The 112,999-nt window shown below is 61.2% G+C and carries 114 protein-coding genes, 1 pseudogene and 1 riboswitch (2 of these 116 only partly in view); of the genes and pseudogenes, 69 read left to right on the top strand and 46 right to left on the bottom strand.

The window, feature by feature from the left end; translation table 11 throughout:
- From AB7783_RS02590 to AB7783_RS02580, 3 genes are all read right to left on the bottom strand, one after another.
- Positions 1–124, bottom strand: the start of a protein-coding gene (locus tag AB7783_RS02590) for a PRC-barrel domain-containing protein (RefSeq protein WP_441276729.1). The gene continues 428 nt to the left of window position 1, outside the view; 124 of the gene's 552 nt are visible here — the first part of the coding sequence; its start codon is at positions 122–124; the stop codon falls past the left edge of the window.
- A 79-nt stretch (positions 125–203) separates the two neighbouring features.
- Positions 204–581, bottom strand: a complete 378-nt coding sequence (locus AB7783_RS02585) for a PRC-barrel domain-containing protein (protein WP_120289287.1) — start codon at positions 579–581, stop codon at positions 204–206.
- Between the two features lie 157 nt (positions 582–738).
- On the bottom strand, positions 739–1,332 hold the full coding sequence (locus AB7783_RS02580; RefSeq protein ID WP_089267575.1) for a hypothetical protein: 594 nt from the start codon (positions 1,330–1,332) through the stop codon (positions 739–741).
- A gap of 170 nt (positions 1,333–1,502) precedes the next feature.
- Between AB7783_RS02580 and AB7783_RS02575 the strand changes: the two genes are divergently transcribed.
- Positions 1,503–2,240 carry a response regulator gene (locus tag AB7783_RS02575; protein WP_093760564.1) on the top strand — a complete coding sequence of 246 codons (738 nt, stop codon included), beginning with the start codon at positions 1,503–1,505 and terminating at the stop codon, positions 2,238–2,240.
- A 10-nt stretch (positions 2,241–2,250) separates the two neighbouring features.
- Positions 2,251–3,573: an ATP-binding protein gene (locus AB7783_RS02570; RefSeq protein ID WP_441276728.1), complete on the top strand. Its 1,323-nt coding sequence runs from the start codon at positions 2,251–2,253 to the stop codon at positions 3,571–3,573.
- 3 nt (positions 3,574–3,576) lie between these two features.
- Here the strand turns inward: AB7783_RS02570 and AB7783_RS02565 are convergent, their stop codons facing one another.
- Positions 3,577–5,064, bottom strand: a complete 1,488-nt coding sequence (locus AB7783_RS02565; RefSeq protein ID WP_441276727.1) for a hypothetical protein — start codon at positions 5,062–5,064, stop codon at positions 3,577–3,579.
- A gap of 219 nt (positions 5,065–5,283) precedes the next feature.
- On the opposite strand from AB7783_RS02565, the gene AB7783_RS02560 reads away from it, so the two are divergent.
- The 12 genes and pseudogenes from AB7783_RS02560 (at position 5,284) to AB7783_RS02505 (ending at position 14,652) form a co-directional block, all read left to right on the top strand.
- Positions 5,284–5,796 carry a transglycosylase SLT domain-containing protein gene (locus tag AB7783_RS02560; RefSeq protein WP_441276726.1) on the top strand — a complete coding sequence of 171 codons (513 nt, stop codon included), beginning with the start codon at positions 5,284–5,286 and terminating at the stop codon, positions 5,794–5,796.
- A gap of 454 nt (positions 5,797–6,250) precedes the next feature.
- A complete protein-coding gene (locus AB7783_RS02555; protein ID WP_231077595.1) occupies positions 6,251–6,760 on the top strand; it encodes a hypothetical protein in 510 nt (169 codons plus the stop codon).
- Positions 6,761–6,824: 64 nt separating this feature from the next.
- Positions 6,825–6,969: riboswitch (TPP riboswitch) on the top strand.
- Positions 6,957–7,994 (top strand): FAD-dependent oxidoreductase, encoded by a 1,038-nt coding sequence (locus tag AB7783_RS02550; protein WP_441276725.1) that lies wholly within the window; start codon positions 6,957–6,959, stop codon positions 7,992–7,994. (Overlaps the previous riboswitch by 13 nt.)
- Complete coding sequence (gene thiS, locus AB7783_RS02545) at positions 7,985–8,182, top strand: sulfur carrier protein ThiS (protein ID WP_068732274.1); 198 nt, start codon at positions 7,985–7,987, stop codon at positions 8,180–8,182. Before AB7783_RS02550 ends, thiS begins: the two co-directional genes overlap by 10 nt.
- Before the next feature lie 186 nt (positions 8,183–8,368).
- On the top strand, positions 8,369–9,151 hold the full coding sequence (locus tag AB7783_RS02540; RefSeq protein WP_089267370.1) for a thiazole synthase: 783 nt from the start codon (positions 8,369–8,371) through the stop codon (positions 9,149–9,151).
- On the top strand, positions 9,138–9,746 hold the full coding sequence (locus tag AB7783_RS02535; protein ID WP_093760574.1) for a thiamine phosphate synthase: 609 nt from the start codon (positions 9,138–9,140) through the stop codon (positions 9,744–9,746). The genes AB7783_RS02540 and AB7783_RS02535 overlap by 14 nt, the downstream gene beginning before the upstream one ends.
- Positions 9,747–9,777: 31 nt before the next feature.
- On the top strand, positions 9,778–11,706 hold the full coding sequence (gene thiC, locus AB7783_RS02530) for a phosphomethylpyrimidine synthase ThiC (protein ID WP_441276724.1): 1,929 nt from the start codon (positions 9,778–9,780) through the stop codon (positions 11,704–11,706).
- A gap of 104 nt (positions 11,707–11,810) precedes the next feature.
- On the top strand, positions 11,811–12,704 hold the full coding sequence (locus AB7783_RS02525) for a HEPN domain-containing protein (RefSeq protein WP_441276723.1): 894 nt from the start codon (positions 11,811–11,813) through the stop codon (positions 12,702–12,704).
- A 251-nt stretch (positions 12,705–12,955) separates the two neighbouring features.
- A pseudogene (locus tag AB7783_RS02520) lies at positions 12,956–13,114 on the top strand (hypothetical protein); the annotation flags it as partial.
- Positions 13,115–13,144: 30 nt separating this feature from the next.
- On the top strand, positions 13,145–13,570 hold the full coding sequence (locus AB7783_RS02515; protein WP_441276722.1) for a YeeE/YedE family protein: 426 nt from the start codon (positions 13,145–13,147) through the stop codon (positions 13,568–13,570).
- A 4-nt stretch (positions 13,571–13,574) separates the two neighbouring features.
- On the top strand, positions 13,575–14,018 hold the full coding sequence (locus tag AB7783_RS02510) for a DUF6691 family protein (RefSeq protein ID WP_441276721.1): 444 nt from the start codon (positions 13,575–13,577) through the stop codon (positions 14,016–14,018).
- Positions 14,019–14,430: 412 nt separating this feature from the next.
- Positions 14,431–14,652, top strand: a complete 222-nt coding sequence (locus tag AB7783_RS02505; protein ID WP_089267375.1) for a helix-turn-helix domain-containing protein — start codon at positions 14,431–14,433, stop codon at positions 14,650–14,652.
- A 9-nt stretch (positions 14,653–14,661) separates the two neighbouring features.
- Here the strand turns inward: AB7783_RS02505 and AB7783_RS02500 are convergent, their stop codons facing one another.
- Positions 14,662–15,012: a hypothetical protein gene (locus tag AB7783_RS02500; protein WP_441276720.1), complete on the bottom strand. Its 351-nt coding sequence runs from the start codon at positions 15,010–15,012 to the stop codon at positions 14,662–14,664.
- A gap of 138 nt (positions 15,013–15,150) precedes the next feature.
- Here AB7783_RS02500 and AB7783_RS02495 point away from each other — a divergent pair, with 138 nt between their 5' ends.
- Positions 15,151–15,537 carry a RidA family protein gene (locus tag AB7783_RS02495; protein ID WP_441276719.1) on the top strand — a complete coding sequence of 129 codons (387 nt, stop codon included), beginning with the start codon at positions 15,151–15,153 and terminating at the stop codon, positions 15,535–15,537.
- A gap of 70 nt (positions 15,538–15,607) precedes the next feature.
- Here the strand turns inward: AB7783_RS02495 and AB7783_RS02490 are convergent, their stop codons facing one another.
- Positions 15,608–16,111 (bottom strand): DUF2380 domain-containing protein, encoded by a 504-nt coding sequence (locus AB7783_RS02490; RefSeq protein WP_441276718.1) that lies wholly within the window; start codon positions 16,109–16,111, stop codon positions 15,608–15,610.
- 199 nt (positions 16,112–16,310) lie between these two features.
- Here AB7783_RS02490 and AB7783_RS02485 point away from each other — a divergent pair, with 199 nt between their 5' ends.
- A complete protein-coding gene (locus AB7783_RS02485) occupies positions 16,311–16,907 on the top strand; it encodes a collagen-like protein (RefSeq protein ID WP_441276717.1) in 597 nt (198 codons plus the stop codon).
- A 79-nt stretch (positions 16,908–16,986) separates the two neighbouring features.
- On the opposite strand, the gene AB7783_RS02480 is transcribed toward AB7783_RS02485, so the two are convergent.
- Positions 16,987–18,051 (bottom strand): alpha/beta fold hydrolase, encoded by a 1,065-nt coding sequence (locus AB7783_RS02480; protein WP_441279629.1) that lies wholly within the window; start codon positions 18,049–18,051, stop codon positions 16,987–16,989.
- A gap of 255 nt (positions 18,052–18,306) precedes the next feature.
- On the opposite strand from AB7783_RS02480, the gene AB7783_RS02475 reads away from it, so the two are divergent.
- From AB7783_RS02475 to AB7783_RS02455, 5 genes are all read left to right on the top strand, one after another.
- Complete coding sequence (locus AB7783_RS02475) at positions 18,307–18,660, top strand: hypothetical protein (RefSeq protein ID WP_441276716.1); 354 nt, start codon at positions 18,307–18,309, stop codon at positions 18,658–18,660.
- A 146-nt stretch (positions 18,661–18,806) separates the two neighbouring features.
- Positions 18,807–19,052: a DUF2188 domain-containing protein gene (locus AB7783_RS02470; protein WP_068732250.1), complete on the top strand. Its 246-nt coding sequence runs from the start codon at positions 18,807–18,809 to the stop codon at positions 19,050–19,052.
- Between the two features lie 12 nt (positions 19,053–19,064).
- Positions 19,065–19,301 carry a hypothetical protein gene (locus tag AB7783_RS02465; RefSeq protein ID WP_441276715.1) on the top strand — a complete coding sequence of 79 codons (237 nt, stop codon included), beginning with the start codon at positions 19,065–19,067 and terminating at the stop codon, positions 19,299–19,301.
- Positions 19,302–19,443: 142 nt separating this feature from the next.
- Positions 19,444–20,049, top strand: a complete 606-nt coding sequence (locus AB7783_RS02460) for an MSMEG_1061 family FMN-dependent PPOX-type flavoprotein (RefSeq protein ID WP_120289008.1) — start codon at positions 19,444–19,446, stop codon at positions 20,047–20,049.
- Between the two features lie 116 nt (positions 20,050–20,165).
- Complete coding sequence (locus tag AB7783_RS02455) at positions 20,166–20,756, top strand: hypothetical protein (protein ID WP_441276714.1); 591 nt, start codon at positions 20,166–20,168, stop codon at positions 20,754–20,756.
- A 20-nt stretch (positions 20,757–20,776) separates the two neighbouring features.
- Here AB7783_RS02455 and bfr read toward each other — a convergent pair whose 3' ends face one another.
- A complete protein-coding gene (bfr, locus tag AB7783_RS02450; protein ID WP_068732242.1) occupies positions 20,777–21,262 on the bottom strand; it encodes a bacterioferritin in 486 nt (161 codons plus the stop codon).
- 150 nt (positions 21,263–21,412) lie between these two features.
- Complete coding sequence (locus AB7783_RS02445; RefSeq protein WP_068732239.1) at positions 21,413–21,700, bottom strand: (2Fe-2S)-binding protein; 288 nt, start codon at positions 21,698–21,700, stop codon at positions 21,413–21,415.
- 379 nt (positions 21,701–22,079) lie between these two features.
- On the opposite strand from AB7783_RS02445, the gene AB7783_RS02440 reads away from it, so the two are divergent.
- Complete coding sequence (locus AB7783_RS02440) at positions 22,080–22,391, top strand: hypothetical protein (protein WP_068732237.1); 312 nt, start codon at positions 22,080–22,082, stop codon at positions 22,389–22,391.
- Between the two features lie 245 nt (positions 22,392–22,636).
- Entirely contained in the window at positions 22,637–22,933 is a 297-nt protein-coding gene (locus tag AB7783_RS02435; protein WP_068732235.1) for a hypothetical protein, read from the top strand.
- Between the two features lie 95 nt (positions 22,934–23,028).
- On the opposite strand, the gene AB7783_RS02430 is transcribed toward AB7783_RS02435, so the two are convergent.
- From AB7783_RS02430 to ettA, 4 genes are all read right to left on the bottom strand, one after another.
- Positions 23,029–24,264 (bottom strand): lytic murein transglycosylase, encoded by a 1,236-nt coding sequence (locus AB7783_RS02430; RefSeq protein ID WP_441279628.1) that lies wholly within the window; start codon positions 24,262–24,264, stop codon positions 23,029–23,031.
- Between the two features lie 14 nt (positions 24,265–24,278).
- Positions 24,279–24,905, bottom strand: a complete 627-nt coding sequence (locus tag AB7783_RS02425; RefSeq protein WP_439093975.1) for a TIGR00645 family protein — start codon at positions 24,903–24,905, stop codon at positions 24,279–24,281.
- Positions 24,906–25,011: 106 nt separating this feature from the next.
- Positions 25,012–25,782, bottom strand: a complete 771-nt coding sequence (tam, locus tag AB7783_RS02420) for a trans-aconitate 2-methyltransferase (protein ID WP_120289006.1) — start codon at positions 25,780–25,782, stop codon at positions 25,012–25,014.
- Between the two features lie 13 nt (positions 25,783–25,795).
- Positions 25,796–27,445, bottom strand: a complete 1,650-nt coding sequence (gene ettA, locus AB7783_RS02415) for an energy-dependent translational throttle protein EttA (RefSeq protein WP_089267386.1) — start codon at positions 27,443–27,445, stop codon at positions 25,796–25,798.
- Between the two features lie 231 nt (positions 27,446–27,676).
- Here ettA and AB7783_RS02410 point away from each other — a divergent pair, with 231 nt between their 5' ends.
- Positions 27,677–27,889: a hypothetical protein gene (locus AB7783_RS02410; RefSeq protein WP_441276713.1), complete on the top strand. Its 213-nt coding sequence runs from the start codon at positions 27,677–27,679 to the stop codon at positions 27,887–27,889.
- Positions 27,890–28,000: 111 nt separating this feature from the next.
- Positions 28,001–28,960 carry a D-2-hydroxyacid dehydrogenase family protein gene (locus AB7783_RS02405; protein ID WP_441276712.1) on the top strand — a complete coding sequence of 320 codons (960 nt, stop codon included), beginning with the start codon at positions 28,001–28,003 and terminating at the stop codon, positions 28,958–28,960.
- Positions 28,961–29,039: 79 nt separating this feature from the next.
- On the opposite strand, the gene AB7783_RS02400 is transcribed toward AB7783_RS02405, so the two are convergent.
- Complete coding sequence (locus tag AB7783_RS02400; RefSeq protein WP_441276711.1) at positions 29,040–30,218, bottom strand: L,D-transpeptidase family protein; 1,179 nt, start codon at positions 30,216–30,218, stop codon at positions 29,040–29,042.
- Positions 30,219–30,576: 358 nt separating this feature from the next.
- On the opposite strand from AB7783_RS02400, the gene AB7783_RS02395 reads away from it, so the two are divergent.
- Positions 30,577–31,374 (top strand): hypothetical protein, encoded by a 798-nt coding sequence (locus AB7783_RS02395; protein WP_441276710.1) that lies wholly within the window; start codon positions 30,577–30,579, stop codon positions 31,372–31,374.
- Positions 31,375–31,386: 12 nt separating this feature from the next.
- Here the strand turns inward: AB7783_RS02395 and sseA are convergent, their stop codons facing one another.
- The 3 genes from sseA to AB7783_RS02380 all read right to left on the bottom strand — a co-directional run bounded on the left by sseA (position 31,387) and on the right by AB7783_RS02380 (position 33,956).
- The gene (sseA, locus tag AB7783_RS02390; RefSeq protein WP_441276709.1) at positions 31,387–32,241 is read right to left on the bottom strand and encodes a 3-mercaptopyruvate sulfurtransferase; all 855 of its coding nucleotides are present in this window, start codon (positions 32,239–32,241) and stop codon (positions 31,387–31,389) included.
- 123 nt (positions 32,242–32,364) lie between these two features.
- A complete protein-coding gene (locus tag AB7783_RS02385; protein ID WP_439057670.1) occupies positions 32,365–32,778 on the bottom strand; it encodes a rhodanese-like domain-containing protein in 414 nt (137 codons plus the stop codon).
- Entirely contained in the window at positions 32,775–33,956 is a 1,182-nt protein-coding gene (locus AB7783_RS02380; RefSeq protein ID WP_068732219.1) for a vWA domain-containing protein, read from the bottom strand. The genes AB7783_RS02385 and AB7783_RS02380 overlap by 4 nt, the downstream gene beginning before the upstream one ends.
- Positions 33,957–34,260: 304 nt before the next feature.
- Between AB7783_RS02380 and AB7783_RS02375 the strand changes: the two genes are divergently transcribed.
- From AB7783_RS02375 to AB7783_RS02350, 6 genes are all read left to right on the top strand, one after another.
- Positions 34,261–36,177 carry a diguanylate cyclase gene (locus AB7783_RS02375; protein WP_441276708.1) on the top strand — a complete coding sequence of 639 codons (1,917 nt, stop codon included), beginning with the start codon at positions 34,261–34,263 and terminating at the stop codon, positions 36,175–36,177.
- Positions 36,178–36,394: 217 nt separating this feature from the next.
- Positions 36,395–36,637: a GlsB/YeaQ/YmgE family stress response membrane protein gene (locus AB7783_RS02370; protein ID WP_068732215.1), complete on the top strand. Its 243-nt coding sequence runs from the start codon at positions 36,395–36,397 to the stop codon at positions 36,635–36,637.
- Between the two features lie 94 nt (positions 36,638–36,731).
- The gene (locus AB7783_RS02365; protein ID WP_068732213.1) at positions 36,732–37,574 is read left to right on the top strand and encodes an AAA family ATPase; all 843 of its coding nucleotides are present in this window, start codon (positions 36,732–36,734) and stop codon (positions 37,572–37,574) included.
- A 192-nt stretch (positions 37,575–37,766) separates the two neighbouring features.
- Complete coding sequence (locus AB7783_RS02360; RefSeq protein ID WP_089267395.1) at positions 37,767–38,816, top strand: aromatic ring-hydroxylating dioxygenase subunit alpha; 1,050 nt, start codon at positions 37,767–37,769, stop codon at positions 38,814–38,816.
- 4 nt (positions 38,817–38,820) lie between these two features.
- On the top strand, positions 38,821–39,576 hold the full coding sequence (locus AB7783_RS02355) for a GntR family transcriptional regulator (protein ID WP_439057667.1): 756 nt from the start codon (positions 38,821–38,823) through the stop codon (positions 39,574–39,576).
- 11 nt (positions 39,577–39,587) lie between these two features.
- Positions 39,588–40,565 carry a PDR/VanB family oxidoreductase gene (locus AB7783_RS02350; protein ID WP_441276707.1) on the top strand — a complete coding sequence of 326 codons (978 nt, stop codon included), beginning with the start codon at positions 39,588–39,590 and terminating at the stop codon, positions 40,563–40,565.
- Between the two features lie 3 nt (positions 40,566–40,568).
- On the opposite strand, the gene AB7783_RS02345 is transcribed toward AB7783_RS02350, so the two are convergent.
- Complete coding sequence (locus tag AB7783_RS02345) at positions 40,569–41,708, bottom strand: MFS transporter (RefSeq protein WP_439076392.1); 1,140 nt, start codon at positions 41,706–41,708, stop codon at positions 40,569–40,571.
- A 203-nt stretch (positions 41,709–41,911) separates the two neighbouring features.
- Between AB7783_RS02345 and AB7783_RS02340 the strand changes: the two genes are divergently transcribed.
- Positions 41,912–42,490, top strand: coding sequence for a TetR/AcrR family transcriptional regulator (locus tag AB7783_RS02340; RefSeq protein WP_439070762.1), 579 nt, complete (start codon positions 41,912–41,914; stop codon positions 42,488–42,490).
- 3 nt (positions 42,491–42,493) lie between these two features.
- Here AB7783_RS02340 and AB7783_RS02335 read toward each other — a convergent pair whose 3' ends face one another.
- Both AB7783_RS02335 and AB7783_RS02330 read right to left on the bottom strand, forming a co-directional pair.
- The gene (locus tag AB7783_RS02335) at positions 42,494–43,087 is read right to left on the bottom strand and encodes a GNAT family N-acetyltransferase (RefSeq protein WP_441276706.1); all 594 of its coding nucleotides are present in this window, start codon (positions 43,085–43,087) and stop codon (positions 42,494–42,496) included.
- Positions 43,088–43,157: 70 nt separating this feature from the next.
- A complete protein-coding gene (locus tag AB7783_RS02330) occupies positions 43,158–44,093 on the bottom strand; it encodes an SMP-30/gluconolactonase/LRE family protein (RefSeq protein ID WP_439057662.1) in 936 nt (311 codons plus the stop codon).
- 179 nt (positions 44,094–44,272) lie between these two features.
- On the opposite strand from AB7783_RS02330, the gene AB7783_RS02325 reads away from it, so the two are divergent.
- From AB7783_RS02325 to AB7783_RS02315, 3 genes are all read left to right on the top strand, one after another.
- Positions 44,273–45,100, top strand: coding sequence for an enoyl-CoA hydratase/isomerase family protein (locus AB7783_RS02325; RefSeq protein WP_441276705.1), 828 nt, complete (start codon positions 44,273–44,275; stop codon positions 45,098–45,100).
- A 173-nt stretch (positions 45,101–45,273) separates the two neighbouring features.
- On the top strand, positions 45,274–46,500 hold the full coding sequence (locus AB7783_RS02320) for an ABC transporter substrate-binding protein (RefSeq protein WP_441279627.1): 1,227 nt from the start codon (positions 45,274–45,276) through the stop codon (positions 46,498–46,500).
- Positions 46,501–46,698: 198 nt separating this feature from the next.
- Positions 46,699–47,892 carry an ABC transporter substrate-binding protein gene (locus AB7783_RS02315; RefSeq protein WP_441276704.1) on the top strand — a complete coding sequence of 398 codons (1,194 nt, stop codon included), beginning with the start codon at positions 46,699–46,701 and terminating at the stop codon, positions 47,890–47,892.
- Between the two features lie 12 nt (positions 47,893–47,904).
- Here the strand turns inward: AB7783_RS02315 and AB7783_RS02310 are convergent, their stop codons facing one another.
- Entirely contained in the window at positions 47,905–48,285 is a 381-nt protein-coding gene (locus AB7783_RS02310) for a hypothetical protein (protein ID WP_441276703.1), read from the bottom strand.
- Between the two features lie 118 nt (positions 48,286–48,403).
- On the opposite strand from AB7783_RS02310, the gene AB7783_RS02305 reads away from it, so the two are divergent.
- Positions 48,404–48,613 carry a hypothetical protein gene (locus AB7783_RS02305; RefSeq protein WP_184514581.1) on the top strand — a complete coding sequence of 70 codons (210 nt, stop codon included), beginning with the start codon at positions 48,404–48,406 and terminating at the stop codon, positions 48,611–48,613.
- Positions 48,614–48,662: 49 nt separating this feature from the next.
- Here AB7783_RS02305 and AB7783_RS02300 read toward each other — a convergent pair whose 3' ends face one another.
- Entirely contained in the window at positions 48,663–49,802 is a 1,140-nt protein-coding gene (locus tag AB7783_RS02300; protein ID WP_184514579.1) for a hypothetical protein, read from the bottom strand.
- A gap of 274 nt (positions 49,803–50,076) precedes the next feature.
- A complete protein-coding gene (locus tag AB7783_RS02295; RefSeq protein WP_093760630.1) occupies positions 50,077–50,730 on the bottom strand; it encodes a glutathione S-transferase family protein in 654 nt (217 codons plus the stop codon).
- A 179-nt stretch (positions 50,731–50,909) separates the two neighbouring features.
- Here AB7783_RS02295 and phaZ point away from each other — a divergent pair, with 179 nt between their 5' ends.
- On the top strand, positions 50,910–52,133 hold the full coding sequence (phaZ, locus tag AB7783_RS02290; protein WP_439057660.1) for a polyhydroxyalkanoate depolymerase: 1,224 nt from the start codon (positions 50,910–50,912) through the stop codon (positions 52,131–52,133).
- A gap of 229 nt (positions 52,134–52,362) precedes the next feature.
- Here phaZ and AB7783_RS02285 read toward each other — a convergent pair whose 3' ends face one another.
- Positions 52,363–53,478: a helix-turn-helix transcriptional regulator gene (locus AB7783_RS02285; protein WP_441276702.1), complete on the bottom strand. Its 1,116-nt coding sequence runs from the start codon at positions 53,476–53,478 to the stop codon at positions 52,363–52,365.
- A gap of 223 nt (positions 53,479–53,701) precedes the next feature.
- On the bottom strand, positions 53,702–54,880 hold the full coding sequence (locus AB7783_RS02280) for an MFS transporter (protein WP_089267410.1): 1,179 nt from the start codon (positions 54,878–54,880) through the stop codon (positions 53,702–53,704).
- Positions 54,881–54,943: 63 nt separating this feature from the next.
- Between AB7783_RS02280 and AB7783_RS02275 the strand changes: the two genes are divergently transcribed.
- Entirely contained in the window at positions 54,944–55,744 is an 801-nt protein-coding gene (locus tag AB7783_RS02275; protein ID WP_441276701.1) for an AraC family transcriptional regulator, read from the top strand.
- A 6-nt stretch (positions 55,745–55,750) separates the two neighbouring features.
- Here the strand turns inward: AB7783_RS02275 and AB7783_RS02270 are convergent, their stop codons facing one another.
- From AB7783_RS02270 to AB7783_RS02255, 4 genes are all read right to left on the bottom strand, one after another.
- Positions 55,751–56,209, bottom strand: a complete 459-nt coding sequence (locus AB7783_RS02270) for a RidA family protein (RefSeq protein ID WP_441276700.1) — start codon at positions 56,207–56,209, stop codon at positions 55,751–55,753.
- Between the two features lie 34 nt (positions 56,210–56,243).
- Positions 56,244–57,911, bottom strand: a complete 1,668-nt coding sequence (locus AB7783_RS02265; protein WP_441279626.1) for an AMP-binding protein — start codon at positions 57,909–57,911, stop codon at positions 56,244–56,246.
- Between the two features lie 144 nt (positions 57,912–58,055).
- The gene (locus tag AB7783_RS02260) at positions 58,056–58,874 is read right to left on the bottom strand and encodes an alpha/beta fold hydrolase (RefSeq protein WP_175367239.1); all 819 of its coding nucleotides are present in this window, start codon (positions 58,872–58,874) and stop codon (positions 58,056–58,058) included.
- Positions 58,875–58,884: 10 nt separating this feature from the next.
- Positions 58,885–59,391: a MarR family winged helix-turn-helix transcriptional regulator gene (locus AB7783_RS02255; RefSeq protein ID WP_441229030.1), complete on the bottom strand. Its 507-nt coding sequence runs from the start codon at positions 59,389–59,391 to the stop codon at positions 58,885–58,887.
- A 339-nt stretch (positions 59,392–59,730) separates the two neighbouring features.
- On the opposite strand from AB7783_RS02255, the gene AB7783_RS02250 reads away from it, so the two are divergent.
- The 6 genes from AB7783_RS02250 to AB7783_RS02225 all read left to right on the top strand — a co-directional run bounded on the left by AB7783_RS02250 (position 59,731) and on the right by AB7783_RS02225 (position 64,894).
- Complete coding sequence (locus AB7783_RS02250) at positions 59,731–60,906, top strand: ABC transporter substrate-binding protein (protein WP_093760644.1); 1,176 nt, start codon at positions 59,731–59,733, stop codon at positions 60,904–60,906.
- Positions 60,907–61,008: 102 nt separating this feature from the next.
- A complete protein-coding gene (locus tag AB7783_RS02245; protein ID WP_089267415.1) occupies positions 61,009–61,929 on the top strand; it encodes a branched-chain amino acid ABC transporter permease in 921 nt (306 codons plus the stop codon).
- 12 nt (positions 61,930–61,941) lie between these two features.
- The gene (locus AB7783_RS02240) at positions 61,942–62,931 is read left to right on the top strand and encodes a branched-chain amino acid ABC transporter permease (RefSeq protein ID WP_184514561.1); all 990 of its coding nucleotides are present in this window, start codon (positions 61,942–61,944) and stop codon (positions 62,929–62,931) included.
- Complete coding sequence (locus AB7783_RS02235) at positions 62,928–63,680, top strand: ABC transporter ATP-binding protein (protein WP_441276699.1); 753 nt, start codon at positions 62,928–62,930, stop codon at positions 63,678–63,680. Before AB7783_RS02240 ends, AB7783_RS02235 begins: the two co-directional genes overlap by 4 nt.
- Entirely contained in the window at positions 63,680–64,378 is a 699-nt protein-coding gene (locus AB7783_RS02230; protein WP_089267418.1) for an ABC transporter ATP-binding protein, read from the top strand. Before AB7783_RS02235 ends, AB7783_RS02230 begins: the two co-directional genes overlap by 1 nt.
- A 60-nt stretch (positions 64,379–64,438) precedes the next feature.
- Positions 64,439–64,894, top strand: coding sequence for a cupin domain-containing protein (locus AB7783_RS02225; protein WP_441276698.1), 456 nt, complete (start codon positions 64,439–64,441; stop codon positions 64,892–64,894).
- A 150-nt stretch (positions 64,895–65,044) separates the two neighbouring features.
- Here AB7783_RS02225 and AB7783_RS02220 read toward each other — a convergent pair whose 3' ends face one another.
- The 5 genes from AB7783_RS02220 to AB7783_RS02200 all read right to left on the bottom strand — a co-directional run bounded on the left by AB7783_RS02220 (position 65,045) and on the right by AB7783_RS02200 (position 71,821).
- Entirely contained in the window at positions 65,045–66,295 is a 1,251-nt protein-coding gene (locus AB7783_RS02220) for a flavin-dependent oxidoreductase (protein ID WP_093760652.1), read from the bottom strand.
- A gap of 137 nt (positions 66,296–66,432) precedes the next feature.
- Positions 66,433–68,784, bottom strand: coding sequence for a bifunctional salicylyl-CoA 5-hydroxylase/oxidoreductase (locus tag AB7783_RS02215; protein ID WP_441276697.1), 2,352 nt, complete (start codon positions 68,782–68,784; stop codon positions 66,433–66,435).
- Positions 68,785–69,048: 264 nt separating this feature from the next.
- Positions 69,049–69,891 (bottom strand): enoyl-CoA hydratase family protein, encoded by an 843-nt coding sequence (locus AB7783_RS02210; RefSeq protein ID WP_115033806.1) that lies wholly within the window; start codon positions 69,889–69,891, stop codon positions 69,049–69,051.
- Between the two features lie 53 nt (positions 69,892–69,944).
- Positions 69,945–70,706 carry an SDR family NAD(P)-dependent oxidoreductase gene (locus AB7783_RS02205; protein ID WP_441276696.1) on the bottom strand — a complete coding sequence of 254 codons (762 nt, stop codon included), beginning with the start codon at positions 70,704–70,706 and terminating at the stop codon, positions 69,945–69,947.
- 86 nt (positions 70,707–70,792) lie between these two features.
- Positions 70,793–71,821, bottom strand: coding sequence for an AraC family transcriptional regulator (locus AB7783_RS02200; RefSeq protein WP_441276695.1), 1,029 nt, complete (start codon positions 71,819–71,821; stop codon positions 70,793–70,795).
- A 267-nt stretch (positions 71,822–72,088) separates the two neighbouring features.
- On the opposite strand from AB7783_RS02200, the gene AB7783_RS02195 reads away from it, so the two are divergent.
- Positions 72,089–72,538, top strand: a complete 450-nt coding sequence (locus AB7783_RS02195) for a cupin domain-containing protein (protein ID WP_441276694.1) — start codon at positions 72,089–72,091, stop codon at positions 72,536–72,538.
- A gap of 116 nt (positions 72,539–72,654) precedes the next feature.
- Entirely contained in the window at positions 72,655–74,157 is a 1,503-nt protein-coding gene (locus AB7783_RS02190; RefSeq protein ID WP_441276693.1) for a flavin-containing monooxygenase, read from the top strand.
- Positions 74,158–74,193: 36 nt separating this feature from the next.
- On the opposite strand, the gene AB7783_RS02185 is transcribed toward AB7783_RS02190, so the two are convergent.
- Entirely contained in the window at positions 74,194–75,366 is a 1,173-nt protein-coding gene (locus AB7783_RS02185; RefSeq protein WP_441276692.1) for an acyl-CoA dehydrogenase family protein, read from the bottom strand.
- 251 nt (positions 75,367–75,617) lie between these two features.
- Between AB7783_RS02185 and AB7783_RS02180 the strand changes: the two genes are divergently transcribed.
- The 5 genes from AB7783_RS02180 to AB7783_RS02160 are packed head-to-tail and all read left to right on the top strand — an operon-like array spanning position 75,618 to position 81,337.
- On the top strand, positions 75,618–76,445 hold the full coding sequence (locus AB7783_RS02180; RefSeq protein ID WP_441276691.1) for an alpha/beta fold hydrolase: 828 nt from the start codon (positions 75,618–75,620) through the stop codon (positions 76,443–76,445).
- The gene (locus AB7783_RS02175; protein ID WP_244558535.1) at positions 76,442–77,725 is read left to right on the top strand and encodes an acyl-CoA dehydrogenase family protein; all 1,284 of its coding nucleotides are present in this window, start codon (positions 76,442–76,444) and stop codon (positions 77,723–77,725) included. Before AB7783_RS02180 ends, AB7783_RS02175 begins: the two co-directional genes overlap by 4 nt.
- A 2-nt stretch (positions 77,726–77,727) precedes the next feature.
- Positions 77,728–79,266 (top strand): class I adenylate-forming enzyme family protein, encoded by a 1,539-nt coding sequence (locus AB7783_RS02170; RefSeq protein ID WP_441276690.1) that lies wholly within the window; start codon positions 77,728–77,730, stop codon positions 79,264–79,266.
- Positions 79,263–80,357: an NAD/NADP octopine/nopaline dehydrogenase family protein gene (locus AB7783_RS02165; RefSeq protein WP_441276689.1), complete on the top strand. Its 1,095-nt coding sequence runs from the start codon at positions 79,263–79,265 to the stop codon at positions 80,355–80,357. Before AB7783_RS02170 ends, AB7783_RS02165 begins: the two co-directional genes overlap by 4 nt.
- A complete protein-coding gene (locus AB7783_RS02160) occupies positions 80,354–81,337 on the top strand; it encodes a 3-hydroxybutyryl-CoA dehydrogenase (protein ID WP_441276688.1) in 984 nt (327 codons plus the stop codon). The genes AB7783_RS02165 and AB7783_RS02160 overlap by 4 nt, the downstream gene beginning before the upstream one ends.
- Positions 81,338–81,468: 131 nt before the next feature.
- On the opposite strand, the gene AB7783_RS02155 is transcribed toward AB7783_RS02160, so the two are convergent.
- The 9 genes from AB7783_RS02155 to AB7783_RS02115 all read right to left on the bottom strand — a co-directional run bounded on the left by AB7783_RS02155 (position 81,469) and on the right by AB7783_RS02115 (position 89,722).
- Positions 81,469–82,233: an ABC transporter permease gene (locus AB7783_RS02155; RefSeq protein WP_441276687.1), complete on the bottom strand. Its 765-nt coding sequence runs from the start codon at positions 82,231–82,233 to the stop codon at positions 81,469–81,471.
- A 7-nt stretch (positions 82,234–82,240) separates the two neighbouring features.
- Entirely contained in the window at positions 82,241–83,023 is a 783-nt protein-coding gene (locus tag AB7783_RS02150) for an ABC transporter permease (protein ID WP_441276686.1), read from the bottom strand.
- Positions 83,023–83,865 carry an ABC transporter ATP-binding protein gene (locus AB7783_RS02145; RefSeq protein WP_244528451.1) on the bottom strand — a complete coding sequence of 281 codons (843 nt, stop codon included), beginning with the start codon at positions 83,863–83,865 and terminating at the stop codon, positions 83,023–83,025. Before AB7783_RS02145 ends, AB7783_RS02150 begins: the two co-directional genes overlap by 1 nt.
- Positions 83,866–84,062: 197 nt before the next feature.
- Positions 84,063–84,317, bottom strand: a complete 255-nt coding sequence (locus AB7783_RS02140) for a DUF3297 family protein (protein WP_089267433.1) — start codon at positions 84,315–84,317, stop codon at positions 84,063–84,065.
- A complete protein-coding gene (locus tag AB7783_RS02135) occupies positions 84,314–84,790 on the bottom strand; it encodes a glutathione peroxidase (protein WP_441276685.1) in 477 nt (158 codons plus the stop codon). Before AB7783_RS02135 ends, AB7783_RS02140 begins: the two co-directional genes overlap by 4 nt.
- Positions 84,791–84,804: 14 nt before the next feature.
- Positions 84,805–86,208: an amidase family protein gene (locus tag AB7783_RS02130; RefSeq protein ID WP_441276684.1), complete on the bottom strand. Its 1,404-nt coding sequence runs from the start codon at positions 86,206–86,208 to the stop codon at positions 84,805–84,807.
- A gap of 859 nt (positions 86,209–87,067) precedes the next feature.
- The gene (locus AB7783_RS02125; RefSeq protein ID WP_441276683.1) at positions 87,068–87,634 is read right to left on the bottom strand and encodes a c-type cytochrome; all 567 of its coding nucleotides are present in this window, start codon (positions 87,632–87,634) and stop codon (positions 87,068–87,070) included.
- 194 nt (positions 87,635–87,828) lie between these two features.
- Positions 87,829–89,220: a PQQ-dependent sugar dehydrogenase gene (locus AB7783_RS02120; RefSeq protein ID WP_441276682.1), complete on the bottom strand. Its 1,392-nt coding sequence runs from the start codon at positions 89,218–89,220 to the stop codon at positions 87,829–87,831.
- Positions 89,221–89,464: 244 nt separating this feature from the next.
- Entirely contained in the window at positions 89,465–89,722 is a 258-nt protein-coding gene (locus AB7783_RS02115) for a DUF6894 family protein (RefSeq protein WP_089267437.1), read from the bottom strand.
- A 291-nt stretch (positions 89,723–90,013) separates the two neighbouring features.
- Here AB7783_RS02115 and pqqA point away from each other — a divergent pair, with 291 nt between their 5' ends.
- The 15 genes from pqqA (at position 90,014) to AB7783_RS02040 (ending at position 104,396) form a co-directional block, all read left to right on the top strand.
- Positions 90,014–90,094 carry a pyrroloquinoline quinone precursor peptide PqqA gene (gene pqqA, locus AB7783_RS02110; protein ID WP_089267584.1) on the top strand — a complete coding sequence of 27 codons (81 nt, stop codon included), beginning with the start codon at positions 90,014–90,016 and terminating at the stop codon, positions 90,092–90,094.
- Positions 90,095–90,201: 107 nt separating this feature from the next.
- On the top strand, positions 90,202–91,131 hold the full coding sequence (gene pqqB / locus AB7783_RS02105; protein WP_441276681.1) for a pyrroloquinoline quinone biosynthesis protein PqqB: 930 nt from the start codon (positions 90,202–90,204) through the stop codon (positions 91,129–91,131).
- A gap of 35 nt (positions 91,132–91,166) precedes the next feature.
- Positions 91,167–91,919: a pyrroloquinoline-quinone synthase PqqC gene (gene pqqC, locus AB7783_RS02100; RefSeq protein WP_441279625.1), complete on the top strand. Its 753-nt coding sequence runs from the start codon at positions 91,167–91,169 to the stop codon at positions 91,917–91,919.
- A gap of 10 nt (positions 91,920–91,929) precedes the next feature.
- Positions 91,930–92,250 carry a pyrroloquinoline quinone biosynthesis peptide chaperone PqqD gene (gene pqqD, locus AB7783_RS02095; protein ID WP_309946761.1) on the top strand — a complete coding sequence of 107 codons (321 nt, stop codon included), beginning with the start codon at positions 91,930–91,932 and terminating at the stop codon, positions 92,248–92,250.
- Complete coding sequence (pqqE, locus tag AB7783_RS02090; protein ID WP_441276680.1) at positions 92,247–93,461, top strand: pyrroloquinoline quinone biosynthesis protein PqqE; 1,215 nt, start codon at positions 92,247–92,249, stop codon at positions 93,459–93,461. The genes pqqD and pqqE overlap by 4 nt, the downstream gene beginning before the upstream one ends.
- Positions 93,451–94,428 (top strand): prolyl aminopeptidase, encoded by a 978-nt coding sequence (pip, locus tag AB7783_RS02085; RefSeq protein WP_441276679.1) that lies wholly within the window; start codon positions 93,451–93,453, stop codon positions 94,426–94,428. The genes pqqE and pip overlap by 11 nt, the downstream gene beginning before the upstream one ends.
- Before the next feature lie 10 nt (positions 94,429–94,438).
- Entirely contained in the window at positions 94,439–95,107 is a 669-nt protein-coding gene (locus AB7783_RS02080; RefSeq protein ID WP_441276678.1) for a hypothetical protein, read from the top strand.
- 254 nt (positions 95,108–95,361) lie between these two features.
- The gene (locus AB7783_RS02075) at positions 95,362–95,994 is read left to right on the top strand and encodes a hypothetical protein (protein ID WP_175367263.1); all 633 of its coding nucleotides are present in this window, start codon (positions 95,362–95,364) and stop codon (positions 95,992–95,994) included.
- A gap of 29 nt (positions 95,995–96,023) precedes the next feature.
- A complete protein-coding gene (locus tag AB7783_RS02070; RefSeq protein WP_175367264.1) occupies positions 96,024–96,476 on the top strand; it encodes a DsrE family protein in 453 nt (150 codons plus the stop codon).
- Between the two features lie 341 nt (positions 96,477–96,817).
- Positions 96,818–99,670 carry a bifunctional transaldolase/phosoglucose isomerase gene (locus AB7783_RS02065; protein ID WP_441276677.1) on the top strand — a complete coding sequence of 951 codons (2,853 nt, stop codon included), beginning with the start codon at positions 96,818–96,820 and terminating at the stop codon, positions 99,668–99,670.
- A 64-nt stretch (positions 99,671–99,734) separates the two neighbouring features.
- Positions 99,735–100,763, top strand: coding sequence for a phosphogluconate dehydrogenase (NAD(+)-dependent, decarboxylating) (gene gnd, locus AB7783_RS02060; RefSeq protein WP_439063272.1), 1,029 nt, complete (start codon positions 99,735–99,737; stop codon positions 100,761–100,763).
- A gap of 5 nt (positions 100,764–100,768) precedes the next feature.
- Entirely contained in the window at positions 100,769–102,295 is a 1,527-nt protein-coding gene (gene zwf, locus AB7783_RS02055) for a glucose-6-phosphate dehydrogenase (protein WP_441276676.1), read from the top strand.
- 4 nt (positions 102,296–102,299) lie between these two features.
- On the top strand, positions 102,300–103,040 hold the full coding sequence (gene pgl, locus AB7783_RS02050) for a 6-phosphogluconolactonase (RefSeq protein WP_441276675.1): 741 nt from the start codon (positions 102,300–102,302) through the stop codon (positions 103,038–103,040).
- Between the two features lie 55 nt (positions 103,041–103,095).
- Positions 103,096–103,575 carry a gluconokinase gene (locus tag AB7783_RS02045; protein ID WP_441279624.1) on the top strand — a complete coding sequence of 160 codons (480 nt, stop codon included), beginning with the start codon at positions 103,096–103,098 and terminating at the stop codon, positions 103,573–103,575.
- Between the two features lie 11 nt (positions 103,576–103,586).
- Positions 103,587–104,396 carry an HAD family hydrolase gene (locus AB7783_RS02040; RefSeq protein ID WP_441276674.1) on the top strand — a complete coding sequence of 270 codons (810 nt, stop codon included), beginning with the start codon at positions 103,587–103,589 and terminating at the stop codon, positions 104,394–104,396.
- 40 nt (positions 104,397–104,436) lie between these two features.
- On the opposite strand, the gene AB7783_RS02035 is transcribed toward AB7783_RS02040, so the two are convergent.
- Together AB7783_RS02035 and malQ are read right to left on the bottom strand one after the other, a co-directional pair.
- Entirely contained in the window at positions 104,437–106,236 is a 1,800-nt protein-coding gene (locus AB7783_RS02035; RefSeq protein WP_441276673.1) for a glycoside hydrolase family 15 protein, read from the bottom strand.
- Between the two features lie 24 nt (positions 106,237–106,260).
- Positions 106,261–108,213 carry a 4-alpha-glucanotransferase gene (gene malQ / locus AB7783_RS02030; RefSeq protein ID WP_441276672.1) on the bottom strand — a complete coding sequence of 651 codons (1,953 nt, stop codon included), beginning with the start codon at positions 108,211–108,213 and terminating at the stop codon, positions 106,261–106,263.
- Positions 108,214–108,411: 198 nt separating this feature from the next.
- Between malQ and AB7783_RS02025 the strand changes: the two genes are divergently transcribed.
- Both AB7783_RS02025 and treS read left to right on the top strand, forming a co-directional pair.
- Positions 108,412–110,364 carry an alpha-1,4-glucan--maltose-1-phosphate maltosyltransferase gene (locus AB7783_RS02025; RefSeq protein ID WP_441276671.1) on the top strand — a complete coding sequence of 651 codons (1,953 nt, stop codon included), beginning with the start codon at positions 108,412–108,414 and terminating at the stop codon, positions 110,362–110,364.
- A gap of 10 nt (positions 110,365–110,374) precedes the next feature.
- Positions 110,375–112,999, top strand: the 5' portion of a protein-coding gene (gene treS / locus AB7783_RS02020) for a maltose alpha-D-glucosyltransferase (protein ID WP_089267454.1). 675 nt of this gene lie beyond the right edge of the window; 2,625 of the gene's 3,300 nt are visible here — the first part of the coding sequence; its start codon is at positions 110,375–110,377; its stop codon lies beyond the right edge, outside the window.

Here is a 112,999-nt window from a genome sequence, read left to right as displayed (position 1 = left end):
ATGCGGTGACCGGCGCAGCTGCCGGGGCTGTGGTTGTCGTAGTTGCGCTCGGGCTCTGCGCGAAAGCTGCGGTTGCCAGCAACGCCGAACCAACGATACCAGCCGTCATGTATTTATTGAACATATGTTCCTCCTGTCGTTGTGGGTCGTCCAAAACCAACGCGGAGGTACAATGACTGTTCCGGTTCCACCGAAATTGGTCGTTAGAATTCGCCCCAATAGGGTGCGACGCCGTAGTGGCGATGCAGCGCTTCTTCCTGCGACCTGTCGCCCCAGTCGAACTCGCGTTTCTCGGTGAATGACGGCGCGCTGCGCAATTCTTCTTCGCTGATATCAAGTTGATACGCATCGAGCGTGCGATTGAAGGTCAGCCGCGCCCAAGGTAGCGGCAGCAGGTTCGAACCGAGGCCGAGAAAGCCGCCGAAACTGAGGATGGCGTAGGACACTTTGCCGCTGATCTTGTCGATCATCAGACGTTCGATATGACCGATGCGTTCGCCATTCGGACGTCGTACCGCCGTTCCCTCGATCCGGTCGCTCGCAATCAGGCTATGCGGCTTCGTCATGACGTCGGGAGTCATTGTCGCCTCCATAAGTCAATTGAAGGGGTAACAATGCCCGGACGTGTTCCTTGTTCCGGCAATAGCGCGAAAGTGACCTGCACAAAAGAAACCACCACCCTTCCCTTGCGGGAAAGATGGTGGCGTCAGCCTGGTCGTAAGCGTCGCGGTCTTCGTATCAGGTCTGGTAGTCGATCAGCAGGGCCGTGAATGACGCCTTGCTGCTAGATGCTGTAGCGCTGGTGCCGCTCGCGCTGTAGGAGCTTGAAGACGAGGCCTCCAGCGATTGCTTCAGCGAGTCCAGGAACTGCTTCATGATATCGGAGATACTGGTCGCACTGTCCGTATCATCGGTACTGTCGGTACTATCGGCGCTATCCGACGGCGGTGGGCCGCCGGGTCCACCGCCAGGAGGTGGACCACCGGCACCGCGAGCGCCGCCTGCTCCACCCGGACCGCCATCGGCGAAGGCCGACTGGAACACGCCCTGCAATTCGGTGGCCTGGTCCGAGGTCAGCTTGCCGCTGGACACCTGGGCACTGATGAGATCGTCGATCTTCGATTTCATCTCGTCCGGCGACGGCCGGCTGCCGCTGCTCTGGCTCGAACGGTCGGCCTGCAGCGACGAGTCGATATCGGTTAAAGCAGAGGACAGCGCATCCTGATCGCCGCTGCTGATCTTTCCGGAGGAAAGCTCGGCCTGCAGCTCCTGCTGCAGTTTCTGAAGGGGGGATTGGTAGGAACTGCTGGACGCAGCCGAGATAGAGGTCATGATCTGCTCCAAGGTGCTTGCTTAGTGCTCGCAACTTGCGGTTAACCTTCTTAACGAGGTCTTGTTATCGCCTTGCTGACATGTTGCGGTTTGTTGCGCCTCAGCCACTAGCAATAGTCCGAAACAAAAAACTTCTGCAGCCCGCGCCGATCCCGGCCAAAAGAGTTCGCATGGCAAACGTACCGAACATCCTGGTCGTAGAAGACGACCGCGAAACCCGTACGCTGATCGCGAAGTATCTGCGTACCAATTCCTGCAACGTCACCACCGCTGCCGACGGGCGCGAGATGGAAAAGGTGATGGCCGACACCCGTGTCGACCTGCTGATCCTCGACGTGATGCTGCCCGGCGAAGACGGCCTCAGCCTGTGCCGCAAGGTCCGTGCCGAGTCGCAACTGCCGATCATCATGCTGACGGCGCGTGGCGAAGACGTGGACCGCATTCTCGGCCTCGAAATGGGCGCCGACGACTACCTGCCAAAGCCCTTCAATCCGCGCGAATTGCTGGCACGCATCAATGCAGTGCTGCGCCGACAGGCCACGGCGCTCAATGCCAGCGCCACGCCGAACGCCACGGCGCTGTCATTCGCCGGCTGGCAGATCGACCTGCGCCTGCGCGAATTGCGCAATCCCGAAGGCGCGCGCGTCGCCATGACCTCGGCCGAATTCGATCTGCTGCGTGCCTTTGTCGAGCGCTCCGGCCGCGTGCTGTCGCGCGACAGCCTGCTCGATCTCACGCAAGGCCGCAGCGCCGGATCGTTCGAACGCAGCATCGACGTGCTGGTCAGCCGCATCCGCCGCAAGATCGAGGTCGACCCGCAGGACGCGCAAATGATCAAGACGGTGCGTTCGGGCGGCTACATGTTTACGCCGACGGTGGAAGCGGTCGCAACGGCGACGACCAACTAGTTTCATCGAGATGTTCAGCGTCCTCAATCTGCGTCGGATCAGCGGCCAGATCACCGCCCTGGTGGTGATGTCGATCGTGGCTATCCACATCGTTCTCTCGCTGCTGTTCACGCTGATGAGACCGGACCCGAATGATCAGGAGCGGGATCGTGGCCACGGCGAGTTGATCGCGATCGTTCGCTTGCTGAAGGCGACACCGATCGCCGATCGCCCGGAACTTCTGGTCAATTTGAAAAACGCCTTTCCCAAATTCGACATCCGGCCAGTCCCTCGGGATGCAACGATCACGACCGACGATGGCCCCGACTATCCGCGTCACAGCTTACGCCGGCTGCTTGGTTCCGACGCGCGACTGCTGACGATCGGTGGCGCGCCGGACCGGATCGGGGTCACCCTCCCGGACGGCGACATGTTCTCCTTCAGTAGTCTACCGGAGCGACGACCAGGCTTCTTTCTGGGCGGTCCTTGGGTTCTGACGTTTCTGTTCGTGGTGATCAGCCTGACGCTGCTGGGCCTGTGGGCGGCCCGCATGCTGTCCGCGCCGCTTTCGGCCTTTGCCAAGGCAGCGGAAGAGTTCAGCCTGAACGGCTCGGCTGAGCCCCTGCCCGAGCGCGGCCCCGAAGAAATTCGCTCGGTGGCACGCGCGCTGAATCGGATGCGCGAGCGCATCGGCACGCTGATTGACGACCGCACCAAGATGCTCGCCGCCATCAGCCATGATTTGCGTACGCCGATCACGCGGCTGCGTCTCCGTTCGGAATTCATCGAGGACGACGGCCATCGCCGCCACATGCTGCGTGACCTCGATCAGATGCGATCGATGCTCGAAGCCGTGCTGTCATTCCTGCGCAACGACCGTCGGCTGGAAGAGATGACGCTGACGGATATCGCCACAACCCTGCAGCTGATCGCCGACCAGTTTGCCGACATCGGCCATATGGTGACCTATCAGGGCCCGTCCCATGCGATGGCGATGGCCCGGCCCGACGATCTGCATCGCGCAGTGACCAACCTGGTCGAGAACGCCGTGAAGTTCGGCTCGGAAGCGAATATCTCTCTGACGATGTCCGAGGGCGGCGCCATCATCGACGTCGCCGATGACGGCCCTGGCATTTCGGACGCACAAAAGAGCGCGATGCTGCAGCCTTTCGTACGCGGCGACGACGCCCGCAACATGGATCATGAAGCTGCCGGCTTCGGCCTCGGCCTGTCGATCGCCCGCGCCGTAACGTTGGCCCATGGCGGCGAATTGACACTGCTGGATCGCCAGCCGCGTGGCCTGATCGTCCGCATCACGCTGCCGGCACGCGATACGGACAGAGCCGCAGCGTAGCGCTCAGTTCGCCTTCACCGCAGGCGCGACGCTGTGGACCGCACCCGGTTTGCGCAGATGGATCGTGGCGATGTCGTCACTATAGACCTTCTCCCAACCATCGACGCGATCGAGCAGCTTGGTTGCTGCGCTCTGGGTTCGCAGCAACGTCGCCTCGATGTCGTAATCCTTCAGCAGCCGGAACAGGTTGTCGGGCTCGATCAGACCGCTGGCATTGTTGTGGTCGACCATCAGCTTCGTCCCGAACAATTCGGTACGGCCATCGATGAAGGTCGGCACCCCACGCGCGATCAGATAGCCGCCGAAGTCGTAATCGTTGAACACGCGACTGAGATTGAGCTTCTGGAGTTCAGTCACCGCCTTTGCGGGCGCAGCCGCCTCACGCGGCATGTAGCGCTGCACGGACGCCAACACGAATGTCCCGGCGATTAGACAGATCGCGATCCCCGCGAATAACAAGCTGCGCTGCGGCGATACATGATTGGCCTCTGGCATCTGAGGTCCACCGATTTGTCGACCAAGCGGCGTCGCCAAGACCATCGGCGCCAGCAGCGCCAGCACTTCGGCGTTGCGTACATGACTGAGCGCCATGAACACGAAGCCGATCACGAGCACGATGCGCATCGGCGGCAGCGTGATGCCGCGCCATAGCGCCAGTGCGAACGCCACCAGCACGGTCAGTTCCAGCGGCCCGGCATGATTGAAATTTGCAGGCCGCCACTCGCCGATCAGCGCCAGCGCTTCACCGAGATTGAGAATGCGACGCGACGCCAGCAGCGAGTCCCAGCCATAAGGCGTCACGCAACTTGCTGCCAACGCGGCAATGCCGAACAGCGCCCAGCGCAGCAGCAGCGCGCGCTGCATCGTCTTCGGTGCATGCCAGATCGCATCGATGCCGATCGGACCGATCAGCGCCAATCCGAGAATGAAGCCGCCATGCAGGTTGGCCCAAAGCGCCATCAGCGGCAGCAGCCAGAAGGATGGCACACTCCTGCGATCCATCGCATTCACAAGGCCGGCGACCCATGCCACCATCACCGGCATCGCCAGCAGATGCGGCCGCGCAACAACATGCCCCGCCATCAGCGCAAGAGCCGTCGCGACGAAAATGATCGTCACCGTGGCCGGCAGGCGCTTATCGAGAAAGCGCGCCAACAACGCCATTGTCACGGCCAGCGCAGCGACAGCAAGCACCACCACGCCGGTCCAGCCAGCGCCGGCATAGGCGACCGCGTAGAGGACCTGAGACAGCCACTGGGTCGAGATCCATGGCTGGCCGTACATCGTGAACGAGTAGATATCGGTCGTCGGCACCGCATGGTGATCGAGAATCCACTGCCCGACTGCGATCTGCCAATACGCATCCGGATCTCTCAGGAGGGCGTTGCCCGCCGCGAGCCACAGCGTATAGACCGCAATCCCCGCCCAGAGCGGGAGCAGCCCGTGCATCGTTTTGCGCGTTACGACGGGATGGGTGGCGGACATCGTCATGCTCGGCATGCCCCTGGAAAGTCGCAAGAAAAGCGCTGGAATACCGCAGCAAATCACGACAGGGCATAATTTGGGGTAAATATCGGGCGGAACTCGCGAATCAGGCCTACAGAAAGACGCAATTCGAGCCCTCATCTCGGATAATTGAATCGGATGGTTTAGGCCGTCTGAAAGACTGCCTCCGCTACTGGCGGAGGAACGAAGTTTTCGAGACCATTCATGAAACGCATTTCTCTGTCCCTGGCGACGCTTCTGGCTGTTGCCGCTCTTCCGCAACTGGCATCCGCGCAGCAGCGTGCCGACTACGACGCCATGGTTGCCACCCATGCCCAGGCCAATGGCGTGCCCGAGGCGCTGGTGCATCGTGTGATCGTGCGCGAAAGCAAGTATCACCCCAATCTGATCGGCCGCGGCGGCACCATCGGCCTGATGCAGATCAAGCTCGCGACCGCGCGCGGCGTTGGCTACACCGGCACCGCCGAAGGCCTTCGCGATCCCAACACCAATCTCACTTACGCGGTGAAATATCTCGCCGGCGCCTACCGTGCCGCGAACGGAAATCACAACCGCGCGGTGTCCTACTATGCCGGCGGCTACTACTATGCCGCCAAGCGCCAGCGCCGCGAGGTTTCCGCGCCGCCGCATCAGCCACTCTTCGCCAAGGATGCCGAACGCCTGCACCTGCACCTGCAAAACGCGGCCAATGCCAACGCCCAAGCTTTGAAGCCGTAAGTCCCGCCGCATTGAAATCGGGGTCGGCCAACACATGCACCGATCACTGCGTTCACGCATATAAGCATTGGTAACGTGAAGATATCACTGCTTTTCGCTGGCGTTATTCAAGCTAAAATGCTACTTTAAGTTGATTTTGTACGGATATTAAAAGCAAGCATCTTCGAAATTCGGGAGATGATTCTATGTATGGTCGGTTGGCCTTTGCCCTTTGTTTAATGGTTGTCACCCCGTCATTCGCGACCGAGCCCGGACCGGCAAAAGGCCCGCTCCAGAAGGACGCGAAACAACTTTGCCAAGAAATTTGTGCAGCATCGTTCTCGGAAAAATTCGATGTCGCAAGAAAGAAGCAGCTGAGCGACTGCTTTGCTCAAGGTCTTTGTCCCATCAACATGGGCCCACCAACAGCAAACATGCCGTGGTCCAAGTCTAAGCGGTTCGAAAACGCAATCTGATGCTTGAATTTGGCACCAGCTCGTTCTTTGCGGTCATTTCGCAGCCTCTCATTTTCGGTGCACTAGCGGGCGCTCTCTTTGCGTTCGTCTTCTCTCTGCAGAACTCCTTACTGCCCTACTCAACAAAACTGCGAGCCAACCTGCCTGTTGGAATCGGATTTGCGCTGCCGATTTCGCTAGTTGCCTTTGTCGCAGGATACCTGACTGGCGTCAGCCGCTCTCCCGCGGTCGGGACGATCATTCCGGCAGTCCTCACGCTCGTCGGTGGCCTCAATATTTACCTATTCGGTATCGACGTGAAAAATCGATCTTTGGTCGGCTTTAGTGTTTTTCTGTTCTCTCTTTTCTTGTTCTACGGCGTTCAGACGGGTTCCTATCATCGAGAAATCGGCCGCGAAGCCAGACTAATTTTTCTGTCCGAGCAGGAGCGAAAAATCAGAATTTTTCGGGAAAATCGCGATCTTTCCCCTGATATGCCAGCCTGGATAACAACTGGCGAACCGCGATAGGCAAGTCCCGCACTCACGACGAGACGGGGCCGCGTTGACACGCCCATCCATAGGTTTACATTAGAGTCGTTCCGAGGGGGGCTCCGACGAGGAGCTGAGATACCGCAAGCTTGCACTTTTCCTGTTCCGGAAGAGACGCGCGAGACCGCGGTGACCCTTTGAACCTGATCCGGGTCATGCCGGCGAAGGGACAGGGATGTTTCAGGCTACGCAATCTCCGCGCGGGGACTCTCCCGTGGCGGGTAAATCGATATCAGTGATTGGCGCTGGCATTGCCGGCGCTTGGCAGGCGTTGATGCTGGCCAAGGCCGGCCACGCCGTGACGCTGCATGAGCGCAGCGATCCCAGCATGCGCGACGCCACCAGCCATTGGGCCGGCGGCATGCTGGCGCCTTGGTGCGAAGCCGAAGTCTCCGAGCCTGTGGTCTCCCGCCTGGGCCTACGTGCACTCGATCTGTGGCGCGAGGAACTCCCCGACACACCGTTCAATGGCTCGCTGGTCGTGGCGCATGCGCGCGACCGCGCCGATTTCGAACGCTTCGCCAAGATGACTTCCGGCCATACGCGGCTCGATGCAGCAGGCGTCGCCGAGATCGAGCCGTCGCTCGAAGGCCGGTTTCGCGACGGGCTGTTCTATCCCGGCGAAGGCCATGTGGAGCCGCGCCGCGTGCTGCCGCAACTCCACGCCCGGATTAGCGCCGCCGGCGGCATCATCAAATACAACAGCGAGCAGCAGCCGAAAGATCTCGACGGTCTGGTGATCGATTGCCGCGGGCTTGCGGCACGTGATGATGCCAGCACGCCGAAGCTGCGCGGCGTCAAGGGCGAAATCATCATCGTCGAGACAGATGAAGTACAGCTGTCGCGCCCGATCCGCCTGATGCATCCGCGCTGGCCGCTTTACGTGATCCCTCGCGCGGACAACCGCTTCATGCTCGGCGCGACTTCCATCGAGGGCGAGGATACCGGCGTCAGCGTGCGCTCCGCACTCGAACTGCTCGGCGCTGCCTATGCAGTGCATCCCGCCTTTGCCGAAGCGCGCATTCTCGAATTCGGCTCGGGTTTGCGTCCGGCTTTTCCCGACAACCTGCCGCGCATCGCGATCGACAAGAACACGATCGCGGTGAACGGCCTCTATCGCCACGGCTTTCTGCTGGCGCCTGCGCTGGCGGAGCTGACGCTCAACTATATCAAGCGGGGCGAGATCGACAATGAGGTGATGCAATGCAAGTGATCGTCAATGGCGAGCACCGCGAGATCGAGGCGTCGCATGTCGGCGCGCTGCTGCAGGAACTGGACTACGAAGGCACGCACTGTGCCATTGCGCTGAATTTCGACGTGGTGCCACGCAGCGCATGGGCGCAGACGCCACTCAAGGCAGGCGACGAGATCGAGATCATCACGCCACGGCAGGGAGGGTGAGAACGTGCACCTCCTTGACGTGATCAATTCGCAAAGGCCGCTGTGCTCCCCTCCCCCTTGCGGGGAGGTGTCGGGGGCGGGGGTCCACAAAGGGACTCTTACCGCGACGCTCTCGCCTGGCTCTACCCCCCTCCCCAACCCTCCCCCGCAAGAGGGGAGGGAGCACGCAAACCATGGAGCGAGTTCATGGTGAATTTCTACGGCAAAGAGTTTAAGTCACGCCTGCTGATCGGATCGGCGCTCTATCCGTCACCCGCGATCATGCAAGACGCGATCCGCGCCTCCGGCGCCGGCATCGTCACCGTGTCGCTGCGGCGTGAATCCGCCGGCGGCAAGACAGGCGATGCGTTCTGGTCGCTGATTAGAGAACTCGACGTCACCGTGCTGCCGAACACCGCGGGCTGCCGCAGCGTGCGCGAAGCGGTGACTACGGCGAAGCTCGCGCGCGAATTGTTCGGCACCTCCTGGATCAAGCTCGAAGTGATCGCCGACAACGACACGCTGCAGCCCGATGTGGTCGGCCTCGTCGAAGCGGCCGATATCCTGATCAAGGACGGCTTCGAGGTGTTCCCCTATTGCACCGAGGACTTGAGCGTCGCGATGCGTCTGGTGGATGCCGGCTGCAAGGTGGTGATGCCATGGGCCGCGCCGATCGGCTCGGCACGCGGCATCATTAATGCCGACGCGCTGAAACTGATGCGCGACCGCCTGCCCGATATCACGCTGGTGGTTGATGCCGGCCTCGGCGCGCCATCGCATGCCGCCGAAGCGCTCGAACTCGGCTATGACGCCGTGCTGCTCAACACCGCCGTCGCCAAGGCGGCCGATCCCGTCGCCATGGCCAATGCCTTCCGCCTCGCCGTCGAGGCCGGCCGCACCGGCTTCGAGGCCGGCCTGATGGGCGCGCGCGACTTCGCTTCTCCTTCCACTCCAGTCATCGGGACACCGTTCTGGCATGCCGTATCCTGACCGTTTCTATCCCGTCGTCGACACCGTAGCCTGGGTGAAACGCCTCACGCAGCTGGGCGTCGGCACCGTGCAGCTTCGCGCCAAGGATCTCGACGACGCAGCGGCGACGACGCTGTTTCGCGAGGCGCTCGATGTCACCAACGGCACCAAGACCAAGCTGGTGGTCAACGACTACTGGCGCGTCGCCATCGACCTCAAGGCGCAGCATCTGCATCTCGGCCAGGAAGACCTTGCCGAGGCCGACGTGGCCGCGATCCGCAAGGCCGGCATCACGCTGGGTCTCTCGACCCATGACGAGGACGAACTTGAAACCGCATTACGCGCGAAGCCGGATTACGTCGCGCTCGGGCCGATCTTCTTCACCACGCTGAAATCCATGCGCTTCGCGCCGCAGGGCATTCCGAAAATCTCGGTCTGGAAGAAGCGCATCGGCACCCTGCCACTGGTGGCGATCGGCGGCATCAAGTTCGAACAGGCCGCAGAGATCTTTGCCGCCGGCGCGGATTCCATCGCCGTCGTCAGCGACGTAACGCAACACGCAGACCCGGACGCCCGCGTCCATCAATGGCTTGGCGCATCCGCCAAAGCCGCCTGACATTTCAAGAACGACAACGGAGGATTAGTCCATGAACATCCGCTCCAATCCCGACACCACCCTGCCCGCCGTCACCACCGGCAACCTGCCCTCGTCGCGCAAGATCTACGCGATCCCGGAGAGCGCCCCCGACCTGCGCGTGCCGCTGCGCGAGATCATCCTCTCCGAAGGCGCCGGCGAGCCGAACCTGCCGGTCTATGACACGTCGGGTCCCTATACCGATCCGGACGTGCTGATCGACGTCAACAACGGGTTGTCCCGCGCGCGTCTCGATTGGGTCAAGGAACGCGGCGGCGTCGAGGAATATCAGGGCCGCGAGATCAAGCCGGAAGATAACGGCAATGTCGGCGCAGCCCATGCTGCGAAGTCGTTCAAGGCCTATCACAAGCCGCTGCGCGGCGTCGACGATCACATGATCACGCAATATGAGTTCGCCCGCGCCGGCATCATCACCAAGGAAATGATCTACGTCGCCGAGCGCGAGAACCTCGGCCGCAAGGTCCAGCTCGAGCGCGCCGAGGCCGCGCGCGCCGATGGTGAGAGTTTCGGCGCCGAAGTGCCGCTGTTCGTCACGCCGGAATTCGTGCGTTCGGAAATCGCGCGCGGCCGCGCCATCATCCCCTGCAACATCAACCACGCCGAGTTGGAGCCGATGATCATCGGCCGCAACTTCCTCACCAAGATCAATGCCAATATCGGCAACTCCGCCGTGACGTCGTCAGTGGAAGAAGAAGTCGACAAGATGGTGTGGGCAATCCGCTGGGGTGCCGACACCGTGATGGACCTCTCGACGGGCCGCAACATCCACACCACCCGTGAATGGATCCTGCGCAATGCGCCGATCCCGATCGGCACCGTGCCGATCTATCAGGCGCTGGAGAAGTGCGACGGCGATCCGGTCAAGCTGACTTGGGAGCTCTACAAGGACACGCTGATCGAGCAGTGCGAACAGGGCGTCGATTACTTCACCATCCATGCCGGCGTGCGCCTGGCCTACATCCATCTCACCGCCAACCGCGTCACCGGCATCGTCTCGCGCGGCGGCTCGATCATGGCCAAGTGGTGCCTGGCGCATCACAAGGAGAGCTTCCTCTACACCCACTTCGAGGAAATCTGCGACATCATGCGCAAATATGACGTGTCGTTCTCGCTCGGCGACGGTCTGCGCCCCGGCTCGATCGCCGATGCCAATGACCGCGCGCAATTCGCCGAACTGGAGACGCTTGGTGAGCTCACCAAGGTGGCATGGGCGAAGGGCTGCCAGGTGATGATCGAAGGCCCCGGCCATGTGCCGCTGCACAAGATCAAGATCAACATGGACAAGCAGCTCAAGGAATGCGGCGAAGCGCCGTTCTACACCCTGGGGCCGCTGACCACCGACATCGCACCGGGCTACGATCACATCACCTCGGGCATCGGCGCCGCCATGATCGGCTGGTTCGGCTGTTCGATGCTTTGCTACGTCACGCCGAAGGAGCATCTCGGCCTGCCCAACCGCGACGACGTCAAGGTCGGCGTCATCACCTACAAGATCTCCGCGCATGCCTCCGATCTCGCCAAGGGCCACCCCGCCGCGCAGCTGCGCGACGATGCGCTGTCACGCGCCCGTTTCGATTTCCGCTGGCAGGACCAGTTCAATCTCGGCTTGGACCCGGAAACCGCCGTCGCCTATCACGACGAAACGCTGCCGAAGGACGCCCACAAGGTCGCGCATTTCTGCTCCATGTGCGGACCGAAGTTCTGCTCGATGAAGATCACGCAGGACGTGCGCGACTATGCAGCAACCCTCGGCGACAACGAGAAGGCCGCACTGAACCTCGGCGGCACAGCGTCGATGGGCATGTCCATGAGTGGCGTGATCGAGGACGGCATGGCCAGCATGAGCCAGAAGTTCAAGGACATGGGCGAGCAGGTCTATGTCCAGGCGCAGGCGGTGAAGGACAGTAATAAGGCGCTGTAAACAAATTCGGTCTCTACATCATAGCGACTTGACCAAATCGATCACGAAATAGGTAATGGCCGGGCATATTGCTCGGCCATTTTCGCTAGGTATGAGAGCTCGCCATGGAGATTTTGGACAAACCCCAGTTTGAAGAACTGATGGAAGAAATCGATCGCGGCCTGAAAAGCGATAATGTTCCGATTCATGCGCGCCAAATCATAGGATGGACGCGGGTCTGCCAAAAGCTGGAACTGAACCTACCGATGGTCGGTCAACCTATAGCGGGCGTCTACAGTGGGCCAAGCCTGTCTGGCCACATCAAAGATTGGTATGATGCTCGTTACGGCGATCGCTTGAAGATCGACTTCTCGATTGGGTATATCCCCATTGCGATCTTAGAAGATTTATACCTAGTTCGCTTGCCTCTGGTTTTTGGAGCCGCCCAAATCTTTATCGATCGCAGCCCGCGCCCAACGAACGATCAACTAAACAAGATATCTAGAAATGCAGCTCGCTCCAATATCGCGGATTGGATCGTTGACCTAACAGACCACACCAGAACGTGCCTATCTGAGCCTAGTCTGGACGAGATATTTCGTACCTGCATTACGGCCTTCGAGCAAGCAAACTACTGGCATAGCAGAGAGAAGAAACTCGTGGAGGTGTTCGCTGGCGATCTAAAGCTGAGCGCAACTCAAGCTATCGAAGGGAATTTTGGCCTCTCACGTTGGCATTCTCTTCAAGCCACGGAAAAGGCAACAAAAGCTTTCATCAGGAAATTCGGAGAAAATCCGCCGTTCACTCACGACCTAAACAAGCTTACTAAACAAGCAGCAAGGCTTGGCTCGATCACCTTCACCCAAAAAGATGTGTCCGACGCGAATTGCCCAGCAGGCGTCAGATATGAAGGAGATGCGTCCACTCAGGCCCAGGCTCTGTCCGCAAATGAAGCAGCTCGCCGTATATGCTTTGTCGTCACAAGCCATTGGGACGATGGCTTAGCCCAGGAAGGCTAACATCAATGAACCCATACGCACCTCCACCGCGTCCAACGCAATAACAGCGGCATAGCGCCATGCGCGGTCCACTCTGGCTGCGCAGCCCCCCTATCTTCGCCGCCATCATGAAGCCTGCCACTGCTCGGCGTTGGAGGCCTAATCGATGATTTCTTTTCGCACATTCGTTGTTGCTGCCGGTGCGGAAATGTTTTTGACCTCGGCAAACACCGCGCCCGCCTCCGCAATCCTCCACCGCCACCGAAAAGCTCAACTCCTATGTCGGCTGCATCAACAGTCTTTCGAAACGCGCGCTGGACTCGCGGGTGCGCTACTTCAGTTGGGCGCCCAAATCCGGCCCGACCGGCACGGAACAGATCGCTACGGGCTCTACAAGATCTCCGCAGCAGTGTGGTAACGTCCATCGCTGAATAAAAACACGATCGGTGGAGGCCAGAACCATGCATCACCTTACGCCTCTCTCTGGAATCGTCGGCGGCGCGCTGATCGGGATCGCTGCCTCCATGCTGATGCTGCTGACCGGACGCATCGCCGGGATCAGCGGCATTTTCGGTGGGCTACTCCAACCCGGTGCCGGCGATCGCGGCTGGCGCATCGCCTTCGTCGCCGGACTTCTGGCAGCGCCCCTGCTCGCTTCGGTTTCGGGCACACCATTGCCAGCACCAGCGATGCCGGCGAGCCTGATCGTCATCGTTATCGCTGGGCTTCTGGTCGGTTTCGGCAGCCGCATGGGCGGCGGCTGCACATCCGGCCATGGCGTATGCGGTATCGCACGCCTGTCAGCACGTTCAATCGTCGCCACAGCGATCTTCATGGCCGCAGCGATCGCCACGGTCGCCATCGTGCGTCACGGTATCGGAGGCTGATGCAATGCTACTTGTTTTCGTCGGCTTTGCTTGCGGTCTCGTGTTCGGCATCGGCCTCCTGATCTCGGGCATGACGGACACCGGGAAAGTACTCGGCTTCCTCGATATCTTCGGGGCTTGGGACGCGACGCTGGCTTTCGTGATGGCCGGCGCAGTCGCGGTCACCGGTCTTGGCTTCGCACTGGCGCGGCGGCGCGGCACACCTGTCCTTGCCGCAAAGAACCTGTGGCCGACACGCAGGGACGTCGACACACCGCTCGTTATCGGGACCACGCTGTTTGGGATCGGCTGGGGCCTCGTGGGGCTCTGTCCTGGCCCCGCGCTGGTCAACCTCGCGGGGCTAGGCCTTCCGGTGATTGTGTTCGTCGTCGCAATGGCGGTGGGCATGCTCGGTCACGATGCATGGGGCACACATCGCACGCTCATGCGACAGATCGAGAAAGCGTAGATTGGGTAACGGCCTGAACCAATCGTAACCTTGAAAGCGACCAATGCAGTACCCGCGGCATGGCGGCATAATCGGCGATCACTGGCTGTGCTCGCACCACTCCCCTATCCTCACTGACATCGCAAGGCACGCGCGCCCTGTGCGCTTATCGACATGCCGGGTTCCAAGGCGCCAAGGGCAGACAAAGCGACTTTCTTTGTTGCAAAATCCCGGGGGTACACCCAATGGTACCCATGGATTAACCTTTCATTAACCAATCGCGCCCAACCTGCCGCAACGCAACGGCTGGGGGCTGTTCGTTCTCGATGTTGTTGCTTCGCGCAACGAAGCAGGCGTTGATCGGGAGATACCCATGATCCAGGAATCCCTTTACGAGTCCCTTCGCCGCCCGCGTGAAGATTCGCCGGCTGAAATGGACATGTTTGCGCCCTCGTCAGATCCCAGCGAGGTCGTGACGATGCTGATCGGCGCGACTGTCCATGAGGTCGAACGCGAACTGATGCTGCAGACGCTGGCGCGCTGCGACGGCAATCGCACCCACGCCGCCCGCGTGCTTGGCGTCTCCGTCCGCACCATGCGTAACAAGATCAAACAGTATTCAGCGGATGGGGCCGACGTGCCGGCGCACGGCTAGCTGATGGCGCTATTGCTGGAGCGCGCTGGTATCCAGCACCCATGTGGAGCCCTGCAGCCGGCCTTCGGTCTGCATCTCGACATCGACGAGATGCGCCTTCGGCCCAAAGCCGCGAATTCTGACAGTGAGCCGCCTGGTGAATTGCCATGCCTTGCGCGCCTGCAGCAGGCCATCCTGATACGACGCCAGAGCTTTTGAATCGCCGGCTTTCTTCAGTGCCTGCCATCGCGCCAGCTTCGCGCGATCCCCGAACCAGATCGAATCCGGTTTTACCTGCATGGACGCCCCTAGGCGTATCTCGCCGGCATGCGTTGCGCTCGTGAGGGCCAACAAGGTCAGCAGCGCCAGATATGATTTCATATGTCGTCGCCCGTTGCCCTGATGAGAGCGTAAGTCGCCGCGGATCCCGTTCGGGTTCGACAGGGCCCGGCAATTCGCGGGCGCCCCTTGCGTAGACCTGCTACGCTGGCCCGTCACACATGAGCGCGAGGCCTGATCATGCCCATCCAGCACTTCCCGCCCCCTCCCGGAATCAAGGCGCCGCCGCTGTCCTATGCGGCGCGGGTCGGCGATCTCCTATTCGTCTCCGGCATTCCCGGCTTCGACGCTGATGGCCAATTACCGGAACACTTCGAGGCGCAGTTCGGATTTGTGGTGCGCACGATCAAACGGGTGCTGAAGGATGCAGGCACCGACATCTCGCACCTCGTCAAGGTCAACGTTCTGCTGACGCGCGCGTCCGACGTGGCTGCGATGAATGCTCTGTATGCCGAAGCCTTCGGACCGCCGCCGTATCCGGCGCGTACCACTTGCGTGGTTCAGGCGCTGCCCAATCCGGCAATGCTGATCGAGATCGAGTGTGTGGCTTCGCTACTGGATGCGTGATCGATAACCCGCAGGCTGCGCGGCGCGTCTAGCGGCGCATTGAACGCGATCCTGCACGTTCTGACGACGCTCATCGGCCGGCCATCGCATCCTTCACCGTCTCGCTGACGAAATCGGCGGCGCGGCGGAACGCTGTGTCGGTATCGCCGCGGAAGGTGACGGCGCGACGCATCACCAGCTGCTCGCGCTCGACATCGAACAACTGCACCTCGCCCCATTGCACCAGCGTACTCATCTTGCGGATGCCGCCATAGACCAGGTAACGCGCACCGTCGCGGCGCGCTGCGGCGACGAGATCGTCGGGCGCCATGCTGACGGCAGTGCAGGCAGGCTGCGGACAGGCCGGGCGCACCACGCGGTAGTCGCGCTGCGCCAGCCCGTCGCGCAGCAGTGCAGCGAAGATGGTCATGCGGTCGCGATGCTGCTCGGATTGGTCGGCCTCCTCGCCGGAGGTGTCGCTATAGTCGAAATCGGCCACCGCGACAGCCAGCTGTCCGGCAGCCGTGGCCGGCGCAGGTGCTCCCAGCAGCGCCACAGCGCCGCACAGCAACCACAGAACCTGCCCTCTCCGCATGTTCTCCTCCCTGATCTTTTGTTCGCCGCCACGCCAACCTGGCGCGGGTGCCGGCAGGTCAAGCGACAGCCGATGCTAGTCCGCATGTGGTGAAGCGCAACCGGCAATGTCTGTGGTGGCATGGCAGCAGGGGCGAATTGAAGCCGTCATCCATCCCCTGTTAAAAGCGGCCGGACAGAATCAATACGGAGTGTGAGGCGTGGCAAAAGAAACGATCAGCCAGACCGGATTACGCGGCCCCCGCGGCGAACCGGGACTTCCCGGACCGCAGGGCCATCCCGGACGGCCGGGGCCGGACGGCGCGCAGGGCAAGCCGGGCCTGGCCGGCAAGGCCGGCGCCAATGGCAAGCCGGGGCCGCAGGGCAAGCGCGGCGAAGCAGGCCCTCAGGGTAAGGCTGGCGTCAACGGTAAGGCTGGCGCCGACGGCAAGCCTGGTCCGATCGGACCGCAGGGCAAGGCCGGGCCGCAGGGACCACGGGGTGAACAGGGCCTTCAGGGCAAACCCGGTGTGCAGGGTGAAGCCGGGCCGCGCGGCGAGCAGGGTCCTCCCGGCACGCTGCCGAGCCTCGAGCAGATCATGCCGTGGCTGCACATGGTGTTCGACGCCTGGGAAGACCACCGCCAGATGCGCCTGCGCGAAGCCCAGGAGCGCGAAGAGGCGCTGCTGCGCGAGCAGCAGGAAGCCGTTGAACGTGTCGCCGCGATGATCGAGGCCGAAGCCGCCATCGCGGACGAGTCTGACGAAACCGACGACGGCAAGAAAAAGAAGAAGCGCAAGAAGAACAAGGACGACTAGCACTGCTGCGTCGTTCGATACGGACGCGTGACAACAGATCAGGCGACGCGCCGCAATGCCGGCCCGTCGCCTTTACTTTTTACATGGTCCGCTGCGGTGCGGTCTGCAGCAGCTCCTGAAGCTGTTGCTTATAGAATTTCGCACCGCCTGTCGTGAGATGACCACGGGTCTCGGTGCTCGCCGGGATCAGCAGCATCTTCGCATGTTTGATCCGCTTCAGCGCGGCATCCATCAACCCGGTCTCCGGCGGATTGCGCTCGTCATCGGCAGCGTTGATCGCGAGCACGACGGATGTGATCTTCTCCAGACCTGCTGATGGATTGTAGTCGCGCGACGATTCCCACTGATAGATGAAATCATTTGCATCGGCGACAAACGGCGCCTTGAGCCGGTCATCGACATTCTTGTCGGCGGCCTCGCCGGTCGGCGCCAGCATCTGATAGGCCAGCGTGCCGCCGGCTGTTGCGATGCCATACATCACACTGGCAAATTTGATCATGCCAGGCTGCGATGTGTAGTTGCCGCCCTTGTAATCCGGATCGGCGCGCACGGTCTCGATCATCATGCGCCGCATCATCCAGTTTCGCGCGCTCATCTCGGTCGGTTGCGACGCCATCGGCACCAAGGTATCCATCATATCAGGATATTTCGTGCCCCAGATCCACGCATGCATGCCGCCCATGGAATTTCCGATCACCATCCGCACATGCTTGATGCCGAGCCCTTCGATCAGCAGCCGATGCTGGGCATCGATCATGTCGTCGTAATTGTACTTCGGAAATGCGGTCTTCATCCCATCAGAGGGCTTCGACGATTTGCCGTGGCCGAGCGCATCGGGAATGATGATGTAGTATTTCGTGGCATCGAGCGGCTGGCCCGCGCCGAATAATTCGCCCGCAAAAGCGGGCGTCAACATGCTCCGCGCCGAACCGCCGGTGCCATGCAGCACCAGCACCGGCTGGCCGCTCGGCTCACCCACCGTCGTGTAATGCAGCTTCAACTCCGGCATCACATGGCCGGTATGAAACTTGAAATCCTTCGCTATCCAGTCGCCCTGCTTTGGCGCCGGATAATCAGCGGCGAACGCGGTCACGGCAGCAAGCGAAGCACATGTCACAACGGCAGCAGCGCACAACGCGCGCATAGAACGGCTGGGCATCGTCATCCTCCCCGGTGCAGCCATTTGATCGGGCCGCTTGACACAGATGCTAGCATGGTACCGTGGGCCAGCAGACCAACAGATCGATACTGCAGCGCAGCGATCCCCAGCTCGTCGCGCCGGGTATAATCTTTGGGCAGGCGTCGCCGCCATAGCTCAGGCTTAATCATCGCAAGAATCCGAGTCGTCCCGTGCGGCACCCGGCGTCCGCGCGTGATACAACACCGATGTGAGGTTCGCATGCGGGGATTGATTCAAGTGGTGCTGCTTGCAGTGTTCACCGTGATGACCGCATCAGCACACGCCATCGATCGCGGCCAGTTCAGCGATGTGCCCGACGATATCCGGAACTGGTTCAAAAGCGTCATCAGCCCTAATGGCGTGCCGTGTTGCGATATCTCCGACGGCCATCGCACCGAATATGATGTCCGCAACGGCGCCTATTGGGTGCCGATCGAAGGCATATGGACGGAGGTGCCGAGGCGCGCCGTGATCCGCGATCGCGGCAACCCCGTCGGCGAAGCCGTCGTCTGGTATGTGCGCCATCGCGGCGAGATCATCATCAGCTGTTTCGTCCCGGCTGACGCCGCGTGATGACGATCACGAAACGGTGCCAGGGTGCGGCCTTGCAATCCACAGGCAATCGGGCCCAATTTGAGGCTAATTCTGCGCGCGGCGCGTTAGGTCAGTGGCCCCGCCGTCACCTCGCCGCGGGCACTACAGGATAAAGAGAGATTGATATGACGGAAGTGACCTATGTAATCGTCGAGCATGATGGCGGTTGGGCCTATAAGGTTGGCGCCGTCTTCTCCGAGCCATATGCGACGCACGCACTTGCCACCGCAGCCGCCAAGCGCGCCGCTGCCGAGCAGAGGGTGCCGGGACGCACCGAGGTGATTGCCTATGAGGACGAAAAAGGACAGTGGCACGAGGAAACGGCCTCGGGCAGTGATCGTCCCAACACCCACATCATCGACAAGGCCTGATCACGAAGACAGGTGAATGATCCAACTGACGTCAACGCGTCCAATGGCGCCGGCATTGCGTATCTCGCCATGCCGGAGAATGTGTTGCTCATCACGCCTGCCTGGGTGCCCTTCGCACGCGAACTCATCATCGCCAGCGGCGTCATTGAAATCGCCGCATCGCTTGCACTCGTGACACGCACACGGTTGCGTTGGTGGGCCGGCGTCATCAATTGGCCCGGGCCACACAAAGACGCCACAGGCTCATAGCGAACGGGCCAAATCGGCAAGCAGGATTCGTTAGGGAGTCACATGGTGACTCCGGCGTCGGTTGCGGTGCTGTCTGCGCGACTTTTCCGCAAGGCGCCACTATGCTAGTTTTGCGTTATCAAATCATATCGGGGGAGCAGACGTGACCGACGTCGCAGCAGACGAACTCCGCACCATTTATCCAACGCCGCATCCGCGCGTGATCGCCAAGGCGCGACCGACGCTCGATATGCACTCCAGCAAGTTCATCTCGCTGTCGCCGTTCTGCGTGCTTGCTTCGTCGGGTCCCGACGGCACCGTCGATGCATCGCCGCGCGGTGGCGGCGTCGGCTTCGTGCGGGTCGCCTCGCCGACCGAATTGCAGATGCCGGACCGTCCCGGCAACAACCGCATCGATACGTTCCAGAATCTGATGGCGGGCAGCGGCCATGTGCAGCTGATCTTCTTCGTTCCGGGCATCGACGACACCTTGCGTGTCAGCGGCGTCGCCAGGCTGATTAAAGACCCGGAACTGATGGCGTCGATGGAAGAGTTCGGCAAGCTCCCGCGCGCAGTGTTGAGCATCACCGTGACCGAAGCCTATTTTCATTGCGGCAAGGCGCTGATGCGTTCGAAGCTGTGGTCGCCGGAGGTGCAGGTGAAGCGCTCGGTGATGCCGAGCATCTCGGAAATGGTTCACGACCAGACCAAACTCGGTGAACCGATGACCCAGGAACAGATCGACGTCGCCTATCGCCAGCAGTTGTAGCTCGTCGGCCTCGTCTGGATCCAAAAGGAGCTCCGGCAGCGGCGGCCATCCACGCACAACCTCTATTTGAAATTATCACTTAAGGTTGTATGGTCACGGCGCTTGGGGAGAGCGTTGTGCGTGGCGTTGCGTTGATCCAGTTGATGACGGTCGCGGGCCTCATCCTAGGCGGCTGCGTGCGTGATCCATTCGTAACGGAGCGGGACGAAACATATGCTGGCGAATGGTTGATCCCGCACCAGATCGACCGCATCACCGGCGCTGAATTGCCCAGCGCCTATGTCTTCGCCGAAGCCTCTAACAGCAATGTGGACTTCCCGCGCGTCTCGTCATTGCTGCTGACATGCATCGATGGCGCGCCGCTGATCCGCTTCGCCTTCGATTTCAAGATCGGCAGCAACCGCAACACGGTGCTCGGCTATCGCTTCGATGGAAAACCTGGTCACGACGACGTCGGCTCGCGGGTGGTGCGGGGAAACCAGATCATCGTCATCGAAGACAGGGCAGAGATCGCGACCTTCGTCAGCGAGCTTGCCGGTGCGAAGACGTTGTACGTCCGGATCAGGTCGATCAACGGGGGCCGAACGGCCGTAGAATATCCGCTAGATGGATCGACTGCGGCGATCCGCGCGGCATTCTCCAAATGCGATATGCCGAAACCGCCCCTGCCGGAACAGGGGCGGACGACATTGTCCGGCGTCTATTGAGACGCCGCAAAGATCCAGGCTCAGAACTCGCTCTCAAGGCCACCCATGTGCTTCTGGGTGTAGAGATCGATGCCGATCCGCTCGATCAGATCGAGCTGGGTTTCGAGGAAGTCGATGTGACCTTCCTCGTCCTTCATCAGCTTTTCGAACAGATCGCGCGAGACGTAATCCTTGACGCCGTGGCAATAGGTGGCGGCTTCTTCATAAAGCGTGCGGGCACCGATTTCTGCAGCGAGATCGCATTCGATGATTTCCTTGACCGTCTGGCCGATGCGCAACGGATCGAGAACCTGCATGTTCGGGAAGCCGTCCAGGAAGAGAATGCGATCGGTAAAACGATCCGCGTGATTCATCTCTTCGATGGATTCCTTGCGCCACATCTTGGCCATGTCGACCAATCCCCAGTGATTCAGGAGCCGGAAGTGCAGCCAATACTGGCTGATCGCGGTGAGCTCGCTGCGCAGGCCCTTGTTGAGGAATTCGATGACCTTCGGGTCGCCCTTCATGATGTTCTCCTGTCTGCTGAACCCGTCCGAAACAGGCCCTCGTCTGAATTTAGAATGTTTCTAAATCAGATTCACCGACAGGACAACCCTTCTTTGCTCAATTCGGCAAGGAGCGTGGAAAAGCTGGAAAGCTGTTGAATTTAGAAGAGCTTAGGCTGCCGCTTCAATCGAGGCAATATCTGCCAGTTCGATATGCGCATGAGTCTCGGTATGAGACTGCCCGTGGGCCGCCGTATGCGGGCATCCGGCACAGCAGGACTTGGCGCAGGCGCCCAGCGCTTCGTCCATGATCTTCTTGATCGTCCGTACACACCGTCCGCACTGGGCGCTGCAACCGAGGCATCCATAGACCTGCCCCGGCGTACGCGGCGGACGCGCTCCGGCAACGGCACTACGGACATCATGGTCGGAAAAGACGTTGCAGGAACAAACGATCATGAGATGAAGGCGAACTCGCAGGTCAGGACCCTTCTTGGATATGTAAGAGGCCGCCCCGATGCAAAAGGAAAACGCCGACTTTGAAGCTATTCCAAACTACTGATCGCATGGAAGAAATTGGAACGAATCTAAAATTCGTCTGAGCGCTCGCAAGCGCCATGATCGGAAGACGGCTAGCCGACAGATGCCCCTATCCAGTAACCGCCTGCAGCGCGGCATGCCCTTGGGAGGGTCGCGGACCTTCGTCCGGAATGGCTTTAATATCAAGATGTAACCTGGATCGCGCGGTCCCGTTCATTGATCATTCAAGTGAAGTATGAAACTTTTCGCGTCAGGCAGCGCTATGTGTGAGCGAAGCCCGATTGAGAAAGGGAATGCCATGAAGAAAACTCTGATGGCCATTGCCGCCGTTGCCACCCTGGCCGTTTCCGCCATGGCTCCGACATCGGCAAGCGCGCAGCACTGGCGTGGACACGGCGGCGGTGGCGCGGTGGCTGCAGGTCTGATTGGCGGCGCCCTGCTTGGCGGTGCGATCGCTGCCGGTTCGGGATACTATGGTCCCGGTTACGGCTATTACGGCCGTCCTGCCTATGTGGCCGGCCCGGGCTATTACGGCGATTGTTTCTGGCAACGTCAGCGTTTCTGGGACGGCTATGGCTGGCGCATTCGCCGCGTCCGCGTGTGCGGCTGAGATCGCAGGATCATGTGATCTCTGAGATCACTGTGATCTCCTGTTACGCATCGGAAACCTACGACATTTCCAGTGCGTGATGCTTGCAATGGCCCGAAAAAACCGCTTTTTCGGATCATTGACTGGCTAACGTTTACATCGAATTGACGGTTGGGCGCTTCTAAGTGAGACCGTCAGTTCGAATCGCAGCGTGAGTAGACCTTTAACCGTGCGTCGCTTGCGGCGCCCTTCTGGAGAGACTTGAGATGAAGAAGACGATTTCCGCCTTGCTCGCCGCCGCGACGGTTGCCGGTTCGCTGGTTGCTGTTGCGCCTGCCGCAAAGGCCGATGGTGGCCGCATCGCCGCAGGCGTTGCCGGTGGCCTGATCGGTGGCGCTCTCCTCGGTGGCGCCATTGCAGCCAGCCGTCCGGCTCCGGCCTATGGCTACGGCTACGCCCCCGCTCCGGTTTATGTCGAACCGGAATGCCGTGTCGTCCGCCAGCGCGTCTGGGACGAATATCGCGGCGTCTGGCGTTCGCGCCCGGTCGAAGTTTGCGATTGATCTGATCTGACGACTGCGCATTCGCGCGCACGATCCAAATTCAAAACCCGGCCGTTTACGCGGCCGGGTTTTTCGTTGGGCGATTGAAGGTGCGACTATCTTGCGTTCATCGCGCGCAACACCGTCTCGCTGGGCCAGCAATCGACCTTGAGACCCGCGGACTTCTGATAGGCGCCGAGCGCGGCACGCGTCTTCATGCCGGCCTTGCCATCCATCTTGTCGGCATAGAGGCCAAGCCTCGTCAGCTGCCGCTGCATTGCCTCGACATCGGCGCTGCGCAATTGGTTCGAAGCCGACCACGGCGTCGCAAAGGGTTGCGAGTTAGCGATCCGGTCGGAGAGATGACCGACGAACAGCACATAGAGATCGGAGAAATTGTATTCCTTGATGACGAAATAGTTCTTCGTCGTCAGGAAGGCCGGGCCATAGATGCCCTCCGGCTGCAGCAGCGATGCCGGCTGCGCCTGCTCCGCCGCGCTGAGCTTCTCGCCACGGACCGGAATGAAGCCGGCACGAATCCACTCCCCAATCGGCCGGGTGACTTCTGGCACACCCATCGTACAGTCGGCATTGGCCGGCGCACGCACTTCATAGGCCCAGCGCAGACCGCGCTGCCAACCCTTGTTAGTGAGTTGCTGCGCCGCGGATGCCAGCGCGTCCGGCACCGACTTCCAGATATCGACTCGGCCGTCGCCGTCGAAATCGACCCCGTGCTTATCCAGTTCCGACGGCAGGAATTGCGTGAGCCCCGTAGCGCCGCCCCAGGACACGCGCAGATCCTTGCGCGATACGTCGCCGCGCTCGATCAGTTTCAATGCCGCAATGAACTCGCCGCGATACTGGTCCTTGCGGCGACCGACATAGGCTTGCGTCGCCAGCACGCGAATGCCGTCATAGGGCAACGCATACCGACCGTAATCGGTCTCGCGCCCCCAGATCGCCAGAATGATTGTCGCCGGCACGCCGAAGCGCTGCTCGATGGCAGCCAGTGTCGCGCGGTGCTTCTGCAACAGCCGCTGCCCCTCACCCGCCAGCCGGATGACACTGGCCTCCTTCACATAATCCGCAGGCACCTGCACGAATTCTGCCTGCGACGGCGCGCCAGTCGCAGGACGGCCGGGCAGAATGAGATCCGGAAGCTTGTAGTCCGGCTCCAACCCGCGCGTGACCTCATCGAAGGTCTTGCGCGAGACGCCGGCTTGTTGGGCTTCAGGCCAGAGCGAAGCAATAAAATTGGTAAAACCGGCGTCTGGTGCAGCAAACGAATGAACGGGAATAATCACCAGGCACAGGGTAACGACGACTGAGAGCGGTCGCAGTGTCGTCCACATGCCCGGGTTCATCTTCAATGCGCGTGGCCTCCATGGCCCTGCTTGCCGTGACCGTTTTCTGGCGGATGCGGAACAACTCCGTTCGAGAGCTTGTCCACATAGGCGATGCCAACGGCCGAGAGAATGAACACGATGTGGATGATAGTCTGCCACATCACGCCTACCTCGGTGTAGTTCGTCGTGCGCGCGCTGGTGCTTCCGAGATTGCCCGCCTCAATGAAGGTGCGCAGCAGATGGATCGACGAGATGCCGATGATCGCCATCGCCAGCTTGATCTTCAGCACGCTGGCATTAACGTGGCTGAGCCATTCCGGCTCGTCCGGGTGACCGTTCAGATTGAGCCGCGATACGAAGGTCTCGTAACCGCCGACTATCACCATCACCAGCAGGTTGGAGATCATCACAACGTCGATCAGGCCCAGCACGACCAGCATGATCTGCTGTTCGCTGAAGTCGAACGAGTGCGCGATCAGATGCCAGAGTTCCTTGAGGAACAGCACGACATAGACGCACTGCGCCACGATCAGGCCGATATAGAGCGGCAGCTGCAGCCAGCGCGAGCCAAAGATCAGCGCCGGAATCGGTCGCATCGCCCCGCCTTTTCCTCTGGGCGGCAATGGCGTTTCGGGCGTCATGGACATGGGGGCTCGCTATGGGTCGAATCGGAATGCAATGGAAGCGCCGATCTTATAACGGCGCGTTCTGGACGCGATGATGTCGTGAATGCGCGGCAACTGGCCGCATCAGCTATTTGACAGCGACAATGAAGATCCGCGGAAATTTCAGCAGAACCTTGCCATCCGCCTGCGGCAAATAGCTGGCGGCGATGCGCGCGGTATACTCAGCGATGTAAGCCTTGCGCTCCGGCGGCTCCAGCGGATCGACGAACGGACGCAGCCCGGTGCCCTTCACCCATTCCACGATCGCGGTGGCATCGGCCAACGCATGATTGTAGACGGTGTGCCAGATCTCGACGCGGGAACACAGCGGCTGCAGCGCATCGTAATACGCGCCGGGCTTCGGCAGCGAGTCACGCAGCTCCGCAGCCTTTGAGAGCTGCGCGCGCCACGGCTCGAGATAGGCGACCTCGCGCATCAGGATGTGCGAGGGCTCGTCAAGATTGTCCGGCATTTGCACAGCCAGCACGCCGCCCTGCGGCAATGCAGTGACCAGACGCTTCAGCTGCTTGATGTGATCCGGCACCCACTGAAACACGGCATTGGCAAACAAGACATCGGAGCCGGCCGGCGCCACCCAATGGGCGATATTGGCCTCGATGAACGTCTGCGCGGGCAGACGTTCCCGCGCCTGCCGCAGCATATCGGCCGACGTATCGACACCGATGACCGACGCTTGCGGCCAGCGATTGACCAGAAGCTCCGTCGAGTTGCCGGGTCCGCAGCCGATGTCGACGACCTTGCGGGCATCGAGAAGCGGAATCTGCGCGAGCAGATCCCGTGCCGGCCTGGTTCGCTCGTCCTCGAACTTCAGATACTGCTGCGCGCTCCAGTCGGCCATTTGAGAGTTCTCCTCAGCGCGTCAGTTTCTTGTATTTCACGCGATGCGGGATGATCGAATCCTGCCCGAGACGACGCATCTTGTCCTTCTCGTAGTCCTGGAAGTTGCCCTCAAACCATTCCACGTGGCTGTCACCTTCGAAAGCGAGCATATGGGTCGCGATACGGTCGAGGAACCAGCGGTCATGGCTGATGATCACGGCGCAACCGGCGAAGTCTTCCAGCGCCTCTTCCAGCGCGCGTAGCGTGTCGACGTCGAGGTCGTTGGTCGGTTCGTCGAGCAGCAGGACGTTGGCGCCGGACTTCAGCATCTTGGCGAGATGCACGCGGTTGCGTTCACCGCCCGACAATGCGCCGACCTTCTTCTGCTGATCGCCGCCCTTAAAGTTGAACGACGAGCAGTAGCCGCGCGAATTAACTTCCTTCTTGCCGAGCAGGATCAGTTCGTTATTCCCCGAGATTTCCTCCCACACGGTCTTCTTGCCGTCGAGCGCATCGCGCGACTGATCGACATAACCGAGATGAACGGTCTCGCCGACGGTGATCGTGCCGCTATCGGGCTTCTCCTGGCCGGTGATCATCTTGAACAGCGTCGTCTTGCCGGCGCCGTTGGCGCCGATGACGCCGACGATACCGCCGGGCGGCAGCTTGAAGGTCAGATCGTCGATCAGCACGCGATCACCATAGGCCTTGGTGAGGCCTTCGAAGTCGACGACGTTGTCGCCGAGGCGCTCGGCCACCGGAATGGTGATCTGCGCACCCTGGGTCTGCTTCTCGCTGGCCTTCTTGAGCAGCTCGTCATAACGCTGGTAGCGCGCCTTCGACTTGGCCTGACGTGCCTTGGGCGACGAGGCGATCCATTCCTGCTCGCGTTCCAGCGTCTTCTGATGGGCTGCGTCCTCGCGGCCTTCCTGTGCCAGGCGCTTCTGCTTCTGCACCAGCCAGGACGAGTAGTTGCCCTCGTAGGGAATGCCGCGGCCGCGATCGAGTTCGAGAATCCAGGACGTCACATTGTCGAGGAAATAGCGATCATGGGTCACGATCAGGATCGCGCCGGGATAGTTGCGCAGATGGCCTTCCAGCCATGAGACGGACTCGGCGTCGAGATGGTTGGTCGGTTCGTCGAGCAGCAGCAGTTCGGGTGCATCGAGCAGTAGCTTGCAGAGCGCGACGCGGCGGCGTTCACCACCGGAGAGCTTGGTGACGTCGGCATCGTCAGGCGGACAACGCAGCGCATCCATCGCCTGGTCGACCTTGCTGTCGAGATCCCAGAGGCCTTGCGCCTCGATCTCGTCCTGCAGCTTGGTCATCTCGTCAGCGGTCTCTTCCGAGTAGTTCATCGCCAGCTCGTTGTAGCGATCGAGAACAGCCTTCTGCTTGGCGACACCAAGCATGACGTTCTCGCGGACGTTCAAAGACGCATCGAGCTGCGGTTCCTGTTCGAGATAGCCGACGCGCGCGCCCTGCGCGACCCAGGCCTCGCCGGTGTATTCCTTGTCGAGGCCCGCCATGATCTTGAGCAGCGTCGACTTACCGGCGCCGTTGACTCCGAGCACGCCGATCTTGGCGTCCGGGTAAAATGACAAATGGACGTTATCCAGCACCTTGCGGGTCGGATAGGCCTTGGTCAGTCCCTGCATGAAGTAGACGAATTGGCGAGCCATCGTGATCCTTGAAAACCGTCGCGGGCGTGAAAAATGGGTTGTCGCTGATGTAGCGGCGTGGCCCCGAAAGGGCAACCGGGGGTCTTAAGGATTTGGTAACTCTGCACTTCTTCGAGGCAGCCATTATGACAATTAAAACCGCTTTTTAACGACTTCCGCCAAGAGTGCTCCCAGGGCGATCAATCATGCCCCTCGCGACTGAAGTCGCGGGCAGACAGGCGGAGCCTCGTCATGGCGATCATTACATCAGTCCCCTCTTCAGCCGCCGCCGAAACCCGCGCGGCGCGCCCAGGCCTACTCCACGAAATCCGGACGTTCTGGCAGCTGTTCTTCGTCGCCGCCTTCGATCCTTACCGGCCCGAGCAGCATTACATGCGCGGCCCGGGCCCCGCCTGTCGCGCCAAGGACCCGTCCGCGCCGGTCCCGCCCCTCACATTAAGCTGATCGCACTGCCGCCGACGATGCAGACGCTTGCGCACGCCCGCGAGGCGCGCGCAATGTGTCCATCCCCTGACGGCTTCAACACCGTCATCACCACACCGGATGGACGATCCCATGACGCGGCTGCGCTGTGCAATTCTCGACGACTATCAGAACGTGGCCTTGAGACTCGGCGACTGGAGCGTGCTTGACGATCGCATCGAGGTCACGGTCTTCGATAAGCCATTCGCGTCGGCAGACGAGGCAGCCACGGCGCTGAAGGATTTCGAGATCATCTGCGCCATGCGCGAGCGTACGCCATTTCCGCGCGCGATGTTCGAGGCGCTGCAGAAACTCAAGCTGCTGATCACCTCGGGCATGCGCAATGCCGCGATCGATTTCGAGGCTGCGAAGGCTCGTGGCATAACGGTCTGCGGTACCGCGATGGTGGGCAATCCGACGGCCGGCCTGACCATCGGCCTGATGCTGGAACTGACCCGCAAGATCGGCTTTGAAAACGCACGCATGAAGGCCGGCAAGCCCTGGCAGGTTACCGTCGGCGAGGACGTCGAAGGCAAGACGCTGGGAATCATTGGCCTCGGCAAGCTCGGCAGCCAGATCGCCGGCATCGGCCGCGCGCTTGGGATGAAGACCATTGCCTGGAGCACCAATCTGACGCCCGAGGCCTGCGAAAAAGCCGGCGTGACCTATGCCACCAAAGAAGAACTGTTCGCTCAGGCCGACATCATTACGATCCACCTCGTGCTGAGTGATCGCTCACGCGGATTGGTGTCACGGGTGGATCTCGCGCGGATGAAACCGACAGCCTATCTCATCAACACAGCACGCGGCCCGATCGTGGATGAAGTCGCGCTGCTCGAGACCTTGCAGGCCGGGAAAATTGCCGGTGCCGGCATCGACACCTATTCCCATGAACCACTGCCGCTCGACAGCCCGCTGCGCAAGCTCGACAATGTCGTGATCACGCCGCATCTCGGTTATGTCACCGCCGAAAATTACAAGCGGATCTATGCGGAGATGATCGAGGGCATCGGCGGCTGGTTGAACAGCGCCCCAATCCGCAAGCTCAACTGACGCAAGCGCTCACTGCGCAAAGAAAACGGGCGCCGTGTGATTACACAGCGCCCGTTTTCTCGAAATCAGCTGAAAGAAATCAGCGAATGCTGACCGGAGCCGGTAGCGGCTGAACCGATGTCGGCTGGGTACCGGGCAGCGGCGCCGACGCGGCGCTGGCGCTCGGGCCGGGGACCGGCTGCGCGGAGGCGGTCGTTGCCGGAGCCTTGCCCGGCATCACCACCACGCGGGTACCGACCTTGACGCGCTCGAACAGATCCGAGACGTCGTCGTTGAGCATGCCGAAGCAGCCCGACGACACGGACTTGCCGATAGTCGACGGCTGGTTGGTGCCGTGAATACGATAGACCGTCGAGCCGAGATACATGGCGCGGGCACCGAGCGGATTGCCTTCGCCGCCGGCCATAAAGCGCGGCAGATAGGGCTGACGCTCGATCATCTCGGTCGGCGGATGCCAATCCGGCCACTCTGCCTTGCGAGTGATCTTCTGCACACCGTTCCAGGTGAAGCCGTCGCGGCCGACACGGACGCCATAGCGCATCGCGCGGTTGTTGCCGAGCACATAGTACAAATAGAAGTTCGGCGTATCGACGACGATGGTGCCCGCGGGCTCCTTCGTGACGAAATTCACTTCCTGCCGGCGGAACTGCGGCGGCAACTGCGCCGGACCAGTTTCTGGCTGATCTTCCGGAGGCAATGAAGCCACCATCACAGAGCTGCCATTGGCACCAAGACCCTGTCCCTGCACCGAGCCGGTCACAGGGGCACCCTGCCCGCCCATGCCTTCAGGCGGACGCACTGCGCCATCACCGTTGCCACGGTTCGAATAGACCACCGCCGGCGGCGCCATCGGGCGGCCGTAACGCGGGTCGTCCGGCGACATCACCGGCCCCTGCGGCATGGCGCGATCGGAATAAACCGGGGCAGCACCAGCAGGACGACCATAGCGCGGATCATCCGGAGACATCACCGGGCTCTGGGGCGCAATTCCGGGCGCGGACAGCCCCGTCATCGGCCGGCCACCACGAGAGGGCGGCGCGTCCTCTTCGTCGAGTGCGTCAAAGTCCGGCATGGCGTCCAGCGCGCGATCGGCGCGCGAATTGGCCGGATAGCCGCCCGGGGGATAGTTGGGATCGGCCGGAATCGAATAGCCGCTTGGCGTGCCCACAGGATAGCCCTGCGCCACCGCGAGCGAATGACCCGCGACGCTACCGAGAGCCACGGTCGCCAATGTCGTCAAAACACGCTTGATCATCATTGCCCTTGTATAAGCTCAAGCAAAAACCGGAACATGCCGTCAGATCGCGCAGGATAGCGGCGCATTCAAGACAATTCCGGAAAAAAGCTTCCCATTTCGGTCATATTCGCGAGATCACACGCCGGCGTGGCTATCTTGCCTCACCCCCGCTGAAATCACTGCTCAGGAATGCGTCCTCAGTTGTGCATCTCACTTTTTAACAAACGGTTCCTGAGGCCGTGCGTTATCCTCAAATGGTCCTGATTCGCGACGCTTTGGCGGCAGCCGATTCTGCGGAACGGGCCGCTTCCAGTGTTGTCACCGCGTCCCCGTCGTTCGAAAGCCTTCCACGGTCTGTCCGAAGGCGGAACTGCCATTCATGCTTCCGGGTTTCCGATTTCTGTTCGCAGCCGTCCTGCTCACAGTCTCGTTGGTGGTCTTCGGCCTTGGCGCCGCAGCCCTGCTGCGCTCTGCCCATCAGGAATTCGCGAACATTCCGACCAGGCGCGCGCCGCAGGCCGTCTTTGCGCAGCCGCCCGTCGAAGCTCCACCGACATTGGCCATGCTACGCGTCGAGGCACCGGCAGCCCCCACCCCTGAGACTGTCGCGCCGCCAGTGGTCTCCGTGACATCGGCGGCAGAACAGATGCCCCCCATCGCGGCTCCTGCGGAGCCGGAAAAGATCGCCTTGCCCGAGACCGCCGCGCCCCTGTCGACACTGGCCGCACCGACAGTCGAGATGACTGCCCCGGTGGCGGCGACGCCGAAGCCTGAAGTTGTAGCGAAGTCGGAAGCAACCAAGATCGAAGAGCGGGATCCTCTAACGACGGTTGCCGTCGCACCTGCGACCTCCGTCGAACCAGTTGCTGCCCCTCCTCCCGAGCCTGCCACCGTTCCGGCACCAGCCGCCGCAACAGAGGTAGCGGCAGGGCCACAGCCGACAGCCACGCTGACCGATGACGACGCAAGATTGTCTTCGACGAAAATTGCGATGCTGGGTGGACCGCCCATCGATACCGAGTCGGTACCATTGCCGAAAGCCAAGCCTGCTGCAGAGCCCGCCAAGAAGGTCGTGAAGAAGCGCATCACCGTCAAAAAGCGGCGTGTAGCCTCAAGGCCTATGGCTGCCGCTGCACAACAGCCGACCGACCCGTTCGGATTGCCGGTCGCGCGCTGACCTTGATCCCGATTACGCCGGCCCGGTCGCGACGGGTGGACCGTCGGGCTGCCCCCATTCCGACCACGAGCCGTCATAGAGCGCCGAACCGCGCACGCCGAGACGATAAAGCGCCAAAGTCAACACCGCCGCAGATACGCCGGAGCCACATGTGGTGACGATAGGCTTGTCGAGATCGAGCCCCGTGCCGGTGAAGGCTTGGCGCAACTCTTCGAGCGGCTTCATCGTGCCGGTCGCAGCATCGAACAACAGGTTGTAAGGCAGGTTGCGGCTGGCGGGGATGTGACCGGAGCGAATGCCCGCGCGCGGTTCAGGGACACTTCCCTCGAAGCGATTGGCGGCGCGCGCGTCGATCAATTGCTCTTTGCGCGAATCCAGATTGGCAACCACCTGCGCCTTGCTGCGGACGTACGACTTGTCGAGCGTGGCCCTGAAAGTGCCAGGCTTCGGTGACGGCTTTCCGGTTTCTATCGCGCGGCCTTCGGCCTTCCACTTCTTCAGCCCGCCATCGAGCACCTTCACATTGGCATGGCCGTAAGAGAGAAACATCCACCACGCCCGCGGCGCCGCGACCCAGCCACCCGCATCATAGGCGACGACCGTATCATCAGAGGAAATGCCGAGCGCGGCGACATCGCGCGCAAACTGGTCGGCATCAGGATACATATGCGGCAGCGACACAGAGTGATCGGAGACCGCATCGACATCGAAGAACACAGCGCCGGGAATATGCGCAGCGAGATAGTCATCGACCGGCAGTGGCAGCACGCCAGGCATCTTGAACGACGCATCTATGACTTTGACTTTGGGATCGCCCAAATGCGCGGCGAGCCATTCGGTCGAGACAAGAGGATCAGTGGATGCCATGCACAAGTGCCCTTTTATTTTGAAACACCGTCATGGCCGGGTTTGTCCCGGCCATCCACGTCTTCACTCGCGGCAAGACGTGGATACCCGGCATTCGCCGGGCATGACGGCCGAGAGTTACGATTACTTCGACGCCTTCGACTCGACCTTCTCGACCGCGCCGCCCGCATTGCGCCAGGCGGTGAAGCCACCGCCCAGATGCGCCACCGGCTTCAGGCCCATATCGGCTGCGGTCTTGGCCGCCAGCGCCGAGCGCCAGCCGCTGGCGCAATGGAAAATGAATTTCTTGTCTTCCTGGAAGATCGGCTTGCCATAGGGACTTTCCGGATCGATCCAGAATTCCAGCATGCCGCGGGTGCAGGAGAACGAGCCCGGGATCTTGCCTTCGCGTTCGATCTCGCGGGGATCGCGGATATCGACGATGACCACATCCGGGCTTTCCGCCGCTTTCATTACGTCCTCGACGCTCATGGTCTCGATCTGCGCGTTAGCTTCGTCGAGCAGCGCCTTGTAGCCGCGGGTAATCGTCTGCGTCATGCTTTTCGCACCAGTTCCTTCATTGCACCTTCGAGACCTTCAATCGTCAGCGGATACATCCGTTCCGAGAACAGTCGCCGAATGATGGTCGTGGACTCCGAGTAATCCCAGTGCCGCTTGGCGACAGGATTGAGCCACACCGCATTCGGATAGGTCTGCGTGATGCGCTCCAGCCAGACCGAGCCGGACTCTTCGTTCACATGTTCGACCGAACCGCCGGGCACCATGATCTCGTAAGGCGACATCGAGGCATCGCCAACGAACACGATCTTGTAGTCATGGGCATATTTGTGCAGCACGTCCCAAGTCGGCGTGCGGTCCGTGAAGCGACGTTTGTTCTGCTTCCACACGCCTTCATAGAGGCAGTTGTGGAAGTAGAAATACTCCATGTGCTTGAATTCGCTCTTCGCCGCCGAAAACAGTTCCTCGACCTGCTCGATATGCGAATCCATGGATCCGCCGATATCGAAGAACACCAGCACCTTGACCGCGTTGCGCCGTTCCGGACGCATGTGGACGTCGAGATAGCCGTGATTGGCGGTCTCCCGAATCGTGGTGTCGAGATCGAGTTCATCCGGCGCACCGGTGCGGGCAAACTTGCGCAGACGGCGCAGCGCCACCTTGATATTGCGGATTCCAAGCTCGACGTTGCCGTCGAGATCCTTGAACTCGCGCTTGTCCCAGACCTTCACCGCGCGCCGGTGGCGGCTCTTTTCCTGGCCGATACGGATGCCTTCGGGATTGTAGCCTTCGGCACCAAACGGTGATGTCCCGGCGGTGCCGATCCATTTGTTGCCGCCCTGATGACGTTCCTTCTGCTCTTCAAGGCGCTTCCGCAGGGTTTCCATGAGCTTGTCCCAGCCCATGGCCTCGATCTGCTTCTTTTCTTCCTCGGTGAGATATTTCTCGGCGAGCTTCTTCAGCCACTCGGCCGGAATCTCCGCCTTTTCCATGGCGTCGAGCAGGCTCTCAAGCCCCTTGAAGACCGTCCCGAACACCCGATCGAACTTGTCGAGATTGCGCTCGTCCTTCACCAGCGCTGCACGGGACAAATAATAGAAATTCTCCACCGACTGATCAGCGAGGTCGGCGTCGAGCGCCTCCATCAGCGTGAGATATTCGCGCAGGGTCACCGGGACCTGTGCATCGCGCAGCGATGTGAAGAATTGCAAGAACATGATTGACAGATTGCCCGACCACCCGCGTCCGTCAAGGGCCGGATGTGGTAGAAGCCTACACCGCTCCGTGGTGCGCCATCGCGGCGCATATCGGGAATAAGCGAGATTTATCAGTCAAACCGGGGCGAATTCCGCTCCGCGGCATGGTGAAGCAATCGCTTGTCAAATTGCAGGTATTTGTTTCAACAATTCCGGCGTCAGTAACCACGCAGCGCGGTGTCCCGCCATCGGCGGGCATTCTTAGCTATCGTGAAAGCAACGACGGCCATGGTGATGGCCTGTTTTGCTGTCAACGTAGAATCGAATGACCGTACCCACGACACTGACCAGCAGTTCGCCGAGCCGACTCTCCGCGCCAGGTGTGATCGTCACGCTGTTCGTGCTGGCGATGAGCGCGTGCGTGCTCGGGCTTGTCGTCTGGAAGGCGCTCGATGCCCGCCAGACCGTATTGGCGCAAAGCGAAACCGACAGTCGAAACCTCGCACATTCGCTGGTCGAACATGCTTCGCGCTCGATACAGGCCATCGATATCGCCATGAGCGGGATGGCGGATCTGCTGAAGTACCAAAACCCGCAGCCGGATCGCTTCAACACGTTTCTGGCCAACACGGCGAATGCACTGCCACAGCTGCGCGAAATCGGTGTATTCGATACGCTTGGGAACTGGCGCTATTCCTCGCTGCCGGAAACGCCAACGCACAATAATTCCGACCGCGACTATTTCACCTATCATCGCGACCACACCGACTCCAATATCAGGATCAACGCCCCCATCACGTCGCGGCTAACCGGCCGTACATCAATCATCCTGTCGAAGCGGATCGACGGCCCCGACGGCACCTTCAAAGGCGTGCTGACGGGCGCAATCGACAACCAGTACTTCAGCGATTTCTACAAAACATTCCAGATCGGCGAGAGCGGCGGCATCAGCCTGATCCGAAGCGACGGCATACTGCTGATTCACTGGCCATCGATGGAGGTTGGAAAGGACCTCTCCGGAACTCAACTCATTCAGACCCGTCTGAAACAGAGTCTGGCAGGCTTCTACAAGATCGATTCGCCGTTTGACGGTATCACCAAATATTTCAGCTACGAGCAAACCACGCAGTATCCGCTGATCGTGACAGTTGCGATTCCCGAGGATCAGGTGCTGGCCATATGGAAGAGCAACCTGCTGTCCGACGTTATCGTTGCTTCAGTCCTGCTCTGCACCGTGATCCTGCTCGCCGCACTGCTATCGACCCAGTTCCGCTTCCGGCTCAACATGGAACACGCGCTTCGCGAGCGCGAGTCCCGCTATCGCCTGCTCGCCGACAACATCGCCGATGTTATTATCCTGCTCGATCGCTTTGGAAATATCGTCTTCGTCTCGCATTCGGTCGAATTCGTTTTGGGGCATAATCCGAAAGATCTGCTCGGGCGCTCCTGTTTCGAACTGGTGCACCCGGAGGATGTGGAAGCCGTGAAGGCGGCCAGCGCGCAATTAAAAGATCTCACAGCGAACCGCACCGTGATTTTTCGGACTTATCGTGACGACCATTCACTCGCTTGGGTGGAGGTTAACTTCAAACTGGCCACCCGCGAGATCGATCGCGACAAGGTCGAAATCGTAGGCGTGCTACGCGACGTCACCCTTCGAAAAAGCATGCAGGACGAGTTGACGTCGTTGAATACAAAGCTCGCCGAACTCGCGACCACTGACGGGCTGACGGGGCTCGCCAACCGCCGCACACTCGACGGCTTTCTGCGCCGCGTCTTTGAGCAGCACGACGAGATGTCGGTGCTGCTGATCGATGTCGACAACTTCAAGGGCTATAATGACAGCAACGGCCATCAGGCCGGCGACGAATGCCTGAAACGCGTCGCATCCGTCATCGCCGACGCCACGATCAATACGCCGGCATTGTCCGCACGTTATGGCGGCGAGGAGTTCGCCATCATTTTGCCCGACGTATCCGAGGCCGATGCGATCACTGTCGCGGAAGCCCTGCGCCTTCGGGTCAGGGCATTGGAGATTCCAAATATGGCATCAACCCGTGGCCACCTGTCGATCAGCGTCGGCGTCGCAAGACGGAACAGCCTGACCTCGAACGAAGCCGTCCTGGTCGGCGAGGCAGATCTGGCGCTTTACGAGGCCAAACGACGTGGTCGAGATTGCGTCGTCGCCAATTCGGCGCTGCAACGCGAATATTTCAGCGCGGGCTTTTCGCACAACGGCTGATCCGCCAATTGCCGCCAGACCGTCTGGCTTTTCCCCGCCATGATATGTTCTTCGTCATCGCAAAAGGTCCCGCGAAGTGCCCGGAATGGTGGCTGGACCTGACCAATAATTCAATTAAACTTCGCCCGGAAACGTGCCGGCTGGCCAAATTGGCCGACGGCTGATGATCACAACAGGAATGGCGCGTCACTTGATGTCGCCCGCGAAGGATTGATCCATGGGAATTCTCGCAGCATTGCTGATCGGCGCCATTGCTGGCTGGCTGGCCGGGTTGATCGTTCGTGGCGCCGGCTTCGGCCTGCTCGGCAATATCGTCATCGGCATCATCGGCGCACTGGTCGCTGGCTGGCTGCTGCCGCGCCTGGGTGTGAGCCTTGGCGTTGGGGCGATCCGCGACATCATCAACGCCACCATCGGCGCGGTGATCGTGCTCGTCATCCTGTCGCTGATCCGGCGCTGACGTCGCATCCCCTCACTCTGCGATCGCCTACCGCGATTCCCATCATTTTCGGCGGCGCGCGTCCGCGCGACAAGAAGAACAAGGCAAAGTCTCCATGAAATTTACCGGCACCGAAAACTATGTCGCGACCGATGATCTCAAGGTCGCGGTCAATGCCGCTATCGTGCTCGAACGCCCGCTGCTGGTGAAGGGCGAGCCTGGCACCGGCAAGACCGTACTGGCCGAGGAAGTCGCCAAGGCGCTGGGCGCACCGCTGCTGACCTGGCACATCAAGTCGACCACAAAGGCGCAGCAGGGCCTCTACGAATACGATGCCGTCTCGCGCCTGCGCGACAGCCAGCTCGGCGATCCCCGCGTCTCGGATATCGGCAACTACATCAAGCGCGGCAAGCTGTGGGAAGCTTTCACCCATGCAGAGCGACCGGTGCTGCTGATCGACGAAATCGACAAGGCTGACATCGAATTCCCGAACGACCTTCTGCTCGAGCTCGACCGCATGGAATTCCATGTTTACGAGACCGGCGAGACCATCAAGGCGGCAAAGCGCCCGATCGTGATGATCACATCGAACAACGAGAAGGAATTGCCCGACGCGTTTCTGCGCCGTTGCTTCTTCCACTACATCAAGTTCCCCGACATCGACACCATGAACCAGATCGTCGAGGTCCACTTCCCCGGCATCAAGCATCGCCTCGTCGCCGAAGCGATGCGTATTTTCTTCGAGGTGCGCGACGTGCCCGGCCTCAAGAAGAAGCCATCGACGTCGGAACTGCTCGACTGGCTGAAGCTGCTGGTCAATGAGGATATGTCGCCGGAGATGCTGCGGGAGCGCGACCCGCGCAAGCTGATCCCGCCGCTGCATGGTGCGCTGTTGAAGAACGAGCAGGACGTGCACCTGTTCGAGCGGCTGGCGTTTTTGAACAGACGGGAAGTCTGATCCACCATCGAGGTATACAGCCTTCACGGAAAACCGCCCTCAGGGGCGGTTTTTTAATACCTATTTCGCAGATATTTTCCAATTTCAGTATACATAAACTGGTTCTAATCCCCGTTTTATTGAGATATCGTCCCTTCAAACGCCACCCCTGTATACAGACAGGACTCAAGAACTGCGCCACGGAGGAATACGATGCCCGCTTCATTCCCGTTGAACGCCTGGTACGCCGCCGCCTGGGATGCCGACATCAAGCACCAGCTTTTCCCGCGCACGATCTGCGGCAAGCATGTGGTGATCTACCGACGCTCCGATGGCGGCGTCAGCGCGCTGGAGGATGCCTGTTGGCACCGACTGGTGCCGCTCTCCAAGGGACGTCTCGAGGGCGACACGGTGGTCTGCGGCTATCACGGCCTGAAATACAACGCGCAAGGCCGCTGCACCTTTATGCCCTCGCAGGAGACCATCAATCCCTCCGCCTGCGTGCGCTCCTATCCCGTGGTCGAGCGGCATCGCTTCATCTGGCTGTGGATGGGCGACCCGGCGCTGGCAGATCCGGCACTAGTGCCGGACATGCACTGGAATGACGATCCTGAATGGGCCGGCGACGGCAAGACGATTCACGCGAAGTGCGACTACCGCCTCGTGGTCGACAATCTGATGGATCTCACCCACGAGACATTCGTGCACGGCTCCAGCATCGGCCAGGACGACGTCGCTGAATCTCCTTTCGATGTCACCCACGGCGACAAGACCGTGACGGTGACGCGCTGGATGAAGGGCATCGAAGCGCCGCCATTCTGGGCTGCGCAGCTGCGCAAGCCTGGCCCCGTCGATCGCTGGCAGATCATCCACTTCCAGGCGCCGAGCACGGTGAATATCGACGTCGGCGTCGCACCGGCCGGAACCGGCGCTCCGGAAGGCGATCGTTCGCAGGGCGTCAACGGCTTCGTGCTCAACACCATGACGCCGGAAACCGAGACCACCTGCCACTATTTCTGGGCCTTTGTACGCAACCACCGCATCACCGAACAGAAGATCACCACGGAAATCCGCGAAGGCGTCGCGGGTATTTTCCGCGAGGACGAGATCATTCTCGAAGCGCAGCAGAAGGCGATGACCGAGAATCCGGACCGCGTATTTTACAACCTCAATATCGATGCCGGTGCCATGTGGTGCCGACGGGTGATCGACCGCATGGTGGCGAAGGAAAGTACGCCACCCAAACTGCAGGCGGCAGAGTAAAATCATGAGCGAACGCGATACCGAACGCTCCGTCTCGCAGACCGTGCGCGCACAGCTCGCTCTGCGTGACATGATCCTCTCCGGCACGCTGCGCCCGGGCGAACGCATCAGCGAGCTGCAGGCCGTGGAGATCACCAGCGTGTCGCGCACGCCGGTGCGCCTCGCACTGGTGCGTCTGGAAGATGAGGGCCTGCTGCAGGCGATCCCGTCCGGCGGCTTCATGGTGAAGGCGTTTTCCGAGCGCGACATTCTCGACTCCATCGAACTGCGCGGTACGCTGGAAGGCCTCGCAGCCCGCTTCGCCGCGGAGCGCGGCGCCAGCGCCCGCAACCTTGAACCACTGAAAGAATGTCTGTCGGATCTGGATCAACTGGTGCGGCAGGATCCGATCTCGGTCGAGGCCTTTTCAGCCTATGTCACCATGAACGCCCGTTTCCATGCGCTGCTGACTGACCTTTCCGGCAGCGCGCCGGTGATCCGGCAGATAGATCGTGTTTCGGCGATGCCGTTTGCCTCGCCCAGCGCCTTCGTGATGGCGCAGTCGGCGCTGCCGGAAGCGCACAACATCCTGCTGATCGGCCAAGAACATCACCGCATCGTCGTCGACGCCATCGAGAATCGCGAAGGTGCGCGCGCCGAGGCGATCATGCGTGAGCACGCGCGGCTTGCCGTGCGCAATCTGCGGCTGGCACTGCGCAATCGCAATCATCTCGACCTGCTGCCTGCACTGGCATTGCTGACCTCGACACCGGCGGATTGACGGAGACCTTCATGCGTTTTGCAGAACACTGGATGGGATGCCGCGTCGAGGCCACGCGCAATGTGGCGCCGAACATTCGCGAGATCACGCTGAAGCCGGATACACCGCTGTCGTCCTACCCTCTCGGCAGCCACATCAATGTCAGCCTCCTGATCGACGGCCAGCCACAGACGCGATCCTATTCGCTGGTCGGAGAACGCAGCAACGAGTTGCTGCGTATCGCTGTGCGGCTGGCACCGGATAGCCGCGGCGGCTCCAAAGCCATGTGGGCACTGCAAGTCGGCGCGCGGCTGGAGATCTCCAGCCCGTCATCGCTCTACGACATCGACTGGAATCGTGGGACATACTGCCTGATCGCCGGCGGCATCGGCATCACGCCGATCACCGGCATTGCCGCGGCGCTCCACAGCAAAGCCATCGACCTGCAGCTGCATTATGCGGTGAAGGCTCGCAGCGAAGCCGCCTATCTCGATGAACTATCGACGCTGCTTGGCGACCGCCTGACGGTGCACGCCAGCCGTGAAGGTGCTCGACTGGATTTCACCGCGACCTTTGCTGCCCTGCCTCCCGATGCCATCGTCATCCTCTGTGGCCCGATGCGGATGCTGGAAGCAGCCCGGCGCGAATGGAACGCTGCCGGGCGCGCGCCCGCTGATCTGCGCTATGAAACATTCGGCTCCAGCGGTCTCCTGCCAACTACGGAATTTCGCGTCCGGCTGAAGGACAGCGGTGCCGAGATCGTGGTCCCGCAAAGCCGCTCGATGCTGGCAGCGCTCAACGAGGCCGGCTTCGAGGTGATGTCGGACTGCGAACGCGGCGAATGCGGGGTCTGCGCCATCGATGTCCTCGCCATCGACGGCGAAATCGATCATCGCGACGTGTTCTTCAGCGATCACCAGAAGAGCGGCAACACGAAGATTTGTCCCTGCGTCTCGCGCGTCGTCGGCACGGTGACGGTGGATACGTTGTATCAGCCGGACGCTGTCTGACCGTCAGCGTTCACCGCGCAGCGACGCAATCATCGACATGATCGCGAGCAGGATGACCACGGCGCCATAGACATAGGCCACGACGGCCAGTCCGGCATACGGCACAGCCACACCTGCAGCGAGTGCTGGCAGGCTGAAGGCCAGATAGGACAACACATAGAACGCCGCCAGCAAACCGGCGCGCTGATGCGCCTCGGCGGTCGGCAGCAGCGTGCTCAGCGAGCCGGCGAAGGACGCGCCGAAGCCGAAACCTGCGATCACCGAACCGGCAAACAGCATCGCAACGCTGTGCTGCCAGATGCCGAGCAGCGAGACGAGGACGCCCAGCGACAGTGCGGCCGTGCCAATCACCAGCAACCGCTGCGCCGGAAGCTGCCGAAGGGCGGCCACGGTCAGTGCTGCAGCGAGCATCAGGGTCGCGACCACGACGCCGCCGACCCAAGGCGCGGAGACGCCCATCGTTGTTGCGACCACCGTGGGCATCAAGGACAGAGAGAAGCCGCCCAACGCCCATGTGGCGACGGTGGCCGGTGCAACGCGCAGCAGCGCGGCGCGCGATTGGCTGGGCACGCGCACATGCGGCCGCAGCGAGGCCAGCGCGCCCGATTTGCGCGACACGGTCTCGGGCATCACGAACAGCAGCACGATCATCACGGCCGTCAGCGCGAATAGAACCTCATAGACCAGATGCAGCGGATCGGGCGCGAAGGTGACGAGCGCCGCCGCGCCGAGCGCGCCGACCATCAGGCCAAGAAAGGCGGTCACGCTGTTGAGGAGCGGTCCGCGCTTGCGGTCAGTATCGAGGATCGCAGCGCCCAATGCCGTTGTCGCCGTGCCGACGCACAGGCCCTGCACGGCACGCGCGAGGATCAATTGCCCGACGTCACTGGCATAAGAGAACAGCACCATCGCGATGGCATTGAGCAGCAGACCGCCGAGAATGACCGGACGGCGTCCGACATAATCGGACAGGCCGCCGACGGTCAGCAACGCCGCCAGCAGGCTGATCGCATAGACCGCGAACACCAGCGTGATCATCAGCGGCGAGAGGTGCATCGACTGTTGGTAGAGCCGGTACAGCGGCGTCACCGCGCTGCTGCTGGCTGCGACCAGCGCGGCTCCGGCAAAACTGAATGCCGTCATGGCCGATGGCTTCAACACCCAACCGCCTCTGGCTGGTGATGCTTGAGCATTGGAAACACACGTCTTTTCGGCGCTGCCTTGCATGGCCCGTTCCTAAAAGCTAAGTAGTTGCATTAGGCATCTAGGTCGCCCGAGAGCTTAATGCAAATATTTTGCGTTAAGAATCTCAGTTTTTCGCACATGTGCGACCGTGGGAGAACGATGTGACGGTGAAGGAACGAGTCCGGATCGGTGGACGCAGCGCGCGGATACAGAGCGCCGTGCATGATGCTGTCCGCAAATTGGGGGCTCTTTCCACCCGAAACCAGATCACCGTGCCGCAGATCGCTGCCGAGGCTGGTGTGACGCCGTCGACCATCTATCGGCGCTGGGGCGATCTCTCCGCGCTGCTCGCCGACGTCGCCGTGGCGCGGCTGCGGCCGATCGCAGATCCCGACGACACTGGTGCGGTCGAAACCGATCTGCGCGCCTTCATCGAGCAATATGCCGAAGAGATGTCGTCCCCAGTCGGCCAGGCCTTGATGCGGGACGTGTTGTCGGCCCTGAAGGAGGGACTGCCCAGCGCCTGCGCGGGCTTCACCTGCGATCACCTCACCACCCTTAACGCACGCGCCAAAGCGCGCGGCGAGACGCCCTTCGACATCGACGAGGTGATTGACCATGTGGTGGCGCCGATCATCTATCGCGCGCTATTCAGCGAACAGATACCGACACCCGATTATTGCAATCGCCTGATTGACCGGATTTATCCGCCAGCCCGCAAGCGACGCACCGCCGTCTGATCGTCAGCGCGGCTTCTCGTCCAGCTGATAGGTCAGATGCGCCTTCACCGTCGGCCATTCGCCGGGCAAGATACTATAGACAACCGTGTCGCGCAGCGTGCCGTTCGGCGCGATCTGGTGATTGCGCAGGATGCCGTCCTGCTTGGCGCCGAGCCGCTCAATGGCGCGACGGGACTGATGGTTGAAGAAATGCGTGCGGAATTCCACCGCGATGCAATCCAGCTTCTCGAACGCACGCCCGAGCAACAGCAGCTTGCACTGGGTGTTGAGCGCGGTGCGCTGCACCCACTTGCCATACCAGGTCGAACCGATCTCGACCCGGCGGTTGGCGGCATCGGCATTCATATAGGTCGTCATGCCGGCGATCTTGCCGTCGGCATCTTTCACCGTGAATGGCAGCATCGCGCCTGATGCCTGCAGAGCGAGCCGACGGTCAATCTCGGCACTCATCTTTTCGGGCGTTGGGATCGCCGTGTACCAGATCTTCGAAAGATCGCCCGACCTGGCGGCCTCGATCAGGCCATCGCAGTGATCTTTGGCAAGAGGTTCGAGCCGGGCGTGAGGTCCATTGAGCGTAACGGGTTCAAGCCACGGCATCGGTCTTCCTTCGTTCTAGACGCGCGATCGGACGCAAAACCGGCTTCCACTTTTGCTGATCGCGCTCGGGCTACTTGTTCAAGAAATTGAGCGGCAAGCCACCGCGCGGCCAGTCCATCGCGATCAGCTCGCCCTTGCCCGACAGCGTGATATAGGCCGTCTTCAGCTCGGGGCCGCCGAATGCGATATTCGTGGTGACGCGGTCGCCAGTTTGTATCTGTTCCACCAATTTTCCGTCCGGCGCAATCACCGAGATGCAGCCGCTGACCAGCGTTGCGACGCAGACATTGCCGGAGGCTTCAACCGCGAGAGAATCGAACATCTGGTAACCGCCAAGACCCGCGATGGGTCGACCGCGCTCGCCGCGATAGATCACATCAGCCGGCTTCACCTCACCGGGTGCACCGACGTCAAAGGCCCACAGCCGCGCCGTCGGCGTCTCGGCCACATAAACGGTCTTCTCGTCCGGCGACAGGCCGATGCCATTCGCGGGCAACATGCCGAAATGACCTTCGACGACCTCGGTCGCACCCGGCTTCATGTAATAGAACGCGCCGACATCCATGTCGCGATGGCGACGCTTGCCGAGATCGGTGAACCAGAGCCCACCCTGCTTGTCGAACACCAGATCGTTCGGTCCCTTCAGCGGATGCGCGCCGCATTTGTCGAACAGGGTTTCGACCTTGCCGTTAGAGAGATCCACGCGCTGGATCGAGCCGCCGATATATTCATGCGGCTCCGGTGCACCGGGCATGATGGCGCCGCGCGACGCCGCCCAGCTGAAGCCACCATTGTTGCAGAGATACATCTTGCCGTCAGGGCCGAGCGCTGCGCCGTTCGGGCCACCCGGGATTTTCGCGACCACTTCCTTGCGGCCATCGGGCCACACCCGCGTCAGTTGCTGCGCACGGATCTCGACCAGAATTACGGAGCCGTCCGGCATCACCACCGGGCCTTCGGGGAATGCGAGATCGGTGGCGAGGACGCGGATGTTGGGACTGGACATGGAAACTCCCTGACATTTTCTTGGTTTGTTATCGCACCCTGGGTGGGCGACGCAGCGTGACGAAAGTAGAGCAAACATGTCCGGCGCTGCCAAGCCGCGCAAATGCATGGCCACTTGCGTGGAATTTCCATTCAGCTTTAGCTGCGGACAACGAAAACACAAAAATCCGAGGAAGCCCGATGCCGACCGACACCGCAGTTGCGCCTGAAGCCGATGACGAAGTGCTCTACTCTGTCGCCCTTGGCATCGCGACCGTCACACTCAATCGCCCACAACGGTTGAACACGATCTCCCGTGAGATGCTGTCGCAACTCAGCAACCTGTTTCTGAGAGCCGATGCCGATCCCGACGTGCGCGTGATCATCCTGACGGCCGCCGGCCGCGCCTTCTGTGCCGGGCTCGACATGGCCAGCGCCACCAAGGGCACCGGCATCGGCTCCGCCAATGACGCCAACAACAGCCGCACCACGCTCGATCTGAAGACAGCGCCCCCGATCGTGATGTTCAACATGGAGAAGCCGACCATATGCGCCATGAATGGTGCCGCAGCCGGCTATGGCATGGACGTCGCGCTCGGCTGCGACATGCGCATCATGGCGGAGAGTGCCAAATTCGCCGCGGCCTTCGTGAAACGTGGCGTGGTGCCTGAATCCGGCGGCACCTGGTTTCTGCCGAGGATGGTTGGCTGGGCCAAGGCAGCCGAGCTGATCTTCACAGGCCGCACATTGTCGGCGCGCGAAAGCCTCGAAATGGGCCTTACCAACGAGGTGGTGCCCGATGCGGAATTGATGACGCGCGCCAATGCAGTGGCGGCCGAGATTGCCGCCAATGCGCCGCTCGCAGTGCAGGCTGCCAAACGCATGATGCGCTCAGGTCTGTCCGAGAGCTTTGGCGACCACGTCCATCACGTGTTCCTGCAATTGCTGCCGCTGTTTCGCACAGCGGATTTCCGCGAAGGCATGGCGTCGTTTCTCGAGAAGCGCCCAGCCAAATTCACCGGTGAGTGAGCGCGACGCACAAACATATCGACGCGGTGTTGTGCGCCGCGTCATGCTTTGCTGATTAAGTCAGCTTTCCAACTTCAGGGCTTGGTGCATACTCCCGGCATTCGAGCCGCATCACAAAAACCTGCATAGACGGGCCGATGCGGTTGATCGAACCACAGGGAGGACACTTGACCATGCAGCATGACTGGAAAGTTCTGCGAGTGACTTTGCTCGCCGGCGTTGTCGTAGCGCTTACGTCCACCGCAGGCCACGCGCAGAAGAAGTACGATACTGGCGCCACCGATACCGAGATCAAGATCGGCAACATCATGCCGTATAGTGGCCCGGCGTCCTCCTACGCGACGATCGGAAAAACCGAGGCCGCCTATTTCAAGATGATCAACGAGAAGGGCGGCATCAATGGCCGCAAGATCACCTTCATCAGCTATGACGACGGCTACAGCCCGCCGAAGACGGTGGAGCAAGCGCGCAAGCTGGTTGAGAATGACGAAGTGCTGTTCATCATGAACCCGCTGGGCACGCCAGGAAATACGGCGATCCAGAAATACATGAACACCAAGAAGGTGCCGCAGCTATTCGTCTCGACGGGCGCCGCGAAATGGGCCGATCCGAAGAACTTCCCTTGGACCATGGGCTGGCAGCCGAGCTACCAGGCCGAGGCGCGCATCTACGCGCAATACATCATGAAAAATCATCCCGGCAAGAAAGTCGGCGTGCTCTATGCCAATGACGACTTCGGCAAGGATTACATCATCGGACTGCACGAAGGCTTCGGCGACAAGGTCAAAGATTACATCGTCTCCGAGGTGCCTTACGAGACGGCGTCACCGACGGTGGATTCACAGATCGTGCAGATCAAGGCAGCCAATCCGGATGTCTTCATCAACATCGCCACGCCAAAATTCGCTGCACAGGCGATCAAGAAGGTCGGCGAGATGGGCTGGAAGCCCGTTCACATCGTCACCAATGTCTCGGCATCTGTCGGCAGCGTGATGAAGCCCGCGGGCTATGCCAACTCGCAGGACGTGCTCAGCGCGGCCTATATGAAGGATCCCAAGGATCCAACATGGAAGAACGATCCCGGCATGCTGGAATGGTCGGCCTTCATGGACAAGTACTATCCCGAAGGCGACAAGGAAGACGGCGCCACCGTGTTCGGCTACGGCGTCTCGCAGGGCATCGTCCAGGTGCTCAAGCAATGCGGCGACGACCTCACGCGCGAAAACATCATGAAGCAGGCGGCGAGCCTGAACATGGAGATCGGCATCTATCTGCCGGGCACTAAGATCAAGACCAGCTCGACCGACTTCAGCCCGCTGGAGCAGCTTCAGATGCAGCGGTTCAAGGGCGAAAGCTGGGAGCTGTTCGGCCCGCTGATGTCCGGCGAGAAGAACTCGTAAGCAATACGCTCCGGCGTCCCCTCTCCTGAGCTAGAGGGGACGCACGCGTGCTGAGCCATGCGCTCTCGTTGCTGGCCCGCTCTCCTTAATCGTGCATACTCGACGCAAGCCGCGGCGATCGATGGTCCACTCAGATGGACCGCACCGCGGAAATACAAGACGTCAGAGGAAACGATGCTCAGGATACTGCCCCGGGGAATGACTCTCGCTTTTGCCGCGCTCATGCTCGGCGTGCTGGCCACGCCATCTCACGCACAAAAGAAATACGATCCGGGCGCCAGCAATACCGAGATCAAGGTCCGCAACATCATGCCCTATAGCGGACCGGCATCCTCCTATGCCTCGATCGGAAAATCCGAGGCGGCCTATTTCAGGATGCTGAACGACCAAGGTGGCATCAACGGCCGCAAGATCAATTTCATCAGCTATGACGATGCCTACTCGCCGCCGAAGACGGTGGAACAGGCGCGTAAGCTGGTCGAGAGCGATGAAGTGTTGCTGTTGTTCAATCCGCTGGGCACGGCGACCAATTCCGCGATCCAGAAATACATGAACCTCAAGAAAGTACCGCATCTCTTCGTATCGTCCGGCGCCTCGAAATGGGCCGACCCAAAGCACTTCCCGTGGACCATGGGCTGGTCGCCCAGCTACCACAACGAGGGACGTATCTGGGCCGCGTGGATCCTGAAGAACCATCCCGATGCCAGGATCGGCGTGCTGTTCCAGAACGACGACATGGGAAAGGACTATTTCAGCGGCGTACGTGAGGGGCTCGGCGACAAGGCCGACAAGATGATCTCGGTGCAGGCGAGCTTCGAGACCAGCTCACCGACCGTGGATTCACAGATCGTCCAGATCAGAACCGCCAACCCCGACGTGTTCCTGAACATTGCCTCGCCCAAGTTTGCCGCGCAGGCGATCAAGAAGGTGGCCGAGCTGAACTGGAAGCCGGTGCAGATGCTAGTCAATGTCTCACAGTCTGTCGGCTCGGTGATCAAACCCGCAGGCTTCGACAATGCGCAGGGCGTGATCAGCGCGGCCTATATGAAGGATCCCACCGATCCGCAGTGGAAGGACGATCCGACCATCAAGGAATGGCTTGCCTTCATGGACAAGTATTATCCCGACGGTGACAAGAACGACATCTACACGCTGTACGGCTTCGGAATCGCGCGCACGCTGGCGCATATCTTGGAGCGATGCGGCGACACGCTCACGCGGGAGAATGTGATGAAGCAGGCCACCAGCCTCGATTATGAGGTCGGCATCTTCCTGCCCGGCACCCGCGTCAAGACCAGCCTAACCGACTATAGCCCGCTGCAGCAGTTACAGATGATGCGTTTCAAGGGCGAACGCTGGGAACTGTTCGGACCCGTGCTGAGCAGCGAGTAGGACGAGAGCGCCCTACTTCGCCGCATCCTTGGCAGGCGCTGGTGCATCCTTGGTCGCCGGCGCGTCTTTCGCGGCAGCTGGAGCTTCCTTCGCAGCTGGCGCCAGCTTCTTTTGCGCCGCCTGCAGCTCCTCCACCGTCTTCTGCAGGGCAACGACGGTAGCCTTCAGCGCCTCGACCTGACGGTTGGCCGCATCAAGGCGCTGTTGCTGATCAAGCCGCAGCTTGCCCAACGTCTGCTGCAGGAAATTGATGTTGCTTTGCAGGCAGCTGGTGCGGCGCTCCATGGTCTTTTCGACCGTGCAGATCTCGATTCCCGGCACATCCTGCGCCTGCGCCTTGGCGGCGCCCAAAATGGTCAGCAATGTCATCGCAAGGATTGTTCGGCCGCGCATCGTTTTCCCCATCATGTCCGTCATGCCGCCAAGACCAAGCGGTGCTGGCGCCCGGCTGTCAACCAGGTGTGATGGGAACGAAGAAGATGTCCGCCCGTTCCTTGGACCGGAGCACCTCATGGCGACGCGTGAACGACGGCTGGCCGAATTCGATGGCCAGGGTGATCCTGAGCCTGATCAGGTGGTGCAAGTGTTGTGCGAGGACCACAGCGGCACCTATCAGCTGCCCTTCCCTTGCCAGTTCATCGATGGCGAATGGCGCAATGCCGAGACGGGCAGCACGGTCGAGGCACGCGTAGTCGGATGGCGGCTGCCACGTACAGCGTGAGCGCCGTGTACCCGCTTTAGGGGCGGCGGCGCACTTCGCCGGCCATCGCTTACGCGTACAGATAGCCGACCGGCTTGCCCTCGGTCCGCAGGGGACGGATGTCATTCTGTGTAATGATCTTGGCCGCCAAGCCGTCGATTTCATCGCGCTGGGTCGGCGTCCAGCTTCGAAGCTGCTCCATGCCTTTCAGCAGGCCAAGCCGGAGGACTTGCGTATTTTCGCCCATCCCGATGAGACTGGTCGAATTCTTGCCCGCCGTCACCACATCACCGGCCGCAAGTTCGAACGTCTTCCCAGCACTATCCACGAATTCTGCCGTGCCGCGAATGACGCGATAGATGACAACCTCACCTTTCGCGAAAGAGGCGGCATCCACGGCCGCCGCGGAACTCTTCGGCAAGAGGGACTTGCCATGCGGATCGGTTGCGATGATGTGACCGGTGACAAGATGCCCGCTCGGAGCCTCGATGCCAATATCGCGCACATAGACGGGCGCCGCCGACTTGATGGTGTCATCAGCCAGCAGCTTGAAGAGCGCATCCAGCGCCAGCGGATCCTGAAGCCAGAAGCCTGCATCGTCCGGGCGATCATGCAGCGCATGGGTCCAGGCCATACGTGGCGTCTCGGCTTCGTTGATCTGATCCGGACCCACGATTGTCGGGTTCGGGAAGGTCGTCGGATCGGTTACGAAGGCTTCGAGAAACTTGCCGGAGTAGCCCATGGAGAGGGGATCGGGCACCACCGTCTGCGGTGTCTTCAGGTTCTCCTCCGTGGACAGACCTGACCAGGTGTAGAACAGCTGACGATGCACGATCGCGCTTTGCAGCATCACTGCGCCAGGGCCGACATTGTAGAAGCGCCCATCGTAATCGAAGGTGAACATGCCCGACGTGACCAGCACGAGCTGGAAGCCGCCTGGTGGAAGATGCAGATGGAAGTCGGTAGGGCCCGTGTCTTCGCGATAGATCGGCAGATTGGTCGCGACTTCATGGAGCAGGAAAGTTTCGTTATTGGCGTGAAAGCCTTCATTGGCGCGGCTATAGAGTGCCTGCGGGCGATAGGTCGCCTCGTATGTCGTATCCTTTTGCCGATCGATCGCTACGAAATCCCCATGATTCAGGCGGAGAGGATCGCCGTTCGGGTGCTTAAGCCCAGGCCATTTGAGGTCGATCGCAGCATGTACATTCATGGGATCCTCCAACGTGTTTAAAAACACCCGGGGACCGAACTGTGATTGGCGTGCAATCGATCGGCAGCCAACGCAATGCGGCTCGCGAGAAATTGCTGCTATGCGAAAATCGCGCCAGCTGGCGTCAAAGGCGTTTTGATACCAATCGCGCTCGTCAGCAGGTGATCTGGCGGCCAAACCGCGCAAATCCTCGGGCGAGCGCTACAAATTCTGGATACAAGTTGAGCACGCCGTGCCCGATCTGTAAGCCGGCGGGGCGTTGCCGAACTATCAATCAGTACTCGACCTCGAGCTCCTCGATATCGGTAGGCTCCTGCCTGGCCGCGGCAATCCATTCCTGCATTTCGGGCAGGTTCATCACCATGCTGGCATAGGCTGATAGCTGCGGATCGAGCTTGACGTCATAGGTCGCGAAGCGCGTCACCACCGGCGCATACATGGCGTCCGCCATGCTGCGGGTGCCGAACAGGAAAGGGCCGCCGGACTTCGACAGACACTCGCGCCAGATCGTGCAGATCCGGTCGATATCGGCTTGCGCGCGCGACCAGACCTTGAAGTTCGGAAAATGCCCCTTGATGTTGACCGGCAGCGACGCGCGCAATGTCGTGAAGCCGGAATGGATTTCGCCCGAAATCGAGCGGCAATGCGCCCGCAGGATGCGGTCCGCCGGCAATAGCTTAGCTTCCGGCATGATCTCGTTGAGATATTCGGCGATTGCCAGCGTATCCCAGACCACCGCCCCTTCATGGCGCAGGCAGGGCACCAGGATCGATGAAGACAGCAACAGGATCTCGGCCTTGGCGGAAGCATCGTCCGGCGCCGTAACGACTTCGTCGAACTCAAGGCCTGAGAATTTTGTCAGCAGCCACCCTCGCAATGACCACGACGAGTAGTTCTTGCTGCTGATGGTGAGTGTTGCGTTGGCCATGACCTATCCCCTTACGCCCGAACCCAGGCAGCCCGTCAGCCCTCGGGGTAACCGGTTCCCGGCTGCCCATTGCTTGTGCTGCTTTAATTTTATTCAGCAAACCACGTGCCAGTTTTCCAGACGAATTGACTCTTCTCTGGCTTCAATATTGCATAGCAACAAAGCAGGGATAGCTCCGGATGATGTCAATGATGTATCAGGCCTACCAGAATCACATGGATCTGACAGCACCGTGGCGCACCGGTGCGTCTGCCGCATTGAAGTACCTCAATCTCGTCCCGGCTGGCACGTCCGAGAAACTGTTCGGTCGCCTCGCGGCAGCACTTGAGCTGATCTCGCGCTCCGCCCTCACCTATCATCGGCCTGAATTCGATATCGGCAAGGTGATGGTCGGTAACAGCGAGCATGAGGTGACGGAAGAAGTCACCTTCAAGACACCATTCGGATCGCTGCTACACTTCAAGAAAGAGAATGCACCGGAGCAGCCACGCATGCTGCTGGTGGCGCCGATGTCCGGCCACTTCGCGACGCTGCTGCGCGGCACTGTGAAGACCCTGCTGCAGGACCATGACGTCTATATCACAGACTGGCACAACCCGCGCGACATACCGCTCGATCAGGGCAAGTTCGGCCTCGACGAATATACCGAGCACCTGATCACATTCATGAATGAGCTCGGCCCGCGTTCCCACATGGTCGCGATTTGCCAACCGTCCGTGTCGGCGCTAGCTGCAGCAGCTATCATGTCGGAAGACAATCACCCTGCGCGACCGGCAAGCCTGACGCTGATGGCGGGCCCGATCGATACGCGCATTCAGCCGACCAAGGTCAACGAGTTCGCCAAGAGCAAATCGTTGAAGTGGTTCGAAGATAACATGATCAACTACGTGCCATTCCAGTGCAAAGGCGCGTTCCGGCAGGTCTATCCCGGCTTCATTCAGTTGACAGCATTCGTCTCGATGAATCTCGAGCGGCACATCAAGTCACATGTCGATCTCGCCGAGCATCTCGCCAAGGGCGAGACCGAGAAGGCGGAAGTCATCAAGACGTTCTATGATGAATATTTCGCCGTGATGGATCTGCCAGGAGAGTTCTATATCGACACCATCCGCGACGTGTTCCAGGAGCATCTGTTGCCGCAAGGCAAGCTGACCTACAAGGGCCGGACCGTGAACTGCGCATCGATCAAGCGCATGGGGCTGATGACGGTCGAGGGCGAGAAGGATGATATCTGCTCGATCGGCCAGACTCTAGCAGCCCAGGATCTCTGCACCGGCGTGCGAGCCTATCGCAAAGTCCATCACATGCAGGCCGGTGTCGGCCATTACGGTGTATTCAGCGGACGCCGTTGGAACAACGAGATCTACCCGCTGCTGCGGGATTTTGTTCACGTGAATTCGTGAAACCTTGCGTTGTATACAAATAGTCGGGCGCTTCACCCAAATTGGTGACGCGGATGTCGCAGGAATAACCTACGTCGATACCGGGAATTGTTTCGCCGCTGCTTCAGCAGCATAGCGGCGGTTTCTTATTACCGCTTCTGCGGACCGTGTATTGACGACTGCACGATTTTTCACCGGACATACTTACGCATCAAGGCCGGCCATCGTGCCGGCCTTTTTCGTGGATTTTTCAGGCGTCCCGGTCCGGGATCAATTGAACTCGCGGCTGGCCCAGAAGCCGAACCAGGTCCACCTGCCGCTCGACGCCGGTTTTCAAGAAGACGGATTTCAGCTGGGTCCGCACGGTGTTCAAGCTGACGCTCTGCATTTTCGAGATGGCGGTGACTGAGTTGCCATCGATCAAAAGGCTGGTGATCCGCGCTTCAGCCGGCGTCAAATCGAACAAAGCCTGCAGAAGCTCCGGACCCGGGCTGCGCTGCTGGTGGGTGATCGGCGTCAGGAGCAGGATCGACATAGCGCCCGCAAAAATATCGAGGCCAGCCAGACGGAGGGGCAGCACATGCGCGATCAAGGGTGGGCTGTGCTCAGTCCCAGAAATTGGAATTGAACGGCCCGTTTTCGACAGAGATAAAGGCTTGCTCAGCGCCTCGATAAACATGGTCTGAGCGACCTGCGAGGCGAACTGCACCTGATCCTGCGCGCCAATGCCGACAATCGTCGTGCTGGAAATGAACCCAGGATTGGCCGCGATAACGCGCCCCTCCTGACTGACCGCACTCGCGGGAAGGCCAATCATCTGAAGTGTCGCAACCGCCGTGCGGGCACGTTCGAAGCCCAGACGACCGGACAGCACCGCCGCACGGGCCAGATGAGGCCGGAGGCCATCCAGTTGATCCGCCACAGCGCGTTCAACCGGCCCCTTGGCGTAAGCCTTCTCCACCGAAATCACGAGCGTATCACCGGAGGGAGACCGTACCGAGGTACCGGCACACCAGCCGAGACCCGCCGGCCGGAGAATGTCCCGGTAGAAGCTCTCATTGTCGAGTTCTTCCATCGTGAACCGGTCCAGGTCCGTCAGAAACCACGGCTCGTTTTCCGCGATTAGTCTAGTGCTTCGTGGATTCTTGGTCGCGTAGGGACTTTTGGTCCAACGATCGATCCGCTCGCGAATTCTCTCAGATGACGTCCACCGCGGAATGCCGGGCGCGGATGCGAAAATCATCGCACCTTCGGCATCTGCCAACGCCGCCAGGCGATCGAACACCTGCGGCCAACGCTCCGGCAAAACTCCCGCTTCATAAATCTCGTCAACGAGCGTTTCAAAATTCACGGATGTATCCAGCAACACGGTTTCCGGCGGCTCGCGTCTCGGTCATCACGGTGAGAAGCAGCACCCATCATGCAACACCGCAGACACCAGACAATTCCCGAGACCATTCGGAAATCTGCGACCACGATGCTGATGTGCGCGAAATGCCACTTTCGCCAGCCGCCGTTCAGGAGGCGAATGGTATTCACCGCCTAACTAGACCGGTCCCGCGCTGCTCGCCAGTGTAAAGCGAGAAGTTTTACGCCAGAGGTGCTTTTGCCGGCGGCAACTCCCGCGGCAAAATCAATGCAGCGACGATCACCAGCGCCGACAAGGCGGCAAAGGCGTGCAACATCATGATGAAGCCACCCTGCTCGTACAACCACGCGACAAGCCCGACCGAGGCTCCCGCTGCGGTAAAGCCAACGAAATAACGCACGGCGTAGGCGCGCGACCGCCACTCCTCGCTTGTATACTTGCCGACGATCGCCTCGTTGACGGTGATCTGCCCGAACAGACCAATGATAATGCCGATCGCGACGACAATCAGTGAGATGTTCGATTGCGACGCTGCGAAATACAGGAACGGCGCGAGCACCAGCGACAACGGAACGCTCACCGCCTTCAGCGAGTGCTTATCGATCAGTTTGCCGATGTTGTACTGGGTTGCCGCGCCGAAGACATAAACGCAGGCGGCAATGATGCCGAGCAATGCCGGGCTGTCCGTCATGTCGGACAAACGCTCGGCAAACAGTTTTGGCAGCGCGACGGTGATGGCGTTGAAGACGGTGGAGATCGCGACCACCGTGACCAACAATGCAAGGATCACACGCCACATGTCAGACTTCGCGACGCGCGCTTGCGCCGCCGCCTGTTTGAATCCCGAGCGATCTTCATGTGCGACCTCGCGCATGAAGACAACACCAGCTGCAACAGTGACGAGGCCGGGAATGATGAAGGCCCAGCGCCAGCCGAGGAACTGACCGAGTACGCCGGTGATCAGTGCGGAAGACGCCACGCCGAAATTGCCGAACACGCCGTTAATGCCCATCGCGCTGCCGAGCTTATCGGCATAGGAGACGATCATCGCCGTGCCGACCGGATGATAGATCGACGCGAACAGGCCAACCGAGAACAGCGCCGCACCAAGCTGCAAAGGCGTCTGCACCAGGCCGACAGCCATCATCGACAGACCGATGCCGTAGAAGAAGATCACCATCATATGGCGACGGCTCCAGCGGTCCCCGAGCCAGCCGGTCACCAACGAGCCGGCCCCAAACGCCATGAAGCCCGGCGTCGCATAGGGCAGCAGCTCGGTATAGGTCATATTCATGGCCGGACCCATCACGAGCACCGCTGCCGCAAAGATCAGCATCGCGTAGTGGTCGATGAAATGGGCGACATTAACGAGGGTAATGACCCGGCTGGGGACGTTCATGAATCGATTCCTTGGCAACCTTGGAATGCCGTTATATGAGCTTGCTCTAACGGGATGTTGCCAATGAATGTCGCAGAACCGCCAATCCTGGACTTATCGGAGCGCCGGCGCCCGGCGACGGAAGGCGTCCACATCCTGGCGACGCGCTACCGCAAGGGCATCCGGCTGGACACCCATGCCCATCGCGAGGCGCAACTCGTATTCGCCGCTGCGGGCACCATGCAGGTGACAACCCCGAAGGGCCGCTGGCTAGTGCCACCGGATCGCGCGGTCTGGGTGCCAGCCCACCTGCCCCACGCCATCGACGTTCTGGCCGACATCGAGATGCGTTCGCTGTATTTCAACGTCGACTGGCTGGCGCAGGATCGACGCAATGGCGATCTCGCCGCGGAGTTCGTGGTTCGCGTATCGCGCCTGCTGCACGAGTCGATCCTGGCGCTGTTCGATGGGCGCGATGACGTCGCACGCAATCGGCTGTTGATCGAGATTGCCATGCTTGAACTGCATCAGGCAGGCGATCCCGCGACGTTCATGCCGCTGCCGCAAGAGCCGCGCTGCCGACGTGCGGCGGAGATGGTGCTGACCGATCCGACGCAGACTTACGAGATCGAAACACTGGCGCGCGCCGTCGGCACGTCTGCACGTACACTATCGCGGCTTTTTTCAGCAGAGACGCAATTGAGCTTCAAGAGCTGGTGTCAACGCGCGCGGATCGCAGAGGCGATCGAACGACTGTCGATGAACCGCAACGCCTCGGTAAAGCAGCTCGCTGCCGATCTCGGCTATGCCAGCTTCTCCGCGTTTTCGCACGCGTTCCGGCAAGTGACGGGCAAGAGCCCGACAGAGTTTATCGAGGCGAAGTAGCGCCGCTTAGCGCGGCACCACTGCAGTCGCCTCGATCTCGACGCGCGCAGCGAGTTCAACCAGACGCACGACCTGCACCAGCGCCATGGCCGGATAATGTGCGCCGAAAATCTCGCGATAGGCCTGACCGAGCGCTTTGAGATTGCCGAGATACTCTTCCATCTCGACGACATACCAGGTCAGCCGCACAAGGTGCTCCGGCCTAGCGCCACCTTCCGCAAGGATGTCGGAAATGTTCTGCAGTGCCTGACGCACCTGCGATACAAAATCCGGCTTCAGCTTCTCCTCGGCGTCCCAACCGATCACGCCGCCGGTCACGACGATGCGGCCATCGGCCGTCATGCCGTTGGCATAGCCCTTGGGCTTCGGCCAGCCACTCGGCTGCAATGCGCGCGAAACGGATGCTGCAACATCGCCCTTTGCGTTTGGCACCACGGTCAATGTCGGGCCCTTTGGTGCATTCACCGGGCAATCCTCCCTGAAAGAAACGTCTTCAAACTTATGCGGCAACGGTCGGTGACGCGCCCGCCGCAGCCTGCTGGCGAAGCGCAAAGCGCTTCAGCTTGCCGGTCTCGGTCTTGGGCAGTTGTGTCACGAATTCGATGGCGCGCGGATATTTGTAAGGCGCGATCTCGCGCTTCACGTGGTTCTGCAACTCGGTCGCCAGCGCGTCGCTCCCTGCCTGACCGGGAGCGAGAACGACATAAGCCTTTACGATCATGCCGCGATCGGCATCGGGGCAACCGACAACGCCGCAATCGACCACGGCTTCATGGGTGAGCAACGCAGCTTCAACGTCGGGGCCGGCAATATTGTAACCCGCCGACACGATCATGTCGTCAGAACGTGACTGGTACCAGAAGTAACCATCCTCATCCATCAGGAAGGTATCGCCGGTGATATTCCAGCCGTTCTGCACGAACTTCAGTTGACGCGGATCGGCGAGATATTTGCAACCCGTTGGGCCCTTCACGGCGAGACGGCCTAGCGTGCCGGGTGCCACTTCGTTGCCTTCGTCGTCGACGATCTTGGCCACATAGCCGGGCACCGGCTTACCCGTGGAGCCCGGGCGGATTTCTTCCTCGATCGCACAGATGAAGATGTGCAGCATTTCGGTGCCGCCGATGCCGTCCATCAGCTTGATGCCGGTCGCCTTCAGCCATGCATCATAGGTGCCCTTCGGCAACGTTTCGCCTGCCGACACGCATTTGCGGAGCGTCGAAAGATCGTACTGATCAATCTTGCCGAGGATCGCGCGATAGGCGGTCGGCGCGGTGAAGCAGACCGTGACCTTGTGCTTGGCAACAGCCAGCGGCAGCTCGTCCGGGCCGGCCTTCTCGAGCACCACGAAGGACGCACCGATATGCAGCGGAAACAGCACGCCGCCGAAGCCGAACGTGAAGGCCAGCGGCGCCGAACCGATGAAGCGATCTTCCGGACTGGCGCGTAGCACATTGCGCGCAAAGCCGTCGCACACCGCAAGCATGTCGCGGTGGAAATGCATGGTGCCCTTCGGGTCGCCCGTTGTGCCCGACGTGAAGGCGATCAGGCAGATATCATCCGAGGCCGTATCGACGGCGGTGAATTCCGGGCTGGCCTCGGCGATCATCTTGTCGAGTTCGGCTTCACCGGCCCCCCAATAGACGACGCGCTTGAGTTCGGGCGAAACCGCCTTGGCCTTCTCCATCTCGTCCGACAGCTTGCTGTCGCATAACGCCAGCGAGATCTTCGCCTTCTGCAGCGGATAGGACAGTTCCTTGGCGCGCAGCAGCGGCATGGTCGACACGCAGACGCCGCCGGCCTTGATGATGGCGAGATAGGTCGCAACCATCATCGGATTGTTGGCCGAACGCAGCAGCACGCGACCGCCGGTAACCAGGCCAAGCTCGTTGACCAGAACGTTGCTGATCTTGTTCACGAGCTCATAGAGCTCGCGATAGGTGTAGCTCTCGTTCAGCCCGATCATGCACGGCGCATCGCCGCGCCCCTCGGCGACCCAGCGATCGAGAAATGGCACCACGCAATTGATGCGCGGCGGATAGTGAAATTCCGGCCGGGTGAAAAGAAACTCCGGTAGCTGTTCCGGCGGGGGCATATTGTCCCGCGCAAACGTATCAACATGCGCCGTATAAGGCTTTGTCAGCTGAGTATCAGCGGCCATTGCAATGCTCCCGTCACGTCAGATGCCCGGCAACGTCATCCAAATATCATTTTAGACTTAAAACAGTTTTCCGCAACTGCGGAGTCTTGCGGCACGCCGAAATTTTCGGCTGACAACGTCGATTTGCGCGGATTGTTTAGGCAAGTCAGCCTAAAGCGTGGCCAGCGCCTTTAGCCGCAGCACCATGGCGGACTGCGGATCGGCCAGTGGTGCGACGGCGGTAAAATGATTTGCGCCGGGAAGCGCCTCGAGGCGCGCGGGAATATGGACACCCCAGGCGTCGACGATGCTTTGGCTCTGCCGCAAATATTCGACACCCTCGTCGCCACCAACCACCGCATCGAGAGACCCGTGCGAAGGCGCCGGCCAGAACAACGGACTGACCTCACGGGCGCCGGCATCGTTCAAATGCAATGCATTGTTGATCGACGTCGGCACCAGCGGCGCCAGATCGAACAACCCGGAGATCGCATAGGCACCGACAATCAGGTCCTGCGGCAGCGCGGAATCGAGCGCGCGCCAGTCCGTCGCCAGCATGCAGGCCGCGAGATGACCGCCCGCCGAATGGCCCGACACGACGAGCCGCCTGCCGAGCTTCGCCAGCTCGCGGGTCGCCGCACGCATCTGCGCGATGATATTACCGACCGAGACGTTCGGACACAAATCGTAGCTGGGGATCGCCACGCTGATGCCATGGCTGTTCAGCCCGCGCGCCAGATGGCTGAAGAACGAGGCATCCAGCGCCTGCCAGTAGCCACCGTGAATGAAGACGACAATCGGACCTTTGTCGCCAGCGGGAAAGTAGTCGATCGTGTGCCGTGCGCCTGAGCCATATGGAATGGCCCGCATCTGCACGCCGCTGTCGCGATAGGCTTTGGCGTCCTGTGCCCAGCCGGCGATCAGCGCAGAGCTTTCCGGCACTTTTGCGCGATTGTTGTATTCGGCTTCGAGATCGATCACTGCACTCACCGCGTCGCGTTTACGGCACCTTGCCGTTCGCTGCCTTTTGCGCCGCCTTCTGCGCAGAAGCCTTGGTCTTGGCCAGTAAACGCATCAGTTCGCGGACATCCTTCGGCGCCAGATCCGCGAAGATTTCGGCGATCCAGGTCTCGTGTTCTTCGGCCATCTTGCGGAACTCCGCGCGGCCTAGTTTGGTAAGCCGTATCACCTGCACCCGACGATCGGTGTCGGAGGTGCGGCGATCGACGTGGCCGGATTCCACGAGACGCTCGACCAGGCCGGTCACGTTGCCGTTCGACACCATCATCCGCTTCGAGACATCCGACAGGGTCATACCGTCGGGCACCTTGTCGAGCTGGGCCATCAGGTCGAAGCGCGGCAGCGTGACATCGAAGCGCTCGCGCAAGCGGCTGCGGACTTCGCCCTCGATCAAGGTCGTACAGGTCAAGAGCCGGAGCCACAGGCGCAGCTCATCGCCGTGATCATCGGGAAGTTCGACGGCCTTGGTCTCGGAATCGAGAATCATGATGCAATCTTACCTGCTTGAAGCTCCTGCGGCGGCCGAGAGACCGGCAATCCACAATCTCGTACCGCCCCATACCGATCCTTTGACCTTCAAGGAATTTCCGTCCGACCGCAAGCCAAAACGCCGCAGCCTTGACCGCCTTCGATTTTGAATATTTCTTTAAGGTTCAAATAAATTGGCCTACGGTTTGCATAGCGTATTCGGCTGATTTCTGACGCCTGGAAGTCATTTACATTGCTTGCGGCTGCGCCCGTCGTGAGCATAATCTAGGCAAAAGAACAGAATTCTGGGTTGGCACGTTTTTCGGCTGCCTGTCGCGGCCGAGTGGAGGAGAAGTTAATGAAGCAGTCTTTCAAACTGGCCGGTTTGGCCGCCCTGATGATGAGCGTTTCGGCCATCCCGGCCATGGCGCAGGAAAAGATCAAGGTCGGCGTGATCGTGTCGCTGTCGGGCGCCGGTGCCGTGCTCGGCCAGCAGGCGCGCGACGGCTTCAACCTCGCCGTCAAGGATCTCGGCGGCAAGATGGGCGGCAAGGATGTCGAAGTCATCGTCGTCGATGACGAACTCAAGCCCGACGTCGCTGTGACCAAGGTCAAAGGCCTTCTGGAGCGCGACAAGGTCGACTTCGTGGTCGGCCCGATCTTCTCGAACATCCTGGGCGCGATCCACAAGCCGGTCACCGAGAACAAGACCTTCCTGATCTCGCCGAATGCCGGTCCGTCGAGCTACGCGGGCAAGGAGTGCAATCCGTATTTCTATGTGACATCGTATCAGAACGACCAGATCCACCAGATCCTCGGTAACGTCGCCCAGAAGCGCGGCTACAAGAAGATCTATCTGATGACCCCGAACTATCAGGCCGGCAAGGACTTCGTCGCCGGCGTGAAGATGGACTTCAAGGGCGAGATTCTTGAGGAATCCTTCATCCCGCTCGGCACGCTCGACTTCCAGGCCGAGCTCTCCAAGATCGCATCGATGAAGCCTGACGCCGTGCTCACCTTCATGCCGGGCGGCATGGGCGTGAACCTCGTCAAGCAGTACAAGCAGGCCGGCCTGCTCGACCGCATTCCGTTCCTGTCGACCTTCACCGTCGATGAATCGACGCTGCCGGCTCAGCAGGACGCGGCGATCGGCATGTTCGGTGGCTCGAACTGGGCACCGACCCTCGACACTCCGCAGAACAAGAAGTTCGTGGCAGAATACGAGAAGGCCTATAACAGCGTGCCGGCGACCTACGCCTTCCAGTCCTATGACGCGGCCATGCTGATCAACAGCGCCGTCGTTGCCGTGAAGGGCGACCTCTCGGACAAGGCCAAGGTGGCTGCAGCCATGAAGAAGGCCGACTTCCCGTCGATCCGCGGCGGCTTCAAGTTCAGCAACAACGGTTACCCCGTTCAGGACTTCTTCCTGACCAAGGTGGCCAAGCGCGCTGACGGCAAGTTCCAGACCGAGATCGTCGAGAAGGTGTTCTCGAACTATGGCGATCGCTACGCCAAGGACTGCGCTGCGCAGTAATCGCCCTGGCGATCACTCATCACCGGGCCGTTGCCGCGAAGGCGGGACGGCCCGGTGTTTTATCGGCCCGTGTTTATCTCAGTATAGAAACCAAGTTATCTGATGACCCTCACGCTTGCCCTCGTCCAGATCCTGAACGGCTTGCAGTTCGGATTGATCCTGTTCTTGATCGCCGCCGGCCTCACGCTGGTGTTCGGCGTCATGGACTTCATCAATCTTGCACATGGCGTGCAATACATGGTCGGCGCCTATCTGGTCGCCGCCTTCACCGCCATGACCGGAAGTTTCGTCGCCGGCCTCGCACTGGCGCTACCAGCAGCCCTGATTTTCGGGCTCCTGCTGGAGGTCCTGATCTTTCGACATTTGTATGACCGGGACCATCTCGATCAGGTGCTCGCCACCTTTGGGGTCATCATCTTCCTCAATCAGGCCGTGAAATACATCTGGGGCGCTGCGCCGCTAAATGTTGCAATTCCTGACGCGCTGTCGGGCGCGGTCGAGATCACCGACGGCATGCTCTATCCGGTGTGGCGTCTCGTCATCATCGCCGTCGGTCTTGCTGTCGGCCTCGCGCTCTATCTCGTCGTCAATAAGACCAAGCTTGGCATGCTCGTGCGTGCCGGCGCCAGCAACGCTGCCATGGTCTCCGCGCTGGGCGTCAACATCCGCCTGCTGTTCACCATCGTGTTCGGCGTCGGCGCCATGCTTGCGGGCTTCGCCGGCGCCATGGTTGCACCGATCCTCTCGGTAGAGCCCGGCATGGGCGACAACGTGCTCATTCTTGCTTTCGTGGTGATCGTCATCGGCGGCATCGGCTCGATCCGTGGTGCCTTCATCGCGGCGCTGCTGATCGGTCTCGTCGATACGCTCGGACGTTTCTTCGCGCCCACGCTGCTCAAGCTGCTGCTCGATCCCTCGGCGGCCAGCCAGACCGGCCGCGCCATTGCGCCGATGCTGATCTATATCCTGATGGCTGCGGTGCTGTTCTTCCGGCCATCCGGCCTGTTCCCGTCCAAGCAGTAACGGGAGCAGACCATGAACAATCTCGTCGACCTCGACACCCCCGCTTCGCCTGCCCTCGCAACGCCGCTGCGTACCAGCCGCGCCTATGTGCTGCCGCTGATCGTTTTCGCGATCTTCGCCCTTGTGCCGCTCTCGGTGCTGTGGGGATCGCAGAGCTTCATCCTGGCGTTGGTCACGCGCATCATGATCCTGGCGCTCGCCGCCATGTCGCTCGATCTGCTGATCGGCTACGGCGCGATGATCTCGTTCGGCCATGCCGCCTATGTCGGCCTCGGCGCCTACAGCGTCGCGATCCTTTCCAGCCACGGAATCACCGACGGCTTCATCCAGCTTGCAGTGGCGCTCGGTGTCTCGCTCATCTTCGCTCTCTTCACAGGCGCGATCTCGTTGCGGACCAAGGGCGTCTATTTCATCATGATTACGCTGGCTTTCGGCCAGATGCTGTTCTTCCTCGGCACGTCGCTGGCTGCCTATGGCGGTGACGACGGGCTAACGCTGGCATCGCGCAGCATGTTCTTCGGCTCGAAGTTCCTGAAGAACGATGTGGCGATGTATTACGTCGCCTTCGGCGTGCTGCTCGGCGCTTATCTGCTGCTCCGCGCCATCGTCGCGTCACGCTTCGGTCGGGTGCTACGCGGCATTCGCGAAAATCCCGTGCGCATGGAAGCGATCGGCTTTGCGCCGTATCGCTATCAGCTCACGGCCTATGTCATTGCCGGCATGATTGCTGGCGTGTCGGGCTTTTTGCTGGCCAACCAGACTGAGTTCGTCAGTCCGGCCTATACGGCCTGGCAACGCTCCGGCGACCTGATTTTCGTACTGGTCCTTGGCGGCCTCGGCTCGCTGCATGGCGCAATCATCGGCGCAGCCGTGTTCAGCCTACTGGCGGACATCCTGTCGCACTACACGGAAAACTGGGCGCTGATCTTCGGACCCATTCTCATTCTCGTTGTGCTCTATGCACGCGGGGGCATCACCGGCCTGTTCGGGAGCAAATCATGAGTGACGCTCCGCTTCAGCTGCAGAACATCTGCAAGAATTACGGCGCGCTACGCGTCACCGACGATGTGTCGCTGAACATCGAAGCCGGCGAGTTGCACGCCATCATCGGCCCCAACGGTGCCGGCAAGACCACGCTGATCCACCAGATCTCCGGTCATGCACAATCGGATTCCGGGCGCATCATTTTCGATGGACAGGACGTGTCGCGGTTGCCGATGGCGGAGCGCGCGCGGATGGGCCTGGTGCGCTCGTTCCAGATCACCTCGATCCTGCCGCGCTTCTCCGCGCTGGAGAATGTCGCCATCGCCGTTCAGGCACGCAGCGGTTCGAGCTTCAGCTTCTTCGGCAATGCGTCGAAGGAGCCGGCACTGAATGACGCGGCGATGGCGCTGTTGTCGCGCTTCGGCCTCGCTGCTCGCGCAAGCGTGCCGGCCGGGCAGATGTCGCATGGCGAGAAACGCCAGCTCGAAATCGCCATTGCGCTAGCGGCGAAGCCGAAACTGCTGCTGCTCGACGAACCCCTCGCCGGCACCAGCCACGATGAATCGCAGCGGCTGATCAACACGCTACAGGAGCTGCGCAAGGAGCTTCCCATCGTGCTGATCGAGCACGATATGGACGCCGTGTTCGCACTGGCTGACCGGGTCTCGGTCCTTGTTTACGGCCGCATCATCGCGTCCGGCTCGCCGCAGAGCATTCGTGACAATGCGGAAGTCCGCGCTGCCTATCTCGGCGAGGAGGCCGCCTGATGCTCTCAGTCTCAAATCTTCAGGCTGCTTACGGCGCGGCCAAGGTGCTGTTCGATATCTCGCTCACCATCAATGCCGGCGAGGTCGTCACCCTGCTCGGCCGCAACGGCATGGGCAAGACGACCACCATCAACGCCATCATGGGCCTGATCCATCCAACCGGTGGCACCGTCACATTCGACGACAAACCGATGGCCGGGCTGCCGTCCTATCGTATCGCCCAGGCGGGCATTGGCCTCGTGCCGGAAGGTCGCCAGATCTTCCCGACGCTCACCGTGGAAGAAAATCTGGTCGCCACCGCCGCCGTGCGGCATCCGCCGGCACGCTGGACGCTGGACAAGATCTACGAGCTGTTTCCGCGCCTCAAGGAACGTCGCAGCAATCTCGGCACGCAGTTGTCGGGCGGCGAGCAGCAGATGCTGGCCGTCGGCCGCGCGCTGATGACCAATCCGAAGCTGCTCATTCTCGATGAAGCCACCGAAGGCCTCGCGCCGCTCATTCGACTTGAGATCTGGAATTGCCTGAAGAAGCTCAAGGCCGAGCGTCAGTCCATTCTGGTCATCGACAAGAATGTCGATGCGCTCGCCGGCTTCGCCGATCGTCATGTAGTGATCGAAAAGGGCCGCGTCGTGTGGACCGGCACATCCGAGCAACTGAAGAGCGACTCCACCGTGAAGGACCGTTTCCTCCACGTTTGATCAACTGTTTTCGAGTACCACCCGACGCGTCGTAATGCGTGACCCAAGGAAGGACCAACCATGAAGACCGAGATCGCCGGCATCACCCGCGCCAATGAAGGCATGCAGGGCATCACCTGGAACATCCTCGGCCAGACCTATGTGCCGAAGAACTGCACCGAGGATTCGTTCTCGTGGCACGCCACCTTCCCGCCCGGCACCTTCGTGCCGCCGCACATCCATCCCGACCAGGATGAGTATCTCTACATTCTCGAAGGCAAGCTCGACTTCTTCCTCGGCGGCTCCGAAACTGCGGCCACGCCGGGCGATCTGGTGCGCCTGCAGCGCGGAATTCCGCACGGCATCTTCAACAAGTCCGATCAGAACGCGAAGGTGCTGTTCTGGGTCTCGCCGAGCCGCCGGCTCTATGACCTGTTCTGGGCGATCCACAATATGAAGGAACAGAAGCCCGAAGACGTGGTGGCGCTCGCTGCCGAATACAACATCCACTTCCTGCCGCCGCCTCCAGGGGCGTAAGCGCGGCTCTTCGTTCAGCCACATACCATCATCGACGTCATGGCCGGGCTTGTCCCGGCCATCTACATCTTAAGCGGCGCCCAAAACGTGGATGCCCGGGACAAGCCCGGGCATGACGAAAGCTAAATTCTCGATTTGCAGCGAGCTAGATCAGCCGTTCACCACAGCCAGCCCGGGCTGCGCCGCAAAGCCAGCCTTATGCGCGTAGCCCTTCACGATGGCTTCGCGCTGCGCGTAGCTCAGGACATTCTCGACATTGTCGAAGCCATCCGGCGCAATCTGTTCAACGGCGTCAATGACGCCTTCCGGACCGCCCCGACGGTTGGAGCGCACGATCTCCGCGGTCATCGGCAGGCGCTTGCGCTCATAGGCCATCAGCGCCTGGCGCGGATGTTCGGCATGGGCCAGCGAGTCAGCCAGCGCGCGCGCATCGAGGATGGCCTGTGAGGCACCGTTCGAGCCGACCGGATACATCGGATGCGCGGCGTCGCCGAGCAGCGTGACGCGGCCGCCCGACCAGTATGGCAGTGGGTCGCGGTCGCAGCAGGGATATTCCCAGAATTCCGGGGTTGCCGTGATCAGCGCCGGCACGTCGATATGGGGCACATTGAAACGCGCCACATGCGGCATCAGCTCTTCGCGCTTGCCGGGACGCGACCAGTCCTCGCGGCGCGGCGGCAGCGTGCCGCCCTCGCCGGTCTTCACCAGCACCGCCCAGTTTGTCAGCCGGTTGCCCGGCGTCTCACCTTCGGCAATCGGATAGACCACGACCTTGGCATGGAGACCACCGGCAACGATCATCGAGTTGCCGGTGAGGAAAGCCGGCCAGTCGCGCGCACCGCGCCACAGCATCAGGCCATTCCAGACCGGATGTCCTTCATTCGGGAACAGCGTGCTCCGAACCTTGGAGTGGATACCGTCAGCGCCAATCAGGATATCGCCGCGCGCGGTTTCGACATGGTTGTTATTGCGATCGAAGAAATAAGCGGTGACACCACCTTCGTCTTGCGTGAAGTGACCCAGGCGACGACCGGTGTGAATCGCCTCGGCGCCAAGGCGCTCTTCCACCGCACGATGGATCGCACTCTGCAGGCGGCCGCGATGGATCGAGAATTGCGGCACGTCATGGCCGGCGCCGAAGCCGCGCTTCTCGCGCCAGACTTCCTGCCCGTGACGGTTGAGATAATGCAGCTCATCGGTGCGGATCGCCACCGCATCGAGGCGATCGAGCAGACCGAGACCAGCGAGTTCGCGGATCGCGTGTGGCAGTGTGTTGATGCCAACGCCGAGTTCGCGGATTGAGTCAGCCTGTTCGTAGAGTTCGCAATTGATGCCCCGCGCCCGCAGCATCAAGGCGGTGGTCAGACCGCCAACGCCGCCACCCACGATGATTGCTTTCATCAGCTCAACTCCACTCGATACAATGCCGCAGGATGGGTAGAGCCCTTGCGAAACCCATCAACGATACGCGCCGCAGTCATGGGTTTCGCTTCGCTCTACCCATCCTACGATTGTGATCAATAAGCTCGCATGCCCAGTCATTCAGCTGCAAGTGGCTTTGCCGCCTCCGCACGCATCTCGGCGCGGGTCTTCGGCTTAGCCTTAATTTTCAGGTCTTCGAAATCCTGCTTGTCCCTGACGCTGTTGCGGAAAATCTGATCCTTGCCGGGCATATATTGTGGCGGGCAATAGGCACCCTTTGCACCATACCAGGCAGCCGCCTTGATGGTGAAGGACGGGTCGGTCAGGTGCGGACGGCCAAGTGCGACGAGGTCCGCACGGCCGGCGGCCAGGATCGTATTGACCTGATCGGCGGACGTGATGTTGCCGACGCACATGGTGGCAACGCGGGCCTCGTTGCGGACCTGATCCGAGAACGGCGTCTGGAACATGCGGCCGTAGATCGGACGCGACTCCTTGACGGTTTGCCCGGTCGAGATATCAGCGAGGTCGACGCCGGCTTCGGCGAAGGCGCGCGCGATCTGCACCGCATCGTCACCGGTGTTGCCGCCTTCGGCCCAGTCGGTCGCCGAGAAACGTACCGACATCGGCTTGTGCGCCGGCCATGCCGCACGCATGGCGGCGAATACTTCGAGCGGGAAGCGCAGCCGGTTCTCAAGCGAGCCGCCATATTCATCGGTGCGCTTGTTGGTCAGCGGCGACAGGAAACTCGCCAGCAGATAGCCGTGCGCCGTGTGCATCTCGAGCATGTCGAAGCCACAGCGCTCGCCGCGGATCGTGGCGGCCACGAACTCTGCCTTGACGCGATCCATGGCCGCACGGTCGATCTCTGCGGGCACCTGACTATCCGGATAATACGGCAGCGGCGACGCCGACACGATGTCCCAAGCGCCATCGGCGAGCGGACGGTCCATGCCGTCCCACATCAGCTTAGTCGCGCCCTTGCGGCCGGCATGGCCGAGCTGCAGACAGATCTTGGCGGCGGACGTGTTGTGCACGAAATCGACGATGCGTTTCCATTGCGCTTCCTGCTCGTCGGTCCACAGACCAGCACAGCCGGGGGTGATGCGTGCGTCACGGCCGACGCAGACCATTTCGGTGAAGACGAGACCGGCGCCGCCAATGGCACGCGAGCCGTAATGCACCAGATGGAAATCGTTCGGGACGCCCTCTTCCGCCGAATACATGCACATCGGCGACACTACGGCGCGATTGGCAAGCACCATATCCCGCATCTTGAACGGCTGGAACATCGGCACTTCCGGCTTATCGACATCGACGTCGAAGCCCTGCGCCTGCACCTTCTGCGCAAACGACTTGTCGACTTCCTTGACGAAGTCCGGCGCGCGCAGCGTCAGGTTATCGTAGGTAATCGCCTTGGCACGGGTCATGACGCCGAAAGCGAACTGCACGGGGTCAAAATCCCAAAAGCGATCCACGTGCTCGAACCAGACCAGCGACACATCCGCTGAATGCTGGATCTTCTCGACCTCCTCGCGGCGACCGTGTTCGTAGTCGTGCAACCCGGCCTCGACAGTGGGCGCCTTCGCCATCGCATCATGCAGCGCGATGGCATCCTCCATGGCGAGCTTGGTGCCCGAACCAATGGAAAAATGTGCCGTCGCCTTGGCGTCGCCGAGCAGCACCATGTTGTCCTTGACCCAGCGCTTGTTGCGGATCATCGGGAAGTTGCGCCACATCGAACGGTTGATCAGCAGCTTGTGGTCACCGAGGAACCACTTGAAGATCTCATGCATCCGATCGGCGGATTCCTGCTCGCCGAGGCCTTCCAGGCCGGCGCGCTTGAAGGTCTCAGGATCGGTCTCAAAGATCCAGGTCGAGCGGCCTGCCTCATACTGATAGGCATGGGCGATGAACGGACCCCACTCGGTCTCCTGGAACAGGAAGGTGAAAGCATCGAGCGGCTTGGTTGAACCCATCCAGGTGAACTTGTTCGAGCGCAAATCTACTTCGGGCGCGAAGTGCTCGATATATTTGTTACGGAAGTGGCTGTTGATACCATCAGCCAGCACGATCAGATCGGCATCGGCGAAACGTGCTTCGTCGGTGATATCGACTTCGAACAGCAGATGGACACCGAGTTCGCGGGCACGGTCCTGGAGGATCATCAGCAGCGTGCGGCGCGAACAGCCGCAGAAGCCGTTGCCGCCGACGCGGTGGACCGTGCCGCGAAAGTGCACGGCGATATCATCCCAGTAAGCGAATTCCTGGGTGATGCGCTGATAGCTCGGAAGATCGTATTTCTCGAAATTGTCGAGGGTGGCGTCGGAGAACACCACACCGAAACCGAAGGTGTCGTCAGGGCGGTTGCGCTCATAGACCGTGATCTCTGCCTGCGGCCGCTGCTTCTTCAGCAGGATCGCAGAATAGAGGCCCGCCGGCCCGCCACCGATAATCGCGATTTTCATGACAGCCTCCGCAGTCGTGCCTGGATGGAGATATTTTAAACCTAAAACAATTCCTGGCAAGCCTGACAAACCGGCAATTCGCCAGCTTTGATGCACATCAAATTGTCAATCGGCGCGATGCATCTTGAATTTGCTCGCGCCCGCGCGAGGCGACTTGTTGAAACTCTGTCATGGCCGGGCCTGACCCGGCCATCCATCTTACCACCCGCATTGCCGCCAAAGATGGATGCCCGGGTCAAGCCCGGGCATGACGGTGCGTGTGTCTCAATTACCCTCGAACTTCGGCTTCTGCTTGTTCGCGAAGGCATGGAACGCCCGGGCGAAATCCTCCGTGGTCATGCACAGCGCCTGCGCCACCGCCTCGGCTTCGATCGCCTCTTCCACCGACATCGCCCATTCCATCGACAGCATGCGCTTGGTCATGGTGTTGGCATAGGTCGGGCCTTCGGAAATCTGCCTGGCCAGTGTCTGCGCCTGGCTCAGCACCTCTGCAGGCGCGACGATGCGGCTGAAGAAGCCCCAGCGCTCGCCCTCCTCGGCCGTCATGAAGCGGCCGGTATAGAGCAGCTCCGACGCACGGGACTGGCCGATGATGCGCGGCAGGATCGCGCAGGCGCCCATATCGCAGCCGGCGAGACCTACCTTGTTGAACAGGAAACCGACCTTAGCGCCGGTCGCCACCAAACGCATGTCGGAAGCCATCGCCATGATCGCGCCGGCACCAGCGCAGATGCCTTCCACGGCCGCCACGATCGGCTGCGGGCAGGCGCGCATCGCCTTGACCAGATCGCCGGTCATGCGCGTGAAGGCGGTGAGATCCTTGGTATTCATCTCGATCAAGGGGCCGATGATTTCAAACACGTCGCCGCCCGACGAGAAATTGCCGCCGGCACCGGTGACGACCACGACCTTGACGTCGTCATCCATCGCACAAGCGCGGAAGAAATCCGTCAGTTCGCGGTAGCTCTGGAAGGTCAGCGGGTTTTTGCGTTCCGGCCTGTTCAGCGTCACCGTCGCGATGCCATCGGCCACCGCCAGCAGGAAATGCTCAGGCTTGAACTCGGCCAGCGGCAGCGTGACGGGATTGGCGACCTTGTTCTTGACCATGACTGACATATTGGCTCCCGGTAATTTGTTCGGTTCTTGTTGTTGCGGTTCGATCAGACTTCGCCGCCAGCGACGGCGATGCTCTGGCCGGTGATGGAACTGGCGCCAGTGCCGCACAGCCACAACACGGCATCGACGACCTCGCCGGGCGTCACCAGACGGCCCTGCGGATTGTGCTTCGCCAATTCGGCAACAGCTTGTTCGCGCGTACGGCCGGTCTTGCTCATGATGTTGTCGATGCTGCCTTCCAGCAGATCGGTTTCGGTAAAGCCTGGGCACACTGCGTTGACGGTGACACCGCTTTTCGCGACTTCCAGCGCCACCGAGCGCACGAGACCGATGACAGCATGCTTCGCGGCACTATAGGCGCTGACATAGCCGTAGCCCTTGAGGCCAGCCGTCGAAGCCACCGCAACGATGCGGCCGCTCTTGCGCTTGACCATATCCGGCAGCACAGCCTGCGTTGCATAGACGACGCCCATGAAATTAACGTCCATCATACGCTGGAACAGTGCTGCATCCGATTTCACGAATGGCGCAGACTCCGCAGCACCCGCATTCGCCACCAGAATATCGATCGGCTGGCGTTTCGCGGCATCCGCAATCGCGGCATTCAGCGCGGCTTGATCGGACACGTCGGCGGCCATCGCATGGTGCGCGTCACCAGCGGCAACGACCTCGTTCAGCACTGCAAGATTGCGGCCCAGGACGGTGACGGTCGCGCCGGCCTGCACCAACGATGCTGCAATGGCGCGGCCGATGCCGCGGCCGCCGCCGGTCACCAGAGCGTGGGAGGAGCGAGACAATCCGGACATGCGTCACCTTCCGCAGGCTCTCCATGAGCCTGCCTGGATATTATTTTAGACTTCAAGCTTTTGCAAGAAAGCGGCAGGCCATGCTGCTAGCGGCTGCGGCGGAGCGTATCCGACGGGCTCTCGCCATAACGGGCACGGTAGAAGCTGGCCATCCGGCTCGGATGGGTAAAGCCAAGATCGAAGGCCATATCGATAACGCGCTCGCCCGGCGCAGCCCGCAGCAATCGTGCATTCAAATGCGTCAGCCGGATATCCAGCAGCGCATCGGAAATCGGCATGCCGAAATGCTTCTGGAAGCCGAGCTGCAGCGAACGTATCCCGATGCCAGCCGCGCGCGCGAGCCGATCGAGATCGAGCGGCTCGGTGGCATGAGCCTCAAGATAGTCCCGTGCCTTTCTCAGCACTGACGGCAGCGGACCAAGGCGCGCCAGGGAGCGGTCGATGGTGTCGGTGAGCGTATGCCGCTGACCGGTCAGCAGCAGTCCAATCACGGAGTCACGCAGGGTTGCCGCCATCATGGGCGAGATCTGTTGCCTTGGCCCGCGATGTTCCGCGAGATCAGCCAGATACTCGATCTGGGATCGGATCGCGAGACCGAACGGCGTATTCAGATCGACCTGCGGATCGAACTCGATCACAGCACCAGATTTCTCCGCCAGCACCGCCGCGCGCTCCTCGACGAGCCGTCGTTCGACCAGCAGGATCAGCTTGGCGCAATCGTCCTGCCAGACCATCTTTGTCGGCATGGTCGGTGACAGCAAGGACGCGGAACGCCCCGCCGACACCTCGATCGTCCGGCCGCCAGTATTTATCCGGGCGCCGCCATGCATCGGTATCTGCAGCAGGAAGAACCGATCGAGGCAGCCGGGATCAATCGATACCGACCCACCGTAGGAGACGTAGTTCACGGAGAAGCCATCGAACGCGGCACAGTTATGGAGCGCGTGAAAATCGGGCCAGAAGCGCTGCAAGGGATCAAGCGCATGCGGACAGAAGATGCGCCCGATCGAGTCGGCCGCCTCGTCGATATCCCTGGTGAAGACGCGGGAGAACGCCGCAAGCCTTGCGGCGCGGGCCGGCTGGGCATTCCCTGATACGGCTGCGTCCAACACCATGGTCCGATCGCCTGCGTTATTTGAAGCCTAGACTATCCATGTCCCGTCACGCCGCATAGTCGGCGCCCCGCTGTAAATATTGCCGTGCTGCACAACGAATGCGCAGGCCGGCGTCTTCCAAACATGAGTGTGCGGCGCAGCGTACGCGCGCCCCGCCTGCACCGGTAATTATTTCGTCGTTCGGATAGCGGATTCGTTCAACGGCTAGAGACAAGCCCCGAGGTCACGCAGCATCCTTGCAGACGTGAAACCCAAGGGAGCAGAACCATGGCGGCACTTGAAAAAGGCATTACCCAGAACGGCACGGGATATGGTGGCACCACGTGGAATATTCTCGGGCAGGTCTATTTCCCGAAGGCCGTGACCGACTCCACCTTTGCCTTCGAGACCAACAGCGATCCCGGCCAGTTCGTGCCGGTGCATGTCCATCCGACCCAGGAAGAATTCATCCTGGTGCAGGAGGGTATTCTCGACCTCAAGCTCGACGGCCAGTGGGTCCGCGCCCATGCCGGCGATCTGGTCCGCCTGCCCCGCGGCATTCCGCATGGCTATTTCAACAAATCGGACAAACCGGCCCGCGCGCTGTTCTGGGTCTCGCCGACACAGAAGCTCGAAGCCCTGTTCAAACAATTGCACAATATGAGCGACATTGAAGCAATCGTCCGCGTCTCTGCCGAGCATGAAGTAAACTTCCTGCCGCCGGAAGCCAACGACTAGGCTCAACAGCCGAACGGCACTCAACACTCCACGCGAACGTTCCGCGCAGATGTCCGTCTGCGCGCGCAAACCCGCACGTCCGCGATCCAACGCCGCATTCAGACAGGAGACGAGCCATGGTCAGACAGAAGAATGTTTGCGTCATCGGCGCCGGCATTGCCGGCCTTGCCGCCGCGAAATCCTTCACAGCACGCGGGCACAAGGTTACGGTGCTGGAGCGCAGCGGCGACCTCGGAGGCGTCTGGGAGCCAGCCCGCTCTTATCCAGAGGTGCAGACCCAAAGCCCCAAGGAACTCTATCGCTTCACCGACAAGCCGATGCCGGCGAGCTATCCGGAATGGCCGAAGGGACCGCAGGTCCATGCCTATCTTACAGACTATGCACGCGACTATAATCTGATCCCGCTGATGCGCTTCAACACGACCGTCGTGAGCATGAAACGCCGCGAAGATGGCCTGCCCGGCTGGACGCTTGAGACACGCGATGCGGCTGGCAACACCGCACAGGAAACATTCGATTTCGTGGCGGTCTGTACCGGACAATTCAACGAGCGCAAGGAATTGCATCATCCCGGCGAAGACCAGTTCAAGGCCGCCGGCGGCGTGATCCTGCACTCGGCGGAGCACACGGATTCATCTATCGTCAAAGGCAAGAAGATCGTCGTGCTCGGCGGCTCAAAATCGGCCACCGATATCGCCGTGCATTCAGTCAACGCCGGCGCCAGCGCCGTCACCTTCGTCTATCGCGAGCCGGTGTGGCGCATTCCCTATTTCATCGGCGGCCTGATCAACTTCAAGCGCATCCTCTATATTCGTGCGCAGGAGGAGATGTTTCGGGGCTGGGGCCTGACTGCGCTCTCGCGGCTCAATCACGCCATCGCCAAACCCTTCATCTGGGCCAACTGGCGCGGGCTCGAGGCCATGCTGAAGACCCAGCTGAATCTGAAGAAATGCAACATGGTACCTGAAGGCCGCATCGAGGACGGCATCAACTGCTCGGTGCCGATCGCCACGCCGAATTTCTTCCCGATGGTTGCTGATGGACGCATCAAGGCGATCCGCGGCACCTTCGATCACTATGACGGCAAGACCATCGTGATGTCATCAGGCCAGCGCGTCGAAGCTGACGTTGCTGTGCTGGCAATCGGCTTCACACTCGGCGTGCCATTCTTGCCGCAGCAATATCGCGACAAGCTCATCCAGGATGACGGGCAGTATCGGCTGTATCGCGTCATCGCCAATCCAGATCTGCCGGACATGGGTTTCGTCGGCTTCAATTCCAGCTTCTGCTCGGTGCTCACGGCGGAAATGGCTGCCAATTGGCTGGTGCGCTATGCCGACGGCAAACTAGCGAAGCAGCCGACGGCAGCCGAGATGCACCAGAACATGGACGAGATGCTGCATTTCAAGCGCGTCGAACGCCCCGCAGCCGGCGTCTATGGCGGGTTGTGCGTCGCGCCCTATCACTTCAAGCATTTTGACGAATTGCTCGACGATATGGGCGCCACCAGCAAACGGCGCGGTGCGCTGGTGGAGAAATTCACACCGCCGGACGCCGATGCCTATGCGCGTTTTCTCGCATCGGCGCCGAACTACAAAGCGGAAGCGACGGTCGCGTGAAGTGTCAGGCGAGCCGTGATCGGCTCGCCTGTTCGCTCAATTGGTCTGCGCCGCCTTGATGAGCTCGCGACCGATGATGACCTTCTGGACTTCGGTTGCGCCTTCATAGATGCGCAGCGCGCGAATCTCGCGATAGAGCTCCTCGACCTTGACGCCCGACTGCACACCGAGACCGCCGAAAATCTGCACAGCACGGTCGATCACTGTCTGTGCCGCTTCGGTCGCGAACATCTTGGCCATGGCGGCTTCGCGTGTGATGCGCGCCGCGCCCTGATCCTTGGTCCAGGCCGAGCGATAGACCAGCAGTGCGGAGGCATCGATTGACGTGGCCATCTCCGCGAGGCCAGCCTGCGTCAGTTGCAGATCACCGAGCGTATGACCGAACATTTTTCGCGTGACCGAGCGATGCAGCGCTTCATCGAGCGCGCGTCGTGCGAGGCCGAGCGCGGCTGCGCCTACCGTCGAGCGGAACACATCGAGCGTCGCCATCGCGACCTTGAAGCCTTCACCGTCCTTGCCGATGCGGTTCGCCAGAGGCACGCGGCAATCCTCGAATTTCAGCGTGGCCAGCGGATGCGGCGCGATCACGTTGATACGTTCCGAAATGGTGAAGCCGGGCGTATCCGCGTCGACAACGAATGCGCTGATGCCGCGCGCGCCGGATTCGCCCGTGCGCAGAAACACCACATACTGGTCGGCAATGCCGCCATTGGAAATCCAGGTCTTGAGGCCGTTGATGCGGACATGATCCGGACCATCAGGCACCGCCGTCGTCGTCATCGCAGCGACATCCGACCCTGCATCGGGCTCTGACAATGCGAAAGCCGCAATAGCCTCGCCACTGCCAACGCGCGGCAGATAGCGCGACTTCAATGCTTCCGAACCGAACAGGCTGATCGGGCCGGTGCCCAATCCCTGCATCGCAAAGGCAAAGTCTGCGAGACCAGTCTCATAGGCCAGCGTTTCGCGGATCAGACATAGCGAGCGCACGTCAAAGGTTGGAAACATTCCGCCATGGCTCGCCGGTACCGCTGCGCGCAACCATCCGCCGTCACCCAGCGCCTTCACCAGACGCTTGCAGGAGCCATCGACGTCATGGTGATCGACCAGACCGGGCAATGTCGCCTTGGCCCAGCGCGACAGGCCCGTGGCCAGCTCGCGATGATGGTCCTCGAAAAACGGCCAGGACAAAAATGACTGATCGGACATGGCTTCCTCCCTCGATGCATCGGCAATCAACATTGTTTTAAACCTAAAGAAATTTCGGACAAGGGCGATGGCCGGACATCACAACATCGCCTAGCCGAAGGCGCATGGTCCATCACCCGGAGACCCGACATCTAATAACGACGTGCCTCCGGATGAGGCAATCCACAACCCTTTAAGTCTAAAACTATCGCTTTTCATATATCTCGGACATGCTAGGATCGCCCTTGTCCGACAGCACAGGAGGCCTATGCGTGCCAAATTCTGCAGCCCTGACGACGAAGGACGGCCGCTTCGGCTTTGAAGCCAAAGGCGATTCCGCGGCGACGCCGCTGGTGTTTCTGCACGGGATCGGTGGTGCCGGCCGCGGCTGGCGCCACCAGCTCGAAGCGTTCGGCGACCGCTACTACGCCATTGGCTGGGACATGCCGGGCTATGGCGGTTCGAAGCAACTTGAGACGCCCAGCATCCCGGCCTTCGCCGAAGCCCTGAAGGACTTTCTCGCGCAGATTGGCGCCAGGAAACCGGTGCTGGTCGGCCATTCCATCGGCGGCATGATCGTGCAGCGCTTCATGGTGGATTATCCCGAACTTGCCGGCGCCATCGTGCTCGCTCAGACGACCTCGGCCTTCGGCAGTTCAGACGGCGAATGGCAAAAGAACTTCATCGACGCCCGGCTTGGCCCGCTCGACCGCGGCGAGACCATGGTCTCGATGGCGCCGAAGCTGGTGGCAGGCCTGATCGGCGACAATCCGGATCCTGCCGGCCTAGAACTCGCACGCGACTGCATGGCGTCTGTGAAGCCCGACACCTACCGCGCCTCGATGAAGGCGATGATCGGCTTCGATCTGCGCAAGAACATTGCGGACATCAAAATACCGACTTTAGTCCTATCTGGATCGAAAGACAACAACGCGCCCGCGAAAACCATGGCCAAGATGGCCACACTCGTGCCGGGCGCGACCTATGTCGAACTTGAAGGCGTCGGGCATCTCGCCAGTTTCGAACGCCCGCGCGAATTCAACGAAGTGCTCGCCGACTTCCTCAAAACCAGCCACAACCTTTCGGGGTCATCTTCATGAACAAGCCTGCCAGCAAGCCCGATCTCGACAGCATCGTTCTCGACAAGCCGATGTTCGATCCGAAGGCCTATCGTCTCGACGACGAACAGGCCGGGCTGATCGCCAAGGCGCGCGAGCTGGCGCAGGCTAACTTCGCCGGTCGCGCGGCGAAGTGGGATACCGAGGCCACCTTCCCGCTGGAGAACTACAAGGACCTGCACAAGGCGGGTCTGCTGGGCATCTCGATCCCGAAAGCCAATGGCGGTTCGGGCGCCGGCTATCAGACCTATTCGCTCGCTGCCGCCGAAATCGGCCGTTATTGCGGCGCCACGGCACTCACCTGGAACATGCATGTCTGCTCGACGCTGTGGTCCGGCCCGCTGGCCGATGACCTCGACATGGATGACCAGATGCGCGCCGAACAGCACCGCCGCCGCGCCATCCACTACAAGCGTATCGTCGAAGACGGCGCGATCTATTCGCAGCCGTTCTCCGAGGGTGGCGCAGCGGCCGCAGGCGGCGTTGCGTTCGGCACCGAAGCCAGGCCCGTCAAAGGTGGCTGGATCGTCAACGGCAAGAAGATCTTCGCGTCGCTGTCGGGCTTCGCCGATTACTACGGCGTGCTCTGCACCGAGGTCGCTGAGGGCGAGAAGGCTTCGCGCCGCAACACGCTGTATCTGGCGATTTCCGCCAAGTCCGAAGGCGTCTCCGTCGTCGGCGACTGGGATCCATTGGGCATGCGCGGCACGGTCTCCCGCACGCTGATCTTCAAGGACGTGTTTGTGCCGGAAGATGCAGCGCTGATGCCGCGCGGCGTCTACTTCCAGGCCGCGATGCGCTGGCCGCACATGTTCCTGACGCTGTCGCCGACTTACGTCGGTCTCGCGCAGGCATCGTACGATTTCACCGTGAAGTATCTCCGCGGCGAAATCCCGGGCATGCCGCCAGTCAAGCGCCGGATGTATCCGACAAAGCAGATCGCCGTGGCGCAGATGCAGATCAAGCTCGAGCAGCTCAAGTCGACCTGGTTCCAGGCCGTGACCGAAGCCTGTGCCAATCCGAGCAAGGAGCAGGTGCTGCGCGCCTACGCCGCGCAATACACCGTGATGGAAGGCGCCAACGAACTGGCGGCACTGGCGATCCGCACCTGCGGCGGTCAGGCCATGCTGAAGACGCTGCCGCTGGAGCGCATCTATCGTGACAGCCGCTGCGGTGCGCTGATGCTGCCCTGGACCGCCGAGCTTTGCCTCGACCGTATCGGCCGCGAGGCACTCTATGAGGCCGGTGAGAAAGACGAGTAATCGTGGATCTCTCCAGCCTCATCGCCCGCAACGCCGCATTCACGCCGGACAAGCCCGCGATTCATTTCGAGGGCAAGACGCTCAGCTATGCCGTGTTCAACGCGCGGATCGAGGCGACGGCGAAGGCACTGAAGACGGAATGCGGCGTTAGTCGCGGTGATCGCGTCGCGATCCTGAGCATGAACCGGCCAGACTATCTGGTCCTGCTCTATGCCTGCGCCCGCCTCGGCGCGATCATGGTGCCGCTGAACTGGCGGCTCGCGGTCGCCGAGCAGCTCTTCATCCTGTCCGATGCTTCGGTAAAGGTGCTGGTGCTTGAGGAAGGCTTTGCAGCCATCCTCCCGTCGCTTGCGAAGGACTTGCCGGATACGCGCGTGATCGCGTTCGATTTCGCGCCTGATGCCCCCGGCCAGACATTCGACACACTGCTATCCCGCGCCTCCGGCGATGGCCGCAACCCGCATACCGACCTCTCCTGCCCGCTGCTGATCGTCTACACGTCAGGCACCACCGGCCGTCCGAAAGGCGCCGTGCTGCGCCAGGAAGCGCTGCTGTGGAACGGCGTGATGAGCCAGCACATGCATGGCATCACATCGCACGATCACGTGCTGACCGTGCTGCCGTTCTTCCATGTGGGCGGCCTGAACATCCAGACCACGCCGGCGCTGCATCACGGCGCTACCGTAACAATCCATGCGCGCTTCACACCCGACTCCACGCTGGAAGCGATCACGCGGGAGCGACCCACCCTGACCGTTTGGGTACCCGCGATCATTCAGGCAATGAGCGAGCATCCCGCCTGGGCTGCGACCGACGTGTCCTGCCTCAAGGCCGTATCCACCGGCTCCAGCATCGTGCCGCCGCATCTGATCGAACGCCTGACAGCGCGCGGCATTCCCGTGCTCCAGGTCTATGGTTCAACCGAGACCTGTCCAATCGCGGTCTATACGCGGCTGGGCGGCGACCTGGCGCGTACGGGATCGACGGGTTTGCCCGGCCTGTGCTGCGAAGCCATCATCATCGACGACGACGGCAACGAGCTGCCTGCCACTGCCACCGGCGAGATCGCTGTGCGCGGCCCGAACGTGTTCTACGAATATTGGGGCAACGAGAGCGCGACGCGCGAGGCGCTGCATGACGGCTGGTATCGCACCGGCGATATCGGCACGCGCGACGATGACGGCTATTTCTGGGTCCACGACCGCAAGAAGAACATGATTATTTCCGGCGGCGAGAATGTCTATCCCGCCGAAGTCGAACGCGTGCTGCTCGAACATCCCGATGTCGCCGATTGCGGCGTCGTCGGTGTGCCCGATCCGAAATGGCAGGAAGTACCAGTCGCCTATGTGCTGCTGCGGCCGAATTGCAGCGTGAGCGCCGAGACACTGAAGGCCCATGTTCTCACGCAGCTCGCCCGCTACAAGCAGCCGCGCGACATCGTATTCGTCACTGACCTGCCGCGCACAGCGCTCGGCAAGGTGCAGCATTTCAAACTGAAGCAGGTTCAGACGGCAACGCCGAGCGACGGAGAGACCAATTGAAGATCGCAGTATTGGGTGGCGGCAACGGTTCGTTCGCAGCCGCGGGTGATTTCGCACTGCAGGGCCATGACGTCCGCCTGTGGCGCCGCGACGCCGATGCTGTCGCCGAACACAACAAGGCCGGCTCGCGCATCAAGGTCAAGAATGCGCAGGGCACGCACGATACGCAATTGACGCTGGTAACGACGGACATTGCGGAAGCGATCAAGGACGTCGAACTGATCCTGTGCCCCGCACCCGCCTTTGCGCAGCCTGATATCGCCAAACGGATCGCGCCGTATCTCAAGGATGGTCAGGTCGTCTATCTGCCGCCGGCGACCTTCGGCTCGATGATCTTTGCCAAGGCCGCACATGACGCCGGCAACACGGCCAAGGTCGCCTTTGCGGAAACCGGTACACTGCCCTGGCTCGCGCGTAAGCACGGCCCGTTCGAGGTCGCCATCACCATCCGCGCCAAGCGTCTGCCGACCGGCGTGTTCCCGCTTCACATGATGGACTATGCCTGCAAGGTCATCGACAAGGCCTTCCCCGGCGTCATCGAGCCGTGTGGTGATGCGTTGTCCGGTGCGCTGATGAATGCCGGTCCGATCATTCATCCACCGCTGATCGTGATGAATGCCGGGCCATTGGAGCATTTCCCGACCTGGGACATTCACAAGGAAGGCACCCAGCCGGCGATCCGCCGCGTCACCGACCAGCTCGACGCCGAGCGCATCGCGATCCGCGAGGCCTTTGGTTACAACGGCGCGCATTTCCCGCTGGCGGATCACTACGCCAAGGAAGGCGAAGAGTGGATGTATGGCCGCGGCTCGCATGATCGTCTCACCGACAGCGGTGACTGGCGCGAGCACATCGTGCTCACCGAGCACCGCTACATGCGCGAGGACCTGCGCACGGGCCTGTCGTTCTTCCTGTCCTGCGCCACGCTCGCGGGCGTCGAGACACCGCTGGTCAAGGCCTTCCTCGCCATCGGCGGCGCGATCTGCGGCGAGAACTTCCTGCAGGGTGGCCGCACGCTCGCAAGCCTCGGCTTCGGCGATCTCGATCAGGCCGCGCTGCTCAAGCTACTGCGCGAAGGCTTTGCCGCATGAGCGCCCGTGCCGCCATCGCATGTCTTGGCGCGGGCCGCATGGGCCGCGGCATTGCCGTTGCCTTTGCCTATGCCGGCCACAATGTTGCGATCGTCGACTTCAAGGCGCGCGACGCGGACAAGTTCAAGGCACTGGAAGCCGAGGCGCTTGGCGAGATCCGCAAGACCTTTGCCAGCATGGCGCGCTTCGGCCTGCTCACAGAAGCTGACATCGAAACACTGGTGTCACGCATCAGCGTTGTGCCGGAAGCCGGTGCGGGCGCTGCGCTCAGCAGTTCGGCGATCATTTTCGAAGGCGTGCCTGAGGTGCTCGATCAGAAGCGCGATGCGCTGGCGCGCGCCTCACAACTCGCAGGCCCCACGCCGATCATCGCATCGACGACGTCGACCATCCTCGTCGATGACATCTCCAGCGCCGTCGAGCATCCCGAGCGCTTCCTCAACGCACACTGGCTGAACCCGGCCTATCTCGTGCCGCTGGTCGAAGTCTCGCCGGGCGCCAAGACCGATCCGGCGATCACCGCGCGGGTGAAGGAGATGCTCGAAGGCATCGGCAAGGTCCCCGTAGTTTGCGCCGCGACGCCCGGCTATATCGTACCGCGTATCCAGGCGATGGCCATGAACGAAGCCGCGCGCATGGTCGAGGAAGGCGTTGCCAGCCCCGAGGATATCGACAAGGCGATCAAATACGGCTTCGGCTTTCGCTTTGCGGTGCTGGGCTTGCTCGAATTCGTCGATTGGGGCGGCGGCGATATTCTGTATTACGCCAGCAAATACCTCACCGGCGCGCTCAACAATGATCGCTATGCATCGCCGGAAATCGTCGGCCGCAATATGGCCGAAGGCCGCATCGGCCTGAAGACCGGCGAAGGCTTTCTCAATTACGAAGGGCTCGATGTCGATGCCTATCGCGAGGGACGGCTGTCGGCATTCGTCGATTTGCTGAAGCACTTTCAGCTGCAGAAGCCGCCGGTTTTGTAGCGACTGCGAACTCGGCCCCTCATTCTGAGGAGCCGCACACTTGCGCGGCGTCTCGAAGGATGGCCGCACATCCATTCATGGTTCGAGAGGGCGCCTCCTCACCATGAGGGCTGAGTGTTTGATAGCTGTCTTCACACTTCCGGGAAGCCCCGCAGCAGATAGCTGCGCAGCCAGTGCAGCAGGCTGTTCAGGATCAGACCGAGCATCGAGATCATGATCAGCGGCACGAACATGTCCACGGTCTGGAACGTGCGCGCGGCCTGCACCAGCATGTGACCTAGGCCATCGGTTGAGGTGATCATCTCGGCGAGGAACACAACGATGCAGGAGATCACGAGGCCGATGCGGCAGCCGGTGAGGATCGACGGCATCGCGGCCGGCAGCACGACCTTGAACAGGATCTGCCAGCGCGGCGTGCCGGCGGCCATCGCCGACCAAATCAGCTTCTGCTCGACCATCGACGCGCCGTAGTAGGTCGAGAGCAGGATCGGAAATAGCGCGTCGGCGGTCACCAGCGTGATCTTCGAGGCATGGTCGAAGCCGAGGATCAGCAGCAGCGCCGGATAGAGCGCGATCTTCGGGATCGGCGCCAGCACGCGCACCAGCGGCTTGACCACGGCATTGACCACCGGACTCACTGCCGCCGCGAGACCTATGAATACGCCAACCACCACGGCGATGCCGAAGCCGGCGAACAGACGGATCAGTGTCGCGGCGATATCGTGCAGGAAGTCACCGTTGAAGAAGTCCTTCGCGAGCTTTCCGAACACGGCGCCCGGCGGTGGCAACAAGCTCGTCGGTGCGAAGCCGAATGAGATCAGCGACTGCCACAGCGCGATGAACAGCACGATCGGCGTGATGCCCAGCAGAACCGAATTGATGCGTTCCTGGTTCATGTTGCGCTCACGTAAAGCTGAGAGGCATGTCGTCGCGCGGCTGCGACCAGCGCACCAGCGACAGACGAAGCTTCTCGAACGCCGCGTCGAACACGATGCCCATGGCGCCGATGATCAGGATCATCGCGAACACCGTGTCGTATTGCGCCATGTCGAGCGAGTTGAACAGGATGTTGCCGGCGCCGGACTGGCGCGCAATCATCTCGGAGGTGATCATGGTGATCAGCGCCAGCACGAGACCGGTGCGGCAGCCCGTGAGAATTTCCGGCAGCGCCGCGGGCAACACGATGCGGAGCATACGCATCGGCGCCGACATGCCCATCGCCGCCCCCGACCACAGCATCTTTTCTTCGACGGCTTTGGAGCCCTGGAAAGCGTGATAGATGATCGGCAGCGAGACGCCGAGGAAGATGACGAGGATCTTGGAGACGTCGCCGACGCCCATCCACAGCATGATGATGGGCATCAGCGCTGCTTTTGGCACCGGATAGATGATCATCATCAGCGGATTGAAGAAGGCCGCGACAGCCTTGATGCGCCCCATCAGCAAACCGAGCGGGATCGCAAACATCACTGCGAGCACGAGGCCGATGGCCATGCGACGGATGGAATCGAGAATATTCAGCAGCGATCCCTTGTCCCCGAGGATCGACGGAATGGCCTTGATCGACTCCAGCGCCGTTGGGAAGCTTTCGGTATCCAGCCGCAGCGAGGCAATCTGCCAGACACACAGCAACCCGATGCAGGCGAACAATGGCGAAAGTGTCTTGAGCACCCCGCGCACGGTCATCACAGATGGTCCTTGCCGTCGTCGATCATCTTTTCGATATCGACGATGTATTTCTGGAAACGTGCATCGAGCAGCAGATCGGCGCGCTTGCGCGGCCGCGGCAGATCGATATCGACGATTTCCTTGATCGAGCCCGGCGAGCGCGACATCACGATCACCTTGTCGGAGAGATAGACGGCTTCCTCGACCGAATGGGTGACGAACAGCACGGTCTTGCGCTGCGTATCCCAGATGTCGAGCAGATCGTTCTGCAGCCGCGTGCGGGTATGCGCATCGAGCGCGCCGAACGGCTCATCCATCAGCAGCACGGCGGGATCGTAGGCCAGCGTGCGCGCGATCGCGACACGCTGCTTCATGCCGCCGGAGAGTTCTTTCGGATAGAAATTCTCGTAGCCCTTGAGGCCGACCATCTCGAGCAGCTTGCGGCCGCGCGTTTCGGCTTCAGCCTTCTTCATGCCCTGCTGGCGCATGCCATACATGACATTGCCGAGCACGTTCTTCCACGGAAACAGCGCGAATTCCTGAAACACCGGACCGCGATCGGGGCCCGGTCCCGTGATCGCCTTGCCCTTCACCTTGGCGACGCCATCGGTGGGCTGCACGAAGCCGCCGACAATATAGAGCAAGGTCGACTTGCCGCAGCCCGATGGGCCGAGGATCGAGACGAAGGCGCCGTCTTCGATGGTGAGGTTGATATCCGACAGCGCCAGATGGCTTTGCTTGCCGGAGGTCTGAAAGCGCTGCGAGACGTGCTCGATTTCGATCATGGCTGAAGCGGGTTTGCGGCCGGAAACCGGTTCCGACTCGGCGTGAGCGTCCGAACGTAGCGACACCACCTGCATTCCCGGTCCTTCATTTGCCATGCACGCATTGCAATCACGACGGCCCGACTGTGTCCATCATGCTGACGGACGCAGCGTAGCCGGAAACTGCAATTACTTTAAGCTTCAAATTTATGCGGGCAACGCCTTTTTGCTAGTCAGCGCGTGCCGCGAACAGGGCAGCTTCCCGCAGCAGGACTTTCGGCGTTTTTGGTGCGTTAGTCGCGGAAATACGGCTCAACAGAGCCGGTCAGCTTGATCAGCAGCGGATTGCCGTACCGGTCCTTTGCCGCACCGGCGGGCACCTTCACCCAGCCTTCGCTGACGCAATATTCCTCGACATTGGTCTTCTCAGCGCCCTTGAAGCGAATGCCGACATCGCGCTGCAGCACTTCGGCATTGTAGAACGGGCTTCGCGGATCGGTGGACAGGCGATCAGGCAGATCGGCTGATGCATTGGTGTTATCGGTCATAGCAGCGCCTCGATTTTCTCTCGCAGTGATTCAGGTTTGGCGGTCGGCGCAAAACGCTCGACGACCCGTCCGGAACGGTCGATCAGGAATTTGGTAAAATTCCATTTGATTCCCGAACCCAGCAATCCGGACTTTTCAGATTTCAGGTAATTATACAATGGATGCGCCCCGGCGCCATTCACGTCGATCTTCTCAAACAGTGGGAAGGTGATGTGGTAATTGGCCTCGCAGAAGCTCTCGATCGCCTTGGCGTCGCCCGGCTCCTGCGCGCCGAACTGGTTGCAGGGAAAGCCCAGCACGGAAAATCCGCGCGGCGCAAAATCCTGCTGCAGTCTCTCCAGCCCCGCATATTGCGGCGTGAATCCGCAGGCGCTGGCGGTATTGACGATCAGCAGCACTTTTCCTTCGAACTGCTTGAGCGCGACAGACTCACCTGTCAGTGCGTTCGCAGAAAAATCGGAGATGCCGGTCATCGCACTGATCCCTCTCAGGCCGTCACGGGGTCGCAAGGCATCGGCGGGGTACCGCCGGCCTCGATGGCTTCGCCGGCCAGCAGACACAGATCCTCGCGGTAACGGCCGGCGACGATCTGCACGCCGGTCGGCGCACGGCCGACAAGACCCGTGGCGACGCTGAGCGCCGGCAGGCCCATGAAGGGAATGCCAATCTGCGGCATCTGCGCGGCCCAGACGCGATCGAACGATTCCTGGCCCTGCATATCCAGATGATCCGGGAACGGCAGTTCGCCGGACATCGGCATCAGCACCACCGTATAGGTCTGCAGGAACAGCTCCCAGTCGCGCACGAAGGTGGAGCGGCGCACCAGTGCGCGCGACAGGCCGCCGTTCTCGAAGTCCTTGAGCTTGTCCTTCTGTCCGCGCAGACAGACGAGTGCTGCGGGATCGCCCTCGCGTTCGGCAGCATCCAGCATGCCCTGATAGCCGTCGCCGAACCAGAGCTGCGTCTGCAAGGCCGCAGCCTCGCGCAGCGCCGGCGTGTTCTCGACTTCCTCGACGATCCACCCTGCCCGCTCCAGGCGCTTTCCGGCATCGCGCACGGCGGCTTCGACATCGGCGGTGATGGCGAGACCATCAGGCCGCAAGCACATGGCGACGCGCTTCTCGCGCGTCCGGCCTTCGAGAGGCGCCGGCACCCACCAGGGATCGCGCGCATCGGGCTGCGACATCGCCGCAAGCCCAAGGCGTACATCGTTGATCGTCCGCGCCAAGGGACCTGACACCGCGGTAATCTGACCGGAGATGATGCGCTCGGGCAGCGCCTGATTATAGGCGGCGATGCGGCCGACGGTTGGACGCAGACCGTGCACGCCGCAGGCATAGGCGGGATAACGGATCGAGCCGGCGATATCGGTGCCATGGGCGATGTGGCCGATGCCGGCGGCGACCGCGCTGCCTGCGCCGCCTGACGATCCGCCCGGCGTTAGCGAGGGATCGCGCGGATTCTTGGTATCGCCATAGAGCTGATTGGTGGTGAACCAGCGATAGGAAAATGCCGGGCAATTGGTGCGGCCGATGATGACGGCGCCAGCCTTCAGCAGATTGTCGATCACCGGGCTGTTGGTCGTAGCGATGATCTCGTTCTGGATCTTTACGCCATTCGATGTCGGATAGGTCGCGTAGTCGATATTCACTTTGACGGTGATGGGTACGCCGCCGAGCGGGCCGACATCGTCGCCGCGCGCAATCGCCGCATCGACCGCATCCGCCCGTGCCAGCGCCTCATTGGGTCGATGGTCGACCACGGCATTGATGGCAGGGTTCACAGCATCAAGCCGTGCGAGGCCAGCCACCGTCGCCTCCTTGGCGGACACCTTGCGGTCGCGAATGAGTGCGGAGAGGTCAGTTGCCGACAGGCGCCAGAGATCGTTCATGCAGTGCTCCATTGCTTGTCGCTTGTTAACGCAGGCGGCCGGAGATTGCCAATCAGGCACGATTTCGCAGTCTCGCGGCGCCGAAGCGTCCGAGCTATGAGCATTCCTTCCCACCCTCAATCGAGAGGGCGTGCGGAACGCCGGGTGCCCGTTGCACCCTTGGGCCTGATGCGAATGCGGTCTTCCGCAATCTAGAGTGCATCAGGACTTTCGGAGGCGCCGAGCAAGTGCCCGACGTTCCGCCTGCGGTGTTTTTTCGGTTGCCTGCACATCTGCCATGGCGAACGGTCCCATCACCAAAATTAATGTCCCAGGGCGGAGGGACAGGGTAGCCGCAAAGCACTTGGCCGAACGCGTTTCGAGTTGGTCGTCCGTCACACTGTCCAGGGGTTTGTCCATCCCAGGGTCGGCCGTCTCCTTGCCAGTGGCAGTGCTGGCGCAGATCCGTCCTGCCCGAAGACAGACGTCACCCCCAAACCGCGTGACGCCGCATCTCCGGCGTCCACCGCATCCAGCCCCGCGAACGTGACGATCGCGCTCGCCCCTCTCATCGGGGCCGGACGAAGGGGAATATAATCCACGGCAGGATATTGTCAATAAGAAATAGGAAAAAATGTTTGGGCACTGCTTGCCGCCCCACACTCGTCATTCCGGGGCGTGGCCGGCTCTTGCCGGACGCGAACCCGGAATCCCAGCATGTTCAGCGCAAACACTTCGAGATTCCGGGTTCGCGCGCAAAGACGCGCGCGCCCCGGAATGACAGTGGGAGCTGAACAGGTCGGGATTCCGGGCTCATTCCGGTCCGCTGTGCGGCCCGGCCTGCCCCGGAATGACGTCGCGCGGGCGAGCCCGCGCGACGTCACTTCACCCTTGCGAGAAAATACGCCAGCTCCACGATCTGCGCTTCGGAGATCGACTGCATCACGTCGGCCATCGTCGCGTCATAGCCATGGCGGGAGTTGTCCTTGTATTCGCGCATGGTCTTGGCGAGGTAGTCCTCGCGCTGATTGGCGATGCGCGGAATGTTGTCGCGGCCGGAGAAGTCCGCGTTGTGGCAGCTATCGCAGCGGAATTGCGAGGTCAGCGCCCTGGCGGCCTGCATCCGCGCGGGATCCCCGGCTTCGAGCGCGACCGGCTTCGGCAGCGTGGCGAGATAATCCGAGAACAGGCGCAGGTCATCATCGGTGAAATCCTTCACCATGTCATTCATCGGCTCCGCGACGCGGAGCTTCTCGCGAAACATGTAGATCTGGATCAGCGAATAAGCCGGCTGCTGCGCACCGAGCGACGGCGTGTTCTCGGTTTCGGAGACACCCTTCTCGCCGTGACAACCGAGGCACGGCGCGGCGCGCTCAGTGATGGGTTCGGCGGCGAAGAGTGGGGACGTCGAGAGAAAAAGAGCTACGATGACGGCAAACGGGCGCATCGGCTTTGAACTTTCTGAATACTGAAACTCCGGCGTGGCGAATTCCTTCTCCCCGCTTGCGGGGAGAAGGTGAGGATGAGGGGGACTCTCACCGCGCTCGGAGCAAGTGGAGAGTCCCCCTCACCCGACTTTCACGCGCTTCGCGCGTTGCAGTCGACCTCTCCCCGCAAGCGGGGAGAGGTGAGAAAACGTCGTCACTTCGCGCCCGCCACCTTCTGCTTGCCATAGGTGATGCGATAGATCGCGCCGTTCCAGTCGTCGGAGACCAGCAGCGATCCGTCCTTCATCTGCAGCACGTCGACGGGGCGGCCGACATATTTGTTGTCCTCGATGAAGCCGGTCAGGAACGGCTCGACGGATTTCACCGTGCCGTCCTTGTTGAGCTTCGCGACAACGACGTCTCCGCCGAGCTTCTGAGTCTTGTTCCAGGAGCCATGGCGCGCGATGAAGATCGCATCCTTGTAGACGGCCGGGAACATCTTGCCGGTGTAGAACCGCATGCCCAATGCCGCCGTATGCGACCCGAGCAGGCCGACCGGCGCGGTGTAGTCGGCGCAGGACTTGCCCCAGCCGAATTCCGGATCGAGGATATTGCCCTGCAGGCAATATGGCGCGCCGAAGTCTTCACCCGCCTTGGTGACACGGTTGAGTTCATCTTCCGGCACCGCTTCCGACATCCAGTCGCGCCCGTTGTCGGTGAAGTACATCTGCTTGGTGGTCGGATTCCAGTCGAAGCCGACGGTGTTGCGGACGCCCTTCACATAGATCTCGGCGCCGGTGCCATCGAGATTCATGCGGCGGATCTGGCCATGGGCCTCGTCATGCAGCACATTGTTGCCGGGCTGGCCGACCGGCACATAGAGCTTGTTGTCCGGCCCGATGCCGATGAACTTCCAGCCATGGGCTTCGTCCTTCGGCAGGTTGTCGTAGATCATGGTCGGCTTCGGCGGATTTTCGAGATTGTCTTCCACCTTGTCGATCTTCGAGATCTTCGACAGTTCGGCGATGTAGAGCGTGCCGTCCTTGAAGGCGAGACCGTTCGGGCGATAGAGGCCGGAGGCCAGCACCTTCACCTGGCGCTTGCCGTCATTGTTGATGACCGCATAGACCTTGTCGACGAGGCGCGACCCCACAAAGACCGTGCCCTTGTCGCCTTCGCGCATCGAGCGCGCATTGGCCATGCCGGCGGCGTAAACCTCGATATTGAAGCCCGCGGGCACCTTCAGCTTCGCAGTCGGCAGCTTGTCGGCGGCGGACGGAATCGGCGGCGGCGCGACGGGCGCGAGCTTGGCTGCGGCAGCGCCATCGGGACGGCCGATCAGCGGCGAGCCGGGCGGCAGCGCAGGCGCCGCGGCGGCGACTGGCGCTGCTGCAGGTGCCGGAGCGGCAGCCTGCGGGGCGGCTGGTGCCGGTGCAGGAGCCGCTGCGGGAGCAGCAGGCGCTGCACTTGGAGCTGCACTTGGCGCGGCTGCAGGAGCCGGTGTCGCAGGTGATGTATCGGACTGCTGGGCAAAAGCGCCGCTTGTAAAGACACCGATGAACACACCGGCAAGCAATGCCCGGCGCGCGGACGTGTAGACACTCATGGATCACTCCCCTTTTTACGGAAGCCTTCTCTGCTCGCAGCACATGAGATGCGCCGCCCCCGAGGCTTTCCGGATCGCACTGTTGGATATTTTTATGTCGCTGCGCAATCAAAACATCACGCGCGAGCAAGCCTGTGCGGATTCCCGCAATAGGCTAGAGCCTTCTCGGTTCTGATAGAATCAGAACCGAGGCTCTGGCTTTTTGTATTGACGCGAACCGGTGCCCACTTCGCTCGAAAACGCTCTAGTGCCGCGTTGCGGACTCATCGGTGGCATCGAGCAGTGCTTCAGTGAACGGAAATTCAAGCACGATCTCGCCGTCCTTGTCCGTGACTTCCAGCACCGCTTTGAGCAGATCGCTCGGCGTGCCCTCGGAGCGCAGCAATTGCAGGATCATCGACCGCGCCACATCCCAGGCATGATCGGGATCCCGCAGCTCCTCGCCTTCGGGATCGACCACCAGCTCGTCGTTGATGCGTGTGTTGAAGAAATAAAGCGGCATGGCAATTCTCTTGGCACTGGGCTTGGGCGCTGACGCAGAAGATTTCAGACCACGCGAATATCCCGGAAGATGCGGCGGGCTGAGTACGAATCAATGCCTTTCAACCAAAGGCCTTCGCTATCTATGGAACGTTCTCGCCATTGCAATATTGCAGTGCAATCGATTGTGCATTGCACGCATATTGTACCCCTACCGCTTCACATTGTGATGACGAAGTTGTTGGCGAACCTTTGAGCAGGGATTAGAGTTGTGGTTATGCAGTACCTGACTGCAGAGAAGCGGGAGATAAATATGGCCTGGAAAGCACCGAAGATCGTCGAAGTTGCAGTCGGCATGGAAATCAACATGTACGCCTGCGCAGCGCGCAAGTAAGACTTGAGCTCACGCTAAGATCTTAAGTTTTAGGGGCGCCTTCGTCACTGACGGGCGCCCCGCGTCTTTTTACGAGACGCGAATTGGCCGGGATTCAGGGCGATCTCATGTTGCGTGTTGTCGTTCTTGGAGCCGCGGCCGGCGGCGGTGTTCCGCAGTGGAATTGCGGATGCCGGATTTGTCGTGCGGCGCGCGATGAGCGACCAGACTTGCGGAGCGGTCAGGCCTCGATCGCGGTGTCGGCCGACAATGCCAACTGGTTCCTGATCAATGCCTCGCCCGACCTGCGACAACAGGTCACCGATGCGCCACAGCTTCATCCCCATCCCGATCATGTCAGACACTCGCCGATCGCGGGCGTGATCCTCACCAATGGCGAGGTCGATGCCGTGGCCGGGCTCTTGTCGATGCGCGAGGGTTCGCCATTTACAATCTATGCGCACACACGTGTGCTGGCGATCCTGAAAGCCAACAGCATTTTCAACGTGCTCTCGGACAAGAACGTGCGCCGCGAAGCCATCGACATCGATATATCTTTCGAGCCGAAGCTGCAGGACGGCGCGCCGTCCGGCCTGGAAGTGGTGCCCTTCACCGTGCCCGGCAAGAGCGCGTGGTATCTGGAAGGACAGGCGCATCCGGCCGGTGAGGATGGCGACGGCGATACGCTGGGTCTGCGGATAGCCGAGAGGGCCACCGGCAAGTATTTCTATTTTATCGCGGCCTGCGCGCGGGTGACGCCCGAACTGAAACAACGCATTTCCGGCGCGCCGCTGGTGTTCTTCGACGGCACCGTATGGCGCGACGACGAGTTGATCGCGGCGGGATTGGGCCAGAAAACGGGCCAGAGCATGGGGCATCTGTCGATGTCCGGCGCGCAGGGCGCGATCAGCGAACTGGCCGATGCCGGCATCGCCAGAAAGTTCTTCCTGCACATCAACAATTCGAACCCGGCGCTGCTGCATGATTCCACCGAGCGCGCCGCATTGACCACCGCCGGCTGGCAAATCCCCGGCAATGGCATGGAGATCACGCTGTGAACGCACCCAGTGCAAACACGCTCGGCGACAGCGCCATTTCCGCCTATTCGATTTCGCTAGGGGTGCCGCTGGACAACGCCGCGCAACTGGAAGAGACGCTGCGCCATATCGGCGCGACGCGCTATCACAGCCTGCATCCGTTTCATAAGCTGCTGCATGGCGGCAAACTCAACAAGGGTCAGGTGCAGGCCTGGGCGCTGAACCGCTACTATTACCAGAGCACGATCCCCATCAAGGACGCGGTGGTGATCTCGCGCTTCCGCGACCGTGCGACGCGCGTGGAATGGCGGCACCGGATCGAGGATCACGACGGTGATACCGGCGCAGAAGGCGGTATCGAGCGCTGGCTGAAGCTGACCGAAGGGCTCGGCCTCGACTCAGCCTATGTGGAATCCACCGAAGGCATCCTGCCGGCGACGCGTTTTGCCGTGGAGGCCTATGTGCATTTCGTGCGCGACAGGACGCCGCTCGAGGCCATCGCCTCGTCGCTGACGGAACTGTTTGCGCCGAACCTGCATGAAGAGCGCATTTCCGGCATGCTGAAGCATTATGACTTCGTCAATCCGGACATCATGAGCTATTTCAGCCGCCGCCTGACCCAGGCGCCCCGTGATGCCGGCTTCGCTCTGGATTACGTCAAGCAGCACGCCAACACCCCAGCCGAGCGCCGTGCGGTTTGCAATGCACTGATCTTCAAGACCAATGTGTTGTGGGTGCAGCTCGATGCGCTGTATCATGCCTATGTGGACGGCCATGTGCCGCCGGGCGCGTTCGTCCCGGCCAAGTAAGAAGGCAACGATGACGGAGCTCCGCAGCAATCGTCGGATCAGTGTCAGCGAGGCGAGCAAGCCGGTCTTGCCGCGCCACGCCAAGCTGAAGTTCGACGAGACGCGCCAGCGCTGGGTGATCCTGGCGCCGGAGCGCGTGCTGGCGCCGGACGATATCGCCGTCGAAATCCTCCAGCTTTGCGATGGCGAACGTAACGTCGCCGATATCATCGACCTGCTGGCGGCGAAATACGCCGCGCCGCGCGACGATATCGGCACCGATGTTCTTGCCATGCTGCAGGATCTCGCCGACAAGGGTTTTCTCACGCAAGCGCGGGAGAAGACATCATGAGCCCCACCCTCACCGACGCCAGTCCCGTCTTCACCGATCCCGCCGACAGTCTTGCGATCATGGAGCGCACGCGCTCGACTGCGGAGACCTTCGGCATTCCCCTCGCCGTGCTGGCCGAACTCACCCATCGCTGTCCGCTGCAGTGTCCGTATTGCTCCAATCCCGTGGAGCTCGACCGCGGCAGCACCGAGCTCACCACCGACGAATGGAAGAAGGTGCTGTCCGAGCTCGCCGAGATCGGCGTGCTGCAGATCCACTTCTCCGGCGGCGAGCCGACCGCGCGCAAGGACATCGTCGAGCTGGTCCAGCACGCGACGGATGTGGGCCTGTATTCCAATCTCATCACCTCGGCCGTGCTGCTGACGCGCGACAAGCTCGCAGCGCTCGCCGATGCCGGGCTATGCCATGTACAGATCAGCTTCCAGGGCAATGAGCCCGTGGTTGCCGACCGCGTCGGCGGCTATCGCAATGGCCACGTGAAGAAACTCGAAGTCGCCAAATGGACGCGCGAGCTCGACCTGCCGCTGACGGTGAACGCCGTGATGCACCGGCAGAACCTGCATCAGCTCGCCGACATCATCCAGATGGCGGTCGATCTCGACGCCGACCGGCTGGAGGTCGCGAATGTGCAGTATTACGGCTGGGCGCTGAAGAACCGCGCCGCCCTGATGCCGACCATCGATCAGATCGACGAGACCAGCCGCATCGTCGAGGATGCGCAGCTGCGCCTGAAAGGCATTCTCGATATCGACTATGTCGTGCCGGACTATTACGCGCTGCGGCCGAAGAAGTGCATGGGCGGCTGGGGCCGGCAGTTCTTCAACATCTCTCCATCAGGCAAGATCCTGCCGTGCCATGCCGCCGAGACCATCACCGGGATGGAATTCGAATCCGTACGCTCCAATCATTCGATCGCCTGGATCTGGCAGAACTCGGAAGCCTTCAACCGCTATCGCGGCACCGCCTGGATGCCCGAACCGTGCCAGAGCTGCGCGTTCAAGGAAGTGGATTTTGGCGGCTGCCGCTGCCAGGCCTTCGCGCTGACCGGCCATGCCGGCAATACCGACCCCGCCTGCACGCTGTCACCTGTTCACGCCGAAATCTTCAAAATGGCCGAGACGGAATCCACTGAGGGCCGCGACCGCTTCATCTATCGCAACTTCAAAGGCGGCACGCTGGAGCCGGACGCGGACGACGTCCATGGCCGCTGATGTCCCTGCCCCGGTGAATGCGGACCTGTTTGCGCCGCTGACCTCGGAACATCTCGATGTCGGCGACGGCCACGCAATCCATGTGGAGAGCGTCGGCCGCAGCGACGGCATTCCCGCTGTCTATCTGCATGGCGGCCCCGGCTCCGGCTGCCAGCCCGATCACCGCCGGCTGTTCGATCCGCAGCGCTTTCACACCGTGTTGTTCGATCAGCGCGGCGCCGGCCGCAGCAAGCCGAAAGGCAAGCGCGAGGCGAATACGCTGCCGCATCTGATCGCGGATATGGAAACGATCCGCACCCAATTCGGCTTCGACAAATGGCTCGTGGTCGGCGGCTCCTGGGGCGCGACGCTGGCGCTGGCCTATGCGCAGGCCCATCCCGAACGCGTGACCGGCATCGTGCTGCGCGCAACCTTTCTCGGCACGCGGGAAGAATTGCACGATGTCTTCAACGTCATGCTGCCGCGGCATTATCCCGGCCTGCATGGAGATTTTCTGAGCGCCCTTGCCGAAGCCGAGCGCGCCGATCCGCTGCCGAACTTCTATCGCCGCATTCTCGATGCCGATCCGGCCGTGCATGTCCCGGCGATCCGCGCCTGGGGCGGCACCGAAGCCATCCTGTCCGAAATCGCGCCGAAGCGCATACGGCTCGACCTTGCCGAGCTTGGCAACCAGACGCGGCCGATGCCGGCGACGCCAGCGATGGAAGCGCATTACTTCAAGCACGACTGCTTCATGCGGCCGCATCAGCTCATGGAAGACGCCGGCAAACTCACCGGCATTCCCGGCGTCATCATTCAGGGCCGTTACGACTTCCTCTGCCCGCCCGCGACATCGCATGCCCTGGCCAAGCGCTGGACGAATGCCGAGGTGCGCATCGTTGAAGGCGCCGGTCACAGCCTGTATGACCCCGGCATGCGCGATGCGGTCATGAAGGCCATCGCCGATGTGGCGTCGAAACTGAAATAGGACTTCTGGAATGCCGATCAAAGGCACGGGAATGCTGATGACGTCGATGGATATCGACGCCAGCCATGAGCAGGAATTCAACCAATGGTACGACCGCGAGCATCTTGCCGAGCGCGTCGCCATCGAGGGCTTCGTCGAGGCCCGGCGTTACGTGGCCGTGAACGCCAGGCCGAAATATCTCGGCCTGTATTCGACCGCGACATTCGACGTGCTGGACAGTGATGCCTATCGCACGGCGCTGGCCAACCAGACCAAGTGGTCGCTGACCAATATCGGCCGCTTCCAGAACATGCTGCGTTCGGTGGCTCGGATCACTGTGAGCCGCGGTCAGGGCCGCGGCGCGGCACTTGGACTGGTGCGCATCCGGCCACCCGCCGAAGGCGCTGACAAACTGCGCAGCGCCATCGAAGCGAAGCTCGATCCCGGCGATATCAACGGCATCATTTCGATGCATCTGATGGAGAGCGATCCCCGGCTGTCGAAGCCGCTCACCGACGATCCCGCCGCACCCAATCCCGCCGCCCGCGACTGGTATGTGATGATCGACGGGACGGATGTCGACGCCGTCGCTGCGACCATGAAGGGCCGCTTCACTGCGGCCATTGCAGCGGCAAAGGCAGAGCTGATTTCCGAGGGGACCTACCGGCTGATGTGGGACCTGGCGAAGAGCGATCTTTGAGTTCACGGTCGACGCGGCCTTTCTGAACCTCGCCCCGCTTGCGGGGAGAGGTCGGAGTCGGCGCGCAGCGACGGCTCTGGGTGAGGGGGAGTTAGAGGTGAAGCTCAGCAAAAGCCCCTCACCCCACCCTCTCCCCGCAAGTGCGGGGCGAGGGAGTGCATCGACCGCGCCCAGCATCGATTGAACGCATCCCGCTTCTGACGCGACCAAGGTGAACTGGCCCGCAACGGGCCGCCTCACCTTGCGAGATGTCGATGACCATCCGTGTGCTGTCCCTTCTGGTTCTCACCGCCACTCTGACCATCGGCGGGCCGCTGGCGCGCGCCGAGGACGAGCCGGTCAAGGTCGATGCGGTGAAGGCAGCCGAATTCAACAAGCGCATGTTTGCCGGCCCGCTGGGTCCGAAGCTGACCTATGCGTGTTTCGTCCGGCGCTATGACGCCGAGCATCTGGCGCGACATCCCAAACAGAAGGTCAGCACCATGAAGCTGCTGGTCGTCGCCGGGCATCCGCCCGAGGAAAGCTACACGCCCTACTCGTTCCGGCTCGGCTTCAAATATCGCCATCGCAAGGGCGACTGGGATTCCAGCGGTTCTTGCGGCCAGATCCAGGACACCGACAAGGGCCAGGAGGTGAAGTTCGCGTGCAGCGTCGATTGCGATGGCGGCGGCATTGCGATCGGCCTGGCCAAAGACATCGACGCGACGCTGGTCCGTGTCGAGCGCGTCCGCATCTGGCAGAACAGCAAGCCCGATGAAGAACCCGGCGCCGACGCGCTCACCGGCGGCGAAGACGACAAGATTTTCCGGCTCGACCGCACGAGTCTGAAGGAGTGTGAGTCGTTGATCACGGACCGCAAGGAACTCGCGGCGATGCGCAGCAAGTGAGCGTGATTGACATCCAATCGGAGCGAGCCATGAATCGACGCAGCCTATTGTGGACCGCTCTGTCGTCGATCGGCGCGGGACTGGTCGCCTCGCAGGCCAGCGCGGCAGCGACTGACGCAAAGCCACCTGCCAAGCTCAAGGTCGTCTATCACCTCGCCGATGCCGACAGGGTGAATTTCGCCCTCGGCAATATCCAGAACCACTTCGACGGCGTCGGCGGCCCCGACAACGTTACCATCGCACTGGTCGTGCTCGGCCCGGCGCTGAAGTCATTTGCCCGGGCTTCCACCAATCCCGACATTACCGCGCGGGTCGGCAAATTCACCAAGGCAGGCCTGCAACTGGCCGCCTGCAGCAACACCATGAAGGCGCAGGATGTGACGCTGGACGGCCTGCTGCCGGGCTTCACCATCGCCGACCGCGGCGGTGTGGTCCGGATCGCGGAGCTGCAGGCGCAGGGCTATCTGTATATTCGGCCTTAGCCATCGCTTCGGACGAGTATGTTGGAAATTAGAACTCGTCATGCCCGGGCTTGACCCGGGCATCCATCTTTTACGTCCGCTGGCGGAAGTTGGATGGCCGGGTCAAGCCCGGCCATGACGTGGAGAGATTTGAGCGCCTGTCAAACCGACGCACAAATTTGCACAATTGTCATGCCGCCGGGCCAATCTGGCGAACACGGAATTGCGATCCGGCTCCCGCGCCCTGAATGGAACCGTTCGGCTTGCCATGCGTATGGGTTTGGGGCGATCATTGGAACCGGGCCGCGGAACGTTTCGCGCGGCGATCGGCCTTTTGATAATTGTAAGCAGAACAAGGCATCATGAATCCCGTTAAAGCACTCGAATCTCACGGTCAGGCCGTCTGGCTGGACTTCCTCGCCCGCGGCTTCGTCGCCAAAGGCGACCTCAAGAAGCTGATCGACACTGACGCCGTGAAGGGCGTGACGTCGAACCCGACGATCTTCGAGAAGGCGATCGGAAGTTCGGACGAATATGATGCCCCGATTGCCGAGGCGTTGAAGTCCGGCGACAAGTCGCCTGCCGACCTGTTCGAGCACATTGCCGTCGAGGACATCCAGCACGCCGCCGATGTGCTGAAGCCGGTCTATGACAAGATGAAGGGCGATGATGGTTTCGTCAGCCTGGAAGTCTCGCCCTATCTCGCCAATGACACCAAGGGCACGGTCACTGAGGCGGAGCGCCTGTGGGCGAGCGTCAAGCGCCCAAACCTGATGGTGAAGGTGCCGGCAACGCCGGAGGGGCTGCCCGCGATCCAGCAACTGATCGGCGAAGGCATCAGCATCAATGTGACGCTGCTGTTCGCGCAGAAGACCTATGTGGAGGTCGCCGAGGCCTATCTCAACGGTCTCGAAAAGTATGTCGCCGGGGGCGGCGATCCCTCGCATGTGGCCAGCGTCGCCTCTTTCTTCGTCAGCCGCATCGACGCGCAGGTCGACAAGCAACTCGACGACAAGATCGCCAAGGCCAATGACCCATCCGAGAAGGCGCGGCTCAAGGACCTCAAGGGCAAGGTGGCCATCGCCAATGCGAAGCTCGCCTATCAGGAATATCTGAAACTGTTCGCCGGCCCGCGCTGGGAGAAGCTCAAGGCCAAAGGCGCAAAACCGCAGCGCCTGCTCTGGGCCTCCACCGGCGTGAAGAGCAAGGACTATCGCGACACGCTCTATGTGGAAGAGCTGATCGGGAAGAACACCGTCAACACTGTGCCGCCCGCCACGCTGGACGCGTTCCGCGACCACGGCGAGGTGCGCGACAGCCTCGAAGAGAATGTCGAGGATGCGAAGAAGGTGCTCGCCGATCTCGCCAAGACCGGCATTTCGCTCGATGCGATTACGACGCATCTCGTCGAGGACGGCGTCAAACTGTTCGCTGACGCCGCCGACAAGCTGTACGGCGCGGTGGCGCACAAGCGCGCGACATCGCTTGGTGGTGGCATCGGCGCGCAGAAGCTGGCGCTGGGCGACGGCATCACGAAGAAGGTCGCAACCTCCACCGAAGAGTGGCGTGCGTCTGCGAAGATCCGCCGGCTCTGGCACAAGGACAAATCGGTCTGGACCGGCGCGGACGAAGACAAGTGGCTGGGCTGGCTGAACAGCGCTTTTGCCGAGAAGGCCAAGCTCGCCGACTACAACGACTTCGCCAATTGGGTGAAGGCGCAGGGATTCACCGATGCGGTGGTGCTCGGCATGGGCGGCTCGAGCCTCGGGCCGGAAGTGCTGGCGCAGACCTTCGCCAAGGTGTCGGGATTCCCGAAACTACATGTGCTGGATTCCACCGATCCCGCACAGGTGCGCGCCATGGGCGCTGCAGTGACCATTGCCAAGACGCTGTTCATCGTCTCCAGCAAGTCCGGCGGCACCACCGAGCCGAACGTGATGAAGAACTATTTCTTCGACGAGGTGACCAACGCGGTCGGCGCCGACAAGGCCGGCGGCCATTTCGTCGCCGTGACCGATCCCGGCTCGTCTTTGGAGAAGGTCGCGAAGACCCAAAAGTTTGCGCGCATCTTCCATGGCGATCCCACCATCGGCGGGCGCTATTCGGTGCTGTCGCCGTTCGGCCTGGTGCCGGCGGCTGCCGCGGGCGTCGATCTCACCAAACTGCTCGACCTCACGCTGTCGATGGTCCGCTCCTGCGGACCGGACGTGCCACCCGCTGAAAATCCCGGCGTCCAGCTCGGCCTTGCCATGGGCAATGCCGGGCTCGACGGCCGCGACAAGGTCACGATCTTGTCCTCGAAGAAAATCGCCGATTTCGGCGCATGGGCCGAACAGCTCATCGCCGAATCCACCGGCAAGGATGGCAAGGGCCTGATCCCCATCGACGGCGAGACGCTGGGCGAGCCCTCCGTCTATGGCACCGATCGCTTCTTTATCGATCTGCGCACATCAGGCGAAGACGACAAGGGACATGACGACAGACTGGCCGCGCTGGAGAAGGCGGGCCATCCCGTCGCGCGCATCGTGATGCCGTCCATCGATCATCTCGGCCAGGAATTCTTCCGCTTCGAAATCGCGACAGCCGTCGCGGGATCGATTCTGGGCATTAACCCGTTCAACCAGCCAGATGTGGAAGCCGCCAAGATCAAGACGCGCGAGCTGACGGAAGCCTTCGAGAAGACCGGCGCGCTGCCGCCGGAGACGCCGGTGGTGTCGTCAAAGGAAGCCGATCTCTATACCGACGATAGCAATGCCGAACTGCTGAAGAAGGCCGGCGCCAATGGCGATCTGACCTCGTGGCTGAAGGCGCATTTCCGCCGCGTCACGCCCGGCGATTACGTGGCCCTGCTGGCCTATGTCGAACGCGATAGCGCGCATATCGACACGCTGCAGCACATGCGGATGGCGGTGCGCGACAAGAAGAAGGTCGCGACCTGCGCCGAATTCGGCCCCCGCTTCCTGCACTCGACGGGTCAGGCCTATAAAGGCGGGCCGGATACCGGTGTCTTCCTGCAGATCACCGCGGACGATGCCAAGGATCTCGCCATTCCCGATTACCGCGCTTCGTTCGGTGTCATCAAGGCGGCACAGGCGCGTGGTGACTTCGGCGTACTCACGGATCGCAATCGTCGCGCTTTGCGCATCCATCTCAAGGGCGATCTCAAGGCCGGACTTGCTGTTCTCGACAAGGCGATGACTGCCGCATTGAACTAAACGACGATCCGCATGGCCCGGACATTGCTTCGGGTCATGCGCAATCAATAAAGGACATCACACAATGCAGCTCGGCATGATCGGTCTCGGCCGAATGGGCGGAAATATTGTCCGCCGCCTGATGAAGAACGGTCACACCGCGGTTGTCTATGACAAGGACGCCAAGGCCGTCAGCGGCCTTGCCTCCGAAGGTGCCATCGGCGGATCGTCGCTCGAAGATTTCGTCAAGAAGCTCGACAAGCCGCGCGCCGTCTGGGTGATGTTGCCCGCCGGCAAGATCACCGAGACCACCATCGATGCGCTGACTAGGCTGCTGGAGCCCGGCGACACCGTCATCGACGGCGGCAACACGTTCTGGCAGGACGACGTTCGCCGCGGCAAGGCGCTGAAGGAGAAGGGCCTCTTCTATATCGACGTCGGCACGTCCGGCGGCGTCTGGGGCATCGATCGCGGCTATTGCATGATGATCGGCGGTGAAAAGAGCGTCGTCGATCGGCTCGATCCGATCTTCAAGACGCTGGCGCCTGGGATCGGCGACATCCCGCGTACGCCGGGCCGCGACAACAGCGATCCGCGCATCGAGAACGGCTACATCCATGCAGGCCCCGTCGGCGCCGGGCATTTCGTCAAGATGGTCCATAACGGCATCGAATACGGATTGATGCAGGCCTATGCCGAAGGCTTCGACATCATGAAGAACGCCAATATCGAGGCGCTGCCGGAAGCGCATCGCTTCGACCTCAACCTGCCCGATATAGCCGAAGTCTGGCGCCGTGGCAGCGTGATCCCGTCCTGGCTGCTCGACCTCACCTCCTCCGCGCTCGCCAAGAACGAGACGCTCGATACTTACTCAGGCTTCGTCGAGGATTCCGGCGAAGGCCGCTGGACGGTGAATGCCGCCATCGACGAAGCGGTGCCCGCCGAGGTTCTGACGGCAGCGCTGTTTGCGCGGTTTCGCTCGCGCAAGGAGCACACATTTGCAGAAAAGATTCTATCCGCGATGCGCGCCGGTTTCGGCGGCCACAAAGAGCCCGATCAGCATCCGGATCCAAAACGGCAGGACGCGCCTGATATCATCAAACCGAAGGCGTAGCCCGCATGACCGAGATACAAGCTCCAGGCCCAGCCAAATCCAAGAAGAAGCCAGACCCTTGCGCATTCGTGATCTTCGGCGTCACCGGCGATCTCGCCCACCGGCTGGTCATCGCGGCGCTTTATAACCTGCAGGCGGCCGATCTTCTGCCGGAGAAATTCTGCGTCGTCGGCATCGCCCGCAAGGACATGACCGGCGCGGAACTCCGCGACGACCTGATGAAGGGCCTGAAGCAATATGCGACGCGCCCGGTCGACGACGCCATCGCGCAGAAACTGCTCAATTGCGTCACCTGTATCGAGGCCGATCCGGGCGAACCGGGATCCTTCGATCGCATGCGCGACCAGCTCGACAAACTCGAGGAAGCGCGCGGCACCGGCGGCAATCGCCTGTTCTATCTGGCAACGCCGCCTTCGGCCTTCGCGCCGATCGCGCGTCAGCTCGGCCGCACCGGCATGCTGAAGGAAAACGGCTCGTGGCGCCGCCTCGTGGTCGAGAAGCCGTTCGGCACCGACCTTGAATCCGCGAAGAAGCTGAACAATGAACTGCTCGGCCTGATGAACGAGCAGCAGATCTACCGGATCGATCACTATCTCGGCAAGGAGACGGTGCAGAACATCCTGGTACTGCGCTTTGCCAATGGCATGTTCGAGCCGATCTGGAATCGCAACCATATCGATCACGTGCAGATTACCGTGGACGAGAAACTCGGCGTCGGCCATCGCGGCTCGTTCTATGATGCCACCGGCGCGCTGCGCGACATGGTGCCGAACCATCTGTTCCAGCTGCTGTCGCTGGTGGCCATGGAACCGCCCGCGCGGTTCGAGGCCAATGCGGTTCGCTCCGAGAAGGCCGAAGTGCTCGCCGCCGTCACCACGCAGACCGAAGCCGAAGCACTGCAGAATTCGGTTCGCGCGCAGTATGTTGCTGGCCATGTGGGCGATACCGACATTGGTGATTATCTGAAGACCAAAGACGTCAAGGATGGCAGCACCACTGAGACCTATGCAGCGATGAAGCTGTCGATCGACAACTGGCGCTGGGCCGGCGTTCCTTTTTATCTGCGCACCGGCAAGGCACTCGGCATCAAGCGCACCGAAGTGGCGATCAAGTTCAAGCAGGCACCGTTCGCGATGTTCCGCGACATGTCCGTGGAAAGCCTTGCCGAGAATTTCCTGGTCATCGCGGTGGAGCCGAATGAAGGCATCTCGCTGAAGTTCAACACCAAGGTGCCCGGTCCGGCCGTGGAGATCGACGGCGTCGAGATGAAGTTCCGCTACAAGGACTACTTCCAGGCTGCGCCAGCCACGGGTTACGAGACGCTCATCTATGACTGCATGATCGGCGACAACATCCTGTTCCAGCGCGCCGATAGCGTGGAAGCCGGCTGGCGTGCCGTACAGCCGTTCCTCGATGCCTGGAAGAAGGCCGGCAAGGACGGGCTCAAGACCTACAATGCCGGCAGCGAAGGTCCCGACGAAGCCAACGACCTGCTCAAGCGCGACGGTCGTAGCTGGCGCGTGCTGAGCTGACACGATGACAGCGCCCAATCGCCATATCGTCGTGGTCGAGGATGCGGTGGCTCTCGCCGAGGCCGCAGCCGACCGGCTGATCGAGCGCATCGAGGCCAATCCCGGTCGCATCGCCATCTGCATGACTGGCGGATCGAGCCCGAAGCGGCTCTATGAGTTGCTCGCTACCGAGCCTTACCGCAGCGAGATCCCCTGGGATCGCGTGCACTGGTTCATCGGCGACGACCGCTTCGTGCCGTCAGGCGATCCGCTCAACAACATGACTATGGCGCGAACAGCGTTTCTGGATGCATGCGCGCCGCTTGCGAATGTGCACCCGATCAAGACCGATGCGGCGGGCCCGGATGAAGCCGCGGCGCTCTATGCGCGCGAGCTGCAGTCCTTCTACGGTGCAGACAAGCTCGATAAAGCCAAACCGCTGTTCGATCTGGTGTTGCTCGGCGTCGGCCCCGATGGCCACGTGGCGTCGTTGTTCCCCAGCTATCCAGCCATCGAGATCAAGGACCGCTGGGTTGTCGGCGTGCCCGAAGCCCATGTGAAGCCTTTCGTGCCGCGCGTCAGCCTGACGCTGCCGGCACTCGCCTCATGCCGCGAGATGCTGTTCCTGATGAGCGGCGAGGACAAGCGCGCGATCCTGACGCGGGTGCTGAAGGGCGAGGATCTGCCAGCCAATCGCGCGCGGTCGGACGGCGAAACCGTGTGGCTGTGCGACAAGGCCGCCCTGCCGGACGACGCGCGTGGCTGACACCGCGCCCAAGACTCTGGCACCCAAAATCCTGGCACCCAAGGCTCTGGTGGTGATGGGCGTCTCCAGCTCAGGCAAGAGCACGATCGCGAAGACGCTTGCTGAACGCCTCGGCTGGCGCTTCGCCGATGGCGACGATTTTCACCCGAAGGCAAATATCGAGAAGCAGCGCGCGGGCCAGCCACTCACCGACGACGATCGCTGGCCCTGGCTGCAGGCCATTGCCGACGAGATCGACCGCGTCACCGCCGATGGCCAAAAGCTTGTCGTCGCCTGTTCTGCGCTCAAGCGCGCCTATCGCGATCTGCTATTGCACGGCCGCGACGACATTCGCATCGTCTATCTCGACGGCTCCAGGGAGCTAATCGCCAAGCGCATGGCGGCGCGGAAGAATCATTTCATGCCGCCGACGCTGCTCGACAGCCAGTTCAAGACGCTCGAAATCCCCGGACCAGACGAACGTCCGATGACAGTATCCATCGACGACGATGTCGACGGCATCGTCTCCGCCATCATCAAACAACTGCCGGCCTGAAGGATCAAACCATGACCAAGATCGCTCTCGTGGTGTCCGATGTCGACGGTACGCTCGTCACCCACGACAAACGCCTCACCGACACAGCCAAGGCGGCCGTGAAGAAACTGGAAGACGCCGGCATCGGCTTCACCATCACGTCGAGCCGCCCGCCCGTCGGCATGCGCTTCCTGGTGAAGCCCCTGGGGATCACGCTGCCAATCGGCCCATTCAACGGCAGCTCCATGGTGGACGGCGACCTGAAGCCGATCGTGCAGCACCTGATCCCGGAAGCTGCCACCAAGCGCGCCATCGAAGTGTTGGAAGACCACGGCGTCGATATCTGGATTTTCACCAATGATGAATGGGTAATCAAGCGCGACGACGGCAAATATGTGCCGCATGAGCGCGACACCATTCAACATGACGCCGTGATGGTGGATGACTTCTCGCCCTATCTCGCCAAGGCCTGCAAGATCGTCGGTGCGAGCTCCGACTTCCCGCTGCTGGAACGCTGCGAAGGCGCAATGCAGAAGGCGCTGGGCGATACGGCTGTCGCGGTGCGCTCGCAGAACTATTATCTCGACATCACGCCGCCCAATCAGAACAAGGGCACCTTCGTACAAGCGATGGCGCAGCGGCTGGGTATCTCCCTCGAGGCCATCGCCACTATCGGCGACATGCGCAACGACCTACCGATGTTCAAGGTGTCAGGCATGTCGGTGGCGATGGGCAATGCGAGCGACGACGTGAAATCGCAGGCAACGGATGTGACGACGTCGAATGAGGAGGAAGGCTTTGCGGGCGCGGTGGAGATGATTTTGAAAAGGAATGCCACGTGACATAACCCCCTCCCCCTTGCGGGGAGGGTTAAGAGAAGAGCTACTTCGCCCGCTCCACCTTCTTCTCCTGCGGACGCTTGGCGCTCGCCAGATTATGCGCCACGGCGATCAACGCGATATGGGTCAGCGCCTGCGGGAAGTTGCCGGTCTGGCGTTTGACGCCGCTGTCATATTCCTCCGCCAGCAGGCCAACATCATTGGCGATCGCGACGACGCGATTGAACAGTTCTTCCGCCTTGGCGATCTCGCCCATCTTGATATAGGCCTCGGCCAGCCACAGGCTGCAGGCGAGGAACGCGCCCTCGGCGGGTTGAACCTCGCCGGTGACCTCGCGTGGATCGTGGCGCAGCACGAAGCCGTCACGTATCAGATATTTCTCGACCGCTGCGATCGTGCCCTTCACGCGAGGATCGTCGGCCGGAAGAAAACCCAGAGCCGGCAGCAGCAGGATGGCGCCGTCGAGCACGTCCGAGCCATAGGATTCCACGAAGGTGTTTTCGCGGGGATCGAACCCCTTCTCGCAGACGTCGCGATGAATCTCCTTGCGCAGCGCCTTCCATGTGTCGACGGGGCCTTTGAGATTGAAGGTCTCGGCGCTCTTGATGGCGCGGTCGAACGCAACCCAGCAGCCGACTTTCGACAGCACATAGTGCTTGCCGGGACCGCGGCGCTCCCAGATGCCGTGATCGGGCTTATTCCAGACAGAAGCGAGATGTTCGAGGATCTCGCATTCCACCGCCCAGGTGCCATCCTCGAGATCGAGTTTGGCAACGCGAGTCTGGTGGAAGGCGTCAATCAGTTCGCCATAGACATCAAGCTGCAATTGCGCATGCGCGGCATTGCCGACGCGCACCGGCAGCGCGCCGCCATAGCCGGGCAACCAATCGGCCTCCCATTCGAGCAAGCGGCGCTGGCCCATGATGCCATACATGATCTGCATCTCGGCCGGTGCGCCGGCGACAGCGCGCAGCAGCCAGCGATACCAGGCGCGCGCCTCATCAGTGTAGCCGCTGTTCATCAGCACCAGCAGCGTGAATGTCGCATCGCGCAGCCAGCAGAAGCGATAGTCCCAATTTCTGGAGCCGCCGAGCTTTTCGGGCAGCGACGTGGTCGGCGCCGCGACAATGCCGCCGGACGGCGCATAGATCAGCGCCTTCAGCGTGATCAGCGAACGCATCACGAGATCGCGGTGCTCGCCTTTATAGGTGCAGCGGCTGCTCCATTCCTTCCAGAATTCCTCGGTGTCTTTCAGCGCCTCGTCGACATTGATCGGCGCTGGCACTTTGAGATGCGAAGGCCCATAGGTCAGCACGAACGGGATATTGTCGCCCTGTTTGACTTCGAATTTCGCGACGGTCGTGAGGTTCTCGCCATGGGTCTCGACGGGCGTGTGCAGCACGGTCATGTCTGGCCCGCAAATCGCCAGCACTCCGCCATCCTTGTCGCGCTTCACCCAGGGGATGGCCGCGCCGAATCCGAAGCGGATGATCAGCTCCATCCGGACCGTCACCGTGCCGCGATCGCCGCGGACGATGCGCACCACATCAGAGGCGGCGCCGCGCGGCGGCATGAAGTCGATCAGTGTGATAGCGCCGTCGTTCGTCTCCAGCGTGGTTTCCAGAATGAGGGAGTCGCCGCGATAGCGCCGTTTGCATGCCGTGATCGGAGCGTCGGGCGTGATTTGCCAGCGGCCGTGATCCTTGGTGCCGAGCAGCGCGGTAAAGCAGGCGTCGGAATCGAAGGCCGGCCAGCACAGCCAGTCGATCGATCCGTTGCGGTTGACGAGAGCGGCGGTCTCACAATCGCCGATCAGCGCGTAATCTTCGATATTGCTGTACAAAGTCTTTCCGCCACCTGACAAAATTTAGGTCAATGCGGACAAACTCCTGTCCGCGGTTGCAATGTGCAGCGCGTCACGATCGATCGACGTGGCCATCGTCTCCAGCGTGGCCGGCAGCCGCTGCCGCCAGTTCGGATGCTCATTGATGGTGCCGGGAATATTCGGCTGATCGATCACACCCAACAGGTCTTCCAACGCGACGGCCAGCAAACGGGTCCGCGTGCGCGCGAGAAAGTGAGCGACAGCGTAGAAGTCTTCGGTATTGATGCCCTGCGCTCGCAGCGCCTCGCTGAGCATCTGCAGCGCGTAGCGGCGGGCATCGTCGCTCTCGCCGGGATCGATGCCCAGCGAGCGCTTCAGCTGCAGATCGTGCAGGCTGCGCCAGCCGGCATAGGTCGGCAGATCATGGGTATTGAAGGTCACCAGCGCATTCGGTGCGTAATAGTCGATACCGCGGAAGGCATAGCGTTCATCACGCTCGAACATCATCACCAAATACGACCAGATGCCCCAGGATGCGAGATGATCGCGGAAGCCGTCCGGCACGGTACCGAGGTCCTCACCGATCACCACACAGCGATTGGCGACGCTCTCCTGCGCCGTCACCGCCAACAGTGCTTCCAGCGGCATCTTCACATAGGCGCCGTGATCGGCGTCGTAGCCATGCGGCACGACGTAGAGGCGATTGAGGCCGAGCACATGATCGAGCCTGACGGCGCCGGCATAGCGCATCGAGGCACGCAGCATGTCCTTGAACGGCGCGAAGCCCTGCACTTCCAGCCCTGCGGCATTGAAGCCGGCGAGACCCCAGTTCTGCCCGGCGGGCTGCAGCGCATCGGGCGGCGCACCGACCGACAGATGACGCGAGATCGCGATCTGCTCGTTCCAGGCATCGAAGCCGCCGGACTGCACGCCGACCGCGACATCGAGATAGAGGCCGACGGGCATGCCGAGCTTCGTCGTCAGATCGAAACAGGCCTTGAGCTGCAGGTCGGCATTCCACTGCACGTATTCGATATAGGCGACTTCCTTGCCGTCCGGCCCGGCGCGGAAGGCCTCGCAGGTCGCGTCATCGGGCAGCAGCCATTCCGACGGCCAGTCCCACCACGCGGTCTGCTGCTGATGCCGCAGCACCTCGAAACAGGCGAAGCGCGTCAGCAGCGGCGCGCGCTCGGCGCGGAATGCGGCGAAGGCCTTCTGACGCTCGGAGGTCGGATCGGCATAAAATATCTCAAAGGCGGCACGCATCGCTGTCGACTTCGCCGCGGCGATATCCGCATAGTCGACGAATTGGCTCGCGCGCATAGTGGCCAGCATATCGCCGCTGTCATTGGCCGCATATTCGGGCAGCGCCTCGACGTCGATATAAAGCGGATTGAGAAACAGCCGGCTGTTCGGCGAATACGGGCTACATTCGGCCGGCCGGTCGTCGAACAGCGCATGCAGCGGATTGAGCCCGACACCGCCGGCGCCGCTCGAGGCGGCCAGTCTGATCAGGTCCTGCAGATCGGTGAAGTCGCCGATGCCCCAGTTGCGCTCGGAGCGCACGCCGTAGAGCTGTACGGCGAGAATCCAGGAGCGATCGAAGGTCCCGGGAAATGCCTTGGACGGCGCGACGATGAACGGCGCCTCATCGGGGAATTTCTTGGCGTCGACCAGCCTGAGCCGGTGCACGCCGACCGGCAGATCGCGCGGCCAGGTGATCTCGCGCCCCTCCGTTGTTCCCTCGGCGATAACCTTAACCCCGTCGAGAATTTTCCAGGTCAGGGGAAACGTGGCAGCCTCATTGAGAACCGTGCGGGCACCCTCGCCGGCCCGGACCACAACCGGACTCGCCACGAAGCGATGCGGTGTGCGCACCGGCATGGCGTCCAGAATGAGCTTCAGGGCAGCTTCGCCCGTGGTGTGCCACTGGCCCTGACCGTCGTGAAAACCGGTCTGGATTCCGAGTTCGGCAGCTTTGGTGAAAAGGTCCATTCGGCACGCTGTTTGCAGAGCAACAATCGAAAGTTGCTGGGAAATTTCTGAATTTGCGGAAGAGGATAGCCGATTTCAACGCGTCGATCTAAGCTGAGTTCCATGGGGAACCAAACCCCTGTCACGGGGCTTTGTATATGATCGCACCGTCTCTTTTTGAAAAATCGAACAGGGACGACACCTCATGATGGCATCACCGTGAACAGAACATCGCAAATCGTGGACACCGCCGGTATCGGCGGGGCTTTCCATATCGAAAACATCTATCCGATCATCGACGCTGGCCGCTTCCCGGTCAAACGCATCGTGGGCGAACCTGTCGCCGTCTACGCCGACCTGTACCGCGATGGTCACGAGATCATTGCCGCAGCCATCGTCTGGCGCCGCGAGCAGGACCGCGAGTGGAATCGCGTCCCGATGACGCTGGAAGTCAACGACCGCTGGGGCGGCTCATTCATCCCCGATGGCATCGGACGCTATGTGTATGCGATCGAGGCCTGGACCGACGAATTCGCCACCTGGCGCCACGGCTTCGAACTGAAGCTGAAGGCGGGACAGGATGTCACGCTGGATGCGCTGGAAGGCGCCGGTCTGATGACCAAGGCGCAGAATGGCGGGCCCGAGGCTTCGGCGCTCATCGTCAAGCAATGCGAGAATTTTCTGCAGACCGGCGACAATGAGCCGCTGCTGTCACCTGAGCTGCGCACCGCCATGGGCGAGGCCCAGTTACGCCCGGACCTGACGCGCTCGCCTTTGTTGCCGCTGATGATCGACCGTGAACGTGCCCGCAACGGCGCGTGGTACGAGATGGTGCCGCGCAGTCAGAGCACAGTGCCAGGCCAGCACGGCACGTTCCGCGATTGCATCGCCCGCCTGCCCGACGTGCAGGCGATGGGCTTCGACGTGCTGTATTTCACGCCGATCCACCCGATCGGCAAGACCAACCGCAAGGGCAAGAACAATTCACTGACCTCCGAGCCCGGCGATGTCGGCAGCCCCTATGCCATTGGCGGAGCCGAGGGCGGCCATGACGCATTGCATCCGCAGCTCGGCACCATGGAAGATTTCCATGCGCTGATCGCTGCGTGCAAAGACCATGGTCTGGAAGTCGCTATCGACGTCGCCGTGCAATGCTCGCCGGATCATCCATGGGTCAAGGACCATCCAGACTGGTTCAAGCGCCGGCCGGACGGTTCGATGAAATATGCCGAGAACCCGCCGAAAAAATACGAAGACATCCACAATCCGGACTTCGACTGCGAGGACGCGGGATCGCTGTGGAACGCGCTGCGCGACATGCTGCTGTTCTGGTGCGACCAGGGCGTCAAGATCTTCCGCATCGACAATCCGCACACCAAGCCGCTGCGGTTCTGGGAATGGGCGATCCATGAGGTGCAGATCAGGCATCCGGACGCGCTGTTTCTGGCGGAAGCGTTCACACGTCCGAAGCTGATGAAGGGCCTCGCCAAGCTCGGCTTCTCGCAGAGCTATACCTATTTCACCTGGCGCACTGCGAAGTGGGAGATCGAGCAGTATCTCAACGAACTGTGCGGCTATCCCGAGCGTGAGTTCTATCGCCCCAACTTCTTCGTCAACACGCCGGACATCCTGCCCTATCACCTGCAATCCGGTGAAGCCTGGATGTTCAAGGCGCGCGTGGCGCTGGCGGCCGCGCTGTCGTCGACCTATGGCATCTATAACGGTTTCGAACTGCTCGAACACGAAGCCATTCCGGGCAAGGAGGAATATCTGAACTCGGAGAAATACGAGATCAGGACCCGCGACTGGAATGCGCCGGGCAATATCAAGCCCTACATCACCGCGCTCAATCACGCGCGCCGCGCCAACCCTGCGCTGCAGCAGACATCGAACCTACGCTTCATGCCGGTGGCGAACGACAACATCATCGGCTTCGTCAAGGAGTCGGTGGATGGCACCAATACAGTCGCCGGCGCCATCGCGCTATCGCGCGATCCGTATGAATTCTGGCTACCGATCGACACGCAGGTGATGGTCGATGGCGAGCGACGCAATGTTGCCGCCGTCGAGAACATCATTACCGGCGAGCGCCATGGCGTCGAATGGGGCGGCATCCGCCTGCGTCTCGATCCCCAGCGCGATCCCGCCATCTTCTTCCGTTGCCTCGCCTGAAAGCGTTGACATGAACGTAATGACCGATATCGACGTTAAAGCGAAACAGCGCGCCGAGGAGATCGACAAGCTCTGGTACAAGGACGCCATCATCTATCAGCTGCATGTGAAGACCTTCGCTGACAGCAATCATGACGGAATCGGCGACTTTATCGGCCTGACCGAGAAGCTGGATTACCTGCAGGATCTCGGCGTCACCACCATTTGGCTGATGCCGTTCTATCCGTCGCCAGGCCGCGACGACGGCTACGACATCGCCGACTATGGTTCGATCCATCCCGACTTCGGCACGATGAAGGACTTCAAGCGCTTCATCCATGAAGCCAAGCGCCGTGGCCTGCGCGTGATTACCGAACTCGTCATCAATCACACGTCGGACCAGCATGACTGGTTCAAACGCGCCCGCCGCAGCCCGGCCGGCTCTTCTGCGCGCAACTGGTATGTCTGGAGCGACACCGACCAGAAATATCAGAGCACCCGGATCATCTTCACCGATACCGAAAAGTCGAACTGGACCTGGGACCCGGAGGCCAAGGCCTATTACTGGCACCGCTTCTTCTCACATCAGCCGGATTTGAATTTCGACAATCCGCGCGTCGTCTCTGCCGTGGTGCAGGTGATGAAACGCTGGCTGGATGCCGGCGTCGATGGCTTCCGTCTGGACGCGATCCCCTATCTTGTCGAGCGCGACGGTACCAATAACGAGAACCTGCCCGAGACCCACAAAGTCATCAAGCATTTGCGGGCCGAACTCGATGCCTATGCGCCGGGCAAGCTGCTGCTCGCCGAGGCCAATCAATGGCCGGAGGACGTGCAGGAATATTTCGGCAACAGCGACGAATGCCACATGGCCTATCACTTCCCGCTGATGCCGCGCATCTATATGGCGCTGGCGCAGGAAGACCGCTTCCCGATCACCGACATCATGCGGCAGACGCCGGATATTCCGGGCGACTGCCAGTGGGCAATGTTCCTGCGCAATCACGACGAGCTGACGCTGGAAATGGTCACCGACGTCGAGCGCGACTATCTGTGGTCGACCTATGCGAACGATCCGCGCGCGCGCATCAATGTCGGCATTCGCCGTCGCCTGGCGCCTTTGATGGACAACGATCGGCGTAAGATCGAGCTGCTGGACTCGTTGTTGCTGTCGTTCCCCGGCACGCCGATCATTTATTACGGCGATGAGATCGGCATGGGCGACAATATCTATCTCGGCGACCGCAACGGCGTGCGCACACCGATGCAATGGGCGCCGGACCGTAATGGCGGCTTCTCGCGCGCCGATCCCGCGCGGCTCTATGCGCCGCCGATCATGGATCCGATCTACGGCTACGAGTCCGTGAACGTGGAAGCGCAGTCGCGCAGCCTGTCGTCGCTGCTGTCGGCGACCAAACGGCTCATTGCTGTCAGGAAATCGACGCTCGCTTTCGGTCGCGGCACCATGACCTTCATTCGCCCCGACAACCGCTCCGTTCTCGCTTATGTGCGCCAACTCGGCGACGAAGCGATTCTTTGCGTCGCCAACCTGTCGCGCGCCGCGCAGGCCACCGAACTCGATCTGTCGCCGTGGAAGGAACGCGTGCCGCTGGAAATGCTCGGCCGCACCAAATTCCCGCCGATTGGCGATCTGCCTTACATGATTACGCTGGCGCCTTACGGCTTCTACTGGTTCCAGCTGCAGCTCCGCGATGTCTCCGAACATTCGCAGCCGCCGGTGGTACCGGAATTCGAAACGCTGGTGGTGCCGCTTGGCTCGACCTGGATGACTCTCGCCCGTACGCGCGGTGTGTTCGAGCGCGACGTGCTGCCTTCCTTCCTGGCGCGCAGTCGCTGGTATCCGGAGCGACAGCCAAAGGCGATCCAGCCCGTGCTTACCGGCGCGATCCCGTTCTGCGAGATCGGCGACAACCGTCCATGGCTGGTGTTCTTCGAAACCACGCAGCGCAATGTGGCGACACGCTATCTGCTGCCGATGCAGATCGAGTGGACCCGCTTCGACCGTGAACGCTACAATCCGAAAGCCTTTGCCGCTGTCCGCCAGGGCGCGCGAGAAGGTACCCTGCTCGATGTCGCCACCGACCACATCTTCATTGCGCTGCTGTTGCACAATTTGCGCATTTCACTGACCGTCGAAGAAGAGGGCAACCGTCTGGAATTCCGGCCAACGACCAAGCTTGCCGAAAAGCCGGCGGCTCCGCTGGAGAACATCCGTGCGGTCGAAACCGAACAGTCCAACAGCACTGCATTGGTCGACAACGATTACGTCGTGAAGATCTATCGCAAGCTGCAGGCCGGCATCAATCCGGAGATCGAGGTCAGCCGTTTCCTGACCGATATCGCCGGCTTCACCAATACGCCGGCTTTGCTTGGCAGTGTCGAATTGGTCGAGGGCGATCAGCGCACCGCGGTCGCCATCGTGCATGCCTTCGTGCAGAATCAGGGCGATGCGTGGACGGTGACATCGGCCTATCTCGACCGTTTCGCCGATGAGCAGCGCCTGCTGGCGGTGGATGACCACGCGCCTCACAGTGAAGAGCAGGTACCGTATCTGCTCTATATGTCGCAGACCGGCCGCCGTGTCGCCGAGATGCAGATGGCGCTGGCCAGCCGCGACGACATCCCGGATTTCAAG

The organism is Tardiphaga sp. 172_B4_N1_3 (genome assembly GCF_052076035.1).
In the GTDB taxonomy this organism is placed as follows: Bacteria; Pseudomonadota; Alphaproteobacteria; order Rhizobiales; family Xanthobacteraceae; genus Tardiphaga; species Tardiphaga robiniae.
This window is presented reverse-complemented; position numbering and strand designations above follow the sequence as displayed.

Excerpts from the sequence above, each read along its gene's own strand:
- AB7783_RS02130 (WP_441276684.1), bottom strand. The coding sequence starts at position 86,208 with ATGAACGATCTCTGGCGCCTGTCGGCAACTGACCTCTCCGCACTCATT.
- AB7783_RS02135 (WP_441276685.1), bottom strand. The coding sequence starts at position 84,790 with ATGACCGGCATCTCCGATTTTTCTGCGAACGCACTGACAGGTGAGTCT.
- AB7783_RS02490 (WP_441276718.1), bottom strand. The coding sequence starts at position 16,111 with ATGCGGAGAGGGCAGGTTCTGTGGTTGCTGTGCGGCGCTGTGGCGCTG.
- AB7783_RS02365 (WP_068732213.1), top strand. The coding sequence starts at position 36,732 with ATGAAATTTACCGGCACCGAAAACTATGTCGCGACCGATGATCTCAAG.
- AB7783_RS02250 (WP_093760644.1), top strand. The coding sequence starts at position 59,731 with ATGAAGCAGTCTTTCAAACTGGCCGGTTTGGCCGCCCTGATGATGAGC.
- AB7783_RS02370 (WP_068732215.1), top strand. The coding sequence starts at position 36,395 with ATGGGAATTCTCGCAGCATTGCTGATCGGCGCCATTGCTGGCTGGCTG.
- AB7783_RS02125 (WP_441276683.1), bottom strand. The coding sequence starts at position 87,634 with ATGCGCCCGTTTGCCGTCATCGTAGCTCTTTTTCTCTCGACGTCCCCA.
- AB7783_RS02580 (WP_089267575.1), bottom strand. The coding sequence starts at position 1,332 with ATGACCTCTATCTCGGCTGCGTCCAGCAGTTCCTACCAATCCCCCCTT.
- AB7783_RS02480 (WP_441279629.1), bottom strand. The coding sequence starts at position 18,051 with ATGCGCGCGTTGTGCGCTGCTGCCGTTGTGACATGTGCTTCGCTTGCT.
- AB7783_RS02185 (WP_441276692.1), bottom strand. The coding sequence starts at position 75,366 with ATGTCCGATCAGTCATTTTTGTCCTGGCCGTTTTTCGAGGACCATCAT.
- sseA (WP_441276709.1), bottom strand. The coding sequence starts at position 32,241 with ATGGCATCCACTGATCCTCTTGTCTCGACCGAATGGCTCGCCGCGCAT.
- AB7783_RS02475 (WP_441276716.1), top strand. The coding sequence starts at position 18,307 with ATGCGGGGATTGATTCAAGTGGTGCTGCTTGCAGTGTTCACCGTGATG.
- pqqE (WP_441276680.1), top strand. The coding sequence starts at position 92,247 with ATGAGCCCCACCCTCACCGACGCCAGTCCCGTCTTCACCGATCCCGCC.
- pqqD (WP_309946761.1), top strand. The coding sequence starts at position 91,930 with ATGACGGAGCTCCGCAGCAATCGTCGGATCAGTGTCAGCGAGGCGAGC.
- AB7783_RS02310 (WP_441276703.1), bottom strand. The coding sequence starts at position 48,285 with ATGCGCGGCCGAACAATCCTTGCGATGACATTGCTGACCATTTTGGGC.
- AB7783_RS02065 (WP_441276677.1), top strand. The coding sequence starts at position 96,818 with ATGAATCCCGTTAAAGCACTCGAATCTCACGGTCAGGCCGTCTGGCTG.
- AB7783_RS02305 (WP_184514581.1), top strand. The coding sequence starts at position 48,404 with ATGGCGACGCGTGAACGACGGCTGGCCGAATTCGATGGCCAGGGTGAT.
- AB7783_RS02430 (WP_441279628.1), bottom strand. The coding sequence starts at position 24,264 with ATGTGGACGACACTGCGACCGCTCTCAGTCGTCGTTACCCTGTGCCTG.
- AB7783_RS02070 (WP_175367264.1), top strand. The coding sequence starts at position 96,024 with ATGAATCGACGCAGCCTATTGTGGACCGCTCTGTCGTCGATCGGCGCG.
- AB7783_RS02335 (WP_441276706.1), bottom strand. The coding sequence starts at position 43,087 with ATGCCGTGGCTTGAACCCGTTACGCTCAATGGACCTCACGCCCGGCTC.
- AB7783_RS02380 (WP_068732219.1), bottom strand. The coding sequence starts at position 33,956 with ATGTTCTTGCAATTCTTCACATCGCTGCGCGATGCACAGGTCCCGGTG.
- AB7783_RS02190 (WP_441276693.1), top strand. The coding sequence starts at position 72,655 with ATGGTCAGACAGAAGAATGTTTGCGTCATCGGCGCCGGCATTGCCGGC.
- AB7783_RS02555 (WP_231077595.1), top strand. The coding sequence starts at position 6,251 with ATGCTTGAATTTGGCACCAGCTCGTTCTTTGCGGTCATTTCGCAGCCT.
- AB7783_RS02295 (WP_093760630.1), bottom strand. The coding sequence starts at position 50,730 with ATGGCCAACGCAACACTCACCATCAGCAGCAAGAACTACTCGTCGTGG.
- AB7783_RS02255 (WP_441229030.1), bottom strand. The coding sequence starts at position 59,391 with ATGATTCTCGATTCCGAGACCAAGGCCGTCGAACTTCCCGATGATCAC.
- AB7783_RS02550 (WP_441276725.1), top strand. The coding sequence starts at position 6,957 with ATGTTTCAGGCTACGCAATCTCCGCGCGGGGACTCTCCCGTGGCGGGT.
- AB7783_RS02495 (WP_441276719.1), top strand. The coding sequence starts at position 15,151 with ATGCCCATCCAGCACTTCCCGCCCCCTCCCGGAATCAAGGCGCCGCCG.
- AB7783_RS02220 (WP_093760652.1), bottom strand. The coding sequence starts at position 66,295 with ATGAAAGCAATCATCGTGGGTGGCGGCGTTGGCGGTCTGACCACCGCC.
- AB7783_RS02445 (WP_068732239.1), bottom strand. The coding sequence starts at position 21,700 with ATGATCGTTTGTTCCTGCAACGTCTTTTCCGACCATGATGTCCGTAGT.
- pqqA (WP_089267584.1), top strand. The coding sequence starts at position 90,014 with ATGGCCTGGAAAGCACCGAAGATCGTCGAAGTTGCAGTCGGCATGGAA.
- AB7783_RS02385 (WP_439057670.1), bottom strand. The coding sequence starts at position 32,778 with ATGACGCAGACGATTACCCGCGGCTACAAGGCGCTGCTCGACGAAGCT.
- AB7783_RS02500 (WP_441276720.1), bottom strand. The coding sequence starts at position 15,012 with ATGAAATCATATCTGGCGCTGCTGACCTTGTTGGCCCTCACGAGCGCA.
- AB7783_RS02045 (WP_441279624.1), top strand. The coding sequence starts at position 103,096 with ATGGGCGTCTCCAGCTCAGGCAAGAGCACGATCGCGAAGACGCTTGCT.
- AB7783_RS02080 (WP_441276678.1), top strand. The coding sequence starts at position 94,439 with ATGCCGATCAAAGGCACGGGAATGCTGATGACGTCGATGGATATCGAC.
- AB7783_RS02140 (WP_089267433.1), bottom strand. The coding sequence starts at position 84,317 with ATGACCGATAACACCAATGCATCAGCCGATCTGCCTGATCGCCTGTCC.
- AB7783_RS02230 (WP_089267418.1), top strand. The coding sequence starts at position 63,680 with ATGCTCTCAGTCTCAAATCTTCAGGCTGCTTACGGCGCGGCCAAGGTG.
- AB7783_RS02560 (WP_441276726.1), top strand. The coding sequence starts at position 5,284 with ATGAAACGCATTTCTCTGTCCCTGGCGACGCTTCTGGCTGTTGCCGCT.
- AB7783_RS02585 (WP_120289287.1), bottom strand. The coding sequence starts at position 581 with ATGACTCCCGACGTCATGACGAAGCCGCATAGCCTGATTGCGAGCGAC.
- AB7783_RS02350 (WP_441276707.1), top strand. The coding sequence starts at position 39,588 with ATGCGTTTTGCAGAACACTGGATGGGATGCCGCGTCGAGGCCACGCGC.
- AB7783_RS02515 (WP_441276722.1), top strand. The coding sequence starts at position 13,145 with ATGCATCACCTTACGCCTCTCTCTGGAATCGTCGGCGGCGCGCTGATC.
- AB7783_RS02470 (WP_068732250.1), top strand. The coding sequence starts at position 18,807 with ATGACGGAAGTGACCTATGTAATCGTCGAGCATGATGGCGGTTGGGCC.
- malQ (WP_441276672.1), bottom strand. The coding sequence starts at position 108,213 with ATGGACCTTTTCACCAAAGCTGCCGAACTCGGAATCCAGACCGGTTTT.
- bfr (WP_068732242.1), bottom strand. The coding sequence starts at position 21,262 with ATGAAGGGCGACCCGAAGGTCATCGAATTCCTCAACAAGGGCCTGCGC.
- AB7783_RS02535 (WP_093760574.1), top strand. The coding sequence starts at position 9,138 with ATGCCGTATCCTGACCGTTTCTATCCCGTCGTCGACACCGTAGCCTGG.
- AB7783_RS02115 (WP_089267437.1), bottom strand. The coding sequence starts at position 89,722 with ATGCCGCTTTATTTCTTCAACACACGCATCAACGACGAGCTGGTGGTC.
- AB7783_RS02120 (WP_441276682.1), bottom strand. The coding sequence starts at position 89,220 with ATGAGTGTCTACACGTCCGCGCGCCGGGCATTGCTTGCCGGTGTGTTC.
- AB7783_RS02195 (WP_441276694.1), top strand. The coding sequence starts at position 72,089 with ATGGCGGCACTTGAAAAAGGCATTACCCAGAACGGCACGGGATATGGT.
- AB7783_RS02175 (WP_244558535.1), top strand. The coding sequence starts at position 76,442 with ATGAACAAGCCTGCCAGCAAGCCCGATCTCGACAGCATCGTTCTCGAC.
- AB7783_RS02525 (WP_441276723.1), top strand. The coding sequence starts at position 11,811 with ATGGAGATTTTGGACAAACCCCAGTTTGAAGAACTGATGGAAGAAATC.
- AB7783_RS02150 (WP_441276686.1), bottom strand. The coding sequence starts at position 83,023 with ATGACCGTGCGCGGGGTGCTCAAGACACTTTCGCCATTGTTCGCCTGC.
- ettA (WP_089267386.1), bottom strand. The coding sequence starts at position 27,445 with ATGGCTCGCCAATTCGTCTACTTCATGCAGGGACTGACCAAGGCCTAT.
- AB7783_RS02235 (WP_441276699.1), top strand. The coding sequence starts at position 62,928 with ATGAGTGACGCTCCGCTTCAGCTGCAGAACATCTGCAAGAATTACGGC.
- AB7783_RS02040 (WP_441276674.1), top strand. The coding sequence starts at position 103,587 with ATGACCAAGATCGCTCTCGTGGTGTCCGATGTCGACGGTACGCTCGTC.
- AB7783_RS02375 (WP_441276708.1), top strand. The coding sequence starts at position 34,261 with ATGACCGTACCCACGACACTGACCAGCAGTTCGCCGAGCCGACTCTCC.
- AB7783_RS02225 (WP_441276698.1), top strand. The coding sequence starts at position 64,439 with ATGAAGACCGAGATCGCCGGCATCACCCGCGCCAATGAAGGCATGCAG.
- AB7783_RS02410 (WP_441276713.1), top strand. The coding sequence starts at position 27,677 with ATGGCGATCATTACATCAGTCCCCTCTTCAGCCGCCGCCGAAACCCGC.
- AB7783_RS02075 (WP_175367263.1), top strand. The coding sequence starts at position 95,362 with ATGACCATCCGTGTGCTGTCCCTTCTGGTTCTCACCGCCACTCTGACC.
- AB7783_RS02505 (WP_089267375.1), top strand. The coding sequence starts at position 14,431 with ATGGACATGTTTGCGCCCTCGTCAGATCCCAGCGAGGTCGTGACGATG.
- pgl (WP_441276675.1), top strand. The coding sequence starts at position 102,300 with ATGACAGCGCCCAATCGCCATATCGTCGTGGTCGAGGATGCGGTGGCT.
- thiC (WP_441276724.1), top strand. The coding sequence starts at position 9,778 with ATGAACATCCGCTCCAATCCCGACACCACCCTGCCCGCCGTCACCACC.
- AB7783_RS02245 (WP_089267415.1), top strand. The coding sequence starts at position 61,009 with ATGACCCTCACGCTTGCCCTCGTCCAGATCCTGAACGGCTTGCAGTTC.
- AB7783_RS02300 (WP_184514579.1), bottom strand. The coding sequence starts at position 49,802 with ATGAATGTACATGCTGCGATCGACCTCAAATGGCCTGGGCTTAAGCAC.
- AB7783_RS02315 (WP_441276704.1), top strand. The coding sequence starts at position 46,699 with ATGACTCTCGCTTTTGCCGCGCTCATGCTCGGCGTGCTGGCCACGCCA.
- thiS (WP_068732274.1), top strand. The coding sequence starts at position 7,985 with ATGCAAGTGATCGTCAATGGCGAGCACCGCGAGATCGAGGCGTCGCAT.
- AB7783_RS02325 (WP_441276705.1), top strand. The coding sequence starts at position 44,273 with ATGCCGACCGACACCGCAGTTGCGCCTGAAGCCGATGACGAAGTGCTC.
- AB7783_RS02330 (WP_439057662.1), bottom strand. The coding sequence starts at position 44,093 with ATGTCCAGTCCCAACATCCGCGTCCTCGCCACCGATCTCGCATTCCCC.
- phaZ (WP_439057660.1), top strand. The coding sequence starts at position 50,910 with ATGATGTCAATGATGTATCAGGCCTACCAGAATCACATGGATCTGACA.
- AB7783_RS02570 (WP_441276728.1), top strand. The coding sequence starts at position 2,251 with ATGTTCAGCGTCCTCAATCTGCGTCGGATCAGCGGCCAGATCACCGCC.
- AB7783_RS02425 (WP_439093975.1), bottom strand. The coding sequence starts at position 24,905 with ATGTCCATGACGCCCGAAACGCCATTGCCGCCCAGAGGAAAAGGCGGG.
- AB7783_RS02275 (WP_441276701.1), top strand. The coding sequence starts at position 54,944 with ATGAATGTCGCAGAACCGCCAATCCTGGACTTATCGGAGCGCCGGCGC.
- pqqB (WP_441276681.1), top strand. The coding sequence starts at position 90,202 with ATGTTGCGTGTTGTCGTTCTTGGAGCCGCGGCCGGCGGCGGTGTTCCG.
- AB7783_RS02155 (WP_441276687.1), bottom strand. The coding sequence starts at position 82,233 with ATGAACCAGGAACGCATCAATTCGGTTCTGCTGGGCATCACGCCGATC.
- AB7783_RS02145 (WP_244528451.1), bottom strand. The coding sequence starts at position 83,865 with ATGCAGGTGGTGTCGCTACGTTCGGACGCTCACGCCGAGTCGGAACCG.
- AB7783_RS02360 (WP_089267395.1), top strand. The coding sequence starts at position 37,767 with ATGCCCGCTTCATTCCCGTTGAACGCCTGGTACGCCGCCGCCTGGGAT.
- AB7783_RS02405 (WP_441276712.1), top strand. The coding sequence starts at position 28,001 with ATGACGCGGCTGCGCTGTGCAATTCTCGACGACTATCAGAACGTGGCC.
- AB7783_RS02200 (WP_441276695.1), bottom strand. The coding sequence starts at position 71,821 with ATGGTGTTGGACGCAGCCGTATCAGGGAATGCCCAGCCGGCCCGCGCC.
- AB7783_RS02395 (WP_441276710.1), top strand. The coding sequence starts at position 30,577 with ATGCTTCCGGGTTTCCGATTTCTGTTCGCAGCCGTCCTGCTCACAGTC.
- zwf (WP_441276676.1), top strand. The coding sequence starts at position 100,769 with ATGACCGAGATACAAGCTCCAGGCCCAGCCAAATCCAAGAAGAAGCCA.
- AB7783_RS02280 (WP_089267410.1), bottom strand. The coding sequence starts at position 54,880 with ATGAACGTCCCCAGCCGGGTCATTACCCTCGTTAATGTCGCCCATTTC.
- AB7783_RS02400 (WP_441276711.1), bottom strand. The coding sequence starts at position 30,218 with ATGATGATCAAGCGTGTTTTGACGACATTGGCGACCGTGGCTCTCGGT.
- gnd (WP_439063272.1), top strand. The coding sequence starts at position 99,735 with ATGCAGCTCGGCATGATCGGTCTCGGCCGAATGGGCGGAAATATTGTC.
- AB7783_RS02355 (WP_439057667.1), top strand. The coding sequence starts at position 38,821 with ATGAGCGAACGCGATACCGAACGCTCCGTCTCGCAGACCGTGCGCGCA.
- AB7783_RS02240 (WP_184514561.1), top strand. The coding sequence starts at position 61,942 with ATGAACAATCTCGTCGACCTCGACACCCCCGCTTCGCCTGCCCTCGCA.
- AB7783_RS02435 (WP_068732235.1), top strand. The coding sequence starts at position 22,637 with ATGAAGAAGACGATTTCCGCCTTGCTCGCCGCCGCGACGGTTGCCGGT.
- AB7783_RS02210 (WP_115033806.1), bottom strand. The coding sequence starts at position 69,891 with ATGGTCAAGAACAAGGTCGCCAATCCCGTCACGCTGCCGCTGGCCGAG.
- AB7783_RS02565 (WP_441276727.1), bottom strand. The coding sequence starts at position 5,064 with ATGACGATGTCCGCCACCCATCCCGTCGTAACGCGCAAAACGATGCAC.
- AB7783_RS02215 (WP_441276697.1), bottom strand. The coding sequence starts at position 68,784 with ATGAAAATCGCGATTATCGGTGGCGGGCCGGCGGGCCTCTATTCTGCG.
- pip (WP_441276679.1), top strand. The coding sequence starts at position 93,451 with ATGGCCGCTGATGTCCCTGCCCCGGTGAATGCGGACCTGTTTGCGCCG.
- AB7783_RS02320 (WP_441279627.1), top strand. The coding sequence starts at position 45,274 with ATGCAGCATGACTGGAAAGTTCTGCGAGTGACTTTGCTCGCCGGCGTT.
- tam (WP_120289006.1), bottom strand. The coding sequence starts at position 25,782 with ATGGCCGACTGGAGCGCGCAGCAGTATCTGAAGTTCGAGGACGAGCGA.
- AB7783_RS02205 (WP_441276696.1), bottom strand. The coding sequence starts at position 70,706 with ATGTCCGGATTGTCTCGCTCCTCCCACGCTCTGGTGACCGGCGGCGGC.
- AB7783_RS02575 (WP_093760564.1), top strand. The coding sequence starts at position 1,503 with ATGGCAAACGTACCGAACATCCTGGTCGTAGAAGACGACCGCGAAACC.
- AB7783_RS02510 (WP_441276721.1), top strand. The coding sequence starts at position 13,575 with ATGCTACTTGTTTTCGTCGGCTTTGCTTGCGGTCTCGTGTTCGGCATC.
- AB7783_RS02345 (WP_439076392.1), bottom strand. The coding sequence starts at position 41,708 with ATGACGGCATTCAGTTTTGCCGGAGCCGCGCTGGTCGCAGCCAGCAGC.
- AB7783_RS02160 (WP_441276688.1), top strand. The coding sequence starts at position 80,354 with ATGAGCGCCCGTGCCGCCATCGCATGTCTTGGCGCGGGCCGCATGGGC.
- AB7783_RS02440 (WP_068732237.1), top strand. The coding sequence starts at position 22,080 with ATGAAGAAAACTCTGATGGCCATTGCCGCCGTTGCCACCCTGGCCGTT.
- AB7783_RS02540 (WP_089267370.1), top strand. The coding sequence starts at position 8,369 with ATGGTGAATTTCTACGGCAAAGAGTTTAAGTCACGCCTGCTGATCGGA.